Raw genomic sequence first — 114381 nt, forward strand, 5'->3', positions numbered from 1 at the left:
GCCGAGGACCAACCCCATGACCACACCAAACAAAGTTGCCAGCAGCATAAAACGCTCTTGATCCACGTTACGTAAAACCGGTACAGACCCGGCCCTTGAATGGCGCCCACGATACAGCCCACAAGGGCGCCCATCATTTAAATCACATCAAGACTAGTCAGTGTGCGGATAAAGTACCTAATCTTTGAGGACATCCCGAAAGGATCCGCCCCCATGTCAGCGTTGATTCAAGCCTTCCTGGACGAAGCGTCGTCGACCTACACCTACGTGATCTTTGAGCGCGATGGCGAACACTGCGCGATCGTCGACTCGGTGCTCGACTACCATCCCGCCTCAGGGCGAACCGCGACCACCCAGGCTGATCGGGTGATCGCCTTCGTCCGCGAACACCGCTTGCAGGTGCAGTGGTTGCTGGAAACCCACTCCCACGCCGATCACCTGTCCGCGGCGGCCTATTTGCGTCAGGAACTGGGTGGCAAGATTGCCATCGGCCAATCCATCAGCAAGGTTCAGGAGGTGTTCAAGAGCCTGTTCAACCTTGAGCCGGAATTTCCCGTCGACGGTTCGCAGTTCGACCATCTGTTTGCCCCGGACGAGGTGTTCGCCATCGGCAACCTCAAGGCCAAGGCGTTGCACGTCCCGGGACACACCCCGGCAGATATGGCTTACCTCATCGAGGATGAGCTGATTCTGGTGGGCGACACGCTGTTCATGCCCGACGTGGGTACTGCACGTTGCGACTTTCCTGGCGGCAATGCGAACCAGATGTACGCCTCAATCCGCAAATTGCTGGCCTTTCCCCCCGACACCCGCCTATACGTCTGCCACGACTACCCGTGCGCCGGCCGCACCGCGCAGTGCCAGAGCACGGTCGCCGAACAACGCCAAAACAATATCCATATACATGAGGGTATCGACGAAGCCGCCTTCGTCGCCATGCGCACTCAACGCGACGCTGGGCTGTGCATGCCGACGCTGTTGCTGCCGGCCGTCCAGGTCAACGTGCGCGCAGGGAATCTGCCGCCGGCCGAGGGCAATGGGGTGGTTTATCTGAAAATTCCGATCAATCGGTTGTGAGGCGCCAGCGGTTCATCGACAGTCGGCAACACCCGGAGCCCTGAAGCGCCCGCCTCCAGACTCCGGCATTTCCCACAGCCTGAGTTCGGCCTGTGACGGCGAGGTGCCAGGCCTGACGAATACGGCCGAATAACAGGGTTTGAGATCTTCAGGGCGCAACTTGCGTAACGCTTGTTCGGGCGTCATTGCTTTCGCAGCGGCCAGTTCCAGGAACGCCTCCTCATCGACCAGCCGTTGAAAGGCTCCCGTATTCACCACCGTCACGCTGTGGGTCGTGCTGAGCGGCACCTTCCACCTGGATTCCCAGCGATGGGTATGCCCATAGACAAACAGATCGAATGGACCTATAGCCTCTTCGCGAGCCCTCAGGTGACTCTGGAAAATGGCTGTCTTGGGGACCAGTGCCCCCACCACCAGCGCGGACAGAACCGGGTTGCACGGATTGCTGTGGGTATACACAACGGCATTGCGGCATAACATTTCCAGGTCTTCGGACGGCAAGCTCTTGACTATCTCATTGAGCTCGCTGCGCAATTGCGCGCCTGCCGGGTTGGTGTCTTTGAGCAGCTCCTTGAATGAATCACCGTCAGGGAGCGAAAAGCTGAAAAGCAGGTATCCAGCTTTCACCGCAGCCCCTCTGTCAAACGTCGGGTCTTGCGCCCCATTGGTCGATAACGCGCTGTATTTTTGCCCCGGCGTCGTTTCGAAAATGTTGAACGCAATGAATCTGGCCAGATCATTGAGGGTTCCACCCAACCCCCGCTCGCTCATTCGATAGCGTGCTCCGGCGGTTTCCGGGTTCAGGTTGTCGATGATGGGATAGTTCATTTCCTGCTCATTGAACAACTGCTGTACGAAACGCTCTCCCCAGGGGCGAATCATCAGTTGCTTGCCATCGGGGCCGGTTGTGGTGACCTTCGGCCACTCGGCAAAAGCGTTTACATCACTGCCGATCTGATGCCCGTGTTCAGCCACGACCCGCTTGTCTTCGGAGACCCACAGGCCGCTTTCGACAAATATCACTCGCCTGCTCTGCGCCCCGAGACGCTCGACAAGCGGCGCCCGGACGGCCGGAATGAGCAAGGCGGCGTCATGGTTGCCGGGCACCAGATAGAGTCGATTGGTCCCGCGCACGGAGAAGTCCTTCAATGCCTGAAGATCGGCATCATGGGCCTTGATGATCCGTGTGGTCAGGTCGACCAGTTCCGGTACCGAACAGCCCGCGCCCGCGCCGGATCCTTCGCAGTGAATGTCATCCGGCAACTGCCACAGCTCCAGGAAGTCGCCGACGATAATCAGATCGACAGTGTCATTGCCCTCTTTGGAAACAGCGCTCAGAAATCCTTTGAGTGCCTGCGGCCATCTGAAATCCTCATAGGGATGCCAGCTCCCGTCGGCCGTTCGCCCGAGCCCGAGATGAAGATCACTGATAAATACACTCAGACGCTCTTGCGCATACCCATTGCACACGACCAACAGACTTGAAAATGCCAATAAAGCCGCACAGAGGCGACGCTTCATTGCAGACCTCCGGTTTGCTGATTGGAGGCTGTGGGGGCCGCACACATGCGTAATTCAGGATCACCTATGATCTGGAATTCCAGGGCCATATCCGCATAGCCCGAGCCTTTGCCATAGGTATCGATGGTTTTCTGCAAGGCCTGATTGAAGATATCGATGACCCGGGCAGAGGTACCGCTGGCCCGCAGCTGCTGAGCCACCGCAACGAAACTGACCGACAGCCGGGTACCGAAATCGCTGTCTACCGGGAACGGTGACGCCACCACGGCGCCTACGCCTCGACGCACCAGCATGTTGACGAACGTCTGGCTGGCCGCCGAGACACCCAGGGTGGAACACGCCGCCAGGACTGCCACGCTACCCGGCGTGAAATGCCTTCGCATATCCGAGTCCAGCACCCGGCCAGGAAGCTCTGACGCAGAAAAAGTGACGTCGCCCTTGCCGTGATGTGCGAGAAGCACCAACGCACTGCTGGCCGCGGAAGGCGTATCCGCCTGGGTCATGAACTTGAGCAAATCGGTGTTGTTCTGGTACCAGTTGACGTCACGCCCTTGCATCCGCCAGTCATCCTTCATCAACAACTCGGCGGACTCGGCATTCACACCATCCAACGCCCTGGGAATGGCAAAGTCCCAACCGCTGAAACACGCACCGGGTTCGAGCGTCTGAGCATCCTGTAACGGCTGGACGACGGTAATTCGCCGGGAGAATAGTTGGTCAGGCGCATCGGCGCCCAACAAGGCCAGCGGCAAATTTTGCATCTCCCCCCACGGGTCGAAATAACGCACCAATACCACCGGCGCTTCGACTCGTTTGGTCAGGCGCTGCATGGCCGCCCTTGCCGCATCGGCATTTCGCTGATCTCCCGGGGTACGGCCGTTGAACAGCATATTGTTCATCTGCCTGACGACCTCGGTATACGGTTGGGGGGTCTTCAAATGCTGGCGGGTGCTCGCGATGGAGGCTGGAAGCATGGAGTCCTGCTCCAGAAAGTGCGTCAGATTGCCGGCAAGCTCCCACGCATAAACCGGCGGCGCCTTTCCTTGATCCTTGGCCGTTTTAAACTCCGAGCGATCCACGAACACCGCAACCGTCGTTGGGTCCCCCTCGCCCTTGGGGATCGAGTCGAATAGATGTAAGGCCGCGTCTGTGGGCGACGTTTGCCGCGCACTTTTCCCCACCTCCAGCAGCCTCTCCAACCCGGACACCAGTTCGCCGCCTCTCAGGCTGGTGTCGCACGCCGGCGGGTTCTGCTGACCGACGTCGCTCACCGGCAGGCTGACCACGATGTAGTCCAGAGGCCGCAGCCCCGCAGCGTCCCAAATCGAGAGGACTACCTGCGCACAACCCGCCTGACGGGCGATAAGCGGCCACACCATGGGCGCATCGACACTCAACGCCTTGGCCAGGTCGCTCAAGGTAATGAGGTGTTGGCGCGCTTTTTCCCGCAGAGGCTCGTCAGTGGGTCTGGCCGGCAGGCGATCCCGGTGGACATTGAATCTGCGTGCCCGAAAATCCGAACCCGGTGCCGGCTCGAGTATGCCGCCCATCAGTACTGGTCGAACCAGCAAGTGGATCTCGTCGCTGTCCGGGTCCGCAGCAATTTCTTCCTGCAGCAGGCCGCTGATCCCGCTACTCAATGCCCCGGGATAGATCCCCCGGCCAAGATCCAGCACAAAATCATAGGGTTTGCCTGCGACCAACACATTCTTGAGCTGCCTGGGCGAGGATTGAAACCAGGCATTCCAATTGATGGAAAAAGTAGGACTGGCCTTGCTCAAGTTCATTGTGTAGCTCGGAGTGATTCTCGCCTCGCTCACCAGCGATGGACCAATCATCTCGATAGCCGATGCCTGGCGGTTGGCCAATGCCACCTGCCATTGAGCGCGCACCCCCTCATCGACGCCCATCCAGGTGATGGTCGGGGAGGACTGCACCGCATCGATTGCCTCACTCTCCCGAGCGACAATGTTCGAGGTGACGTATTCCTCGGCGTAGTTCATGACCTGAGTGATGCGCTCACGTGCTGGATCAGGCAATGCTGAAAAACGCGAAGCTTTGTAGATGGCAATCAACCCGCTGTAGCGGTGATCGCTTTGCGTCACGAATGCGGCTTTGATTTTCGTCACGCGATCCCAGGGGACTTCTGCCGCATCAACCGCCCCGGTGGCCAAGGCCGACGCCATGTCCGTATCAGACATCTTGATCGACTTGGCGCCCACGCCTGAAAAATCCATCGCCTGCCAATCATCGCTGGAAACCGCGAGCTTTGTGTCCTTGAAGTCCCAAGGTGAACGCCGGGGGAGCTGGCTGGCGATCACCCGTGTTCCCCCGTACCAGACCCCACCCAACGCCTGCAATCCCTGGGCGTTAAGTTGCTCGGCCAGTTGCGGCTGCAACTGTGACTTCATGAAAAATGAATACGGTTTGATCTCTGAGAAGGTAAATGGCAGGCCGTAGATGCCGAACGGAGGGACAAATTTGCTCAGGGCTGAAACGGGGACGACCGCTAAATCTGTCTCCCCTTCCATGACACTTTTGATCGCGCTATCGGCAGACGCCACATCGAGGTTTCTAACGGTTGCGATGCCTTCCAGGCCTTTCTGGATAGCGCCCGCGGCCTGGTCAAATGTCGCGTTATGGGGAATCGCGATGTCGATCAGCACGGGCCGATCTTGAGCGGGCACACCCTGCGAGGCAATGCACAGCAGCAGCACTGGGAGCAACCTGTGCCAACCCGACCAGGAAGCTGCGTCCTTACACTCGCAAACCTCCCTTTTGCCCATCTCATCACCTCAGGCTCGGCAACGCTTATCGGCTTGCGCAGATGAGGACGACTGGCTCTCTTATGCACCTTATGAATAAAGCACCGCGCGAGCGTTATGGCAAAGTCCCGTGATGAACGGGGGCTACACCTAATGAAGCCACCCTAATGAAGCTACCCCGCCAGCGTCAAACCATTGGCCGGCAACGGCAACGCGGTCTTGTACCTGACCTGCTTGAGCGCAAAGCTTGAACGGATATTGGCGACTCCCGGAACCTTGGTCAGGAAGTCCATCATGAAACGCTCCAGCGATTGGATGGTCGGCACCAGTACGCGGATCAGGTAATCCGGGTCGCCGGCCATCAGGTAGCACTCCATCACTTCCGGTCGGTCGGAAATCGCTTCTTCGAAGTGCTGCAGGGCTTCTTCGACTTGTTTCTCGAGGCTGACGTGGATGAACACGTTGACGTGCAGCCCGAGCAGCTCAGCGTCGAGCAGCGTGACCTGCTCGCGAATCAGCCCCAACTCTTCCATTGCCTTGACCCGGTTAAAGCAGGGTGTCGGTGACAAGTTGACCGAACGTGCGAGGTCGGCGTTGGTGATGCGGGCGTTCTCCTGAAGGCTGTTGAGAATCCCGATATCGGTACGGTCCAGCTTGCGCATGAGACAAAACCACCTGTTTATTGTGTTTATGCAGATTTTTTATCCTCAAATGGCTTAAAGCGCAACGAAACAGAGATAAATATTCTTCTTGGCGAGGCCTATGATTGTTGTAGGACAAGATTTCTTTTACCCAAAGAAAGATCGTCAGCTAGCGCGCCCACTACAAGAAATTCACAAGATCGAGCGTAGAAGCCATGAACCAACCGTACGAACCGCTGCGCCTGCACGTTCCCGAACCTTCGGGCCGTCCCGGCTGCAAAACCGACTTCTCCTACCTGCGTCTGACCGATGCCGGTACGGTGCGCAAACCCCCAATCGACGTTGAACCCGCCGACACGGCCGACCTGGCCAAGGGCCTGATTCGCGTGCTCGACGACCAGGGCAATGCCCTCGGTCCGTGGGCCGAAGGCGTGCCGGTCGAGATCCTGCGTAAAGGCATGCGCGCCATGCTCAAAACGCGGATTTTCGACAACCGCATGGTCGTCGCCCAGCGTCAGAAGAAAATGTCGTTCTACATGCAGAGCCTTGGCGAAGAAGCCATCGGCAGCGCTCAGGCCCTGGCCTTGAACATCGACGACATGTGCTTCCCGACCTACCGCCAGCAAAGCATCCTGATGGCTCGCGAAGTGCCGCTGGTGGACCTGATCTGCCAACTGCTGTCCAACGAGCGCGATCCGCTCAAGGGCCGCCAGCTGCCGATCATGTACTCGGTTAAAGACGCCGGCTTCTTCACCATTTCCGGCAACCTCGCCACCCAATTCGTACAAGGCGTGGGCTGGGGCATGGCGTCGGCGATCAAGGGTGACACCAAGATCGCCTCGGCCTGGATCGGCGACGGCGCCACTGCTGAATCCGACTTCCACACCGCCCTCACCTTCGCCCACGTTTACCGTGCGCCGGTGATCCTCAACGTGGTCAACAACCAGTGGGCAATTTCCACGTTCCAGGCGATTGCCGGTGGTGAAGCCACTACCTTCGCCGGTCGTGGCGTCGGTTGCGGCATCGCCTCCCTGCGGGTCGATGGCAACGATTTCGTCGCGGTCTACGCCGCCTCTGCCTGGGCCGCCGAACGCGCCCGCCGCAACCTCGGCCCGACCATGATCGAATGGGTCACCTACCGCGCCGGCCCGCATTCGACTTCCGATGATCCTTCCAAATACCGTCCTGCCGACGACTGGAGCTACTTCCCGTTGGGCGACCCGATTGCGCGCCTCAAGCAGCACCTGGTGAAAATCGGTCAGTGGTCTGAAGAAGAACACACCACTGTCAGCGCCGAACTCGAAGCCGAAGTCATTGCCGCGCAGAAAGAAGCCGAGCAGTACGGCACTCTCGCCGGTGGCCAGATTCCGAGCGCCGCGACGATGTTCGAAGACGTCTATAAAGAGATGCCGGAGCACTTGAAGCGCCAGCGTCAAGAGTTGGGGATCTGATATGAACGATCACAACAACACTATCCAGTTGGAAACCGCCATGACCACAACCACCATGACCATGATCCAGGCCCTGCGCTCGGCCATGGATGTGATGCTTGAGCGTGACGACAACGTCGTGGTCTTCGGCCAGGACGTAGGCTACTTCGGCGGCGTATTCCGCTGCACCGAAGGCTTGCAGAGCAAGTACGGTACCTCGCGAGTGTTCGACGCGCCGATCTCCGAAAGCGGCATCGTCGGCGTCGCCGTGGGCATGGGTGCCTACGGTCTGCGGCCGGTGGCCGAGATCCAGTTCGCCGATTACGTCTACCCGGCGTCGGACCAGATCATTTCCGAAGCCGCACGCCTGCGCTATCGCTCGGCCGGCGAGTTCACCGCGCCGATGACCCTGCGCATGCCTTGCGGTGGCGGCATCTACGGCGGCCAGACCCACAGCCAGAGCATCGAGGCGATGTTCACCCAAGTCTGCGGCCTGCGCACGGTGATGCCATCCAACCCCTATGACGCCAAAGGCCTGCTGATCGCCTCCATCGAAAACGATGACCCGGTGATCTTCCTTGAGCCAAAACGTCTGTACAACGGCCCGTTCGACGGCCACCACGACCGCCCGGTAACCCCTTGGTCGAAACACCCGGCCGCGCAAGTGCCGGACGGTTACTACACCGTGCCGCTGGACGTGGCGGCCATCGCCCGTCCGGGCAAGGATGTCACCATCCTCACCTACGGCACCACGGTCTATGTGTCGCAAGTCGCCGCCGAAGAAACCGGTGTCGATGCTGAAGTGATCGACCTGCGCAGCCTGTGGCCACTGGACCTGGAAACCATCGTCAAGTCGGTGAAGAAAACCGGACGTTGCGTGATCGTTCACGAAGCGACCCGCACCTGTGGTTTCGGCGCCGAACTGGTCGCCCTGGTGCAAGAGCACTGCTTCCACTACCTGGAAGCGCCGATCGAGCGCGTCACCGGTTGGGACACTCCCTACCCGCACGCGCAAGAGTGGGCGTATTTCCCTGGTCCGTCCCGTGTGGGCGCGGCTTTGAAACGGGTTATGGAGGTCTGAATGGGCACGCACGTTATTAAAATGCCGGACATTGGCGAAGGCATTGCAGAAGTTGAATTGTCGGTGTGGCACGTCAAGGTCGGCGACATGGTCGTCGAAGATCAGGTGTTGGCCGATGTGATGACCGACAAAGCGATGGTCGACATCCCTTCGCCGGTGAATGGCAAGGTCATCGCCTTGGGCGGTGTGCCGGGCGAAGTCATGGCGGTCGGCAGCATACTGATCAGCATTGAAGTCGAAGGCGCGGGCAACGTTAAAGAGTCGGCTCAGCCTGCGGCAGTGAAAGAAACACCTGCTCCGGTTGCAGCACCCAAGGTTGAAGCGGTGGTTGAGAGCAAACCGGTTGCAGCCCCGCGCCCAGCCGTGTGCCAGGGCCCGATGGTCGCTCGCGAGGCCGATGAGCGGCCGCTGGCCTCCCCGGCCGTGCGCAAACATGCGCTTGATCTCGGCATCCAATTGCGTCTGGTCCGTGGCACCGGCCCTGCCGGTCGTGTGCTGCACGAAGACCTCGACGCTTATCTAGCTCAGGGTCAGGCTCAGGGTCAACAGCCGCAATCGACCGCTGCCGTCGCTTACGCCGAGCGTAACGACGAAGAGCAGATCCCGGTGATCGGCATGCGCCGCAAGATTGCCCAGCGCATGCAGGACGCTACCCGGCGCGCCGCGCATTTCAGCTATGTCGAAGAAATCGACGTCACCGCCGTCGAAGAACTGCGCGCGCACTTGAATGAAAAACACGGCGCGACTCGCGGCAAGCTGACGTTGTTGCCGTTCCTGGTACGCGCCATGGTCGTCGCCCTGCGGGATTTCCCGCAGATCAACGCCCGTTACGACGACGAAGCCCAGGTCATCACCCGCCTCGGCGCGGTGCATGTGGGTGTCGCGACCCAAAGCGATATCGGCTTGATGGTGCCAGTGGTGCGTCACGCCGAAGCCCGCAGCCTGTGGGACAGCGCCGCAGAAATCTCCCGCTTGGCAACCGCTGCACGCAACGGCAAAGCCAGCCGCGATGAACTGTCCGGCTCGACCATTACCCTGACCAGCCTCGGTGCCCTTGGCGGCATCGTCAGCACCCCGGTGCTGAACCTGCCGGAAGTGGCGATCGTCGGCGTCAACAAGATCGTCGAACGGCCGATGGTGATCAAAGGCCAGATCGTGGTGCGCAAGATGATGAACCTCTCCAGTTCCTTCGACCATCGCGTGGTCGATGGCATGGACGCGGCGCAATTCATCCAGGCTATTCGCGGCCTGCTCGAACAACCCGCCACGCTGTTTGTTGAATAGGCATTTGTGGAGCAACGCATGCAACAGACTCTGAACACCACGCTGCTGATCATCGGTGGCGGCCCTGGCGGTTATGTAGCGGCGATTCGTGCCGGACAACTGGGCATTCCGACCATTCTGGTGGAAGGCCAGGCGCTGGGCGGCACGTGCCTGAACATCGGCTGCATTCCGTCCAAAGCACTGATCCACGTCGCTGAACAGTTCCATCAGACCCAACACCACAGCCAAGGCTCGGCGCTGGGGATCAAGGTTTCGGCGCCAACCCTGGACATCGGCAAAAGCGTCGAGTGGAAGGACGGTATCGTCGATCGCCTGACTACTGGCGTCGCCGCGCTTTTGAAGAAGCACAAAGTCCAGGTCATTCAAGGCTGGGCTAAAGTGATCGACGGCAAAACCGTTGAAGTCGAAAGCGCCAACACCCGCATCCAGTGCGAACACCTGCTGCTGGCCACCGGCTCGAAAAGCGTCAACCTGCCGATGCTGCCAATTGGCGGTCCGATTATCTCGTCCACCGAAGCGCTCGCCCCAACCTCAGTCCCGAAACGGCTGATCGTGGTCGGTGGCGGCTATATCGGCCTGGAACTGGGGATTGCCTATCGCAAGCTTGGCGCTGAAGTCAGCGTGGTCGAGGCGCAGGATCGCATCCTGCCGGCCTACGATCAGGAACTGACCCAACCGGTCGCTGAAGCACTGAAACAGCTGGGCGTGAAGCTGCACCTCAAGCACAGCGTCGAAGGCTTCGATGCGCAGACCAATACCCTGCAAGTGCGCGATCCGGACGGCGAAATCCTTAATCTGGAAACCGATCAGGTGCTGGTCGCCGTCGGTCGGCGCGCCAACACCCAAGGCTGGAACCTCGAAGCCCTGAACCTGGACATGAACGGTTCGGCGATCAAGATCGACAACCGTTGCCAGACCAGCATGCGTAACGTCTGGGCCATCGGCGACCTGAGCGGCGAACCGATGCTTGCGCACCGCGCCATGGCCCAAGGGGAAATGGTTGCGGAACTGATCTCGGGCAAACACCGCGAGTTCAACCCTACCGCCATTGCCGCCGTGTGCTTTACCGACCCGGAACTGGTGGTGGTCGGCAAGACCCCGGATGAGGCCAAAGCTGCAGGTCTGGATTGTATTACCGCCAACTTCCCGTTTGCCGCCAACGGCCGGGCGATGACCCTGGAGTCGAAAAGCGGCTTCGTGCGGGTTGTGGCACGCCGCGACAATCATCTGATTGTCGGTTGGCAAGCCGTCGGGGTCGGTGTTTCGGAACTGTCCACCGCGTTCGGCCAATCCCTGGAAATGGGCGCACGACTGGAAGACATCGCCGGCACCATCCACGCCCACCCGACACTGGGTGAAGCGGTACAGGAAGCGGCGTTGCGGGCCCTGGGGCACGCGCTGCACCTGTAACCGCCCCACCGTGATCGTTCCCACGCTCTGCGTGGGAATGCAGCCCGGGACGCTCCGCGTCCCTAAAGCGGACGCGGAGCGTCCGTTGAGGTATTCCCACGCGGAGCGTGGGAACGATCAAAGGACCGCATTCCGGGCTGCGATTTAGCCCAAGAATGAAGTATTGTTGTCCCCATCCAGAAAAACGTCAGAAGCCTTGAACCGCTCAGGCGATTGTTAAGTGATAGAGGGTGTCATGGGTAACGAAAGCATCAATTGGGACAAGTTGGGTTTTGACTACATCAAGACAGACAAGCGCTATCTGTCTCACTGGCGCGATGGCGCCTGGGACAAAGGCACCCTGACTGAAGACAACGTGCTGCACATCAGTGAAGGCTCCACTGCCCTTCACTATGGCCAGCAATGCTTCGAAGGCATGAAGGCCTATCGTTGCAAGGACGGCTCGATCAACCTGTTCCGTCCGGACCAGAACGCCTTGCGCATGCAGCGCAGTTGCGCCCGTCTGCTGATGCCGCAAGTGGAAACCGAAGACTTCATCGAAGCCTGCAAGGCCGTGGTCCGCGCCAACGAACGCTTCATCCCGCCTTATGGCACCGGCGGCGCGCTGTACCTGCGTCCGTTCGTGATCGGCGTGGGTGACAACGTCGGTGTGCGCACCGCCCCCGAATTCATCTTCTCGATCTTCTGCATCCCGGTCGGCGCCTACTTCAAGGGCGGCCTGACCCCACACAACTTCCTGATCTCCAGCTACGACCGCGCCGCACCACAAGGCACCGGCGCAGCCAAGGTCGGTGGCAACTACGCCGCCAGCCTGATGCCCGGCTCCCAGGCCAAGAAGGCGCACTTCGCCGACTGCATCTACCTGGACCCAATGACCCACACGAAAATCGAAGAAGTGGGCTCGGCCAACTTCTTTGGTATCACCCACGACAATGTGTTTGTCACGCCGAAGTCCCCTTCGGTGCTACCGGGCATCACCCGTCTGTCGTTGATCGAGCTGGCAAAATCGCGCCTGGGCCTGGAAGTGGTCGAAGGTGACGTGTTCATCGACAAGCTGTCCGACTTCAAGGAAGCCGGCGCCTGCGGTACTGCCGCGGTGATCACCCCAATCGGTGGCATCAGCTACAACGACAAACTGCACGTGTTCCACAGCGAAACCGAAGTCGGCCCGGTTACCCAGAAGCTCTACAAAGAGCTGACCGGTGTGCAGACTGGCGACATCGAGGCGCCAGAGGGCTGGATCGTCAAGGTCTGATCCAGCGTTTGCGGTACTAAAAAGCCCACCCATCGCTAACGCGGTGGGTGGGCTTTTGATTTTCAGCGCCAGTAAAAGTGCCAAGATCGCAGCCTGCGGCAGCTCCTACAAAGAGCGGTGTAAACCAGGAGCTGCCGAAGGTTCGGGCCGCGTTCGAACGATCTTTTGATCTTCAAATCACCTTGCAATCAATCGCCCCACCTGACCGGCATCTACTTCGAGCCGGGCAAACAGCCATTCCAGAAAGACCTGAGTCTGCGCCGTCACGTCCGGCGAGACTCCGTAGTAATAACGCGGCAACGGAATACGCAAGTCAGGCAACGGACAGATCAGCCGGCCGCTCGACACGTCGCTGCCCAGCAAGGAGGCCGGACACAGGGCAATGCCTTGTCCCTCCACCGCAGCCTGAAGCACCGGCTGCATGTGATCGAATTGCAGTGTCGCCTGAGTTTCTGACTGCGTTTCGCCAAACTGCAGGGCCCAGTTGTGCCAGTCCTCGCGACGGGTCTTGGCGGTCAGCAGAGTATGTCGGCTCAGGGCGTTCAAGTCGTCGAGCGGTATTCGCTGGATCAGCGATGGCGCCGCGACCAGCAGCAGTTCGTCCTCAAACAGTACCTGCGCGTGAATGTCGGGCGCCCAGCCGTCGCGGCCACGTCGAATAACAATGTCGAACCCGTCTCGTGTGTGATCGGGCGCCAGAGTGGAAGTGACCACCTCAGGTTTGATGTCCGGGTGCAGCACCGTGAAATCCGCCAGTCTGGGAGTCAGCCAGCGCTGGGCAAAGGTCGGGCGAACGTTGATCTTCACTGTGCGCAGCGAGGCGTGTTGCTTGAGTGCCGCGGCGGCGTTGGCAATCTGTGACAGTCCGGCGCTGACCTGCTCATAGAAGCTCTGCCCCTCAGGGGTCAGAACTGATTGTCGAATACGCCGCTCGAAAAGCAGTACGCCGAGGTGCTCCTCAAGCAGTTTTACATGGCGACTGACGGCGCTGTGGCTGACGTGCAGCTCTTCTGCGGCACGGCTGAAGCTCTGATGGCGAGCGGCGCAAGCAAACGCACGGACAGCGTTCAAGGGCGGTAGGTTATTAATCATGTGTCTAATTTAGTCACATCTGAGGCGCAATTAAAGCGTTTGTCAGCCCCGTCTCTTCGCGCCAATCTGCACGCCACGCATCGGCTGACAACGTTCGCCTTGCGCTCAGCCATTAACTTTTGGAGTGGAACATGGCCAGCTATGGGTTGTTTTTATTGTTCGCCGCCTTGACCGTGCTGAGTCCCGGTCCGGGCGTTGTGTTAACCCTTTCTAATTCGCTGCGCCATGGCTGGACCGGAGCATTGCCAGGCATCGCAGGCATTGCGCTGGGCGCCTTTGTCGTTGCAGGTCTTTGTGCCAGCAGCCTGGGATTGATTCTGGCCACCTCGCAGAGCGCTTTTACGGCATTGAAGTATTTTGGTGCGCTGTATCTTTTATACCTGGGTTTTAAAATGTGGCGCGCTGAAAGCTTCATCCCCGAACTCAATGGGACGGCTTCCAGGCCTTGGCGCCGCTTCGTCGAAGCGCTGTCCATACAACTCCTGAATCCAAAAGCCGGGTTCTTTTTCCTGGCGGTGTTCCCGCAGTTCATCAAACCTTCCGGGAATTATTACAGCCAGTTCTTTGCACTGGTCTGCTCCTACGCTTTGCTGGTGATCCTGATTCATAGCACCTATGCACTTGCGGCCAATAGCGCACGGGGTTGGCTCTCAACGAAAAAAGGTTCCTGGCTGGCAGGAAAGCTATCAGGCATTACCTTCTTTTGTTTTGGGGTGTTCATGGCCTCGGCCACGAAATAGCGAAAACCGGGAACGCTGTAACCAAGGCGTCTGACGGGTAGCTGAGCCTCTTTTGCCTCGCTTGCCCTACAGATACCCACATCAAATTCCGCGTGGTTGGAAATCCCCTATGAAACCTCATCACTCTGGAATCGCAGCAATTACCTCTGCAAGCAACGGCTCAATCGAAGTTTCTCCGTTTACCCTAAGGGAGCGTAGCTTTAGCTCCTTGAGCCACTGCTCATGCCGTGGTCGACTGCGGCCAGCTTGAACGCCAGTTTCATAACTTTCAGCCCATGCGAGGAACGCCTGGTGGTTCGCATGCATGTCCCCTCCTGGAAGGATACGTTCACCATAACGCTGTGATTCGCGCGACTTCAGACGCGCAATTCGAAGCAGGGTCGGAGTATCAATGAACACGACCAAATCAGCGCGTTGAATCACTTCGTCTCCCCAGCCATCTAATGAGCCGGAAAGTACCCATTGGCCATCAGCCAGGTTACTGTTGAGTAGGTTGACTCTCTCTGTAGGAGGTCGTGATCGCTCGAATGGCGGTTCTGTTGGGTACCAATAGTAATCATCGACATCAAAGTGAGGCACTTGAAGCTTTGCTGCCAATGCTGCCCCCAGAGTGCTCACTCCGGCTCCAGATGCTCCGCTTATGTAAATTCGCTTGCTCACTTCATGGGTCTCCTCGAGGCCTGTCGCCTGTGCAATTACCAGGGTTCGAGGCGTAGCGATGATCAATCGTCTCGCGTCAGTACTTCCAGCAATTCGATCTCGAAGGTCAGGTCTGAATTGGGCGTGATCGCGCCCATCGATCGTTCGCCGTAGGCCAGGTGCGCCGGTACCCAGAGCTTGCGCTTGCCGCCGACTTTCATGCCCATTAATCCCTGCTCCCAGCCCTTGATAACGCGGCCGGTGCCAATCACGCACTGGAACGGTTTACCACGCTCATACGAAGAGTCGAATTGAGTGCCGTCCTCAAGAAAACCGCGGTACTGGGTGGTGATCAAAGCGCCTTTGACCGCCTCTTTGCCGTCGCCCAGTTGAATGTCTGTCACCTGCAATTCGCTGCTCATCACTCACTCTCATTGGTTCAGTAGCCCTGGATGGCTCCAGAGGCAGGGTTTTCCCAGAATTCTCGTGACTTGGCAACCTTCTTCAGCGCTGCAACGGGTCGGTCTCGGGTGGTAAAAGCCTGCTGTAATCAAAGGGTCTGGATTAAGATAGCCAACGGCCATTTACCCGCAAGGTTTCGATACCCCATGTCACCCACATCCTCATGACCTCTGTCTGGCTCAGCCTCTGTGCTGTTCTACTGATCCTGGCGGCCGTCGTCGTGCTGTTTCGTCGTGAGCGAAGTATCCAAAACCAGTTGACCCACTATCGGGAATTGGTCGAATGCCTGCCAGACGGGGTGATTCTGGTCGACGCCGATGGGCTCATCCAGCAGCAGAACATCGCCGCAGCGCAACTACTGGATTCGGCCGACTCAATACTGGTGGGCTCGGCGCTTTCCAGGTGGCTGCCGCAGTTGAGTGAAACCCGGATCGAACGTCAACGCACCCTCGCCGTCAGCGCCAATGGCCAACAGCGGGCAGTCGAGATCACTCGCTTGCCCGCATCTGGCAGCACGAATTCGATCGTCCTCATCCGTCGCACCAAGGAGCACGGCAACGCACCCGACGATGTCGAACGCTTCAAGCGCAGCCAGTATTTCGCCCGCATCGGCACCTGGGATTGGGATGTCGATACCGAGCAGCTGTATTGGTCGGAGGCCATCTTCGGCATGTTCGGCTACAAGGTCGGCGAAGTGACGCCCTCCTATGAGCTGTTCTGTAGCTGCGTGCACCCGGATGACCGGGCTCAGGTGCGTGCCGGTGAATTGCGTTGCCTCGCAACCGGTGAAAACCATGACGAGGAATACCGGGTCATCTGGCCGGACGGCAGCATCCATTGGCTTCGGGAAACCGGCAATGTGGTGAAAAGCACAGACGATTCGACGGTAAAAATGATGGGGGTGGTCCGTGACATCACCGAGGAAAAAGCCTCGGCCAACCATCTCCAGCAACTGGCCCATTTCGATCTCTTGACCGGTCTGCCCAATCGCCTGGCGCTCGAAGACCGACTGTCCAAGGCCCTGGAACAGGCACGGCTGAGCGAAACGCGGGTGGTGCTTGTGTTTGTCGATCTCAACAGTTTCAAAGAGATCAACGACCATTTCGGCCATGCCGCCGGCGACCGGGTGCTGGTCACCACGGCCACCCGCCTGAAAAAAATCCTGCGTTCGTCCGACACCGTCGCCCGAATCGGCGGCGACGAATTCGTGGTCATTCTGGAAGGTCTGCCCCAGGGCAAGAGCCTGCAAGACGAAGCCCACAACATTTGCGAAAAAATCTTCGTCGAGCTATCGCCCCCCATCACCATCGGCAATGACCAGCGGCACATTGGCACCAGCCTGGGTGTCGCGGTGTTCCCGGATCACGCACCGAGCATGGACACACTCATCCACATCGCCGACCTGGCGATGTACGAAGCCAAGCGCAGCGGGAACAACCAGTATCGGTTGGGCAAGGAGTCTTCGTGGCGGGCTCAGGCTGAATAGCTGATTGTTCCCAGGCTCCCGCGTGGGAATACATCCAGTGACGCTCTGCGTCACAGTGGACGCGGAGCGTCCATGGCGGCATTCCCACGCAGAGCGTGGGAACGATCACGCAGAGCATCACGAGACGCACGCTGAACCGGAACTTGTTGCCCGCTGCAGCATCCGACCCACGCCGGTAGAATCCGCACTCAACCAAGGCTGGCCGCGCCAGCCTGCATCAATCGTCAGAAACACCCAGGAGTCATCCATGCCCCATGAAGGCAACCTGTTGCAAGCCGCTGTTGTTTTTCTATTCGCGGCGGTGCTGACCGTTCCCTTGGCCAAGCGCCTGCAGCTAGGGGCTGTGCTGGGCTATCTGTTTGCCGGGGTGATCATCGGTCCCTCGGTGTTGGGCCTGATCGGCAACCCACAAAGTGTCAGCCATATTTCCGAACTGGGCGTGGTGTTGCTGCTGTTCATCATCGGCCTTGAGCTGTCGCCGCGGCGGCTTTGGGTGATGCGCAAAGCGGTGTTCGGTGTGGGTCTTGCGCAGGTGATGCTGACGGGATCGGTGATCGGCACGGTCGCGTTGTTCGTCTTCGGCCAACCGCTGAACAGCGCCATCGTGCTCGGGCTGGGTCTGGCGTTGTCGTCCACCGCATTCGGCTTGCAGAGCCTGGCTGAGCGCAAGGAGCTGACCAGCCCCCATGGACGGCTGGCGTTTGCCATTCTGTTGTTCCAGGACATCGCCGCGATTCCCTTGATCGCCATGGTGCCGTTGCTGGCCGGCGGCGATCACACCACCACTGCCGCGCAAGACTTGAATCACGGCCTGCGGGTGCTGGGCAGCATCGCCGTGGTAGTGATCGGCGGGCGCTATCTGTTGCGTCCGGTGTTTCGTGTGGTGGCCAAAACCGGTCTGCCAGAAGTCTCCACTGCCACCGCGCTGCTGGTAGTGATCGGCACGGCGTGGCTGATGGATCTGGTGGGGGTGTCCATGGCACTGGGCGCGTTCCTCGCCGGGTTGCTGCTGGCCGACTCGGAATACCGTCACGAACTGGAAGCGCAAATCGAACCGTTCAAAGGATTGCTACTGGGACTGTTTTTTATCAGCGTCGGCATGGGCGCCAACATCAGCCTGCTATTCAGCGCGCCGGCTGCGGTGCTGGGGCTGACGGTGCTGCTGATTCTGATCAAACTGCCGCTGCTGTTTGTCGTCGGGCGGCTGGCCGGCGGACTGGGTCGACTCAATGCCATACGCTTGGGCATCGTGCTGGCGGCCGGCGGTGAATTCGCTTTCGTGGTGTTCAAGATCGGCCGCGATCAGGGGCTGTTCGAGCCACAGCTGTACGACCTGCTGGTGCTGACCATCACCCTGTCCATGGCGCTGACGCCGCTCCTGCTGCTGTTGTGCGCGCGGCTGGTCAAACCGACCGTGAAACCGGTGACCATGCCGCCGGAATACCGCGAGATCGACACCGATGCGCCACGGGTGGTGATCGCCGGCATGGGTCGTATGGGACAGATCGTCGCGCGGATCCTGAGGGCGCAGAACATCAAGTTCGTGGCGTTGGATACCTCGGTGGAAACCATCGAACTGTCCCGCAGTTTTGGCGGGGTGCCGGTATTCTATGGCGACCCGATGCGCCCGGAGATTCTGAAGGCTGCCAAAGTCGAACAGGCGGAGTTTTTTGTGATCGCCACCGACGACCCGGACACCAACATCAAGACCGCTGAACTGGTGCGCAAACTCTACCCACACATGAAAATCATCGCCCGCGCGCGCAACCGTCAACACGTTCACCGGCTGGTGGATGTCGGGGCGCAAGCGGTACGGGAAACCTACTATTCGAGCCTGGAAATGAGCCGGCGCACCCTGGTCGGCCTCGGTCTGAGCCAGACCCAGGCCGATGCCCGCATCAAGCGCTTCACCCACCACGACGAACAGGTGCTTGAGGCCCAGCATGCGGTCTATGACGATGCCGCCAAAGTGCTGCAGACCGCCCAGGAAGCCCGAGCCGAACTGGCGCGGTTGTTCGAGGCGGATCAGCTGGAGGAAGAGTCCAGAGGGTGAGCAAAGGTTCAAGGTTGATGGTGAATCTGAGGGCCCCATCGCGAGCAAGCCCGCTCCCACATTAGGCCTGCGTCGGCCATAGATATGGCAGTTGAATGCGATCAAATGTGGGAGCGGGCTTGCTCGCGATGAACGATAACGCGGTTTATCTGGGAAACGATGACGTTAAAGGAATCCCTGTTTTCACGGCGTAATAGCGACCTTCAGCACACCATCGCGCTGATTGGCGAACAGCTCATAAGCGGCTTCGATGTCATCGAGTTTGAAGCGATGGGTGACCAAGGGTTTGAGATCGACCTGACCACAGGCGACCACCTCCATCAAGCGCCGCATGCGCTCTTTTCCGCCGGGGCATAGCGTGGTCACGATGCTGAGGTCACCCAGCCCTGCGGCGAACGCATCGAGCGGGATATGCAGGTCGGACGAATAGACCCCAAGGCTCGATAACGTGCCGCCGGGACGCAGTACCCGCAGCGCCGATTCGAAGGTGCCCTGAGTCCCCAGAGCCTCGATAGCCACATCAACGCCACGCCCCTGGGTGATGGCCATGATGCGCTCGACCACATTGCCGTCCTTGAAGTCGACAACATGGGTCGCGCCCAACTGGCGGGCGACACTCATTCGTGCGGGCACGGTATCGATACCGATGATGGTGGTAGCCCCCATCAGACGTGCGCCAGCGATGGCACACAAACCGATGGGACCGAGGGCGAACACGGCGACCGTATCGCCAATCTCGACTTTGCCTCTTTGCGCGCCGGAAAAGCCCGTGGACATGATGTCCGGGCACATCAGCACCTGCTCGTCACTAAGGGCGTCGGGAATCGGGCAGAGGTTGGCGAGCGCGTCCGGCACCAACACGTATTCGGCCTGACAGCCGTCAATCGTATTGCCGAACTTCCAGCCGCCGGCAGCCCGAAAGCCGTGGCGAGTACCGGGACCGTCCTGCGACGAGCATCCACAGAGGCAGGCGTAGCTCTGACCGCTCGGCGTAATGGCGCCGGCAATGACCCGTTGCCCTTCGACGAAGCCGACAACTTGCGAGCCGAGCTTTTCGATCACCCCAACCGGCTCATGGCCGATGGTCAATCCCTTCTCCACCGGGTACTCGCCGCGCAGGATATGCACATCGGTGCCGCAGATCGTGGTGGTGGTGATGCGCACCAACGCATCCAGCGGGCCGACTTCGGGTATCGGCTTGTCATCCAGTACGATGCGGTTTTTCTCAACGAAGATCGCCGCTTTCATGTTCGCCATAGCACTGACTCCTGCTCTTGAAACCCGGGAAAGGCTTTACCGACCGTCATTTTCCGAGATCGAGTTCATGGATGATTTCGCTGTATCCGTCGCTGGGATAGCGGCTGGTGAAACCGAGATTTCTTGCCAGACAATGCATACCGTAATTGCTCGCCAGATCGGTCGAGGTCATGGTCTTGAACCCATTGCGCCGCGCGGCATCAATCAAATGCCCGCCCAGCAAGGTCCCCAGGCCGCGACGTTGCCATTCATCGGCGACCGTTATGGCACATTCGCATCGGCCCGCCCCGGGCGTAGAGGCGTAACGGCTGACGCCGATTTCAAGCAACTGCCCATCCCTATGCACCAATGCGACATAGGCCATCCGGTTTTCATAGTCCAGGTCCATCATTCGGTCCATCAGTGGCGCATCCGCCTCACTGAAAGTCCCCAAAAAGCGTAGTCGACGAGATCCGGCAGACAAATGCTTGATGAACTGAAACTCGCGCTCGCGATCCTCCTCCTGAAGCGGGCGAATGAGCACATGAGTGCCGTCATTCAAAGGTTCGATCCAGTGTTCATCAGCATCGACCGGACAGAAGGTGGCCAGTTCTACGGCGGTTGATAGACCAGTGGTCATGTGTTTCTCCCAGGCCGGAAATGAAAATACTCGCAAGGCCTTCAAGAGTTGTACGGCGGGTGGCGTTTGCCGAGGTGATCTGGATCAAGGTCTGGCGTGTATTCATCGGCCTTCGCCCAGACAACCGATCAGCGGCCGTTATCGCGCTCGGACAAAAGAGACTCGTGCGGACCGAGCAGCAGTGCCTGCTCCCGACCACACAACTCCACCACGTAGTCCCACAAGACCCGCAACCGCACCGATTTGTGCAATTCGCGCCGGGTGCTGATCCAGTAGCTGCGCTGAATGCTCTCGGCCGGCAACAGCGGCACCAGTTCCGGGTCGTTGCTGGCCATGTAGCACGGCAACACCGCGATCCCCAAACCCGAGCGTGCGGCCTGCTGCTGGGCAATCACGCTGGTGCTGTGGAAGACCACCTGTGGGCTGCGGCAGAAGCTGTTGAGGAACATCAGTTCCTGGCTGAACAGCAAGTCATCGACGTAACCGATCCAGACGTGCTGCGCCAGGTCTTCGCGGCTGCGCAGTGGGGGCGAACGGTCCAGGTAGGCGCGACTGGCATACAGCGCCAGCCGGTAGTCGGTGAGTTTGCGGGTGACCAGCATATCGGCGGCCGGACGTTCAAGATGGATGCTGATTTCCGCTTCGCGGTTGAGGATGCTGACAAAACGCGGCACCGCCACCAGCTCCACTTCCAGCCCCGGATAGCGTTCGAACAAGCCGTTCATGCGGCTGGCAAGGAACATGATGCCCAGGCCTTCAGTCACCCCCACGCGGATCTTGCCCAGCGGCGCACTGGACTGGGTGATTTCTTCCTGGGCCAGCAAGGCAACGTTTTCCATGGCTTCGGCGTGCTTGAGCAGCGCTTCACCGGCCGGGGTCAGTTGGTAGCCTTGGGCGTGCTGAACGAACAGCGCAGTGCCGAGGCTTTTCTCGATCGCCTCGATATGCCGGGCCACGGTGGCGTGGGTGGTTTTCAGGCGCCGTGCCGCAGTCAGCAGGCGTCCGCTACGCTGTAACTCGAGAAAAAACCGCAGGTCATTCCAATCGAACATGAGTCTTCCTTGAACACGCTGGAGGAAGCGGCTGTCTAAAAACGCACAGCCACTGAGCAAAAACTAACATTCTTTTGACGAAAGCTAACAACTAGGATGAGTCGCAACAAGAACAACAACAGAAGAGGTCATGGATGCAGCCTGACGTTGATGAATACGACTACGTGGTAGTGGGTGCCGGGCCGGCAGGCTGTTTACTGGCCAATCGCCTGTCCGCCAACCCGCAACACCGGGTGCTGCTGCTCGAAGCCGGCGGCCGTGACAACTATCCATGGATTCATATTCCCGTGGGCTATCTGTTTTGCATCGGCAACCCGCGCACCGACTGGTGCTTCAAGACCGAAGCGCAACCTGGCCTGCAAGGTCGCAGCCTGAGCTACCCGCGCGGCAAGGTGCTGGGCGGCTGCTCGTCGATCAACGGCATGATCTACATGCGCGGCCAGGCCACCGACTACGACGGTTGGGCCGCCGACGGCAATCCGGGCTGGGCCTGGAAAGACGTACTGCCACTGTTCAAACAGAGCGAAAACCATTTTGCCGGCGACTCGGAGTTTCACGGCGCTGCCGGGGAATGGCGGATCGAGCGTCAGCGGCTGTCATGGCCAATCCTCGATGCCTTCCGCGAGGCCGCTGAACAAAGTGGCATCGCCAGCATCGATGACTTCAACCGTGGCGACAACGAAGGTTGTGGCTACTTTCAGGTCAACCAAAAGGCCGGCGTGCGCTGGAACGCAGCCAAGGCCTTTCTCAAACCGATCCGCAACCGGCCGAATCTCACCGTTCTAACTGAGGTCGAAGTCGATCGCGTGCTGCTGGAAAACGGCCGCGCTTCGGCCGTCAGCGCCCGCTGGCAGGGGCAGCAGAAAACCTGGAAGGCACGGCGGGAAATCGTTCTCTGCGCCGGTTCCGTCGGCTCGCCGAGCATCCTGCAACGTTCCGGGATCGGCCCGAGCAGTTTGTTGCAACGTTTGGGGATTGGCGTCGCCCATGAACTACCCGGCGTCGGCGGCAACCTGCAGGATCACTTGCAGTTGCGGCTGATCTACAGACTGGAAAACGCCCGCACCCTGAACCAGATCGCCGGCAGCCTGTGGGGCAAGATGGGCATGGGTCTGCGCTATCTGTATGACCGCAGCGGCCCGCTGTCCATGGCGCCGAGCCAACTCGGGGCTTTCGCTCGTTCGGGGCCGGAGCAGACGTCAGCCAACCTTGAATACCATGTGCAACCGCTCTCCCTGGAGCGCTTCGGCGAGCCGTTGCATGCGTTCCCGGCGTTTACCGCGTCGGTCTGTGACCTGCGCCCGCAGAGCCGTGGCCGAGTGGACATCCGCTCGGCCGATCCACAGCAGGCGCCGTTGATTCAGCCCAACTATTTGAGCCACACAGAAGACCTTCGGGTGGCCGCCGACGCCATTCGTTTGACCCGGCGCATCGTCACCGCGCCGGCCTTGCAGCCGTTCAAACCCACCGAATACCTGCCGGGCGATGCTTTGCAGACGGACGAGCAACTGTACGAAGCGGCGGCGCGGATCGGTACGACGATTTTCCATCCGGTCGGTACCTGCCGCATGGGCAACGACCAACACGCCGTGGTCGACGCCCAGTTGCGGGTCCACGGCATTCCCGGGCTGCGCATCGCCGATGCCTCGATCATGCCGCGCATCACCTCGGGCAATACCTGTTCACCGACCCTGATGATCGCCGAGAAAGCTGCCCAGCTGATACTCGCCCCCAATACAAGGAGCCTCGCCCCGGAAACAGAACTGATCACCGAACCGCACTTGTAGGAGCTAGCCCGCTCCCACACAAGCTCGGCTCCCACAAGGACCGCGCAACACCGACATCGCGCCAACCATGGTGGCGACAGTGGAACAACAAAAACAATCACTGTAAGGGATATGGATATGTCAGAACGTGCTCAACCTCTGGACGTGACGCTTGGCGCGACCACCAGCAAGGACACCCAGAAAGTCATCTTCGCCTCGTCCCTGGGGACGGTGTTCGAGTGGTACGACTTCTTCCTCTATGGCGCCCTCGCAGCGGTCATCAGCAAGCAGTTTTTCGCCGGGGTCAACGACACCACCGCGTTTATCTTTGCCCTGATGGCCTTCGCCGCCGGCTTTATCGTGCGGCCGTTCGGCGCGTTGGTGTTCGGCCGTCTGGGCGACATGATCGGGCGCAAATACACCTTCCTCGCGACCATCATCCTCATGGGCCTGGCGACCTTCTGCGTCGGGCTGCTGCCGACCTATTCAAGCATCGGCATCGCCGCGCCGATCATTCTGGTGGCGTTGCGCATGCTCCAGGGCCTGGCCCTGGGCGGTGAGTACGGCGGTGCTGCGACCTACGTCGCCGAGCACGCTCCGGTCGGCAAGCGCGGTTTCCACACCAGCTGGATTCAGTCCACCGCCACCCTCGGCTTGCTGCTGTCGCTGCTGGTGGTGCTCGGTTGCCGCTACTTCACTGGCGATCAATTTGAAGTCTGGGGCTGGCGCATCCCCTTCCTGTTTTCGATCGTGCTGCTGGGGATTTCCACCTGGATTCGCCTGAGCCTGCACGAGTCGCCGGCCTTCGTGAAAATGAAAGAAGAAGGCAAGGTCTGCAAGGCGCCGATCCGCGAATCCTTCGGCAAATGGGAAAACCTCAAGGTGGTGTTGATCGCGCTGTTCAGCATCAACGCAGGGCAAGCGGTGACCTTCTATGCCGCGCAGTTTTACGTGCTGTTCTTCCTCACCCAGTTCCTGAAAATGGACCCGGCGCTGGCCAACGGTCTGCTGATCGTCAGCGTGGTGATCGGTGCGCCGCTCTTCATCTTCTTTGGCTGGCTGTCGGACAAGGTCGGGCGTAAACCGATCCTGATGCTCGGCCTGTTGCTGGCGACAGTGTTGTACTTTCCGATCTTCAAGAGCATTGCCCACTACGCCAACCCGGCAATCGACCTGGCCAGCCATCAGGCACCGATCACCGTGCTGGCCGACCCGGCCACCTGCACCTTCCAGTTCGACCCGGTGGGTAAGGCGCGTTTCGACAGCCCTTGCGATAAGGTCAAGACCTTCCTGGTCAAACAAGGCTTGCCATACAGCAGTGCAGCGGCACCCGCTGGCAGCGGCGTACAGGTAAGCATCGGTGACGTGCGCATCGACGGTTACGACGAAGCCGCGTTGCGTGGCGCAGTGACCCTGGCCGGTTATCCGCAAAAGGCGGACACCCAGCAGGTCAACAAACCGATGATCGTCGCGCTGATGGTCGCCCTGACCTGTATCGCCGCCATGTGCTACGGCCCGCTGGCGGCGCTGATGGTTGAGCTGTTCCCGACCCGCATCCGCTACACCTCCATGTCCCTGCCCTACCACATCGGCAACGGCTGGTTCGGTGGGTTCCTGCCGACCGTGTCCTTTGCATTGGTGGTGTACACCGGCGATATCTTCTACGGGCTGTGGTACCCCGTAGTGATCACCGGGGTGAGTTTGATCGTCGGCATGATCTGCCTGCGGGAAACCAAAAACGTGGACATCGATAAGAACTGAGATGAAGGTCCGCCCATTCGCCGTGTTGCTGGCGAGTGGGCGGACCCTATTGGCCCACGTGGGGTGTATTCGCTTCGTCCGAACGCAAGCGCCGCGTGCTCCCAGCTGCCAGATCCCTCTAATGGGCGGCTTCGCGAGGAAATCCGCTGATAGGCGCGATTTATGTAGTGCCAAAAAATATTCACTACAAAGCTATTGACGACGCCTTTGTCGACTTGCATTATCCATCTCGTCTCCCCGATCGGGAGAGTTGGCATGAGTCTTCTGAATACGCTCGACAGACCGCCGAGCTGTTCCCCTGATGTGTACTGCCCACAAGGCAGATTGATGAAGCGACCTGGCTGGATCGTCCGGTACAAGGGCGAGAAACGCTGGCGATACGTCCTCATGACGCTTGTGGCTGACCGCTTTACTGTCAGCATCGGCCTCCTGGCGTTCGCTGTTTCTCCTCCTTGTGACACAACTGTGTAGTCGTCTTCCATCAATGCTACATGCATCAAGCTCAGGGCCGGATCTGCACTTGACGGACACACGTGTCCCGAGGGTGCCTAAGAATCGATTGGCTGATTTTTGCGACATGTTTTCAGCTAACCAACTAGACAGTGGTCAAGGGGCTTAAAAATGAATTTGAACAATCAACCGACTATTGATGAACTGGCTCGACTGTTCGCATCGCACAAGGACAGCCACGACAACCACGTACTGTGGATATGCAAATCGGGCGAAGTCCATATCGATTGCCTCGCGCCCCACTCGCAGGAAAGTGAATTCGAGAAGGCCCATCACAGCATGCGTGCCAGGCTGAAAATGTACCGCCGGGGTCAAGGGTATGTCGGTAAGAAAGCAGCGGCTGATAAAGACTTCATTGGCCGCGTCCTTCAAACCCTGAGCCATGAATGGACGCTGATGCAAAATCAGACCGGGGTGTGTCTGGTAGACAAGTACTGCTGAGTACGACTGCGATGTCGCTGGTAACCTGAAATTCAGGCTTACCAGCGACATCGCTTTATTCACTCGCGCCCCCATCGCCCGAAGGAGCTTGGCCGTCACTGTTTCCGTCCTCAAGAGGTTGTGTGCCTGGCAGGGGAACTTCCCGCGGTGCCGGTCCTGGTACGACCGGCAGCTCAATGGTTTTGGCGAGACTTCCTTCGATTTTCCCGGACAGGTAATTGACCCCTGCCATCACCCCCGTGGTGGGGTTGTTCAGCAGCTTAAGCCACACATCGTCAAAGGCGGCGCCCAGACTTTTGCGTACCTGCGCTTCCATCTCCGGTCGTTCGCTCTCGTGCGCGACTGCGCGGGCACCTGCCACGCCTACGGAAATCAGCGCGCCAACTACCCGGCCGGCCACCGCTGCGGCAGCGCCTACGGCACCTCTACTGGCTATCTGGGCCTCCAGCTTTTCGCTGGTCTGTTTGGCCACCGACGATATGGCTGCCTCCGATGCCCCGGCTCCCGTGCCACCAGCGGCATTGTGGATCCGGTCGATCAGGGCCACATAGGCCGGCAGCTTGGTGATCGGATCTGTGTGGACAATCTGGTAGAGCGAAGCGTTGTGGGCAGGTGGAGGCGCGAGCGTGATCGCTGAAATGTCTTTGAGCCGCCGGTCTAATTGAGCCGCAGATACACCGTAGCGCTGCGCAATAGCCTGAAGTTGCTTGCCGAGGACCTGGACGTAAACTTCCGTCGCCTGCCCCAGGATCGCATCGGGATCGATCTCCACGGCAACAGGGGTCAGCACACGATCGTGGTATTGCTCCTGGAAATAGACAGTTAATCGCTTTTCCGAAAGATCCTTCTCCTCCCCTGCGTTCATCCTGTACCAGGTCACCTTCATAGCCAGCCATTCCTGGGTCCAGTAGCTGCTGAACCACGGAATGAAGCTTTCCTCGGTGCGTTCATAGACGCGGATCCGCCAGTGTTCCATGGAGCCGCGTGCGAAGATTCTGGCCTGTCCTGTCGCGGCTTGCGAGGCGGCGACTATGTCCCGATCGACCTGCCGCCAGGTGTTCTCTGAAATCAGAACCGGCGAAGTCACTTCGGGGGCACGATGTGGAGTGACGCATCCCGCCAACACCACCATCAAGACGACAAGCAGGGAACGCAGATTCAAGATCGCAGCCCCCTAAAATAGATTCGACAGCAGCAGCCCACCCGTCATCGGACAGGTCGTCCGACCACGCAGTCTTAAGTATAGGTGGCGAAAACGGCATCAAGAAAAGCCGGCCAGAAGGTACGGTTTCGGCTTACACCGAGGGGCTGGCTATTGAGTCCAGGCGTTTGGCACTTCAATTTCAGAGGCCCGGATGTGGAGCGACTGGTCGCGGGGCGCGGCCCACCCTGTATTGAATTCAGGAACAACCCAATCCGGCCCAAAACGCCTCAGCGAACGGACTGATCGGGGCAAGAGGACGCGTGAGGTGAATCTCCAGTGGGATATCCCAGCTTTCGTCGAGCGCCCGGACAAGCCGACCATCGATCACTTCCTGTTCCGTAAGGCTTTTTGGTAACCACGCAACACCCTTGCTTTCCAGTGCCATGGACATAAGGACCGCGGCGAGGTGGCTACTGAAAAGAGGTTTGAGGTGCAGGAAATCTTCTTTGCCCTGAAGACGGTGAGCAACGATACGACCGAGCCCTGACTCCTGCGTATATGCGAGGTACGGGAGCGACGCCGGTGACGTACCAAAGTTGGCAGAAGCACCGGCTAACGGAATGAGTACATCCTCACCGACTTTCTTGCTCACGAACTGATCGGGGACAAAAAGCGGGGGAACGTCTGGATGGCGATGGCACAGCAGGAACTGCACCTGCCCCTGAACCAGCATCTGTTCACAGACAACCATGCTGTCTGAATGCAGTCGCACAGCCTCAATCGGCGTGCCCTTTTCCGCATTCCTGATCCACCGGGGAAAGAACGTAAAGGACAGCGAATGGGTCGCTGCGAACTGGAGCGTTTTAGCGGCCTTACCGGCCACTTCCTGCGCTTCGCCTCGCATCCGGTACAACCGACTGGCGGCCTCTTGGACGCTTGGCAAAATTTGCTTTCCAGCCTCGGTCAGTGTTGCCCCTTGGGGCGTACGGACGAACAGCTCCACCCCCATCCAGTTCTCCAGTGAACGGACTCTGCGGCTGAACGCCGGCTGGGTAACGTGTCGAGCTTCAGCTGCGCGAACGAAGCTGCCGTACTCTGCCAACGCGGCAAAATCTTCGAGCCAAACAAGTTCCAAGGGCAATGCCTCCTGAGCATAGGGCGCGGCATTAATAGCATTGGGCGCAGTTCATCGCAAAGCTTAACTTGGGGGCCTCAACAACAAGAGGACCACGCCATGCGTATCGTCGACATCCGCGAAAAAACCGTTTCCATTGCCTCGCCCATTGCCAATGCCTACATCGATTTCTCCAAGATGACCTGCTCGGTCGTCGCTGTCGTCACCGATGTGATTCGCGATGGCAAACCGGTTATCGGCTACGGCTTCAACTCCAACGGTCGCTATGGCCAAGGCGCGCTGATGCGTGATCGCTTCCTGGCTCGAATCACTGAAGCTGATCCCGACACCCTGATCGACAAAGAGCACAACAACCTCGATCCGTTCGCCATCTGGAAAACCCTGATGACCAACGAGAAGCCAGGCGGTCACGGCGAACGCTCGGTCGCTGTCGGTACTATCGATATGGCCGTATGGGATGCTGTCGCCAAGATCGAAGGCAAGCCACTGTATCGCCTACTGGCCGACCGTTACCGTAACGGTCAGGCAGACGATAAAGTCTGGGTCTACGCCGCAGGCGGTTACTACTATCCGGGCAAGGACGACACCAAGCTCCAGGACGAGATGCGCAGCTACCTGGATCGTGGCTACAACGTGGTCAAAATGAAAATCGGTGCAGCACCGCTGGCCGAAGATATCCGTCGGATCGAAGCCGTGATCAAGGTCGTAGGTGATGGCAGTCGTCTGGCGGTAGACGCCAATGGCCGATTCGATCAACAGACCGCCATCGCCTATGCCGAAGCGCTGAAGCCGTACAACCTCTTCTGGTACGAAGAAGCGGGCGACCCGCTCGACTATGCCCTCCAGGCCGAGCTGGCGAAGCACTATGACCTGCCGATGGCCACCGGCGAGAACCTGTTCTCCCATCAGGACGCTCGCAACCTGCTACGCCACGGCGGCATGCGCCCTGACCGTGACTATGTTCAATTCGACTGCGCCTTGTCTTATGGACTGGTCGAGTACATGCGCACGCTGAAAGTGATGGAAGAGCTGGGCTGGTCGTCCCGTCGCGTGGTTCCGCACGGTGGTCACCAAATGTCCCTGAACATCGCGGCCGGCCTGCACCTTGGCGGTAACGAATCCTACCCGGACGTGTTCCAGCCTTTCGGCGGCTTCGCTGACGGTATTCGTGTGGAAAACGGCTATGTCGGGCTGCCGGATATTCCGGGCGTTGGTTTCGAAGCCAAGTCCGCACTGTACGCCGTTATGCGCGAGCTGGGCGAAGGCTGACATCCGCCGACTAAGGCCTCGTTATGCGGGGCCTTAGTGTTGATGGCGTCACTCAGTGACGCCACGCCACACCGCCGATCACAAAAATAAAATGAGGTGCATCCGTGGAAACGTCCAAGTCCCGCTGGTATAGCCAGCTGTATGTGCAAGTGCTGATCGGTATCGTGATCGGCGCAATCTTCGGCTACCTGGAGCCCGACATAGGAGCGAAGCTTCAACCCTTCGCCGATGGCTTCATCAAACTCATCAAAATGCTATTGGCCCCCATCATTTTCGGTACGGTAGTCGTCGGTATCGCCAAGATGGGCAGCATCAAGGAAGTCGGTCGGATCGGTGTCAAAGCCCTGATCTATTTCGAGATCCTTTCGAGCATCGCCCTTGTCATTGGTCTCGTTGTCGTCAACGTGATGAAGCCTGGGGTCGGCATGAACATCAACACCAGCTCGCTGGATGGTGCAGCGATTGGCAAGTACACCCAGGTCGCCCAGGAACAGGGCGGCACCGTTGATTTCTTCATGAACATCATTCCCGGCACGTTCATTGACGCGTTTGCCAAAGGCTCAATGCTTCAGGTGATCCTGATTTCTGTATTGATGGGCGTCGCCCTGGTTCAGATGGGTGAGAAAAGCAAACCGCTGATCAACGTCATCGATCTGTTCTTGCAGGGGCTGTTCAAGATTGTGGCGATGGTGATGCGCCTGGCTCCCATTGGCGCAGGCGCCGGCATGGCTTTCACCATCGGGAAATATGGTATCGGCACCCTCCTGTCGCTGGGGCATTTGCTCATCGCGCTCTATGTCACCACCCTGCTCTTCATCGTAGTGATTCTGGGGTCGGTCGCCAGATGGTCTGGCATGCCCTTGATGCAGTTTCTACGATATTTCAAGGACGAGATTCTCATCACGCTCGGCACCTGCTCCACCGAGGCGGTACTCCCGCGAATGATGGTGAAGCTTGAAAAACTGGGCTGCCAAAAGTCAGTCGTGGGTATGGTGCTGCCAACGGGCTACACATTTAACGCGGATGGCACCTGCATCTACCTGACCATGGCTGCAATTTTTGTCGCACAAGCGACCAACACGCCGCTCACGATGATGGATCAAGTCGTGCTATTGGGCGTCTTGCTGTTGACCTCGAAAGGTTCCGCCGGGGTGGCAGGCGCCGGATTTGTAACCCTGGCGGCAACGCTCACGACCATTCACACCATCCCTCTGGTAGGCCTCGTGTTGCTGCTCGGCATCGACCGTTTTCTGAACGAAGCTCGGGCCGTCACCAACCTGATTGGCAATGGTATCGGGACGATTGCCATCGCCAAGTGGGATAAATCGTTCGACCTAGCGACTTGCGAGCGCGAAATAGCGGCGATGAAGAAAGAAAAAACGGCCCGAAAAGCGTTAGCCGCGCAAGAGTGACCCTCAGTTTTAGCCAGCACCGACGCGGCACGTGCTCACGGCATAGTGGCGTGATGGCTTGGCTGTAGATACGAAAAAGCCCAGCGGATGGGCTGGGCTTTCTGAGTATCGATCAGAACTAAACAGTGCCGAGTCGATCCACCATGTCGGGATAACGCTCAACCAGCTTAATCAACAGCGCTGCCTGGGCGTTCGGCTTTGACTTCGATTGCTCCCAATTCTTGAGAGTGCCAGGACTGGTTCTAATGCGACGAGCGAAGACGGGTTGAGACATATGCAGCTTCTTGCGCAACGTTACAATCTCTTGCGCCGATACTTCTGGCGCTGGCAAGTCCTCTACTTCGTACTGACGTAGAGTGATCTTTCCTTCGCGCTGCGCTGCCATCTCGCCAACACCCTGCATCATCTCAGCAAACAGATCGCGCTTTTTCATTTCTTACCTCGCTGCTTCAGTTCGGCGCCAATTGCGACTTTGAGCGCCTTCTCTTGATCTGAGGTCAGGTTCTCAAGCTCATCCTTGTCATAGATGGCAAACATCCAAAACTGGCCGTCATCAAGCAGCCAGTAGTAGATGACTCGCAAGCCGCCGCGCTTACCCTTACCTCGCCGCACATCAGCCCACCTAAGCTTTCTGAACCCGCCAGTCCTTGGCATTACATCGCCAGCTTGAGGATTGGCCTGCATTTCTACCTGGAGCTGCCGGTACTCATCATCGGTCAGGTAGTCGCCAACTGTTGCGGTGAAAGTAGTGGTTTCAAAGAATACTGTTCTCATTGGATTGAAGTGTACGCACATCGCTTATATTTTATCAAGCAAACACTGATTTCCAGACTCCACATGCACCTTGTACGAATCCCCAAAACCAACAAAGCCCAGCGCTAGACTGGGCTTTTTCAGACGTTTGGAGGAGCTACGCGGAAGTATCAGCGTGCTTTTCATAACAAAATGCCCCAGGCCAGCGAGGCCCAGGGCGGTGAAGATGTCAAAAACCCGTTACCCGGTGGATCGCAAGGCTGCTCCGCTTAAGTGAACAGCATTGTGGTCATTGCGGGCCTTTTAGGGGGGTGGATTCAACTGCGAGGTGCCGACGGCGCATCAAACGGTAGGCTGCCGGAATGACGAACAGGGAAAGTAACGGTGCGGTGACCATGCCACCGACCATAGGCGCGGCAATGCGGCTCATCACTTCGCTGCCAGTGCCGCCACCCAAAAGAATGGGTAAGAGGCCAGCAATGATGACGGCCACAGTCATGGCTTTGGGTCGAACGCGCTGCACCGCGCCTTCACGAATTGCCGCAACCAGCCCGCGCTCGGTGCTGTCGCCGATGTCCTCACGTTCGGCCCAGGCGTTCTTCAGGTAGAGCAGCATGATCACGCCAAACTCGGCAGACACACCGGCGAGTGCAATAAAACCGACACCGGTGGCCACCGACAAATTGAATCCCAGCAGGTAGAGGAACCACGCCCCGCCAGTCAGTGCTAACGGCAGAGTGGCCATGATCAGCAAGGCCTCGTCGAATCGGGCGAACGTCAGGTAAAGCAGCACGAAGATGATCAACAGAGTGGCAGGCACCACTAACTTGAGTCGTGCGTTGGCCCTTTCGAGAAATTCGAACTGCCCCGAGTAGCTCAAACTCATGCCTGGCTGCAACGTGACCTGCTCACTGACGACCCGGCGTAGATCGGCGACCACCGAGGCAATATCCCGGCCACGCACGTCGATGTACACCCAGCCTGAAGGCCGTGCGTTCTCGCTTTTTAGCATCGGCGGACCGTCGCTGACCTTCACCTTGGCCACCGTGCCCAGGGTGATCTGGCTGCCCAGTGGGGTGTAGATCGGTAATTGCTCCAGGGCGCCGAGCGAGTCACGCCACTCACGGGGGTAACGGACGTTAATCGGGAAGCGTGCGAGCCCTTCAATGGTCTCCCCGACGTTTTCACCGCCGATAGCACCGGCCACAATGGACTGCACATCGGCGATATTCAGTCCGTAGCGGGCGGCGGCCTTGCGGTCGATATCCACATCGATGTAACGCCCACCGGTCAGTCGCTCGGCCAGAGCCGAACTGACACCGGGCACGTCCTTGGCCACGCGCTCGACCGCCTGAGTAGCGGCATCGATTTGCGTCAGGTTGGTGCCGGCAACTTTCACTCCGATCGGGCTCTTGATCCCGGTGGCAAGCATGTCGATGCGGTTACGAATCGGTGGTATCCAGATATTGGTCAGCCCTGGAACACGGACTACCCGATCCAGTTCCTCCACCAGCTTCTCCTGGGTCATTCCGGGGCGCCATTGGTCACGCGGCTTGAATTGAATAATAGTCTCGAACATCTCCAGCGGTGCCGGATCCGTAGCGGTTTCGGCGCGGCCCGCTTTACCGAAGACGTGGTCGACTTCGGGCACCGTTTTGATCATGCGGTCGGTCTGCTGCAACAGCTGCGCCGCCTTCTGCGCCGACAAACCCGGCAGCGCCGAAGGCATGTAGAGCAGATCGCCCTCGTCCAGCGGTGGAAGAAATTCCCCTCCCAAGCGAGACATCGGCCATATCGCGCTGAGAAAGACCAGTAGCGCGACCAACATGGTGATTTTGGGCCGACGCAGCACCGCGTCCAGGGCTGGCTGGTAGATTCTGATCAACCAACGGTTCAACGGGTTCTGTTGCTCATTGGGAATTCGCCCGCGAATCCAATAGCCCATCAGCACCGGCACCAGTGTCACCGACAGTCCGGCCGCCGCAGCCATTGCATAGGTTTTGGTGAAAGCCAGTGGGCCGAACAGCCGCCCCTCTTGCGCCTCCAGGGTGAACACCGGAATAAATGACAAGGTGATGATCAACAGACAGAAGAACAGCGCTGGACCTACCTCGACCGCAGCTTCGGTCATCACATGCCAGTGACGTTCACCCTTCAGTTCTTCTCCAGGATTGGCTGCGTGCCAGGCCTCAACCTTTTTGTGGGCGTTCTCGATCATGACCACGGCGGCATCGACCATGGCGCCGATGGCGATAGCGATCCCGCCCAGGGACATGATGTTGGCGTTGATGCCCTGGTGGCGCATGACGATGAACGCAATCAGCACCCCAACCGGCAGAGAGATGATCGCCACCAGGGATGAGCGCAAGTGCCAGAGGAATAGCCCGCAGACCAACGCGACGACGATGAATTCTTCGAGCAGTTTGTGGCTGAGGTTTTCTACAGCGCGGTCTATTAGCTTGCTGCGGTCGTAGGTGGTGACGATTTCCACCCCCGCCGGCAGACTGCTTTTCAGTTCGTCGAGTTTGGTCTTGACCGCCGCAATGGTCTCGCGGGCGTTTTTACCATTGCGCAGAATCACCACGCCGCCGACGGTCTCGCCTTCGCCGTCGAGTTCGGTGATGCCACGGCGCATCTCCGGACCCAACTGGATAGTCGCCACGTCGCCGAGGGTCACCGGCACTCCGCTGGAGCCGAGCTTGAGCGGGATCGCACGAAAGTCATTCAGCGTCTTCAGGTAACCGGAAGCGCGCACGATGAACTCGGTCTCCGCCATTTCCAGCACAGCACCACCGGTTTCCTGATTGGCCTTGCCGATCGCCTCAGTCACCTCAGCCTGAGTAATACCCAGGCTGGCTAACTTCAGCGGATCGAGCTGCACCTGGTACTGCTTGACCATGCCACCCACGGTGGCCACTTCCGCCACATTCGGCAGCGTCTTGAGTTCAAACTTGAGGAACCAGTCCTGAAGTGCGCGCAACTGCGCCAGATCGTGTCCGCCACTGCGATCTACCAGGGCGTACTGATAGATCCAGCCCACCCCCGTAGCATCCGGCCCCAAGGCCGGCTTGGCGCTGACCGGCAAGCGGCTTTGTATCTGGCTCAGGTATTCCAGCACCCGCGAGCGAGCCCAATACAAGTCCGTACCGTCTTCGAACAACACGTAAACGAAGCTGTCGCCAAAAAAGGAATAGCCGCGTACGGTCTTCGCCCCCGGCACCGAAAGCATGGTGGTGGCCAATGGATAGGTCACCTGATTTTCGACGATCTGCGGCGCTTGTCCTGGGTAAGGGGTGCGGATGATCACCTGCACATCCGACAGGTCCGGCAGTGCATCGATAGGCGTGTTCTGAACCGACCAGATCCCCCAGGCCGTGACGAAGAGTGTCGCCAGCAACACCAGAAAGCGGTTGGCCACCGACCAACGAATCAGGGCAGCAATCATGGCTGGCTCCCCGATTTGCTCAGGCGCTCAACGCGTAAACCATCATCGGTCTGGCTCACCGCGATCCGAACCTTATCGCCCGTCTTGAGCCCCTGCATCAGAGCAGGATTGGCGAGCGGGAAGGTCATGGTCATGCCGGGCATACCCAACGTCTTGAAGGGGCCATGGGCAAGCGTGACTTCTTTATTGTTGATCTCAATGATCTGCCCGTCTGCCTCATGAAGAGCGGTGGCTGCTGCACGTGGCGGTGACATTTCCATTGAACTGGCGACAATGCCTTTGAGGCTGGCCTCCGAGTCGAGCAGGAACTGGCCAGAGGTCACCACCTGCTGCCCTTCTTCCAGGCCTTTCAATATTGCCGTCTTGCCATCGTTGTCCTGCCCCACCTGCACCTCTACCGGGCGGTAGCGACCAGCGTCTTCAGCGAGCATTACCAGGGCACGTCGGCCGGTGCGAATGACGGCCTCGCCTGGCACCCACAACACACTTTGCTCCGTCGAACGGTTGAGGCTTACCTGCGCGGTCAAACCGGGTCTGAGACGACCCTCCGGGTTGGGCAACTCGATGCGAACGCGAAGCGTGCGACTGTCCGAACTGGTTTCTGGAAGAATCGCGTTGACAGTGCCCTTGAGTACAACCCCCGGGAAGGCCGGAAAGTGCGCTTCGGCCGCTTGCCCCATGACGATCGATCCAGCCTCTGACTCTGGAACGGCCACGGCCAGCCAGACACTACTCAAACCATTGACACGTGCCATCGTCTCGCCGGCGGCTACCGTCATACCCTCGCGCACATTCAGTTCTTGCAGCACACCGCTGATGGGGCTGGTGAGGGTCAGGTTCGGTTGGACTTTGCCACTGCGTTCTACCTGGGCGATTAACGCAGCCGGCATCCCGGTGAGCCGCAATCGTTGGCGGGCGGCCGTCAGCAAGCCAGCATCGCCATTGCGCTTGAGGGCGAGAAACTCCTCCTGGGCCGCAGCCCACTCCGGTACCAGGATATCCGCCAAGGCGGCATTGGCCTTGAGCACATCGCCAGGAGCACGGGCATACACCCGCTCAACAAAACCCGCAGTACGGGCCTGAATGACTGCAACGTCCCGCTCGTTGAACGTCAACACACCGACCACGTCCAGGCTCGAGGCAAACACTCCACGGCTGACTGTCGCCAGTCGCACACCGAGATTCTGAGTCAGGCTCGGATCAATGCGCACGGTCGCACTATCACCTTTGGCATCGGCGTACTGAGGGACCAGTTGCATGTCCATGAAGGGCGATTTACCCGGCTGATCGAATTTTTGTTGTGGGTACATGGGGTCATACCAATACAGCGCCTTGCGTTCGGCAGACGCTTTGGGCCCCTGCTCCGGTGCTCCACCAGGTACTACACCAGGTACTGCGCTCACTCGCGGTTGAGCTAGCCAATAACCACCGGCAACACCCAAGGCAATCGAGACGCCGACAATTAACGCCCCCCTCCAGGTTTTAGAACTCATTGGGCGGACTCCCCATAGGCGAAATACAGGCGAGCACGGGTAAGAGCACGCTGCTCTTCAACGTCAACCTGCTTGAGGCGGGCTTCGATGAGTTCGCGGCGGGCGGCAACAACTGAACTCAAGTCGCCCTTGCCGGCGCGGTAGCTGGCCATGCTGAGTTCGACCTTTTCCTTGGCCAGCGGCAGCAGGCTTTCCTGGTTTCGGCGTACGGCACGATTCAGGCGTTCATAGTCGGCCAGACTCTCCTCCAATTGCTGGGTATGCTCGCGCACCCTGTCTTCACGCTCAGCTTCCAATTGGTTCAGTTCAGCGTGTTTAGCCGCAATCCTGGGGTTTTGGCGAGAGTCAGGAAACAGCGGTAGATCGAATGAAAACTGGACGCTGACCATGTCGCCGAACTCTCGGCCACGATGCTGATAATCAAGTTCCCAGCTCCAGTCAGACTGCTTCTGCGCTTCGGCTTCACGGACCTTGGCTTGCGCTTCGCGGGTCATTGGCGCAAACGCTGCCAGTTCAGGGTGGTATTGCAGCTTATGGGAGTAGCCTGAGGTTTCGACGGGCCATTCAGGCAAGCTGCCCACAGGCTTGTCATTGGCTGCGGCGCCAATCCAGCGTTTGAGGGCCGCTCGGGCCTGTGCTCGCTGGCGAATCAGATCGTCCTGCTGCTCCGCCAGTTGAGCCGCTTCCTGTTTGGGCGTCACCGCATCGGCGGGTTGAGCGCGGCCGCCGGCAATCTGCGCACGGACGGTATCGGTCAGCAGGCGGTTTTCTTTGTAGAAGTCCTGGAACAGCGCATCTTTACGCTCAACGGAGTAGCTGCTGATCCAGGCCAATGCGGTGGACTGGCGTACTTTCAGACGTTCAACTCGACGCTCGGCGGCGGCTCGATCAACGGCCGCATCTGCGACCTCGATACGGGCTTTGCGCTTGTCGCTGTTGGGCACTTCCTGCCTGACTCCGACCATTTGCATGGTCATGAAGTCCTGGTCGATGCTCCAGCGATCCGGACCGCCAATGGGGTAGTTCTGCACACCCAGCAGTAACTTGGGATCGGGTAGTTCACCGGCTGGGATGGCAGCGCTGCTGGCAGCCTGAATTTTGGCGTCTTGTGCGGTCAACGACGGCGCATTGTCTTCGGCCAGCCGCAACGCTTCATCGAGTGTCAAAGCGCCCGCGAGGCTCGGCAATGCCAGTACGCTTGCCGCCAGGCCGGCCACGAGGGACCAACCTGTGCAATAGCACTTGGAGTTCATGTTTACGATTCCTGTGATGATCCACTGCGCGCGTCACAAGACATGCGTGCAGCTATGCCATCCCGCTAAAGCGGAATGAGGCTCAACGTGCTACAGGAATCAAACGCGAGGCGGTCGCCATACCCCTGACGGGGTTTGTACTGGCAGGAAATCGCTGGAGGAGGAAAGTACAACGGGGCTGGATAGAGTGACAGGCGGCTTGATGATCGAGACTTGCAACATCCCCCCCGTCTTACATTCCTGGCCTGGCTTGCAAGGTTTGCCGTGATCCGAGGGGCTTTTCATGTCGTGGCAGCAGCCCTGCCCCATGTCGTCCATCATCGCCATACCCATCGTCTTCATTGGACAAGGTTCTGTCGGTGCCTGAACGCCCGCCATCCCACTGAGGGGAAGCGCCAGGCTAATCATGAAGATGAGGCAAAACCGCAGATAGCGTTTCATGGGCTGGAGTGTAGCCGCTGAAAATGGCTCTTACAATTGGACACGTGTCATCAACAGCGGAAGCGCCATTCAGAGGCTTCGCGTGAGATCTCGCAGATCTGAATAGCCATTCGACAGCGCGTCAGCCTGGGTTTGAGCGCGATGGCGGAGTGGATATCTGCGCGAAGGTGATTATGCTTCAAGGGAGGCCGTCAGCCTGTTTCCATGCTTCGCGCAATCGGTAGTCCGATGACATCAGCCCTAGGGCCTGGGTGCGGTAAAAAGGTAGTGAGGTACTCCGGCCTACACCAAGAGCAAGACGGAGAAGACTCATGGCCACAATCGACAGCACAACCACGAGCAGCGCGCCCCACCACGGGATCACCAAGGAGGAGCGCAAGGTCATTTTCGCCTCGTCCCTGGGCACCGTGTTCGAGTGGTACGACTTCTACCTTTACGGCTCCCTCGCCGCGATCATCGCCAAGCACTTCTTCGCCGGCGTCAATGAGACCACTTCCTTCATCTTCGCACTGCTCGCGTTCGCCGCGGGCTTCGCCGTACGCCCCTTCGGCGCAATCGTGTTCGGCCGACTGGGCGATATGATCGGGCGCAAGCACACTTTCCTCATCACCATTGTCATCATGGGTATCTCCACCGCCACAGTGGGCTTTCTGCCCGACTACGCGACCATCGGCGTGGCGGCGCCGATCATCCTGATCACCCTGCGCCTGCTGCAAGGCCTGGCCCTGGGCGGTGAATACGGCGGAGCGGCGACCTACGTGGCCGAACATGCGCCGAAAGGCAAGCGTGGCTATTTCACCTCGTGGATCCAGACCACCGCGACCCTTGGTCTGTTCATCTCGCTGCTGGTGATCCTCGCCTGCCGCACTATCCTCGGCACCGAAGCCTTCGAAGCCTGGGGCTGGCGGATTCCCTTCCTGCTGTCGATCCTGCTGCTGATTGTCTCGGTGTATATCCGCCTGCAGCTCAGCGAGTCGCCGGTGTTCCTGAAAATGAAGGCTGAAGGCAAGTCCTCCAAGGCGCCGCTGACCGAATCCTTCGCCCGCTGGGACAACCTCAAAATAGTGATCATGGCCCTGCTCGGCGGCACTGCCGGCCAGGCTGTGGTCTGGTACACCGGGCAGTTCTACGCGCTGTTCTTCCTGTTGCAGACGCTCAAGATCGAGCCGCAGACCGCCAACCTGCTGATTGCTGGCTCGCTGCTGATCGGCACGCCGTTCTTCGTCGTGTTCGGCAGCCTGTCCGACCGCATCGGCCGCAAGGGGATCATCATGGCCGGCTGCATCCTCGCGGCGCTGACCTACTTCCCGATCTTCCACGCGTTGACCCAATACGGTAACCCCGACGTGTTCATCGCGCAGGAGAAGAATCCGGTCACGGTGGTCGCCGATCCCGGCCGGTGCTCGTTCCAGTTCGACCCGGTGGGCAAGGCCAAATTCAACAGCTCCTGCGACCTCGCCAAGAGCCTGCTGGCGAAGAGGGCCATCCCCTACACGAACGAGAAGGCCACACCTGGCGCCGTTGCGCAGGTCCGCATCGGCGACAAAGTGATCCAGAGCTTCGAGGGCAGCGGTATGCCGGCCGCCGACTTCAAGACCCGCAACGACGCCTTCACCGCCACACTCGGCTCTGCCCTCAAGGACGCCGGCTACCCCGAGAAGGCCGACCCGGCCAAGACCAACTATCTGGCGGTGCTGGCGCTCCTGACCGTCCTGGTGATCTACGTGACCATGGTCTACGGCCCGATCGCCGCCTGGCTGGTGGAACTCTTCCCGGCACGCATCCGCTACACCTCGATGTCGCTGCCCTATCACATCGGCAATGGATGGTTCGGCGGCTTTCTGCCCACGGTGGCATTCGCCATGGTCGCGGCCACGGGGGATATCTACTACGGGCTGTGGTACCCGATAGTCATCGCCGTGATGACGGCCGTTCTTGGTACTTTCTTCCTGCCGGAAACCAAGGATCGGGAAATTCATCACACATAAGGTTGGCACCCGCTCTCTCCCGCGAGGGAGAGGGCAATCCTCCTACCTGCTGGTGACTGGCAGGGAAGCACTGCTCGCCAGACTGCCTTCGATCTGCCCCGCCATGTACAGCGTCCCCGCCATCACCCCTGTGGTAGGGTTCTGCACCAGCTTCAGCCATGCCTTGTCGAATGAAGTGCCCAGGCTTTCGCGGATCAGCGCTTCGCTGTCCGGCCGGTCGTGTTCCTCAACAATGGCGCGAATCCCCGCCACCCCGACGGAAATCAACGCTCCGGCCAGTTTTCCCGCCGCCGCGGCCACTGCACCGGCCGCTCCTCGCGGAGCCATCTCGGCCTCCATCCGTTGGCTGGCGCGCTTCGCCACTGGCGCCATCCCCGCGTCCGTCGAGGCAATGCCCTTGGCACCGCCCGCGGTGTGAATCTTGTCGATCAGCGCCGCGTAGGCCGGCAGCGTGTTCAGCGGCTCGGTACTCACGACTTGGTACAGCGAAGCATTTCGAGTGGGCGGCGGCCCCAGAGCGATCGCCGGGACTTTCTGGATTCGGCCGTTGAGCTGAGCCATTGGCACGCCATGGCGCTGGGCGATGACCTGCAGTTGCTGACCGAGGATCTGCACATAAAACGCCGTAGCCTGGCCGAGGATCGCATCGGGATCGATCTCCACCGCCACCGGCGCCAGCACCTGCTCCTTATACTGCTCCAACAGATAGGCCGCCAGACGCTTGGCCGAGGCATCCTGCTCGCCCCCGGCACTGATGGTGTACCAGCTGACCTTCATCGACAGCCATTCCTGGGTCCAGTAACTGCTGAACCACGGAATGAATTTCTCTTCGGTCTGCTCGTAAATCCGCGTCCGCCAGTGGTCCATGGAACCCTGGGCGAACAGTTTGGCCTGTTCGGTGGCTTGCTGCGATGCGCTGACAATCTCCTGATCCACCTGCTGCCAGGTGCTCTGGGAAACCAGCACCACCGGCTCCGTCACCACCGGCGCATGCGCAGACGTGACGCATCCCGCCAACAACACCACTACGGTGACGATCAGCAAACGCAGGTTCAAAATCGCGGTTTCCTACAGTTGAATCAGGCCCATTGCTGCATATCTGAGTATAGGCGGTTGGCCGTAGGCTCGAACAAACACCGACGAATCCACCATCATTCACGTTGATATTCACCATCGTTCCGAATGCCTTCCGCTTGAAACGCGTCAGCGTAGGATCGACCACATCCCAACGCAAAAACCCGAATCGGAGGGGCGAATCATGTTGATCCATCTCCTGACGTGCCTGGCCCTGACGGCCGTTACGTTGACTCTGTTTTCCCGCTTCGTCCTGGATATCGGTCAGACCGAGGAGCCAACATCATGATCCACTCCGTCAGCCTCGCCGTGAGCTTCCCGGTCTTTGGAAACAACTACTACGCGCAGCAAGCCGTCTCTCGCAAGGCGGTCGCACTGGTGTTCGACCAGAATTTCGAGGCTTTGCTGATCCCGGCAGCAGCCAACCACTTCAGCAATGAAGTCGTTGGGCTCAATGATCAATTTCGGTTTCTGAATGATGTTCTGGTTGAACATCTATTGGAGACTGAGATGGCCCAGCGCTCGTCGCGGTCGGCGCGTCAGTTCACATTTTAACGCGACGAAGCCCTGACATTGGCCGATGCGAGGGCTGCGAGCGATAAAAACCCGGATACATGCGGTGCTTCGACAACGACTACGCTTTTGAGATTGCCCCTCGTCTCCCAAGGTGATTTCTGTGAGCACCGCGCCCCTGTCCGAACTTGATGCCGCTTTACCCGGTTTGGCCCGCAAGATCCGCGTGCTGGATGCCCTGGCCTGGCCGGATGGGGTCGAGGAAGTATTCCTGGCGCGTTGGCGCGCCGGGCATGCAGAACTACCCAAGGTCGAGCTACGCCCACGCGAGCACAGCGCCGACATCGCCGCCCTGGAAGCATTTACCAGCCGCTGCGATGAGGGGCATCCGGCCGGGCGCTACCTCGCCGTGACGGCGCGCAGCTATGCCACGGCCGGGCGCATGCTGGGTGCCATTGGCACACCCGCCTTCACCCAGTATTCGTCAGCGCTGTACCGGCGCCCGGACTTCTATTACGCAAGCCAGAAACTGAGCATGCTGGACGCGGCCCAGTTCTTCCTCAAGACCACCGACGCCCTTCTGGGCGGTGCCCGGATTCCACCGAGCCCGGCCGAGATCCCGGCCGAGGCCTTCGCCGCGTGGATGCAGCCAGAACTGGACCGCTTCTTCGGCCCGGGCCGGATCACGGTCGTGCTCGATCCGACCCTGGCCGCCAAGGCCATCGCCGGGGCGAACCGCATCCGCCTGCGTGCCAGCGCGCTGTTCTCTGAACTGGACAAGAGCCAGCTATTGCAGCATGAGGCCTTCGTACATGTCGCCACTGCACAAAACGGCGCGCTCCAACCCAACCTGAAAAGCCTGGGCCTGGGTGCGCCACGCACGACCCAGACTCAGGAGGGCATCGCCACCCTGGCCGAGCTGTTCACCGGCAGTATGGACATCAACCGCCTGCGCCGCCTCGCCCTGCGCGTGCTCGCGGTCCAGCAGGCGCTGGATGGCGCCGATTTCATCCAGGTATTCGAAGGTTTTCTCGCTGCCGGTCAGTCGCAGGAGGAGTCCTTCCGCTCGACCCAGCGGGTTTTCCGCGGCGCCGACCTGCGCGGCGGTTCGGCCTTCACCAAGGATGCCGCCTACCTGACCGGTTTGCTCGGCGTCCATACCCTGCTGCGCATCGCGATCCGCGACAATCGGCCAGAACTGGTGGGCTATCTGTTCGCCGGGCGCCTCAGTCTGGGTGATACCGTACGCCTGGCCCCGCTCTTCGAGTCCGGCTGGCTCCAGGGACCGGTCCATCTCCCGGCCTGGGCTGGCGATCTGCGTCGGCTCGCCGCCAACCTGGCCTTCTCCGCCTTTATTGCCCAGATCAAGCTGGATGTGCTCGATCTGGAGGTGCTCATGGCCTTCGCGGACGAGCATGAGGCCGATGCCAGCGCTTGAGCCCGAAAAAAAACAAGGGCGATTCACCAATGCCAGTCAGTTAAGAAAAAGAAGCGCCGAATGCAAAACCTGTGGCGAGGGGCCGGGCGGCGTTCCGTTTGTCGGAACGCCGCACCGCCCCGTTCGGCGGTGCAGCCGTCGTAAAACCATTGAGTGTGGTGTGTCAGTGGAGATGCGATTACCAGTTTTGGGATCGCTTGGGGGGCTGATTGGGGCTTTGATTGGGTGCATATCCGTTTATTGTGGTGACGGTGGATGGGATTGGAGTTGGAGTTGGAGTTGGAGTTGGGGTGCATATCCGTTTTTGTGGTAGCGGCGGCTATTGGTTTCGCTTTTACAGCGAGTCACTTTCGAAAAGCCGGAGTGCCGGCCCAGACCAAAGTAACCCAAGCGCTTCTGCCCCGCCATTCGGTGCCTCGCCTAGGCTCGGCATGCCCTCACTCCGGCATTGCTCCGGGGGCGGCTACCTCGGCATCCATGCCGAGGTGCCCCCTGCGCAACGCCTGCGTTCGGCCTCTGGGAACGGGGCAGGCAGATCAAGTTCAAAAGCCACGGCAACAGCAACGGCAAGATCAACAGCTTCGCGAGCAAGCTCGCTCCCACAGGGAAACGCGCCGGCTTCAGGTCAGGCCGGCCGGTAGGCCGCCTCGCTTCTGCTTTTGCGGTGCACGCCCCCTCGAGAGGCCGAGTGGAGGTTCTGCGCAGTGGGCAACCCGGCATGGATGGCCGATGGCGGCGGGCCCACGGAGCAGGACCGGAGCGAGGGCACCCTGAGCCTAGGCGAAGGGCCGAACGAAAGGGGCAAAAGCGCTTTGGTTACTTTGGTCTGGGCCGGCACTCCGGCTTTTCGAAAGTGACCCGCCGTCAGGGCGGAACCATAAGCAGCCGCTACCACAGAAACGGATATGTACACGATAAAAGAGCCCGGCCGGCTATCAGGCCGCCATCGTAGGAACCCGCCCGCAGCAGGCCCCACTCTCCACAGGTTCAGTGTCACGCCTTAACTGAACGGCATTAGGGCGATTCACCCTGCTGACCCCGTTTGGGGCCAGAGCTGACAGGCCCCCGCATGCACTCACTCAGTCGTGATCCACTCCGGCGCGTTTAAGCAGTTGCTTGCACCGCTCGGACAAGTGAAACACACGCAAGTGCTTGCCGGTTTTGACGTAGCGCTCACGCAGAGTCTTCAGCGCAGCGATGGCCGAGTAGTCGACGAAACTCAGGTGGCGACAGTCGAGGGTCACCTGGGGCGGGTCGTTGGCGGGGTCGAAGTGGTTGAGAAAGTGCGCGGTAGAGGCGAAAAACAGCGTGCCATGCAGGCGGTAGAGCTTGCTGCCGTCGGCTTCCAGATGACTGTCGGCGTATAGCTCGCGGGCCTGCTGCCAGGCGAAGTTGAGCGCGGCAATGACGATCCCGCACAGCACCGCGGTGGCCAAATCGGTAAACACCGTGATGGCGGTCACAGCGACGATCACCAACACGTCGTTCAGTGGCACCTTGTTCAGCACCCGCAGCGAGGCCCAGGCGAACGTCTGCTGTGACACCACGAACATCACCCCGACCAGTGCGGCAAGCGGGATGCGCTCGATCAGCGGCGAAAGGAATAGCACGAACAGCAGGATCATCACCCCGGCGACCACGCCGGACAACCGGCCGCGCCCGCCGGAGCTGAGGTTGATCACGGTTTGGCCGATCATGGCACATCCGCCCATGCCACCGAACAGACCGGAGACCACGTTGGCCGCCCCCAGTGCCACGCATTCGCGATCCGGGTAGCCACGGCTTTCGGTGATCTCGTCGGTAAGGTTCAGCGTCAGGAGGGTTTCCAGGAGGCCGACCAAGGCCATCAACACCGCGTAGGGGGCCACGATGCGCAGGGTTTCCAGGTTCCAGGGCACCTGCGGCAGGGCCAGGCCTGGCAAGCCGCCGGCTATGTGCGCCATGTCTCCAAGGGTGCGGGTCGGCAGGCCGAGCAGGTAGACCGCCAGACCGACGCCGAGGATCGCAACCAACGCCGGTGGCACGGCCCGGGTCAGGCGCGGTAGCAGGTAGACGATGGCCATCGTCAGCGCCACCAGCCCCATCATCAGGTAGAGCGGTGTACCGCTCAGCCAGGTCTCGCCGCTCTTGAAGTGCTCCAACTGGGCCAGGGCGATGATGATCGCCAGGCCGTTGACGAAGCCGAGCATCACCGGGTACGGCACCATGCGCACTAGCTTACCCAGCCGTAGCAGACCGAAAGCAATCATCAACAGGCCCCCCATCAGCACGGTGGTGAGCAGGTACTGCACGCCGTGCTGCACCACCAGCGCGACGATCACAACGGCCATCGATCCGGCGGCACCGGAAACCATGCCCGGCCGCCCCCCGAACAGGGCCGTCAGGGTGCAGATGATGAAGGCTCCGTACAACCCCATCAGCGGATTCAGGTGGGCAACCAGAGCGAAGGCGATGCATTCGGGCAACAGGGCGAAAGAGGTGGTGAGTCCGGCCAAGGCATCGGCACGCAGACGTTTGGGGTTCATGGTTTACCTAAAATATGGGCCGGCGAAACCGGCCGCAGAGAGTGGCGGGAAAAGAGGGCTGCGGATTTTACGGAATTGAAGACGACCCGGCCAGTTATTGGCGAGCGTGTCGAAGATCCAGGTAACCATCCGGCTTGCGGGAAATCGCTGACGGCAACCACACCGAGACACACAACCCGCTTCTTCCCACCTCATCGCAAAACCCCAGGCGGATCCGTGCCCCGTTGCGATCCGCTATCGTCTTGACGATGGAGAGCCCCAGCCCGGACCCCACCTCATGGCTCCCCAGGCTGCGATAGAACGGATCGAACACGCGCTCCCGTTCCTGCTCCACAATCCCGGGGCCGGAATCCTTGATCTGCAACAGCGCCCCGCCCTCCTCGATGCCCACCGAAAGATCTACTCGCCCACCCGCAGGTGTATAGCGAATGGCGTTATCGACCAGGTTCTTGACCACGGCAAGCAGGTCGAATTCGTTGATCAGGACCTGCACATCCTGTTCGTCCTCGACGCCGATGTCGATCTGCTTGATCTCGGCCAGTGGCAGCAGGTCCTCCAACACGCGACGATAGACGCCATGCACCGAAACCGGTGAGGCAGGCAGCGTCGAGGTCGATTGTGCGGTGGCCAGCGCCAACAGTTGATCAATGAGGTTCTTGCCGCGCTCGATCCCCCGCCGCAATACAAACAGACGCTCCTGGGCCAACGTCGACATGTCTGCGGCGGCCAGACGTTCGGCTTGCAGGGACAGCGCCGTCAGGGGCGATCGGAGTTCGTGGGCGGCGTCGGCGACGAAGCGGCGCTGGGTTTCCATCGACTGGGCCACACGGTTGAGTAATCGATTGATGGCCAGCACGAAGGGGCGAACTTCCGCGGGCAGATGGTTTTCGTCGATGGGGTGCAGTTCCTGCTCGCCACGCTGGTCAATTTCAGAAGCCAGTGCCGCGATGGGTCGAAACAGTTTGTGCACCAGATCGGCAACCACCAGCAAGAGCACGGGAAACAGGATGAAAAACGGCACCAGACCGCGCCAGGCGCTCTCGCGGGCGTCCTTGTCACGCGCGCCGGTTTCCTGCGCGACGGCTATGCGCTCACCCCTTGCAGTGGTTTTGATCAGCACACGAAACGGTTCGCCATCGACGTCCAGCGTCGACAGACCATCGGGTAGCGTGGTCGGCAAAGGCAGCGGTGCTCCGGCATCAACATTGCCCGACGCCTTGTTGCCATCGGTCAGGTACTGAACGATAACCCTGGATTCTTCATCATCACCTTCGATCCTCCTGCCATGGCCCGGATAGGCCAGCGTCATCTGCTGACGCTCAAACAGCACGGCCACCTGACGCAAGGTGTTGTCCTGCATTTCGAGTGTTTCATCGAATGCAGAGAGGTAGGCGAAAATGCCGGCCACGATAGCGACGATCAGGATGACCAGCGACAGGGAAACGGACAGCCTGAGTTGGACCGACTCGCTCAGTCGCTTTTTGAAACCATCCATCCCATACCTCTGACATTTTTGATGACGTGGCTCCCCAGCTTGCGACGCAGTGCATGGATCAGGAACTCCACCGCATTGCTTTCCACTTCATTGCCCCAGCCATAGATACGGTCTTCGAGTTCGCTGCGCGAAAGAATCGCGCCCGGCCTGATCAACAGCGCCTGCAGCAGCGAAAACTCGCGGCTGGAGAGCTGGACGTCAGGATTTTCTTCGGTGCTGGCTTGTTTCGAGATCGGGTCCAGCGACACCACGCCGTTGCTGAACACGGGCAGCGCGCTGCCACCTTTGCGGCGCAGAACGGCACGCATGCGGGCCAGCAATTCCGCCATTTCAAAGGGTTTGAGCAGGTAGTCGTCAGCGCCGCCATCGAGGCCGCGCAAGCGATCGTCGAGGCTGTCGCGGGCAGTGATGATCAGCAGTGGGACGCCGTTGTTGCGGCCGCGAATGCTGTTCAATACCTCCAGTCCGTCCTTGCCGGGCAGGCCGAGGTCAAGCAGCACCAGGTCATAATGTTGAGTGTCCAGTGCAGTAAGGGCGGTCAGACCATCCCTGACCCAGTCGGCGGCGTAACTGGCATCCTTCAGTGCGCCCTGGATCGCATCCCCGATCATCGGGTCGTCTTCGACCAGTAATATCCGCATGTCCCTCTCCGGTGATAAGTGAGACTCGACACTTACGCGGGTATCAACCTGCGCAATGAGTGCCGAGCCTGCATTGAATCACCTGTTCAAGCGTGCGCGAAGCGATTTATTGGCATTGAAAGCCGTCTCCTTCACTGCTCGCCGGCATTATTTTCCTTGCAGCGAATTGAAGACTTTCAGCAAATCATCCATTGCCGCCTTGCAGTCGCTCTGTTTCGGGCTGCTGGAGCGCAAGGCCTCAAGCGCAAGGTCAATGGCCTTGTCCAGTACATGCCAGTCGCTGGCAGCACGAGGCTTGATGCCGGCTTCCGCGGAGTCCCAGGACAATTCCAGGTCCTTGATTCGCGTTTTCGCGCCCGGCAAGTCGTTCTTGTTGACAAGATCGGCGACGTTTACCGCAATGTTCTGGAACGCCGACAGGTCACCCAGTTTCGAGACCGAGCTTTGGACCGCGCCCGAAGTAGCGCCCGCTTTAGGGGCGTCGGCAGGTTTCGAACACCCGGCGGCCAGGCCAAACACGACGATGGCTGAAAGGCTGGCGGCTTTACGAATGACAGTTTGAACGTAGACCATGATAAATCCTTGATGTGCTTTTGAACGTGTTATTCAGTGACCAGTTTGCGATTGCCGACGCTCATTTGCGCCACGGCCACCAGAATCAGGATGACGCTGAGGAAAATCGCGCTGGTCCAGGTGGCGCCCATGCCGAGGCCGCCATAGGTCTTGGCTTGGGTCAGCAAGTCGCCCAGAGAGGCGCCAAAAGGACGGGTCAGGATGTAGGCAATCCAGAAGGTCAAGACCGCATTGCCGCCCAGGCGCCAGGCGGCGAAAGTCCCGGCGATCAGCGCGCCGAAAATCACAGCGCCCAGTGTGAAGCCAAGGCCCAGCGCCTCGGTGGCCAGATCGCCGGCCGCCGTACCCAGCGCAAAGGTGCAGAGCACCGTTGCCCAATAGAACAATTCTCGACGCGGCGTGACGATTTCATTGATGGACAGGCTGCGCTCCAACCTGAACCAGACCATGAAAGTGATCGCCAGCAGTACAGAAAATACGGCTGTGCTGGCATACAGGCTGATGCCCAGCTTGTCGGTGAGCACATCGGTAATCTGCGTCCCGACGATGCTTACCAGCACCACCGTAAGCCAGTAAATCCAGGGTGTGTAGGCGCGCGTGCGAAGTTGGCCGAACAGTGCGATCGCCAGCAGCACGGCCATGCCGATACTGGTGACGCTCTGCCCTAAACCTGCATCGACGGCGAGAAAGTCGGCGCCGGTTTCACCCACGGTGGTAGACATGATCTTGATGACCCAGAACGACAGCGTCACCTCGGGGACTTTGTTGAGCCAATCAGCTTTTATAAGCGGCTTCATGTGAGTACTTCTCCATAACAGCGCTGCAATTGGCGCAAGGGAGAGAGTACGCAGGCAAACTTAGCTGGGACTGAGGAACGTCGACTGTCGTCCATGAACCGCAAAAAAAGCCCGGCGAGACCGAGCCACCTGTACCGTGAGTACGCGCGCCTGAAAGGGACTCACCACACTAGACCAGGCGTGGCCCGCGCGAGGTGGTTTGCACTGCTGCTTCTCCCAAGCGATCGCGCACAAAATCATTCGCCTTGCGAGTCATGTGGTCGAGATGCCTGTCACGCTGCTTTTCCGCATCGAGCATCGCTCTCTTCCCATGTTTTTGAAGCAGATACGTATGAATCTGCCGCACCTCGACAGAGCTGTAGATCGGAGCGACGTCCAGCAGCCCCATCAAGCCGTCAGTGCTGTGGTCGCGGGTATTCATCAGCACCTGAGTACCGCGCACACCCACCACTTGAAACCCCAGAGATTCGAAACAAGGGACCTTTGCAACGGTGCACGTCAGCTCGGCATGCGGGTATCGACCGACCATCTCCTGCAGCATCGCGCGCGCGACCCCACGGCGCCGATGGCTTGCATGGACAGCCATATAGGCCACACCGCACGCCTCGGGATCGTCCTTGACTGGCAGATACAGCAAAAAGCCGATGACCTTCGAAGGGTCCTCATCATCCAACGCGATGATCAATTCGACAGGAATGCCTTTAGACCCGCCGATAGCCTCCAGGTAGAGATGAACCTCGTAGCCGATAGCGTATTGATACACGTTGTACAGAAGGTTGCTCGGCGCGATCGCCACCATGCTGATGTCGGTTAAATAGTCGACGACCATCTGGAGGATCTGGCTATTAATGTGCTCCGGGCACTGGGTTTCAAAGTGGCTGATCGTGGGCATTGCGTGTCTGACTCCGAGGGTTAAGGCTTGCCCGCGACTTGAAGAGTTGGCACCGGGCGTGGGCATCATAACGTGCTGTTGCGCTGATGCCGTAAAGCGAGTCAAACGCCGCATGAGTGATCATCGCAAGATTGAAGGACTATCGTGCTGTGTCGTCGTGAGGCTTATAGAAGAGAAATTTTCCGGTCTCGGCTGTCTTGATGTATTTCCTGGCCCAATCGGGCTTCACTTTCCTGCTGTGGAAATACATAGCGCCATGGGTTCGGTCCGTCAGCTGTTTGTTGAGCGCTTTTCGCGCTATTTCCTTGGCGATCACATAGGGGGCGTCCTCGTCTACCTGATCCGAACGCCTGTCACACCACCACGAAAACTGACAGGCATGCTTTTCAGAACCTTGCTTGACCACCTCGCAAACCGTGCCTGGAAAGCCCTCATGGCCTAGTCGGTTCAAAACAACGCTGGCGACGGCTTCCATGTCAGCTGATTTCCCACCTTTGGCCTCCCAGTAAATAGTGCGTGCAAGACAGGTGATTACCTCGTCCATAGGCGCTTTGCCTGCCGGATCGACCGCCTGCACTTCGGATGGCGTGATGGCCTCGGCCTTAGGCGCAGGTGCCGCGTTCGTGTTGTCTGCGGCTTTCTGCTCCAGGACCTGCGCCTTGTCCACAGCCACTTCCTTTTTTTGCTCCTCGTCATCCGCGATCGCATGGCTCCCGAGAAAGGCTATTGCGAGGCACATTGCTATCCATCTGAGGGGCATGGTCGAACCTTCTGACTAAAGCCGATTTGAGCAACAAAACCCCGACGCTGTCGGTGCGCCCTGCTGGCGACTTGACTTCATTGTAGTAGTCAAATCTCTCCAAAGTCAGACAGCACCGCACTTCCTGTTACAAGATGGTGTTTACAAAATGAATGCGGGTTCGGCGTGAAAAGGGATTGCGCTGGATGGGGCGAAATCGCGCATCATGGGCGCAGTCAGTTCAAGGGAGAGTTCCATGCGCGTCATATCATTGGTTAGGCGTCTTGCCGCGTTGTCACTGGGACTGGTGTTCGCCACCACTGCCGTGGCGACCGAGGAGACGCAACTGATCGAGTCGATCAACGCCTACCGCAGCCAGGCGCAGCGCTGTGCGGGCCAAGGGTCCCAGGAGCTGCCACCGCTAGCGTCCGATCCGCGTCTGGTCCTGTCCGCCAGCAGTACCGGGGACCTGCAGCAGGCGCTCGCGCGTGCGGCTTATCCGATGGTCAATGTGCAAGCGATCAGCCTGTCCGGGCCGCGTGATGCGCAGTCGGCGATGAAAGCGGTGCAGGAGAGCTTCTGCAAGATTGTGCTGGACCCGCAATTCGTCGATATCGGTGTGAGCCGAGAGGAACATGACTGGCGCATCGTGCTGGCGCGTCCGCTGTTGGCTGGGCGTCTGGGTGACTGGCAGGCGGAAGGACAGAAGCTGCTCGAAATGATCAACACCGCCCGCAAGCAGCCGCGCCAGTGCGGCACCCAATCCTTTGCCGCCACGACGCCGCTGGCCTGGAACGCCACGCTGGCGACAGCGGCCCAGACCCATACCCGGGCCATGGCCAATAACAACTTCTTCGATCACAAGGACCGCGATGGCCACACGCCAGGTGATCGGGCTGAACTGGCAGGCTACGTCGGCCAGCAGATCGGCGAGAACATCGCCGCCGGGCAGGACATGGCGCGCAAGGTGGTCGATGGCTGGCTGGCCAGCCCCGGTCACTGCGCCAACCTGATGAACCCACAGTTCCGCGAGCTGGGCGCGGCCTATGCGGTTGATCCGAAAAGTGATGCGGGAATCTACTGGACGGCTATGTTTGGTACGCAGTGAGTGCCTGAACGCGCGTCTATATTACCCGACAGTCGCTTTAAGGCTTTTCCCATCCGGCAACGACCTGGGCACTGATGCTGACCCCGCCACATACGACGATAACCACGTCATGGGCATCGGCAATCGCCGGATGATCCAGATACGCGACAGCAAGGGAAACGCCGCAAGCAGGCTCCACCAATTGGCGCATGTCATCGGCAAACCGAACGACGCCCATGATGGCTTCAGCATCGGTCAGCACCACGCAGGTGTGCTGAAAACCCTGGATATGCTGAACCGGCCACTGCGCGACTTGCAGCGCACCGAGTGAACTGGCGACGGTCTTGATCCCGGAAAGCCTGACGGGATGTCCAGCCTTGATGGCCGCGGCGAACGACGCTGCACCCTCGGTTTCACAGGCGATGATTCGGCAGTCCATCCGCCCATGGCGTTCCAGTCCGGTAAGGATGCCGGCCAGCAAGCCACCACCGCCAACCGAGGCCACAATCGTGTCGACCTGGGGGCAGTCCTGCAAGATCTCATCAATCATCGTACTGTGCCCCTCCCATAGCGTGGGATGGTCGAACGCGGGCACGTACTCGGTATCAGGCTCTTTGGCGAGTTCCAGAGCCAGCTGGTTGGCGTCGTCCCACACCTTCCCGTGCACAATCACTTGCGCGCCGGTTTTGGCGATTCGCGCCCGGGTGCTTTCAGGGGTTGTCTGCGGCACGATGATGCTCGCCTCCATCCCCAGCGCAGCCGCCGCTACCGCCGTAGCGAATCCGGCATTGCCTCCGGAAGGACAGACGACTTTCTTCTTGCCCTGCTCGGCAGCGAGCGTACACAGCAGGCCCATCCCGCGCAGCTTGAATGACCCGCTAGGCTGCAGGTTTTCCAGCTTGAGCCAGATTCGTCGGGTCGGGGTCGATAGCCCCGGATGCAAAACCAAGGGTGTTCTTATATGAAGCATCTCAGGCCTCCCTATAAAAACTGGACGGATAGAAACCGGATGAATAGACATTCAGGCGCTTACCGCCGCCAGGACAGTGAGTTCAACCCGGACGCCGATCCTCAACTCAGCATAGACCCTGGCTCGGGCAGGTATTGACGTCACTCGTTGCTGTGTTCGCACCGTGGTGCCTTCGTTCATGAAGAGCGTTCAGTCGAATTGAAATCAGAGGCGACAGTCGAAACCACCCGATGGGTGGAGCGTTCGACTTCAATATTGATCAGGTCACCGATCGCTCGTGCATCCACAGGCTTACTCAGGAAGTACCCCTGAACCTCATCGCACCGGGCACCCTGTAACGCCCGGAGCTGCTCCATCGTCTCGACACCCTCCGCGGTGACGGTAAGAGACAGCGCTCGCCCCAGCCCAACGATGGCCTGGATGATCGATTGATCGTCACCGCTGGCCGTCAGCCCGCACACAAAACTGCGGTCAATCTTGAGACCATCAAAGGGAAACGAACGCAGATAGCTCAATGACGAATAGCCTGTTCCAAAATCGTCCATCGCCAGACGTACGCCAAGCGCTTTCAAGCCACGCATGATGTTCAGCGCGCCCTTGGCATCGTCCAGCATCACGTTTTCCGTCAACTCCAACTCCAACTCCAGCCGGGCCGGGCTCAACCCTGTCTCCAACAACACAGCCTGAACCCTGGCGACCAAATGCCCGCGCTGAAACTCTGTTGGGGACAGGTTGACGGAGACAAAGAACTGTTCAGGCCAGGTAGACGCGGCTATGCACGCGGTATGCAGCACCCAATTGCTCAGCGGCAAAATCAACCCGGTTTCTTCCGCAACGGGAATAAAGATGTCGGGACCTAACAGCCCACGCACCGGGTGCTGCCAGCGCACCAGCGCTTCAGCACCGACCATTCGCCGGCCTTCAATCTGGTAGCGCGGCTGGAAATGCAGTCGCAACTCACCCTGTTTGATGGCATGACGCAGGTCGCGTTCCAGTTGTCGACGATCGATTATTCGAGCGTTCATGTCACCTGCGTAAAAGCGCCATGTGTTGCGTCCAGCGTCTTTGGCTTCATACAGCGCGATGTCGGCATAGCGCAGCAACTCGTCTGCCAGCGTGGCGTCGGCGGGTGCCATGGCGATTCCGATGCTGGCACTGATGAACACTTCATGTTCGGCGACCAGAAAGGGTTGCTCGATACAGCTGATCAACCGCTTGCACAGATCCTCGACTTCATCCTGAGACGCCATATTAGCCAGAACCAACACAAACTCATCCCCGCCGATTCGCGCCACCAGATCATCATTGCGCAGGCACTGCCCTAACCTTTTGGAGACTTCGTTAAGCACTTGATCGCCTGCGGCATGACCCAACAAGTCATTGACCGGTTTGAAGCGATCAAGGTCGATGCTCAACATGACCAGCGGCTCGTCCAGGGTAGGCGCGGCCTTGAGCTTGCCATCGAGGAATTCCTGCATGCGAGTGCGATTTGCCAGACCGGTCAGAGCGTCGTGCTGCGACAAGTATTCGATACGTCGGCGGGCGGCCACTTCTTCGGTGATATCGCTCGCCGTGCCGCGATAGCCCTGCCCCGCCATCTCTCGAACAGAGAGACGGCTGATTCTGGCTTGCCCGTCTGCGGCCAGATAGCTGCATTGCAAAATGGCGTTGGCACGTCGGGAGTGGTTTTTCAGCCATTGGGAAAGGGGTCCCTGATCAGAGACCAGCAACTCATCGATAGAACGGCCTATGCAGTTGGCTCTTGATAGTCCCGTCACCGCCTCGAAGCGCTCTGACAGGTAGGTAAAGCGTAGATCGGAATCGATTTCCCAGATCCAGTCAGATGAAGCCTCCGCGACATCACGGAACCGGGCCTCACTGGCCGCAAGCGCCGACTGGCTGACGTGCAGGGAGGTGTAATTGGCATCCATCGCGCGCGCCGCCGCAGTCGTGCGCCGCAGGATGATCCAGGTCATCAGACCGATAATCAGCCCCGCGACACCGATCAGGGGCAAGACAAATGTCAGCAACTGATTACCCGGGCGGGCCAGCGTCCACTGCAGGATTCCCGCGCCCCCCATTTCTCCCAATGGTAGAAACGGCAAGGTGGGGACTGCGCTTTCGCCGATGGGAGCGCGTAATTGGTCAACACCAAAATCACTTCCCAGCGCGCTCAGTCTTCTGGCATCCAGTTTGGCGACGAACAACAGGACAGAGGGACGCCTGGAATCAGTTTCGACCTGGGGGTCGGTTCCAGGGGTCAAGGGCGCAGCGGCGACCAGCACGGGGGTACCGCCAACATTGAAATACGCTGTGGCAGGCGTCTCACTTTCAACGCCTGCACGGGCACGCGCGATCAGAGATGCAATGGGTTGTTTCAACCACCCCTCAGCCACGACCGATTCCAGTTGGCCATCAATGAGCGAGTAAACCGTTCGATCGGCCGGATCGATAACAAACACCCCCTGAAACCCGAAATCGTTATAGAGCGTAGGGCCAAGGTTCTGCCTGACAAACGCCCAATCAATATCAACCGTCTTGTGAAGGTGCTCATACGCATCGCCCCAGAATGCGTAGTCCTTGATCGTCAAACGGACGGATTTCTCCAAGGACTGGACTGCTTTTTCGGTATAGAAGCGGCTGCGTACCTCAGCCTCATGGTTTTGCTCGACGGCGATATAAATAAGCAGGACGCTGGCCAGCAAGAATATCGACAGTAAAAGGCCTGAGAACCCCATCAGAGAAATGCGGGTAAGGGACAGATTGGATGTTTGCACCCTCGTGAGGGGGTCAACGTTATTATTTTTCATACTGCTCCAGGCGGTGCAGTGAAGTACGAGCCAGCATTGGAGACCACTCGAATAGTCGGGAATGCACTTGTTTACCTTGTATCGGCCCGAGTTTCGAGGTCTTGACCTTTTGCTGATCTCAGCCTGCCAAACGCTAGAGCCAACGTCGACCAGCGCCACCGCACCGATGGACCGCGTACTACACTTAATTGCTCCCCTCCCGGGGAAAATGCCATGTCCAACATCCGACCACCGCAAGGCAAGGTTGCTGCCTCGACAAGCAACGCCCGTTAACGGTGGCCTTTTACAGGAGGACACGTAATGGACGAGGCCAAACTCAATGACTTCATGGGCAAGCTGGTTTCCGACATGGGCGGAGCGGCGATGCTCGCGAATATGATCCTTGGCGAGGAGCTCGGTCTGTACAAGGCAATGGCCGACAGCCAGCCCATCACCCCCGAAGTACTCGCAAGCAAGACCGGCTGCAACGCCCGCCTGCTCCGTGAATGGCTCAGCGCCCACGCGGCATCCGGCTACATGGAGCACATCAACGGACAGTTCCGTCTTCCCGAGGAGCAAGCCCTGGCATTGGCGATCGAGGATTCCCCGGTCTACGTGGCGGGCGGTGCCATGGTGGTAGCGGCGTTATTCCATGACAAAGACAAACTGGTCGCCGCCATGCGCGGCAATGGCGCACTTTCCTGGGGCGATCACCATCCGTGCATGTTCAGCGGTACCGAGCGCTTTTTCAGGCCTGGCTATCGGGCGCACCTGGTAGCCGAGTGGCTGCCAGCGCTTGCGGGGGTGGTCGACAAACTGAAAGCTGGGGCCAAAGTGGCGGACATCGGCTGCGGGCATGGCGCGTCGACAGTGATCATGGCGCAGGCCTTTCCGGCTTCGCGTTTTGTCGGCTTCGACTTCCACGCACCGTCCATCACCACCGCGAAGCAACGCGCGGAGGAAGGTGGCGTGGCGGATCGCGCAAGCTTTGTCCAGGGCACGGCCAAGAACTACCCCGGCAACGATTACGACCTGATCTGCTACTTCGATTGCCTTCACGATATGGGTGACCCGGTAGGCGCTGCCAAGCATGCGTATCAATCGCTCAAACCGGACGGAACGGTTCTGCTGGTGGAGCCTTACGCCAACGACACCCTCGACGAGAACATGACCCCGGTGGGACGGTTGTTCTACGCCGCGTCGACCTTCATCTGCACACCCAACTCGCTGTCACAGGAGGTCGGCCTTGGTCTTGGGGCGCAGGCTGGAGAGAAGCGCCTGCGTGATGTGTTCACCGAGGCGGGGTTCAAGCATTTCCGCCGGGCGACGGAAACGCCGTTCAACCTGATCCTCGAGGCACGCAAGTAATAGCGTGATCGACACCCCGGCATGGCGCCGACTGTGTTGGGCGCCATGCCGGGGTGTATCGGTCAAATTAGCCGTTAGTGGTCGATCTTGGTCGTGGATATGCCGGCGTTGCTCAGACCTTTTGTGTTGTGTACGCCAGGTGTGGTGTTAGCGATCGCAGTGGCCTTGGACAACCCTCTGGTATCTTTAGAGTGCGCCGCTGCGGAAGTGGCCACACCATGACCATTGTCATCATTGCGAATACTTCCGAAATGGTTGCCGTTGAGGCCTCTATCCCTGACGGCTTTTCCGTCATGATCACGACTTAGTCCCTTACTGACGGATTTTCCGACGTGATTACTACTGAGCCCCTTGCTGACGGCCTTCCCGTCATGATCGCGATTGAGCCCCTTGCTGACGGCCTTCCCGTCATGATCGCGACTGAGCCCCTTGCTGACGGCTTTCCCGTCATGATCGCGACTGAGCCCCTTGCTGACGGCTTTCCCGTCATGATCGCCACTTAGCCCCTTGCCCGCTCCAATCCCGCCGCCCAATCCACCGGAATGACCAACACCGCCATCACCGCCACTGTGACCACCGCCATTACCGCCGCCGTTGCCACCCCCGTTACCGCCGCCATTACCGCCGCCGTTACCACCTCCATGACCTCCGCCATTACCGCCGCCATCTTTTGCATAAGCAGAAGAGATCGGGGATAGCCCACCAGGAAGCATGGATGCTCCTGCAAGCACCAAGCTGCACACTGCAACGACCATCAAATTTTTCTTCTTAATAAACATGATGCCTCCAGGCGGTTCGATTCACCCCAGTGAGACAGGCTGCTTGAAATTAGGTTCTTGGTTCGCGATGAATGGCAGGCTCATCAGTAGTGAATCGCTACCTCACAGTCCGCTCCTAAACTTACCCCTCACCGCCGACCAAGCAATCAGCAGCAAATCTTTATCTGTATATCCATACAGATAAAGGTTGCCCAAATTCACATCACTGCGCATTCTGTGCACCTTCCAGACCTGCAAGAAATGATGGTGGTTATGCGGCTGTTCCTGTGTGAAAAACCCTCCCAGGCCAAAGATATCGCTGCGGTGCTCGGCGCCAACCGCCGTGGCGACGGCTGCTGGCTGGGGCCGAACATCACAGTGACCTGGTGCATCGGCCATCTGTTGGAAACCGCTCCGCCGGATGCCTACGACGCCCGCTACAAGCGCTGGGTGCTGGCGGATCTACCGATCGTCCCCGAAAAGTGGAAGATGCTGGTGAAGCCGAAGACTGCCGGCCAGTTCAAAGCGGTCAAACGCTTGCTCGGCGAGGCCCAGGAACTGGTCATCGCCACCGACGCCGACCGTGAAGGTGAGATGATTGCCCGCGAATTGGTAGAACATTGTCGCTACCGGGGGCCGATTCAACGGCTCTGGCTATCGGCTCTGGACGACGCGTCGATCCGCAAGGCCCTGGCGGCCCTCAAGCCCGGAGCCGACACGTTCAGCCTTTACCATTCGGCACTCGGACGCTCGCGCGCCGACTGGTTGATCGGCATGAACATGAGCCGGCTATTCACCCTGCTTGGGCGTCAGTCTGGCTATCAGGGTGTTCTTCCAGTAGGCCGCGTACAAACGCCGACCCTGCGGCTGGTGGTGGATCGCGACCGCAGCATTGCCGATTTCGTACCGGTGGCGTATTGGGCCATTGAGGTACAGCTGCTGCACGACAACACGTCTTTCACCGCCCATTGGCGCGCAGCGTCAGACGTTTGCGACGAGCACGATCGTTGCTTGAACCCAGCGCTGGCCCAGGAGGCTGCAACGGCAATGCGCAGCGCCAAAAGCGCCAAGGTGATCAAGCTGCGTACCGAGCGTATGCGCGAAGTCGCACCGTTGCCCTTCGATCTGGGCACGCTGCAAGAAGTCTGCTCGAAGAAGCTGGGCCTGGGCGCTCAGGAAACTCTGGATATCGCCCAGGCGTTATACGAAACCCATAAAGTCATCACCTACCCGCGCAGTGATTGCGGCTACCTGCCGCTGAGCCAGCACAGTGACGCGCCAAAGATACTGGCGGCTCTGGGGCGTGCCGATCCGGGTCTGGCCGACCTGTTCAAACACATCGAACCACAGCGCCGCTCGCGGGCCTGGAACGATGCGAAGGTCAGTGCCCACCACGGCATCATCCCCACTGGCGCAAACAAGGACCTTGAGCGTCTGATGGGCAAACAACGCGCCGTCTACACCTTGATTCGCGCGCGCTATCTGGCACAGTTTCTGCCCAATCACGAATACGATCGAACCCAGGCCGACTTCGACTGTGCCGGGCAGGCGTTGCGTGCGGTGGGCAAGCAGATCGTCGAGCCTGGCTGGAAGCGCGCACTCCCCGAAGCACTGGCGCCCGCCAAAGGTCGCGAAGCACCTGCCCCGCAGACATTGCCGGCGCTGGTCGAAGGCTGCGATTGCAGCATCGCCAACGTCGCGCTGAAGGATCTATGGACCCAGCCGCCAAAGCCTTTTACCGAGGGTGATCTGATCAAGGCGATGAAGAACGTCGCCAAACTGGTAGAGGATCCGCTGCTCAAGCAAAAACTCAAAGACACCACCGGTATCGGCACCGAGGCAACGCGTGCTGGAATCATCCAGGGTCTGCTGGATCGAGGTTATCTGGTCAAACACGGCAAGGCATTGGCGGCCACCCCGGCGGCCTTCAGCCTGATCGATGCCGTTCCGCGAGCCATCGCCGATCCCGGCACCACCGCCATTTGGGAACAGGCACTGGATATGGTGCAGAGCGGTGAAATGAGCCTGGAGGAGTTCGTCGCCAAACAGGCCGCCTGGATGAGCAAACAAGTGAGCCGATGTGTCGGCCTGCGGCTGACCATCAGCGGCCCGGCAAGTCCAGCCGGCCCTGGCGCGGCCCCCTGGAAAAACAAGCGCAAGACCGCCAAGCGCAAGACTGCGCCTCCAGCCAAGCGCACAGCAAAACCAAGTCCTCGAGGTTGAGTCGGTTGCCAAACTCGACGCCTGGAAGCGTAATCGCCGGAATGCATACCGGCGATACGTTGAACATTACGCTTGGGCAGCGCCCCCTATATCCAGGATGACTTTTTTGCCTTGTATGGCATGAGCGACAGCTTCTTTGATTTGGTCAATTGGATAGGTTGCTGCGATGGGTTGCACGATGGCGTCTGGGCCACTAATCAAACCGGTCAATTGACGTAACGTCGGAATGACCTTCGGAGCCATTCGCTCACTGTACTCAAAAAAGGACTCAATGGTGAGATCACCTGCAATCATGACTCCAGCGGAAATTTCCATCGGCTTAAGCGTAACTGCACCGTAGACAACCAGCTTCCCTTTGGGGCTCAGCGTCTGTAGCAAGCGACCTGCAGCGGGACCACCCAACACGTCCAAAGCCAGGCGGATGTTCAAGTCCTTCAGGCGTTCTTTGGCAACCACCATGTCTTCATCATCAACAATTACATAGTCGCAACCGCGTGATTTGACGATCTCCACGTCTTCAGCGCGACGAACCAGCCCCACTGTCTTCAGACCCTTTTTCTTCGCGAGTGCAAATAGCCACTGCGATAACCCGGAAGTTGCCGAGTTGAGGGAGATCGCATCACCAGGCTTAAGGTCCACGTATTCACTCAACAGCAGCGCAGCGGTGACCGGATTGATTGCCATCATTGACACTTGCTTGGGATCTGCATCGCTGGGTACCACTACCAGTTGATCTGCTGGCACCAGCAGGCGCTGTTGAAAGCTCTTCGCTGTCGGCGGTAGAACGACCCGTTCTCCTGGTTTCACTGAACTCACACCAGCCCCAACCGCGAGGACTATCCCGGAGCCCTCATTTCCGATTGTGGCCGGTAGTTCAGGCTTCCAGAGATAAATTCCCCAGGGAACCATTAAGTCATTGAAATTAATGGGGGCATATTCAACACCGACCAACGCTTCACCTGGCCCAGGCGCAGCTGGCTCGGGAATATCGCGCATCTCAAGATTTTCAACCGCATCGCCGTATCCGATTAACTGGACCGATTTCATCGTCTAATACCCCTGTATGCCGGATCGATATTGGTCGATCCGCCGCGAGGAGACATAATGATACTGATCACAATCAAAAATCAATGATAGCGATCGATTTTATTAAGCGGTTTATTGAGGTGCTACGTGAAGGTCAGCAAGGAACAGAGTGCTCGTAATAGGCAGGTACTGATCGAAACAGCCGCCCGGCTGTTCAGGGAACGCGGATTTGACGGCGTGGGAGTCATGGAGATAAGCAAAGCTGCCGGGCTGACACAGGGAGCATTTTATGCTCACTTCAAGTCCAAGGAGGCGCTGGCGACTGAAGCCAACCGCTACTTGCAACAGGAAAGTCAGAACCACTTACTGGCAGTCAAGGGAACGTCCAGTGATGACCTGCAAGCCTATGTCGAGCTTTACGTATCCAAAGCCAATCGGGACGGCCCGTTTGGCTGTCCGATGGCTGCATATGCCGGAGAGGTCTGTCGTCAAGGAGATGAGTTGCAGGAAATGTTCACCGAGGGCCTGGAAGACATGGTTAACACTCTACAGGCAACGTTACCCGCAGACCTGGCTCCTAATGAGGCAAGACGCAGGGCTCTGACAATCGCGGTGACGATGATAGGTGCGGTGACGTTAGCGCGTGCGAATCGCCGCACGCCCTCGTTCTCTGACGAGATACTAGCCTCTATCAAGCAAGAACTGCTGAGTAACAAATTGAATTTGCTGTCTATAACACCGGACACAGCCCCGAGCGAACCCGATGGGCAAAGTTGATCTCGGATGGCTATGATTGGAGTCTATGACACCTTCTTTCCAGATCCGACAACCCTGTCCGCCCGGCGCCTGCAACTGCGGGCGTGAACGCTTGCTGGACGCACCCGACGCTGATCTGCGCATCCTGAGCCTGTCCCGCCCTGAGGAAAAGCGTCTGCTCGAACGTCTGGAAAATCTTCAGAGCCTGACCGATCTTGAGCATATGCAACGTCGGATGTACGAGCAGTTAGGCATCCGCCTGGAAATTACCCCAAGCTTCAACGAAGTGCGAACCATGCGCGGTATCGGCATTCGCATCGACGAACTGCCCGGAATGTGTCGCAAAACTCGCCAGTCGATCCCGGCAGCGATTCGCCGCAGCCTGGAGAAGCACCCGGAGATTGCCTACAAGCTGCTTGATACCCACGACCTCTTGCGCGATGCCTGAGGCGCCCCGAAAAAGGTGGGCGATCAAAACGCTAACTTATAGCCAATAAAAACCAGCATGACGGCCAGGCAAGGACGCAGTACTTCGTCAGAAATGCGGCCAGATAAATGACTGCCCATGTAAATCCCTGGCAGTGACCCTATCAGCAGGTAGCCCAATAAATGCCAATCCATATTACCCATGCTCGCATGGCCCAAACCGGCGACCAACGTCAGGGGCACTGCGTGGGCGATTTCTGTACCCACTAAACGTCTGGTGGGAAGAAACGGGTACAAGATGAAGAGCGCCACTGTACCCAATGCGCCGGCACCGATGGAGGTTAATGCCACCATTGTGCCGAGTATGACTCCAGTGACTACAGTCAGCCCGTTCAAGCTCGAATCGCTGAGTTTGTAGTGGTCGCCGGCATGCTTTTGGGCAAACGCCAGCAACTGCTTTTTAAAGAAAATAGCCAGCGCCGTCAGCAACAAAACGAAGCCCAATGCCTGCTTGATAACGGCATTCATCGCTTGTGGATCAGTGTGCAGGCTTTTCAAAAACCACAGTGTAAGCGCTACCGCCGGCACACTACCCAGTGTCAGCCAGCCGGTAATTGGCCAGTCGATATTGTTGTTCTTTCTATGAACTAATACGCCACCGGATTTGGTGATTGCAGCGTATAGCAAGTCCGTTCCGACTGCGGTTGCCGGATTAATACCGAACCACAAAAGAATAGGCGTCATTAAAGAGCCACCGCCTACACCGGTCATGCCGACAACAAACCCGACAATCAAGCCAGCAACCACAAAACCAACGTTACCGAAATCCATCATCAAGACCTGCAAATCAAGCGCGGCGACATAAAATCTAGCCGGCAGCATAGCGAATTTTCTTATAATCTTTTATACCAATACGATCTTACTTTATAACTTTTCATCTAATGCACGTGATACTCAAACACGCTCTGCACCGCGATCGAATCAGCGATGGGAAGGTCAACGCCCCGTAATACGATAGACACAGCGTCGCGAATCACTGAGCAAATGCTCCTCCCGGATAACGGTTGCGCCCTGCCCGACAATTTCCTGGAACAACTGCAGCTCGGAGCGGCAGAAACCTTGGCAAGTGCGGGCGGCCGCACAAATCGAACAGTGGTCCTCAATCAGCAGCCAGTCCGTGCCGTCACGCTCGACGCGCGCCATGTAACCCTCCTGTGTGCGTATCGTCGCCAGCTGTTCCAGTCGTTGCTGCAAGGAGTCACCTGTGCAGACCTGGTGATAGATCGCCCGCGCGTCCACTTCGCGCTGGGCGATTAAACGATCCAGACCTTCATCCCCGAAAATCTGCCGCACCGACCCTATCAATTGCACGGTCAGTTGGGCGTGCGTATCCGGGAAGCGCTTGTTGCCAGCCTCGGTGAGTACCCAGTTCTGGTGGGGACGTCCAACACCGGAGGCCGCTTCCTGTCGCCCCTCGATCAAGCCCGCCGCCAGCAGTTTCTGCACTTGCTGACGCGCCGCCTCCGCAGTCATATCCAGCGCTTGGGCGATCGCTGCGTTTGAAACGGAGCCCTTGGTTTTGATGAAAAACAGGATGCGATCCGACGTCGGCAACGAGCTTGAATTATCCAAGCTTTCTCTTGTGTAACTCAATGCAGCCACCTATTATCCAAGTCAATGCTTGGATATTAAGCGTTGGTTATCCACCTGTCGAGGGAACGCGAATGCACACTGATTCACTGACTGTCACCGCCTGGGGTGACTTGTTGCGGGGCAGAAATGGCTTGCTGGCGCTGGCACTGATGGGCGGCGTGGCACTGCATGCAATCAACGTACACATCGTCACCACCGTGTTGCCGTCGGTGGTGCAAGACATTGGCGGACTCGATTGGTACGCCTGGAACACCACCCTCTTCGTCGTGGCCTCCATCGTCGGTGCGGCGCTCTCTGTCTGGCTATTGGCGATGCTGGGCCAACGGGGTGCCTGCGTTGCCGCGCTGGCAGTGTTCGCCTTGGGGTCGGCCGGCTGCGCGCTCGCGACCTCAATGCCATGGATGCTGGCGGGTCGAAGCGTGCAAGGTCTGGGAGGCGGCACCCTGGCGGCGCTGAGCTATGCGTTGATCCGGGTCGTATTCGAACCGCGGCTATGGCCACGTGCGGTGGCGCTGGTCTCGGGCATGTGGGGGGTGGCCACGCTTTGCGGGCCGGCATTGGGCGGGCTGTTCGCCCAAGCGGGACATTGGCGCTGGGCCTTCTGGACGCTACTGCCGGTGGCCCTGTTGCAAGGGCTACTGGTCATTGGGCAACTGCGGCCAGCTGGCGATCGCAACGCCTCCGTGGACGGCGCTCCGCGCATTCCTTTCCTGCAGATCGGGCTGCTGGCAACCTCCGTTTTGGCTATCGCGGCGGGTAGCCTTTCGGCGGCGCTGATTTGGCAATGTATCGGTGTGGCCGCTGGGCTGGCATTGGGTATGAGCGCCATCGTGTGTGATCGGCGCGCCACAGTGCGCTTGCTGCCTGTTGGCGCAACCGCACTCGGCAAGCCACTTGGCGCCGTCTATGCAAGCGTGGCCTTGCTATTAATCGGCACCACAGCGGAAATCTTCGTGCCCTATTTCTTGCAAATACTGCATGGCCTGACACCTCTGGCGGCAGGCTACCTGAGCGCAGCGATGGCGGGCGGCTGGAGCCTGGCGTCACTGTTTTCATCGGGCCATAACGGTGTCAACGCGGCACGCCTGCTGCGCGCCGGTCCAATGCTCTGCGCGGCAAGCCTGCTGGCACTGGCGGTGCTGATGCCGGCGAGCGACGATCTGCCTGCGGCTGTGCGCACGCTTTTCTGCGGTCTGGCGCTGGCCGGTGTGGGTGCTGGCGTGGGCATTTGCTGGCCGCATCTGCTGACACGGGTGCTAACCCTGGCACCGCCCGGCGAAGGCGGCATGGCATCCGCCGCAATCACCACGGTTCAGCTTTATGGCATGGCCGTAGGTGCGGCCGTCGCGGGATTGGTCGCGAATACGGCAGGGCTCGGCGGACAAGACGGCATCGCCGGCACACAGTCGGCTGCCGTGTGGTTGTTCGCCAGTTTTGCTTTGGCGCCCGCGCTGACGGTGCTGCTGGCACGCCGGATCAGTCAGACAGCGCACCGCCACCCTGCTCACACTCCATCACCCTTGGATAAAGGGCGCGCCTGAGGGTTGTTGCGTGAGCAGACCCAAGTGCCGCATTCTCCCTGCTTCAAACGTATTGCGATGGATAGCACTGGGGGAAGTAGGGATGTTCGGCACACTGTTCAAACGCATCAATAAGGGCAAGGCTGCTTTGCTGGTTTGTCTTGTGACATCGGCGGCCTGTGGGGCCGAGACATCAACCTTCCCCGATGCGGCGGCCAGTGATCCGGCGAAGCTGGGCTGGATGGTCGGCTCACCGCCGCCCGCCGATCGCATCGTTCGCTTTGAAGATGGCAGCTATTTCCGCTTCCCGGCCATGCGCTGGAGTGTGTCGAACTTCCGCCAGCTGATGCCTACCGTCAACGTCTCGCGGGGCCTCGGAGCGCCGGCTGCATTGCCTCAGGCGTTGCGCAAAGACATCGATGCCGTGCGTTTCGTGCCGCTCGGCGCAAAGGAGCCGTTGACCTGGGAGCAATCGCTGGCGGCCACCTACACCGACGGGATTGTTGTCCTGCATCGTGGGCAAATCGTGTATGAGCGCTACTTCGGCGTGCTGAAGCCGGACGGCCAGCACGGCGCAATGTCGGTGACCAAATCAGTGATTGGCACCCTCGGGGCAATGCTGGTGGCTGAAGGTCGTCTCGACGCCAACAAACGCGTTGCGGACTACGTACCGGAGCTGGCCCAGTCCGCATTCGGCAGCGCCACCGTACGCCAAGTGCTCGACATGACCACGGCGCTCAAGTACAGCGAGGACTACACCGACCCGACCGCAGAGGTCTGGGCCCATGCTCAGGCGGGCAACCCTTTGCCCAAGCCAAAGGGCTACACCGGACCTCGCAGCTACTACGAGTTTCTCCAAACGGTGCAACTGCAAGGGCAGCACGGCAGCGCATTTGGCTACAAGACCGTCAACACCGACGTGCTGGGTTGGGTGATCGCCCGGGTGACCGGCCGCAACGTCGCACAGTTGCTGTCAGAGCGCATCTGGAGTCGCCTCGGTGCTGAGCAGGATGCCTACTTCACCGTTGATTCGATCGGCACCCCATTTGCCGGTGGCGGTCTGAATACCGGTCTGCGGGACCTGGCGCGCTTTGGCGAGATGTTGCGCAACGATGGCCGATTCAATGATCAGCAAATCGTGCCCAAAGCCGTGGTGGATGACATCCGTCGCGGTGGTGACAAACAGGCGTTTACCAAGGCCGGGTACTGGCTTTTGCCAGGCTGGAGCTATCGCGCCATGTGGTGGGTCACCCACAACGAAGACGATGCCTACATGGCCCGCGGTGTTCATGGCCAAGCGATCTACATCGACCCCAAGGCTGAAATGGTGATCGTGCGCTATGCATCGCATCCCGTGGCGGGCAACGCGGCCAACGATCCGGTCACGCTGCCTGCCTTTGATGCGCTGGCTCAGCATCTGCTGCAAATTTCACGGCCAGCCAAATGATCGCAGAGGGACTTTCTCTGCTTATCGACTACGGTGTTTATCTGCTTCCAGGTCTGAGCCTCTGTGCCCTCTGGTTCTGGCTGACACCGAAGACACAGCCGGGTTTGCGCATTGTCATCCTGCTGCTCACCTTCGTGCTGATGCGCGATGTGATGACCCCGCTACGCTTATGGTCCCTGAGTGGCGACGTGCAGATCGGCTTTATTTCAAATCCCTTTGTCGTGGCCACACTGGGCGTCCTGTCGCTGGGGATCATCGCCGCGTTGGCACGGATCGCCCCAGAGCTGTGGGAACTCGTCGTCTGGAGCAAGGGCAATCTGGCCGTCGGACTGACCCTGGGTATCGCTGCCGGGTGTGCGATCGGTGTTCCGCTGCGGCTCTATCAGGGAGCTGACATAGCCGAAATGGCGGGTTACTGGCCGTGGTTGCTGGGCATGGCCGTGCTCGCCTATGGCGGCAATGCGCTGGAAGAGGTGCTGTTTCGCGGGTTCCTGCAAGGTCATCTCGAACAGCACACCACTGCGCTACGAGCAGCCCTGATCAGCGCTGTCGCCTTCGCGGCCTGCCATTCGTTCCTGGCGCTGAGCGTCACGCGGATTGGCTGGCCGATTCTGCTGTTCACGCTGATTGAGGGCCTGGCCTGTGCTTTCGTGCGCATGCGCTACGGCGTAATCGCCGCCACCGCCGCGCATGGGACTGCGATATTGCTCATTGCTGTGCCGATGTGATTGATCGCTGATCGCAAGCCCCCCCCCGCGCTTAACAGGCATTCCCCCAAACCCGATTTACACCCACGTCCAGCAATGACGACCGGATCCCGCGCGCCTCGTTTTGATATTTATATTTTCATAAATTTGATTTATGAAATAAAACGTGTCATTTATAGCCTCACAAAATCATCAGGACTGATCCACCGCGCCAGATCGGACGGCATGACCGGCACCACCCCAACGCCCCTCCAAGGAGTCAACAATATGAACAAGACAGAACTTCTAGGTGCTCTGGCACTGTGCGCTGCAAGCTTCCTGGCACACGCCGACGAAGACAGCCTGCGTATCGGTATCGAAGCCGCCTACCCGCCCTTCTCCTATAAGACTCCGGAGGGCAACGTCAGTGGTTTCGATTACGACATCGGCAACGCCCTGTGCGAAGAGATGAAGGTCAAATGCCAATGGGTCATCCAGGAATTCGACGGCATGATCCCGTCGCTGAAGGTGCGCAAGATCGATGCCGTGCTGTCGTCGATGTCGATCACCGACGACCGTATGAAGTCCGTCGACTTCAGCAAAAAGTACTACCACACCCCAGGCAAGTTCGCGATGAAGGCCGGCAACGTGATCAACGACCCGTTGGTTGATCTCAAAGGCAAGAAACTCGGCGTGCAACGCTCCTCGACCTACGACCGTTTCGCCAGCGAGCAGCTTGAGAAAGCCGGGGTCGAAGTGGTGCGCTACTCCTCACAAAATGAAGCTTTCCTGGATCTGGCGTCGGGTCGTCTGGACGCCACGCTCGCAGACATCGTCAACACCGATGAGAGCTTTATCAAAACGCCGGCGGGTAAAGGTTTCGCACTGGTGGGGCCGGACATCAACGACCCGAAATACTTCGGCAGAGGCGCCGGGATCGCCGTGCGTAAAGGCGACAGTGCGAACGTTGCACGTCTGAGTGCAGCGATTGACGCGATCCGCGCCAATGGCAAATACCAGCAAGTGATGGCCAAGTACTTCGCGTTCGATATCTACGGCGAATAAGTTTACCCGTGACCCCGGCGCCGGCCCGTTGCAGGCGTCGCTTTTGGCTTGTCTCGCGCGCCTCGCGGCGCTCGTTTGAGGAACTTCATCATGCTCCACGGCTACGGATCGAGCATTCTCGATGGCGCCTGGCTGACCATTAACCTGGCCCTGACCTCCATGACCATGGCCATTGCCCTGGGTCTGATCGGCGCAGCCTTTCGGTTGTCGCCGATCAAATGGCTGGCAATGCTGGGCGAAGGTTATACCACCCTGATTCGCGGTATCCCTGACCTGGTGTTGATCCTGCTGATCTTCTACGGCGGCCAGGACCTGGTGAACCGCATTGCCCTTGCGCTCGGTTACACCCGCTATATCGACATCAATCCCTTTATCGCCGGCGTCTGCACCATGGGCTTCATCTTTGGCGCCTACCTCTCGGAAACCTTTCGCGGTGCCTTTATGGCGATCCCTAAAGGTCAGGGCGAAGCTGGCGCGGCCTACGGCATGAGTGGCGCGCAGGTGTTCTGGCGGATTCTGGTGCCGCAGATGATTCGTTTCGCCATTCCCGGGTTCACCAACAACTGGTTGGTGCTGACCAAATCCACCGCGCTGATCTCGGTGATCGGCTTGCAGGACATGATGTTCAAGGCCAAGAACGCAGCGGATGCAACCCATGAGCCGTTTACCTTTTTCCTCGCGGTGGCGGCGCTTTATCTGATGCTGACCAGCCTGTCGTTGCTGGTGCTGCGCTACCTGGAAAAACACTACTCGGTCGGCATCAAAGCCGCCGAACTGTGATTGGGAGCAACCCGATGATTCTCGACTACAACCTGATCTGGGAAAACCTGCCGCTGTATTTCAATGGCGCCTTGTTGACCCTGAAAGTGCTGCTGATTTCCCTGGCCTTTGGCCTGGTGCTGGCGATTCCATTGGCGCTGATGCGGGTATCCCGATCACCGCTGATCAACTTCCCGGCCTGGCTTTACACCTACGTGATTCGCGGCACGCCGATGCTGGTGCAACTGTTCCTCATCTATTACGGCCTGGCGCAGTTCGCAGCGGTACGCGAAAGCGCGCTCTGGCCTTACCTGTCCAGCGCGACTTTTTGTGCCTGCCTGGCCTTTGCGATCAACACCAGTGCCTACAGCGCGGAACTCCTGGCCGGCAGCTTGAAGTCCACGGCCCACGGCGAGATCGAAGCCGCCAGGGCCATGGGCATGTCGCGCTTTACCCTGTACCGCCGCATTCTCCTGCCGTCGGCCTTGCGCCGGGCGCTGCCGCAGTACAGCAACGAAGTGCTGATGATGCTGCAAACCACCAGCCTGGCGTCCATCGTCACCCTGGTCGACATCACCGGGGCCGCGCGTACGGTCAGTGCGCGGTTCTATCTGCCGTTCGAGGCGTTCATCACCGCCGGCCTCATTTACCTGGCCCTGACCTTCATCCTGGTTCGTCTGTTCAAGCTGGCCGAGCGCCGCTGGCTGGCGTATCTGGCACCGCGCAAGCACTAAGGAATTTTATGAAGCACATTCAATACCTCTTGCCGTGGAGTGCCTCGGGCACTGAACGACACCTGTCGCTGTTTCGCTTTGGCAGCGGACCGCGCAAGGCTTACATCCAGGCCTCCCTGCATGCCGACGAGCTGCCGGGCATGCGTGTCGCTGTTGAACTCAAGCGCCGTCTACATGAGCTGGAAGAACAAGGCTGCCTGACCGGGGTGATCGAGCTGGTGCCGATGGCCAATCCGATCGGCATCGCACAGATGTTCCAGGCCACCCATCAGGGTCGCTTCGAGTTCTCCAGCGGGAAGAATTTCAATCGCGACTTCCCGGAGCTGGCCGAAGCCGTGGCGCCGCGACTGGAAGGTCAACTGGGGGAAGATGCCAACGCCAACATCGCGCTCATCCGCCGCGCCATGGGCGACGCCCTCACGGCCATGCCAGCAGCGACATCGGAACTCGATGGCCTGCGTCGCTTGCTGATGCAGCATGCCTGCGATGCCGATCTGGTGCTGGACCTGCACTGCGATTTCGAGTCGATCATGCTGCTTTACGCCATGCCGCAAAACTGGCCACATTTGCGCTCATTGGCCGCCCGCCTGGGCGCTGGCGCCGCCCTTCTGGCCGAGGGTGCGGGTGGCAACGCCTTCGATGAAGCCTGCGCGATCCCTTGGTTACGTCTGGCCGAGCTGTTTCCCAAAGCCAATATTCCGTTGGCGTGTGTGGCCACCACCATTGAATTGCGCGGCATGGCCGACACCGAGCGCGAGCAATGCGTCGAGAGCGCGGAGGCCATTCTCGGCTATCTCGCCGAGCAGGGCCTGATCAGCGGTGACTGGCCGACCGCTCCACCAACCTGCTGTGAAGCGACGCCATTCGCCGGCGCGCAGTACGCCTATGCGCCGCACCCGGGTGTGGTGAGTTTTCTGCAACCGCTGGGCGCCCGGGTCACGGTCGGCGATCCACTGTTCGAAGTGCTTGATCCGCTGACCGATCGCCACAGCGTGGTGTGCGCCAGTACCGACGGCATCCTCTATGCCCGCGAACGTCTGCGCTTTGCCCAGCCCGGACTGTGGCTGGCCAAAGTGGCCGGCAGTACCCCTATTCGCCAGGGTCGCTTGCTCAGCGACTGATTCCAGAGAGTGGAAACCATGTACAAACTTGAAGTTCAGGATCTACACAAAAGCTACGGCACACACGAGGTGCTCAAGGGCGTGTCCCTGGAGGCGAAAGCGGGTGACGTGATCAGCATCATCGGCTCCAGTGGCTCTGGCAAAAGCACTTTCCTGCGTTGCATTAACCTGCTGGAGCAGCCCAACGCGGGCAACATCGTGCTCAATGGCGAACAACTCAAACTGGTGACCAACAAAGCCGGCGGGCTCAAGGCTGCCGAGCCCAAACAGCTACAACGCATGCGTTCGCGGCTGTCGATGGTGTTTCAGCACTTCAACCTCTGGTCGCACATGAGCGCCCTTGAAAACGTCATGGAAGCCCCGGTGCATGTGCTCGGTATGGGCAAGAAAGAAGCCCGGGAAAAGGCCGAGCACTACCTGAACAAAGTCGGCGTGGCGCACCGTATGGAGGCTTATCCGGCGCATATGTCCGGCGGCGAGCAGCAGCGCGTAGCGATTGCCCGTGCGTTGGCCATGGAACCGGAAGTGATGCTGTTCGATGAACCGACGTCGGCACTCGACCCCGAGCTGGTCGGCGAAGTGCTTAAAGTCATGCAGGACCTCGCCCTGGAAGGCCGCACCATGGTGGTCGTGACCCACGAAATGGGCTTCGCCCGCGAGGTATCGAACCAGTTGGTGTTCCTTCACAAGGGCCTGGTCTGCGAGCGCGGCAACCCGCGCGAAGTGCTGGTCAACCCACAGTCCGAGCGCCTCCAGCAGTTCCTGGCCGGTAGCTTGAAATAACCCTGCCCGTCCCCTCACCGACCGTTGGTTCAGCGCTGCCCACCAACGGTCGGCTTCGGATACACTCCAGCCAACCTTATGCCAGGGCGCCAGCCTTCTCTAACCCTCAGGAAATGTTGAGCCGGATATGCCGACCCCATCGAAAAACACAACGGTCTATGCCGCACCGGTGATGCGCAAACTGGCGGAAATCGTTTCCGATTTGCAGCCGTCACTGCGCAAGGTGGCGGACTTTATCCTGCGTCACCCGCTGAGGGCCGCGACGCTGACCATCGAGGAGATGGCTCACGAAACGTCCACCTCGCCAGCAGCCGTAAACCGTTTGGCCAAGGCCCTGAACCTGGGCGGCTACACCGGCATGAAGGCCGAGCTGGTGGCGACCTTGCAGCAGATGGTGTCCCCGGTGGACAAACTGCGCAACGAACTGGCGCATCGTCCTGGTGGCGCATTTGGCCTGCATGAGCAAATCCAGAGCGCCAGCAGCAACCTCGCCACTGCCGCGACCAACAACCATGCAGACACCTTTGAAGCCTTCGTCACCCGCCTGATCAAGGCCCGCAAAATTTACATCCTGGGCTTTGGCAACAGTGTCTATTTCGCCGGCCTCGCCGCCTCGACCCTGATGCCCTTCTGTGCGGACGCCACGGCCATCAGCATGGAGGGCGGCAACGAAAACGCCGCTTACCGTCTGGCCGCGATCACTGATCAGGACGTATTGCTAGCGATCTCCCTGCCGCGATATTCCCTCGACACGCTGCAACTCGCACGTTTCGCCAATGAGCGTGGCGCCTCGGTGCTGGCAATCACCGATTCACCCGCCTCGCCCCTGACCGGCATTGCCGAGCATGTGCTATTTGCCCCTGCCGACCATCCGGTATTGACCAGTTCCAACATCGCCGTGCTCGCCTTGATCGAAGGGTTGGTGGCGGGCGTGATGGCGCGCAACAAAGAAGCCGTCAAGCTGGCGACCGAACTGACCGAAAGCGTGATGTCTTACCTGCATATACCCACCAGCAGCAAATCACCGAAAAAGTGAAAACTCTTTCATCGAGTGCACCCCTCTGGATACCCAGAGGGGTGCCATAGGTGTAGGTTTGAGCTTTGATATCAGCTATCGATTTTGCATGCTTATGTATCCCTGACGCGCCGGATACAGTGCAATACAAAGGCCTGCGGGCAAGCGCATCCAGACTCGATAGACTGCTCGACAACCAAACATAGACAGGGGTTGAGCGAATGGAACATGTCGATCACATTTTGATAGTCGATGATGATCGCGAGATCAGAGAGCTGGTGGGTAACTACCTCAAGAAGAACGGCCTGCGCACGACAGTGGTCGCCGATGGGCGCCAGATGCGCGCCTTCCTTGAGTCCACCCCGGTCGATCTGATCGTGCTCGATATCATGATGCCCGGCGACGACGGTCTGCTGCTGTGTCGCGAACTGCGAGCCGGCAAACACAAAGCCACCCCGGTCCTGATGCTCACCGCCCGTAACGACGAAACCGACCGCATCATCGGCCTCGAGATGGGGGCCGACGACTACCTGGTCAAACCGTTCGCCGCTCGCGAGTTGCTGGCCCGCATCAATGCCGTACTCAGGCGCACGCGGATGCTGCCGCCCAACCTGGTGGTCACCGAAAGCGGCCGCCTGCTCGCCTTCGGCCGATGGCGTCTGGACACCTCCGCCCGTCACCTGCTGGATCAGGACGGCACCATGGTCGCCCTGAGTGGCGCCGAATATCGTCTGCTACGGGTCTTCCTCGATCACCCGCAACGAGTACTCAATCGCGACCAATTGCTCAACCTGACCCAGGGCCGCGACGCCGATCTGTTCGACCGCTCCATCGATCTGCTGGTGAGCCGTCTGCGCCAACGCCTGCTGGATGATGCTCGCGAACCTGCGTACATCAAGACGGTGCGCAGCGAGGGTTATGTGTTTTCGCTGCCGGTGGAAATCCTCGGAGCGCAAGAATGATTCCCCCGCTGCACTGGCCGCGCACGCTGGCATCGCGGCTCTCGCTGATCTTTCTGGTCGGCCTGATTCTCGCTCAGGGTCTGTCGTTCGGCGCTCAATTCTACGAACGCTACCAAAGCGCGAAGTCGACGATGCTTGGCAATCTGGAAACCGACGTCTCGACCTCCATCGCCATACTCGACCGCTTGCCGGCCGCCGAGCGCGCGGGCTGGTTGCAGCGTCTGGAACGCCACAATTATGGCTACCTGCTGAGCGAGGGCGAGCCCGGCACGCCCATGGACCTGAACGACGTGCCGATCGCAGTACGTTCTATCAAGGACGCCATCGGCCATGACTATTCGCTGGTCTTTACCGATATTCCCGGCCCGCAGAAACACTTCCAGGCTCACCTTCGGCTCGGCGACGGCAGCCCGGTCACGATCGATGTCAGGCCTTCGATGGTGCCCCTCTCCCCGTGGCTGCCGGTTGTCCTGCTGGGACAGCTGTTGCTGTTGATCGGCTGTACCTGGCTGGCCGTGAGGATCGCCATCCGCCCGTTGACACAACTGGCCCGCGCCGTGGAAACCCTGGATCCCAATGCCCACGCCATCCACCTGGATGAAACCGGCCCCACCGAGGTCGCCTATGCCGCCGTCGCCTTCAACGCCATGCAAGACCGTATCGCGGCCTATCTCAAGGAGCGCATGCAGCTACTCGCCGCGATCTCCCACGACCTGCAGACTCCCATCACGCGCATGAAGCTGCGGGCCGAGTTCATGGACGACTCCCCGGAGAAAGACAAGCTCTGGAACGACCTGGATGAAATGGAGCATCTGGTTCGCGAAGGCGTTGCCTACGCCCGCAGCATCCACGGCTCTACCGAAGTCAGTTGCCGCATCGATCTGGATTCCTTTCTCGACAGCCTGGTCTTCGACTATCAGGACATGGGCAAGGAGGTGCAGCTCAGCGGGAAAAATGCCGCGGTGATCGACACCCGCCCCCACGCACTGCGGCGAGTGCTGGTCAACCTGATCGACAACGCACTGAAGTTCGCCGGCGCGGCAGAAATAGTGATCGAGTCAAAGGCTGACAGGAGTCTATCAATCCTGGTACTGGATCGAGGCCCCGGAATCGCCGAACACGAGTTGGTGGAAGTGCTGAAGCCCTTTTATCGTGTCGAAAGCTCTCGCAACCGGAGCACCGGCGGCACGGGGCTGGGCCTGGCCATCGCCCAGCAGTTGGCGCTCGCCATTGGCGGTTCGCTGACCTTGCGCAACCGGGACGGTGGTGGTCTGTGCGCGGAGCTCGAATTGAATCATCGGAAGAACTGACGACAGCTATGTATCGAACTGTGTATGAACGCCCTTTCGATACACCTTCCTAAGCTTTGAGGGCTGTAGAAAACAGATGAGATACAAACCTGCGTTGAACTATGGGTACCGGCTGACATTGCCCATTCGGCCCCGGAAGGAGTTCAAGTACATGCAGGCAAACATCTCATCAGCCTTGAAGCGGGCATCAACCGCACCATCACAGGCAACCGCAGGGCTCGGGTTGCGCCGCGCCCTGCTCAACGACCTTCGGGATGCCCCCACCGGTAATTTCGACTTTCTGGAAGTCGCTCCGGAAAACTGGATCGGTATCGGCGGTGCCCATGGCGCGGCGCTTCGTTCCCTTGCCGAACGTTATCCCTTGTCCTGTCACGGGCTGTCCCTTTCCTTGGGCGGCACCGCTCCGCTCGACGTGCCTTTCCTGCAGGAGGTACGGATCTTTCTGGATCGCTTCAACGTGCCGCTCTATAGCGAACACTTGAGCTATTGCAGTGACGACGGCCATCTCTACGACTTGCTGCCTCTGCCCTTCACCGAAGAGGCGGTGCATCACGTCGCGGCACGTATCCGCCAGGCTCAGGATGTAGTGGGTCGCCGCCTGGCGGTGGAAAACGTTTCCTATTACGCCGCGCCGCAACAGGATATGGACGAGCTGACGTTTACCAATGCGGTACTGCGTGAGGCCGATTGCGACCTGCTGCTGGACGTCAACAATGTCTACGTGAACTCGGTGAATCACCGGTTCGATCCGCAGGCCTTTTTGGCTGGACTTGAGCCCAACAGGGTCGTCGCCATGCATGTGGCGGGTCACTATGACGAATCCGATTCGCTGAAAATCGACACCCATGGTGCGCCGGTCAAACCCGTGGTGTGGTCGTTACTGGCGCAGGCCTATGCGCGGTTCGGGGCTCAACCCACGTTGCTCGAGCGCGATTTCAACTTCCCGGCCTTCGAGGTGCTGGTGGCCGAACTGAACACCATTCGCCAACTGCAACATGAGGCCCGAAGCGCCCGTCAGGAGGTGATCCATGCTTAATCCGATCTCAGCCCTTCATCAGCAGCAACAGACACTGACCCACTATCTGCGCGACCCCGACCATTGCCCGCCACCCGCTGAGATGGACGTCGCGCGGGCGCAGATTTATCGCGATCTGGTCTTCGAAAACCTGGAGTCGCTGCTGAGCGGTACCTTTCCGGTCCTGGTGATCATCCTCGGCGACGCCGACTGGCGCGGGCTGGTCCGATTGTTTTTGCGCGACTACCGTTCTCCCACGCCTAAGTTTGGCGAAATAGCCAAGGAGTTCGTCACGTTTCTCGCATCGGAGCACCCGTCACTTCAGGAAAAGCCATGGCCTGCGTTCATGGTCGAACTGGCCCATTACGAATGGGTCGAGATGGCGCTTCAGCAGTCTGAATCAGAGCCTCTGCCAACCAGCGATGATCGGTGGCTGCTGGATCGCCCCTTGCAGGTTTCACCACTGGCCTGGCCGTTGGCCTACAGCTGGCCGGTCCATCGTCTGAGCCCCGAGTTCAGACCAGTCGAGCCACCGGCTCAGCCCACCTTGCTGTTGATTCGTCGATCAGAAGACTGGAGCGTGCGCTTTTCCGAGCTCAGCCCACTGGCCTGGCGCCTGCTGCAACGCATCGAGCAATTCCCGACGCTTGCGGGTTGCGACCAGTTACAAGGACTGGCCGTCGAAGCGGGCGTGACCGAGCCGAGCGATTTCATGGACAGCGGCCTGGTCCTTCTGCGACAGATGCACGCCGAGGGCATCATCGGCGTATGAAATTGCGATTGAGGGTTATTTGAGGCTACCCGCCAAAAACTGCTTCAGTCGCTCGCTTTTGGGATGGTCAAGCACGCTGGTCGGTGATCCTTCCTCTTCGACCAGGCCTTGATGCAAAAAGATGACGTGGTTGGAGACATGCCTCGCAAAGCCCATTTCGTGGGTCACCACCACCATGGTCCTGCCCTCCTCGGCGAGCTGCTGCATCACTTTGAGCACCTCGCCCACCAGTTCGGGATCCAGCGCCGAGGTCGGTTCATCGAACAGCATCACTTGCGGCTCCATGGCCAACGCTCGAGCAATGGCGACGCGCTGCTGTTGCCCCCCGGAAAGGTGCGAGGGGTACTGATTCTCGACTTTTTCGGTCAAACCCACCTTGGACAAATACTTGCGTGCCCGCTCCAACGCTTCGCTGCGGCTGATGCCCAACACGCTCATCGGGCACTCGATGATATTTTCCAGCACCGTCATGTGGCTCCATAGATTGAAGTGCTGAAAAACCATCGACAGTTTGCTGCGCATACCCTGCAACTGCTTCGGATTAGCCACACACAGTTCACCCCTTGAATTTTTACGGGTGAGCAGCTCCTCGGCATTCACAATAATGCGCCCGGCAGATGGTTGTTCGAGATGGTTGATACAGCGCAAAAAGGTGCTTTTGCCAGACCCGGAAGAGCCGATGATGCTGATCACATCGCCTGCCCTGGCTTTGAGTGAAACACCCTTCAATACTTCATGGCTGCCGTAGTTCTTATGTACATCTTCAACGATCAATTTATACATTCGAGCATTTCCAATAACAGATCAGTGCGTCTGTGGTTTCAAGTAAGCCAGCCAACGCAATTCGCCACGACGAAACAGCCAGATCAGGAAGAATGCACTGCCGGCATACAGCACCCCGGCAATGCCGAATGCGGTAAAAGAGGCGTAGGTCGCCGAGTTGACATCGCGGGCAATTTTCAACAAGTCAGGCACCGTGGCAGTAAACGCCACGGAGGTGGAATGCAGCATCAGGATCACTTCATTGCTGAAAAACGGCAGCGCCCGGCGCAATGCCGACGGCAGAAGAATCCGCCGATAGAAGGTGAACCGGGTCATTCCATAGGCTTTCGCCGCCTCGACTTCCCCATGGGCAGTCGCCCTTAGGGAACCGGCGAAAATCTCTGTCATGTAGGCACAGGTATTGAGCCCGAACGCCAGCACCGTGCAGTTGAACCCATCACGGAAAAATGCGTTAAGGAAGTCCTGCGTCCGGATCACATGCAAGCTGTACACGCCGGTATAAAAGAACAGCAACTGGATATACAACGGGGTGCCGCGAAACACGTAGGTGTAAAACCAGACGGGTATACGGATCAGCGGGTTGCGGCTGACCCGCGCAACTGACAAGGGGACAGCGAGCAAAAATCCGATCACCACCGAAAGAATGAGCAGCCACAAGGTCATGGCCAACCCGGACAGATGCGGCCCGTCACTCCACAGATAAGCCTGCCAGTATTCTTCAAGGATGCCGGTCATAGCGCAGCCTTCCTGACACCGACCGAATAGCGGTGTTCCAGCCACATCAACACACCGTTGGAGAGCGTGGTAATGCCGAGGTAAATCAGACCGCCGACCAGCGTGAAATAAAAGAACTGCATCGATCCTTTACCCGCATCCTGCGTCGCTTTCACCACATCAGTCAGGCCGATAATCGATACCAGGGCCGTAGACTTGATCAGCACTTGCCAATTGTTGCCAATGCCCGGCAGCGCATGTCGCAGCATTTGCGGAAACAAGACTTTGCGAAAGGTCTTCCCGCGTGTCATTCCGTAAGCCATCGCCGCCTCGATCTGGCCCACCGGAACCGCCTGAAAGGCACCGCGAAACGTCTCGGTGAAGTAAGCCCCGTAGATGAATGCCAGGGTCGCTACACCGGCAAGAAGCGGATCAATATCAATCTGGCCAACGTTCAGCCAGTCAGTGATCCGGTTGAGCAACATCTGCAGGCTGAAGAACAACAGCAGCATGATCACCAGGTCCGGCATGCTGCGAATCAAGGTTGTGTAGCCAGTGGCAAACGTGCGCAACCATCGGTTGGAGGACAACTTGGAACTGGCGCCGAGCAGCCCGATGAGTAACGCAACCAACAGTGACAACAACGCCAGTTTGATGGTGGCCAGAGTGCCGAGCAGAATCTGCGGGCCGAAGCCTTCCAGAAACATTTCACTCTCCTTGTTTTTATTAGAGTGAGGTGAAGGGGAATACTTGAAGCAGCGCCGTCGAAGCCGCTGCTGTGCTTAGGGTCTTGAGTTGGTTTTATTGAGCGCCGTAGATGTCAAAATCGAAATATTTCTTGTTGATGCGCGCGTAAGTGCCGTTGGCAAGAATAGTCGCGAGGGCTTTGTTCAAGTCTTCGCGCAGCTCGACATCACTCTTGCGCACGCCGATACCGTCACCGACACCGAAGAAAGTCGGGTCACTCAACGTGCCGCCGGCAAACTCGTAATCCTTGCCCACCGGTTTACTCAGAAAGCCATAACTTGCCTGGATGGAGCCTTGCAGAGAGGCATCGAGCCGTCCCACTACCAGGTTGGCGTACACCTGATCCTGATTCTGATAAGAGAGAATTTCGACGCCCTTCGAGCCCCACACGGCTTTCGCAAAAGCCTCCTGGGTAGAGCCCTGTTCCACACCGATGCGCTTGCCTTTCAGCGATTCGAGTGTCGGCAACAGGTCCGATCCGCGTTTGACGACCAAGCGTGCCGGAGCGTTGGAAACCTTGTCGGTAAACGCAATCTGCTCCATGCGTTTTGGGGTAACGGTCATCGACGATGCGACGGCGTCGAACTTGCGCGCCAGCAGTGCTGGAATCATCCCGTCCCAGCTGCTTTCAACCCAGATGCATTGGGCGTGAAGCTCTGCGCAGAGTGCTTCGGCGATGTCGACTCCGAAGCCGGTCAAGGTGCCATCCTGATTTTTGTATTCCAAAGGTGGGTACGTCGGATCGACGCCCAGCCTCAGTACTTTGCCAGACCAATCGGCCGCCCCGGCCATGCTGGATGCAGTCAAGAACACCAGTGAAACAGCAGCGATCATTTTATTCATTGTTATCTTCCTCTTCAGGCTCGCTGAGCCAGGTTGCCGGCAGCATGTGTACTGACGCTGATTCTCAAAAAAGGTGCTTCAACTCAGAAAACGCTCAGCCAATTTGACCCAATAGCTCGCCCCCATCGGCAGGCAGGCATCATTGAAGTCGTAACCGGGGTTGTGCAGCAGACAACCGCTGTCCCCCTGGCCATTGCCGATTACCAGATAGCTCCCGGGGCATTTTTCCAGAATAAAGGCAAAGTCCTCACTGGCGGTGAATGGCCGTAAGTCGTTGATGAGTTGCCCTTCTCCCAACCAGTCGCGGGCGACCTCACGGGCGAACGCGGTTTCGTCGGGGTGATTGATCAACACCGGATGGCAATGCTGATAGTCAACGTGAGCCTGCGCGCCGTAGCTGGCCGCTTGTCCCTTTGCCAGCTCGGTAATTCTGAGTTCGAGTAACTGGCGAATTTCCGGGGTCAGTGCTCGCACGCTCAAACTCATTTCAGCAGAAGACGGAATGACATTTGAGGCGGTCCCGGAACGAATGGAGCCCACCGTGATGATGGCCACTTCCTGGGGATTGACGTTACGCGACACAATGCTTTGCAGGGCCATTACGATCGACGAGCACACGACCACGGGATCGACCGCTTTGTGTGGCACTGCACCGTGGCCGCCGTTGCCGATGACTTTGATGGTCACGGTGTCGGCGGAAGCCATGAAGGGTCCGCTGTAGAATCCAAAGTGCCCTGCTGGATAGCCCGGTATGTTGTGCATTGCAAAGATGGCATCACACGGAAATCGCTCGAGCAGGCCATCCTCAAGCATCTTTCTGGCGCCCCCCAGCCCTTCCTCAGCAGGCTGAAAAACCAGATTGAGCGTGCCGTTGAAAGCACGGGTTTGCGCAAGGTATTTGCCGGCCGCCAGCAAGGTTGCTGTATGACCATCATGGCCGCAGGCATGCATGACGCCATCGATACGACTGGCATAGGGCAACCCCGTGGTTTCCTGTATCGGCAGCGCATCCATATCGGCGCGTAATCCAAGGGAACGCCCTTCGCCATTTTTCAGGGTGGCGACCACACCGGTCTTGCCGACACCTTTAGTGACCTGAAAGCCCCACTGCGTCAAACACCCTGCAACAAGCTCGCTGGTGGTGAATTCCTCAAACCCCAACTCGGGATGAGCGTGGATCCTGTGGCGCAGTGCGATCATTTCATCCTGAATCTCTGCGATCCCAGGCAAGACGTGGCCGGCATTCATGCGTGTACTCCTCGATAAGATCAATCCGCTGAGCCGGCGCCGAATGGCGAGTGCCCAAGGCGCTGCTGAGGTCGATCTTAGGCAACGGGCCTTAGGCTGGGGAGCCTCAGTTTGGTTATGATGACAACCAGTAGTTGTCACTAGGGTAAGCAGATGAAACTGCATCAATTACAAGCACTGATTGCCAGCGCCGAGACCGGGAGCATCCGGGCCGCCGCCCGTTCGCTCGATATTTCCCAGGCGGCCGTGACCAAAGCGCTGCGCGAGCTGGAGACCTCCCAACAGTTGCCGCTGTTTGTGAGAACCCCCAGCGGCCTGAACTTCACTGAATATGGAAAGGTGTTGCTGACCCACGCCAGACTCGTGCTCAAGCAACTCGAGCATGCGCAGACAGAGCTTGATTACATGCGCGGCAAAGCCGAAGGGCGACTCTGTGTCGGGGTAACGCCATGGATCGCGTTAACCTTTTTGCCCGAAGTGGTACTGGCATTTCGAGAGCGCATGCCGGAGGTCAAACTGGAGCTGTTCGAGAGCCTGATGGCGGTTGCCCAGCCGCTGCTGCGTGATGGCAGCATGGATTTTGCGATTGGCCAGCTTCACCCTTCGCAAGCGACCCAGGAATTTGCCTGCGAAACATTGCTCGACTACCAAACGTCCGTTCTGCTCCGCCAAGGGCACGCACGACAAGGAGCTCAGTCGATTCACGATTTGCTCGACCAGAACTGGACATTGAACTACGCGCCGGACGGACATGATGCGCTCATGCAGGATCTGTTCTGGAAGCATGGCGCGCAGCTCGATGAGAAACGCATCGTGCGAGCACACTCACTGGCGATACTGCAGATGTTGGTCGAGCGGGCCGACATGTGCACCTGGGGGCCATCCATTTTGAGCATCGCCCCGCCTTTTCTGGGTCGAGTGGTGTCCTTGTCAATGATCGAGCAGTTCGAACCCAGACAACTGAGCATCGTTTCGCGTCGCAATAGTGCGCTCAGCAATCCGGCGGTCTGTTTCACCGAGTGCCTGTTGCAGGTGATTCGGCGCCATGCCCGCTCGGCCAAAAAAGAACATCGACAACTCTTTGAAACCTTGCGTCTGCTGGTTTGAGCCGAATCGACTCTCTCGAGAGAATCGAGCTGTCGCAAACCAACAAAAAAATCTTGTATACAATCCTATGGACAAGACTTTGCTTTATTGAATACAGTGCGGCCAACAATAAAAACAGAGAACCCTTCACCATGAAAACGCCTCTTGTTTCACAACAACGGCCTGAGGATGAAAATCTCGGGATCGGCGCGAATATGGCTTATGGCCTCCAGCACGTACTGACCATGTACGGCGGTATCGTCGCGGTACCACTGATCATCGGCCAGGCGGCCGGGCTTTCTCCGGCGGACATCGGTATGTTGATCGCCGCGTCACTGTTTGCGGGGGGGATGGCGACTTTGCTGCAAACCCTCGGCTTGCCGTTTTTCGGTTGTCAGTTGCCGCTGGTGCAGGGCGTGTCCTTCTCGGGTGTCGCGACCATGGTGGCCATTGTCAGCAGCGACGGCAGTGGGGGTTTTCAGTCGATATTGGGTGCAGTCATCGCCGCGTCATTGATCGGCTTATTGATCACGCCGGTGTTCTCCAGGATCACCAAGTTCTTTCCGCCGTTGGTGACGGGCATCGTGATCACCACCATCGGCCTGACCCTGATGCCGGTCGCAGCCCGTTGGGCGATGGGCGGCAACAGCCATGCAGCAGACTTCGGCAGCATGGCAAACATCGGCCTGGCTGCGGTCACCCTGGTACTGGTGTTATTGCTGAGCAAAATTGGCAGTGCGACGATCTCGCGATTGTCGATTCTGCTGGCCATGGTCATTGGCACTGTCATCGCGGTTTTCCTGGGCATGGCTGACTTTTCCAGCGTCAGCCAAGGGCCGATGTTCGGCTTCCCGGCCCCCTTCCATTTCGGCGTGCCGACCTTTCACATAGCCGCGATCATTTCGATGTGCATCGTGATCATGGTGACGCTGGTCGAAACTTCCGCAGACATTCTGGCGGTCGGTGAAATCATCAACACCAAGGTCGACTCCAAGCGTCTGGGCAATGGCCTGCGCGCCGACATGCTGTCGAGCATGATCGCACCGATCTTCGGCTCCTTTACCCAGAGTGCATTCGCGCAGAACGTTGGCCTGGTCGCGGTCACGGGGGTCAAGAGCCGTTACGTGGTAGCCACCGGCGGGTTGTTTCTGGTGATTCTCGGCCTGCTGCCCGTGATGGGCCGGGTGATCGCTGCGGTACCGACTTCCGTGCTCGGCGGCGCCGGTATCGTGCTGTTCGGCACCGTGGCTGCGAGCGGTATCCGCACGCTGTCCAAGGTCGACTATCGCAACAATATGAACCTGATCATTGTCGCCACCTCCATCGGTTTCGGCATGATTCCCATCGCGGCACCGAACTTCTACGACCACTTCCCCACCTGGTTCGCCACGATCTTCCATTCCGGCATCAGTTCGTCGGCAATCATGGCGATTGTGCTGAACCTGACGTTCAACCACCTCACCGCCGGCAACTCGGATCAACAGTCGGTATTCGTCGCCGGCACCGAGCGCAGTCTGCACTTCCAGGACATCGCAGCACTGCGTGAGGGCGACTACTTCAGCGGCGGCAAGCTGTATGACGCCGAAGGCAACGAGATTGCTCTGGTGGGCGAGACGTTTGACGATCACGCGCCCCATCCAAAGGCAACCAACAAGACCGATAGCACGCGTGTCAGCAGCATCTAAATCAGCCTGACCCCTCGCCTCCCCCTGCGCGCCGCCTTCAGTGCGGCGCGCAGCTGAACAACTGACTCAAGCGTCCAGCAAGATCAGCCCCCCCTTCTGCACCACCATCAGCATTAGTGCTTTCGCGCCGCTCCATACGAGGCCGGGGTAAAGTAGCTGCCGCTTTCCAGGTCGTGCTACCTTCAATCCAAGAGGGTCTCATCGCGACGTTTGCTTTCCCGCTCGGTCGCCGGAGAAAATATTCACAATGTACGACCGCCTTCGGCGTTCACCATCCTTATGCAACGGGCCTTCCCCGGCTCGGCGGCATCGCTTTCATGGAAACCAGAATGGCCCAAAGACAAGTAATTAATGCTTCGGTAAGCCCAAAAGGCAGCCTGGAAACACTGTCCCAACGCGAAGTCCAGCAACTAAGCGAAGCCGGGTCAGGCAGCATCTATAAGCTGTTCCGCCAATGCGCCCTGGCGATCCTCAACACGGGCGCCCACATTGACAACGCCAAGACTATTCTTGATGCCTACCAGGACTTCGAGGTTCGCATCCACCAGCAGGACCGTGGCGTGCGCCTGGAACTGCTCAACGCGCCGGCGGATGCCTTCGTCGACGGCGAGATGATCGCCAGTACCCGCGAGATGCTGTTCAGCGCCCTGCGCGACATCGTCTATACCGAGAACGAGCTGGACAGCCAGCGCATCGACCTGAGCAGTTCCCAGGGCATCACCGACTACGTCTTCCACTTGCTGCGCAACGCCCGGACCCTGCGCCCCGGGGTAGAGCCGAAGATGGTGGTGTGCTGGGGCGGCCATTCGATCAACACCGAAGAATACAAGTACACCAAGAAGGTCGGTCACGAACTCGGCCTGCGCCGCCTGGATGTCTGCACCGGTTGCGGGCCTGGCGTGATGAAAGGGCCAATGAAGGGCGCCACCATCGCCCACGCCAAGCAGCGGATGAACGGTGGCCGTTACCTGGGCCTGACCGAACCTGGAATCATTGCGGCCGAGGCGCCTAACCCGATCGTCAACGAGCTGGTGATCCTTCCGGACATCGAGAAGCGCCTGGAGGCCTTCGTCCGCGTGGGTCACGGCATCATCATTTTCCCCGGTGGCGCCGGCACCGCCGAAGAGTTCCTCTACCTGCTCGGCATCCTGATGCACCCGGACAACCGAGACCTGCCGTTCCCCGTCATCCTGACTGGCCCCAAGAGCGCGGCGCCCTACCTGCAGCAATTGCACGCTTTCGTCGGCGATACGCTGGGGGAAGCCGCACAGGACCACTACCAGATCATCATCGACGATCCCGCTGAAGTGGCCAGGCAAATGACCGAGGGACTAAAAACAGTCAAGCAGTTCCGCCGAGAGCGCAACGACGCTTTCCATTTCAACTGGCTGCTGAAGATCGAGGAAGGCTTTCAGCGCCCGTTCGACCCCACCCACGCCAACATGGCCAACCTCCAGCTGAGCCGCAACCTGCCGGCTCACGAGCTGGCGGCCAATCTGCGGCGCGCCTTTTCCGGTATCGTAGCCGGCAATGTGAAAGACAAAGGCATCCGCCTGATCGAGCAGCATGGCCCCTACAAAATTCGTGGCGACGCGGCCATCATGCGACCTCTGGACCACTTGCTGCAGGCGTTCGTCGCTCAGCACCGCATGAAGCTGCCAGGCGGCGCGGCCTATGTGCCCTGCTATCAGGTCGTGACGTAAAAAACAGCTCGCAAGGCTTGGGGCCATCACGGTCCCAAGTCTTGTGCTGCATGGCTTAAAGACCAACGCGCCCCTTACCTGACGGGTCGCGCTGGATCGCGCGCGATCATGTGCATTGCGCAAGTCTGCTCGCGCTCATAAGCCGGTGATTTCAACCATCATTTCGCTTAATCATCTACATCATGAAACAGAATTTTTTATTTTTCCCCAAGCTGTCCAAGATGGCGCCACCTCTACTCTCTCGGACGAGAACGTCATGAATATCAATTTTGCGATGGCTTGCATGATCGTGGTTTCCTTTGCCATTGCGCTGAGCCACATCTGATCAGCGACTATGATGATGGGGGCAACGCAATTGGAACTGCAGCCTGTGTTAGCGCTACGCCTGGGAGCCAAAAAATGCCGCTGACTCTTTACTACCATCCGCTGGCGTCGTTCTGCCACAAAGTACTCATCGCGCTCTACGAAAACGGTACCGCATTCGAAAAGCGGATCATCGATCTGGCGGACGATGCAGACAGAGCAGAGCTTCAAGCCCTATGGCCCATCGGTAAATTCCCGGTGATCCGTGACCATGGGCGCAAGCGCGACCTGCCAGAGTCCACAATCATCATCGAGTACCTGGACCGCTTCTATGCCGGTCAGCACCCTTTAATTCCAGACGATTGGGAGGCCGCGCTGGAGGTGCGTCTGTGGGACCGCTTTTTCGACAACTATGTCCAAGAGCCGCTACAACAGATTGTTGGTGATCGCCTGTTCGGCACTAAAGGTGATTTGAGCAAACAACGATCCACGCTGAAGACGGCGTACGTCATGCTCGACCGCCAGATGGCGTCCAGAATCTGGGTGGCAGGTCAAGACTTCAGCATGGCCGATTGCGCTGCTGCCCCGGCGCTTTTCTATGCCAGCACCCTGGAGCCATTTGCGGATGAGTTCAGCCATTTGCGCGCCTATTTCGACAGGTTGACCCACAGACCTTCATTCCAGCGGGTAATCGACGAAGCCAGGCCCTACTTTCCACTCTATCCGTTTGCGGATGCCATCCCGACGCGTTTTCTTTAGGAGGGGCCGCGGCGTTTACTTCGCCGCGTTGGCCTTCTTCACCGCCTCAAGCCAGACGGGATTCAACTGATACTGCTCGGTATCGATTGCCAGTGCCTCCATACACGCCTTGTGTTGGTCGATCTCATGCACCATCTGACTGAGGGCGCTGGAATTGCCATCCAGCTGGTGCATCTGCGTCAGCCCCAGATGATAAAAACGCAGCAGCTTCATGGCCGCAGGATCACGGGCTTGCACACCGGCGGTGACCTGATGCATGACGTTGGTAACGCTCATCAGACTGCGCTTGAGTCGCCAGCCGTAAACTGCCGGCGCCATCCACGGCTGCGACCAGAATTTAAACCGCACCAGCGCCACGCACAGCACCAACGCGGCAACAACGCCTCCCACATTCAAGCGAAAATTATCCCCACCGGGTTCACCTAATAGCATCACGGCAACGCTGGACAGCACCATCGCCAGCACCACGAAAATCAGCGCAATGATCAGCGTGCTGCGGCGTGTTTGCCGTCTATAGGTTTCAGGACTCAACTGCTTGATCTCGAACATCACTCCTGCAGGACTCCTTTGTTGGGTTGATAACAATGCGGGGCATTATCGCCTGTAGAGAGGGGCACAGATACGCTTAATGAATCGGACCAGGATTTGTAGAGGCTGCTTTGGATCGCAAGCGAGTATTCGAGTGGACGAAAGCCTGATGAAACACCCGGATTCAATGTGTTAGATTCGCCGCTCAATTGGCATGACAAGGAATGTTCGCCCATGAAATTCGGCTACATGATCATCTACGTCCCGGACGTTGCTGCCTCGCTCCAGTTCTTTTCGTCCGCCTTCGGGCTTAGCGTTCGGTTCCTTCATGAATCCGCAACCTATGGCGAACTCGAAACGGGAGATACAGCGCTGGCATTCGCCGCCGATGAACTGGCCGCGATGAACTTCAACACAGGCCATGTCCCGGCCCACTCCTCCCCCAAACCGCTTGGAATCGAAGTCGGCCTGGTGACCGAGGACGTTCCTGCGGCTCATGCCAGAGCGCTGAAAGCGGGCGCCACTGAAATCTCTCCTCCAGGCACCAAGCCCTGGGGGCAAACCGTATCCTACGTTCGATGCCCTGACGGGACGCTGGTAGAACTCTGCACGCCGGTACAGCAATAAGCCGAGGTGGGAAATCGGTGAGTCGGCATCGTCTCTATAGGGATGCTGGAGTGTCAGCCCTCGGCGTTTTGCTCTGATATGCCGTCGACAGGGAACTCCTGGCTGCCGCCACGCATCCAAAAATATGTAGAACATCCTTTAGGCTTCACGCTTTCGGAGAACGCCGTCATGCGCCGCATACTTTTAATCTCTTCGCTAATGCTTTGTCTGCCCTTTGGTTCAGCGATGGCCAAAGTAGATGCGAAAGATGTCGCCACCTCGGCAGGGGTTTCTGCATCGCTGTACTCTACTTTCAAGGACCACAAACTCGCGATTCCCGCCCGCGATGACGCCTCCAGCTTCGTTGCGAGTGGAGGCACCATTCGCGGCGTCTATCTGGAGTCAGTGTTGAAGCAGATTCGACTCGAACATCCAGACCTCACTGCAAGCGACGAAGATCTGGCCAAAGCCATACTCATTCAACAGGAGGTACCTGCAGGTCGTTAGAGGTGTAACCAGGTTATCGGATCATTTCGCGATTACGGGCATAGTCAGATCGAATGACCGCGCAGCCCATTCGATCCTTGCCCGGGAGATTGCGCAACAGAGGGTCCTGTCCAGACAGGGTATTAAGTCTGCCCGCTCTTTTGTGGCATGACCCCGACACTCCTGCTTACCTGGCTACGCATTCAGTACCAGGCCACGAGTCGAGCAGCCGCCAAAAACCTTCCCACTCTGGGTGCTCAGTCTTCATCTATGCTCTGATAATTTATCGGAGAGCCATGATGGCACAGCTCGAGATTCATGAAAGGTTCGCCCTGTTTACGGGCACCTCTTGGATCATGGCGTGCGTGAATAGCAGTCGTTTGCAGCAGAACGCCATCGAAGCGCAGATAAGATATCTGGAAGCCCTTGGGGAAGCCTCGCTCGATCAGCTGCAAATTCTCGAGAGGGAAATGAAATTCAGATACGAGAAATCGCAAGCCTATTGGAACCGCATGTGGAGCGATCTTGCAGCGTGCGAACAACGTTGAAACGATGGCACCGCTGATCGCCTTCACAAAGCACCACCCGCTGGAAACCAAAGTCCCACCCGATAACAGGCTCCGTATGCCTGTCGCATCCGCAAGTGAGTTCAGTGGGCGGATTGGGGTCGTACGTTACCGACCCCCTACTGAGCGCTTCTCACGCCCACTTTTTCCCGAGCGCCTCCAGACCCGCCTTTTGCAGATCCTGCGGGCTCATCACAATGCGGAACTTGCAGTTGGCGTTGAAGTTGAGAAAAAAGGGCTCCGCAAAAGCGGGGATATCAGATGAGTCTTGTACGTTGACCAGGAAGATCCCACAGCGCTTTCCATCTTGCTCGGTAAAGTACGCGGCCTCCGGCTTGATGCTTTCCAGGATGCGCTCAATGATCTCGCCCGTCTTCCCGGCTTTGACGAGGGAGTTGAAGGGTTCATTAGGGCACTCGACCGTCAGTAACATCTTCATCATTCAATCCTCTTTTCAACATGCTGCCCTGTAGCCAGACATTTGCCTCTGGCGCTCATGCCGCCTGACCTGCATTCAACCGTCCCGGCGGTCCGTGTCATTAAGCATAGCGAAGCGTGAGCTAACGCCCGTATAGGGTTACGGGCGGTCATGAAGCATGGCGACTGGGGGCCTATTCACTTCGATGACTGACTCAGTTGGAAGAGATCGGACTGGATAACGAGTTCCCCCGCAAGGACATCGAGATCGGAAATCAATCCTGTCAGAAAGTTTATCCACCGGGGAACAGGCTGAAAGGTGACCCGCTCTAGGATGAGCACAAGCCTTGAGCTTATGCCAGCCACCTTTCGAACTGGCATTACCCGAACAGTGGAGATTCACCGATGAAAACCCTTAAAGCTCTTTTGATCGTCAGCCTGATGAGTGCCTCTGTCGCTGCACTGGCCGAAGGCGGCGGCGACCGGGTCGTGGCGCAGATGGACGCCGCGCGCGACGTCTCGATGGCGCACTACCAGCAAGCCGAACATAAAGAGCCCGTAGCGACTGCACAGGCAGCGGCCAGCCACGAAGTCGAGCGCTCGAACTGACAGTGATCCTGGACATTCGACATTAACAACCCGTTTTATCGACCATCAAAGCAGTCAATAATCGAGGCTCAACAACGTATGAGGCGCCCACTTGCGAGCCAGGCAAACTACAGTATTGTGCTGGTTAATTATAAATCACTTGAGCTGACCAAAACGTGCCTGGAACTTCTGCGCGAGGGTTTGCAGGAGACCGGCGTTCCTGTTTTTGTAGTGGACAACTATTCAGACGATGCGAGCAGCGAATACCTGCGCACACTGAATTGGATCAACCTGATTGAACGTAAAAGCACCACCCCTGAAGCAGGGAGCGTTGCTCACGGCCGAGCCTTGGATATGGCGCTGGATCATGTTGAAACCGAGTATCTGTTTCTGTTGCACACCGATACTTTTATTTACGATCCGACTGTTTTTACCCTGATGATCAGCCAGTGCACTGGCCCACGCGAAGTGGCGGCTGTCGGATGCCTGGAACAGTTGAATCGAGGCATGGCCCGATCGGGCTGGCGTCTGGTTTCACGGTTTTTCAAGCACTACACCCGGCGTGGCTTGCGAGCCCTGGGGTTGAACGCACGGTCGCCGAAACCGTTCAGAGAAGTTCACCTGAAGAGCTTTTGTACCCTGTGGAATGCGCGGCTGATTAAAAAACACGGGCTGCACTTTCAAATGGATGACCGTAATCCCGGTTATGAACTGCAAGATCGAATGGCGGCGCTGAACTATAAGATCAGCTTTCTTTCGCCACAAACGATGTTCCGTTACCTGGACCATATTCAAAGCGGGACGGTTTCGGCGATGGGTGGTTATGCGGGTAATCACCGAAGGATCAAAATATACAATCAACTGACCAGAGATTTGCCAAACCGCCGTCAATCGAGAGGGTTGACGTCCTTGCGGCCAAGCTACACGGCTAAGCCAGCTTGACAAGGCGCTCCAACCAACGCCCCTGCCACCGCTTTGCGGCGTCAGGGGCGCGTATCAGCGCTCGGTATGAAGGGCCATCAACCGCAGCTCCAGATACTGCAACAGCATAATGGTCTTGCCATCGACGATCTCGCCATTGCCGACCATCGCAATGGCCTCTTCGAAGCCGAGCTCCAACACCTCAATGTCTTCACCCTCTTCGAGCAGGCCCCCGCCGTTACCGATGCGGTCGCTTGGCTGGTATTCCCCGATAAAAAAATGGACGCGCTCAGTAACGGAACCCGGACTCATGAACGCGTCATAAATCTTCTTGACCGACTCGACGCGGTAGCCGGTTTCCTCCTCGGCTTCTTTACGAATGCGTTGCTCGGGACTGGCATTGTCCAGCAGACCGGCTGCGGATTCGATGAGAAAACCGCTATGACCGTTGACGAACGCAGGCATGCGGAATTGGCGTGTGAGCAACACCGTGCGACGCGCAAGATTGTAGAGAAGGATGGTGGCGCCATTGCCGCGGTCGTAGACCTCACGCGTCTGCGCCTGCCAGGTGCCATCGCGGCGACGCAGGTCGAAGCTGAATTTTTTCAGCACATACCAATTATCGGACAAGGTCTCTTGTGCGGTGATGCGTACGGGGCCAGCTTCCATTGCAGATCCTTTTCTCAGGCTTGTGTTATTGAACACTTTGCCAGTGCTGCAGCCGAGACGATAGTCCCGGCCCAGCATGAACATGACCTTTGCCTGAGTTCAAGAACCTGAATCGGTAGACTGAAGTCCCGAGCCCACGGCAGACAATTTGCTGACAGCGGATGAGGCGCCTATCGGCTCTTTGAGCAACAGGAAGTAGGCCAAGGCAGAAAACACTGCGACCACTGCGCTGATCATGAAGGCCGTGGAGAAAGATCCTGAATACTGGATGCTGAATCCGGTGACGATCGGCGCGATGGATCCGGCGATGTAACCGCCGAAGTTCTGGATCGAACCGAAGGATGCCACACGCCGGGTGTCGACGATGGTGTTGACGATCATCCAGGCCGTGGCACTGGCCATGTTGATGCTCAATAGCGCCAGGCACAGCAGAATGATGCTCCCCGTCAGACCGGTGACAAACGACAGTGGCACGGTGAACGCCGCCGCCATTAACAAACCGGTGACCACGGTAAACTTGCGACTGCCCAAAATACCCAGCCCTCGCTTGACCAGTGCGTCGCAAACTCGCCCAGCGAGGATCGTACCGAAGGCGCCGAACAGATACGCCAGGGAAACCAGCCAGGCGGTCTTGTACAGATCAAGGCCGTGCTCGCGCTCGAAGTACCCAGGCAACCAGGTCAGGTGCAACCAGAGCATATAGATCACGCCCATGAACCCAAGGACAGCGCCCCAGGTGCTGCGGTGCTTGAACAGGTCTAGCCAATCGGCAAAAAAAGAACCCTTGGGCGCAGAAACCTCGACGGTGGGTACCGGTGTTTTTTTCAGGGCAGGCGGCAACTGGCCGCTCTCCTGCAACTGTGCCAGGTATTGCGCCTTGCTCTTGTAGAAGGCAAACCAGCAGAGCGCCAACACCAGCCCGATGACGCCAGTGATGATGAACATGCCGCGCCAGCCAAAATTGACCATGAACAGCGTCAAAAGTGGTGGTGCCAGGCACGGCCCGACGCACGTGGATGACCAGACGATGCCGGTGGGCGTGCCTCGTTCCTCTGCATCGAACCACTCTGAAAGGGCCTTGGCCGCCGAAGGAAACATCGGTGCCTCGCCTACACCCAGCATGATCCTCAGCCCGATAAAAGCACCGAAGCTATTGACCAGCCCCGACATCGATTGCGCGACGGACCAGGCCAGCAACGAAGCGCCCAAGGCGATCTTGCTGCCCAGCCGATCGATAACCATCCCTAACGGCAACTGAGCAAAGGCATAAGCAATAGAAAAGGCCGACAACAAAATGCCCATTTGCGATGGGCTGATCAGCATATCTTTTTGAATCGAGGTGTTGGCAATCGACAACGCACTGCGATCCAGATAATTCACGATGCCAATCAGCAACAGGAAAATGACCGTCAGCGTTTGATACTTCTTCAGTGTTTTCATGGAGGACCTTTTTATTATTGTGATAAGTGGAAACCGAAGCCCGGTGTGATCCTTCACCACGTCGACATCATCCAAAGACTTTCGGTACAGGCCAGATCACCAGGATCACAGCCTGCGGTAGCTCCTATGGGGTTGTGCTCACTTGACCGGCGAGTGGCGCGAGGTGCAAGTGTTCAGCCGTGCGATTGAGATCGACGACGACCGCCTCCGACAATTCCAGTCCATCGCGCAAGCGCTCTTCGCGCAACTTCAGACCGGCTTGCCCCGGCAATCTGACCAGGCGTTGCGGGTCGACGGCACGGCTGTTGAGAATCAACTCACTGAGGAACGATGTCTCGGCGGTGAAAAGGCAGTTTTTTCCCCGCCTGTTGGCATTGGCCAATTAACCCGAGGGTGATGGTCGACATGCTGACATCCAGCAAAATCGGCTCGGCGCCAGTAGGGATCCCGGCATATCGTCCCCTCGGTTTCTCTTCTTTATGCGTACGTTCAGCTCAACGCCCGAGTGCTGCTCTGGCCATCCACCAGCCGGGAAATTCCCAGCGGATTGGCGTTTTTCAGAGCGTCGGGCAAGTGCGCGTCGGGCACATTCTGGTAGCACACGGGCCGCAAAAAGCGGTCGATGGCCAAGGTGCCCACCGAGGTTCCCCGGGAGTCTGAGGTGGCGGGATACGGGCCGCCATGGACCATCGCATCACACACCTCGACGCCTGTTGGGTAGCCGTTGAGCAACACCCGCCCGACCCGCTGCTCCAGCAACCCGAACAGCTGCGAAAAAGCCGTCAGGTCAGCGTCTTCAGCCAGCAGCGTGGCGGTGAGTTGGCCTCCAAGAGCGCGAACCGCACTCAGCAACTCGTCCTTGTCGGCCGCCAGAACCACGACCGTGCAAGGGCCAAAGACTTCTTCCTGGAGCAGTTCATCGTGCTTGAGCAGCAAGTTGATGTCGGCCTCGAACACGTGCGGCTGTGCCTGATTGCCCTGTTGTGTCTGACCGCTCAGGTGCCTGACACCCGGATGGGCGAACAGCGCATTCAAGCCATGGCCATAGCTTTGCAGCGTGCCGGCATTGAGCATGGTCTGGGGTGGTTGCTCGGCCATGTACCCGCGCAACTGCTCGACAAAGGCAGTCATCTGCGGCGAGCGAATGCCCAGGATCAGACCCGGATTGGTGCAAAACTGGCCGCAGCCTTGCACCACCGAAGCGCTCAGTTCTTTAGCGATCAGTGCGCTACGCTGCAGCACCGCCTCAGGCAACACAATCACCGGGTTGATGCTCGACATCTCGGCGAATACCGGAATCGGTTGTGGGCGGGCAGCGGCCATATCACACAGGGCACGCCCGCCTTTGAGCGAACCGGTGAAGCCCACCGCCTGAATCCCCGGATGCTTGACCAGCGCAGCACCGACGCCGCCACCGAAAATCATGTTGAACACTCCGGCCGGCATCGCGGTTTTTTCCGCGGCGCGAATCAACGCGTCGGCTACCCGTTCAGCGGTCGCCATATGGCCGCTGTGGGCCTTGAACACCACCGGACAGCCAGCGGCCAGCGCAGCAGCGGTATCCCCGCCCGCAGTGGAAAAGGCCAGCGGAAAATTGCTGGCACCGAACACCGCCACCGGGCCGACACCCAACCGGTATTGGCGCAGATCAGGACGTGGCAGCGGCGTGCGTTCAGGGAGTGCCTGATCGATTCGCGCACCATAGAAGTCGCCACGCCGCAGCACTTGGGCAAACAGGCGCATTTGGCCGCTGGTACGCCCTCTTTCACCCTGAATCCGTGCCGCTGGCAGCGCCGTTTCGCGACAGGTCAGCGCGACGAAGTCATCGCCCAGTGCGTCGAGTTCGTCGGCAATCGCCTCCAGAAATTCAGCACGACGCTGGGCTGCAAGGTTGCGATAAAGCGGATAGGCGCCTTCGGCGGCGAGCACAGCAGCGTTCACCTCTGCCAGCGTTGCCTGATAAAAAGCGCCGGGCAGTTGTTCGCCTGTCGTGGCATCAACACTGTGCAGCAGGATTTCGCCTTCGGCACTGCGCTGTCCGCCGATGTAGTTATGTCCGGATACGTGCATAGGGGTTTCTCGCCTTGATAAGTTGGAGGGATCAGGTCACTGCGCCGATCTGCCAGGGCACGAATTCGTTCTGCCCATAACCGTGCTGTTCGCTCTTGCTGCGCTCGCCTGAAGCGATACTCAGCATGAGTTCAAAGATGTAGGCGCCCCGCTCCTCGATGCTGGTGCTGCCGTCGGCGATACCGCCGCAGTTCACGTCCATGTCCTCTTCCTGGTGCTCGAACACCCGGTTGTTGGTTGCCAGTTTGATCGACGGCGACGGCGCACAGCCGTAGGCCGAACCGCGTCCGGTGGTGAATGCAATCAGGTTGGCACCACCCGCCACCTGGCCGGTCGCCGACACCGGGTCGTAGCCTGGGGTGTCCATGAACACAAGGCCTTTGGCACGCACCACTTCGGCGTACTCGTAGACATCCACCAGGTTGCTGGAGCCGGCCTTGGCCACTGCGCCCAGGGATTTCTCCAGGATGGTGGTCAGACCGCCGGCCTTGTTGCCGGCAGAGGGATTGTTGTTGAGTTCGGCATTCATTCGTTGGCAGTACGCTTCCCACCAGTGAATGCGCGCGATCAGTTTTTCGCCCACCGCACGGCTGACTGCCCGACGCGTCAACAAGTGCTCGGCACCGTAGATTTCCGGTGTCTCCGAAAGAATCGCGGTACCGCCGGCGGCCACCAGTCGGTCCACAGCATTGCCCAGCGCCGGGTTGGCGGTGATGCCGGAATAACCATCGGAACCGCCGCACTGCAGGCCAACGATCAGATGCCGGGCGTTGACCGGCTCACGCTGCACCTGATTGGCCTGGGCCAACAGGGATTTCACTTGTTCGATGCCATTGGCGATGGTTTTCGACGTACCGCCAATGCCCTGGATCGTGAACGCGCGCAGCTGCTCACTCTTGGTCAGGCCTTGAGTCGCCAACAAGTCCTCGATCTGATTGGTTTCGCAGCCCAGGCCGATGATCAGCACAGCGGCAAAATTGGGGTGTATCGCGTAGCCACCCAAGGTCCGGCGCAACAGGCCCAGCGCCTCACCGCTCGGGTCCACCGCGCAGCCCGCGCTGTGAGTCAGCGCCACCACACCGTCGACGTTCGGGTAGGCCGCCAGCGCATCAGGATGGATATCGCGACGAAAGTGATCGGCGACTGCCCTGGCCACTGTCGCCGAGCAGTTCACCGAGGTGAGGATGCCCACATAGTTGCGGGTGGCCACTCGCCCATCGGCGCGCACGATGCCCTGGAAAAACGCTTCGGTTGCCGGCATGGCATGAGCATCCACACCAAAGGCGTAGTCACGGGAAAAGTCGCCCATTTCGACGTTCTGCACGTGAACGTGCTCGCCGACTTCGATGGTGCGGGAAGCAAAACCGATGATCTGCCCGTAACGGCGCAGGGGTTGGCCCTTCTCCACTCGAACAGTGGCCAGCTTGTGCCCGGAGGGAATCATCTGGCGGACGGTGATCTGCTCCTGCTCCAGACGCAAGCCTTCGGGCAGCACCTGGCGGGCGATCAAGACATTGTCCAAGGGGTTGAGGCGGATAACGGCAGAACTGCTGTCGTACGCCGGGGTTTTGGCAATCAGTTCCATGGAACCTCTCAGGATGGCGATACCCGGTGTTAACGCCCAGCCAGCAGCCTGCGCAATGGCTAGCGTGCTGACAGACAACCAGTATCGACGGGTAAGTTCTTGTTATTACGGGTTCGATTTGCACCGAACGAATCTGTAGCAACTCTAAGGAGCTACCCGCGATTTTCCCAATGAAAGGTTCCGATTGATCGATAACCCTGGGTTATCGGGACCCGTCAGACGATCTTGCCGCCGCGACGCTGGCGGGCAAACTCCAACAGAACGATCTGCGCGGGAACGATCAGGGTTCACCCCTTCCCATACTCATTGAGGTAACCCAGCAATTTGCTGACGGCGGCCGACAGGGGTCGCGACTGGCGCGTCAGCAGTCCGATGTTGACCATGGAGATGGGCAGCTCGACCGGCAGGATGGCCACCATGCCGTAGCGCAGGTAATGCTCTGCCACGTCATTGGGCACCACGGCAATCATGTCCGAGGCCTCGATCATCGAAGTGGTGGCCAGAATCGAGGCGGTTTCGACGATGTCCAGGGTCTGCACCATGCCTCCCGCCTTCAAGGCACTTTCCACTCGCCGACGCATCGGGCTGCCGATGGGATGGAGAATCCAGGTCATCGGCACCAGATCGGCCAGGCTCAGTTTTCCGGCGGTGGCCAACACATGCCCGGGGCGTGCAATGACCCGCATCTGCTCGCCCTTTTCGAACAGTTGAATATTCAGCCCCTGGCTGTCGATCTGGTCTGGCAGGCGCCCCAACACCACATCGAAATCGCCGCGAATCAACGCCGGCAGTAGCGTGTCACTGGTCCCGACTTCAATGCAGATCCGCACCTTCGGGTTATCCGCCTTGAACGCCAGCACGCCACGGGTCAGCAAGGTCGGCACCGGCCCCATCACCGTGCCGATGCGCACCAGCCCCGAGGCGCCGCGTGCCAGTTCGGCGAGCTGCGCTTCGGCATGCTCGAACTCATGAATCGCGCCCTGGGCGTAGCGAATCATCACTTCGCCATACAACGTCGGTTCCATGCCCCGCGGCAGGCGCTCGAACAGCTTGGCGTCCAGGCGCTCTTCAAGCTGTTGCAACAACAGGCTCGCCGCCGGCTGGGTGGTGTGCATCGCAGTGGCCGCGCGGCGCAGGTTACGGAACTCGCCCAGTGCGTTGAGCAGGGCAATCTGGCGACTGGAAATTTTCAGCGGGCTGAAGGTTTTCGCTGAAACCTGGCCGGCAAGCATCGGGACTTTCGGCACGTCTGACATATCAATTTTGGTATCCATCTATACGAATCGACGATTATGCCTATATCGCTGACCACCCTACAGTCGAGCTCCCAAGTGGTCACCTATAAAAAGAGTTTTCCATGAGCATTCGAATCACCCACCTGAGCGTTCGCGACATTCGTTTCCCTACTTCCCGGTCACTGGACGGCTCTGACGCCATGAACAGCGCGCCGGACTATTCGGCGTCGTATGTGGTGCTGCACACCGATTCCACACAGGGTCTGGAAGGTCATGGCCTGACCTTCACCATCGGCCGCGGCAATGAGATCTGCGTGGCCGCCGTGCAATCGCTGGCACCGCTGATCGTCGGCTTGACCCTGGAAGAGATCACCGCCGACATGGGCGGCTTCTGGCACAACATCACCGTAGGGGACAGCCAACTGCGCTGGCTGGGCCCGGAAAAGGGTGTGATTCATCTGGCCACCGCCGCCATCGTCAACGCGGTGTGGGACCTGTGGGCCAAGACCGAAGCCAAGCCAGTGTGGAAGCTGCTGGCGGACATGACCCCGGAGCAACTCGTCGCCTGCCTGGATTTCAGCTACGTGACCGACGCCATCACCCCCGAGGAAGCCATCGCCCTGCTTCGTCGTCAGGCCCCCGGCAAAGCCCAGCGTGAAGCCCAGATGCTGCACGAAGGTTATCCCGGCTACACCACCGCCCCAGGCTGGCTGGGTTATTCGGAAGAGAAAATGCGCCGACTGGCTCGCGAAGCCGTGGCCGATGGCTGGACCCACTTCAAACAGAAAATCGGCGCCAACCTGGAAGACGACATGCGCCGCGCCGCGATCCTGCGCGAAGAAATCGGTTGGGAGCGGACCTTGATGATGGACGCCAACCAGGTCTGGAGCGTCGATCAATCCATTGAGAACATGCGCCGTCTCGCCGCCTTCGACCCTTGGTGGATCGAAGAGCCGACCAGCCCGGACGACATTCTCGGGCATGCAACCATTCGCCAGCGCATCGCGCCCATCGGCGTCGCCACGGGTGAGCACTGCCATAACCGGGTGATGTTCAAGCAAATGTTCCAGGCCCGGGCGCTGGACTTCTGCCAGTTGGACGCGGCGCGTCTGGGCGGTCTCAACGAAGTGCTGATCGTGTTGCTGATGGCCGCCAAATTCGACGTGCCGGTTTGCCCCCATGGCGGCGGCGTCGGCTTGTGCGAATACGTGCAGAACATCTCGTTGTTCGATTACATCGCGGTATCCGGCTCGCTGCAAAACCGTGTGCTGGAATACGTCGACCACCTGCACGAACACTTCCTTGAACCGGTGGTGATTCGCAACGGCCGCTACATGCCACCGCAACGTCCCGGCTACAGCATTGAAATGACCGCCGAGACCCTGGAACGCTACCAATACCCCCATGGCCCGGTGTGGATTGACCTTGCCCAATCCTGACCGATAAGCAGCACCCGCCGTTCGCGCAACGGCACAATGGCGCCCTTTGCACCGGGCGCCATGACACGCGCACCTGCCACCTTTAGGACTATAAAAATGACAATCCTAAGCACGACCACGGTTGCCCAGGCCCCTGCTGCCTGTGATGAACATCGCTTGACCACTCTACTGCTGCGCAAACTGATGCCCCTGCTCGTCGTGGTCTATGTGATGAGCTTTCTCGACCGCACCAACATTGCCCTGGCCAAAGCCAGCATGGGCATAGACCTTGGCCTTTCCGCTGCTGCCTATGGGCTGGGCGCCGGGCTGTTCTTCCTGACGTATGCGCTGTTCGAGGTGCCCAGCAACCTGATCATGCAGAAGGTCGGGGCGCGGTTCTGGATCACTCGCATCATGATCACCTGGGGTCTGCTCTCAACGGGCATGGCTTTCGTCCAGGGTGAAACCTCGTTCTATGTCATGCGCCTGTTGCTGGGCGTCGCCGAAGCGGGCCTGTTTCCCGGCGTCATGCTCTACCTGACCTACTGGTTCAACCGTGAACAACGCGCCCGCGCTACCGGCTATTTTTTGCTCGGTGTCTGCCTGGCCAATATTCTCAGTGGGCCTTTGGGCGGTGCGCTGTTGCAACTCGATGGCTGGCTCGGCTGGCATGGCTGGCAATGGTTGTTCGTACTTGAAGGCCTGCCGGCAGTGGCGCTGGCGTATGTGGTGTGGAAAAAATTGCCCGACGGCCCTTCCTCTGCGTCCTGGCTGTCTGCGGCCGACGCTCGGGAAATCGAAGAACGTTTGAACGCCGAGAAAGACGCCGCCCCACAACAAACCCGCCTCAGCCAGATGCTGCGCGACAAACAGATCTGGCTGGCGATCATTGTCTACTTCGTGCATCAGATCACCATCTACACGGTGATCTTCTTTCTGCCCGGCATCATCGGAAAATACGCCGCGTTGTCGCCCTTTCAGATCGGCCTGCTGACCTCCGTGCCGTGGATTGCCGCCGCCATCGGCGCAGCGACCCTTCCACGTCTGGCCACCTCGCCACAGCGTTGCCGGCGCATTCTGTTCTTCGGTTTGCTGACCATGTCCGCCGGATTGCTGCTGGCCTCGTTCGCCGATTCATACGTCGGCCTGATCGGCTTTTCACTGACGGCGCTGATGCTGTTCGTCGTGCAGTCAATCATCTTCGTCTTCCCCTCCAGCCGCTTGAGCGGAACCGCACTGGCGGGCGGCCTGGCATTCGTCACCACCTGCGGTTTGCTCGGTGGCTTCGTCGGCCCGTCAGTGATGGGGCTGATCGAGCAGGCCACCGGCAGCACTCGCAATGGCTTGTTGGTGATTGCCGGGCTGCTGGTCGTTGCGGCGCTGGTCAGTACCCGCTTGCGTCAAGGTCAGGAGCAGGCAGCCGTCTGAAAGAAACGGGGGTCGATGACAGCCGGATGTGTATCAGAAGGTCAGCTCAGAACAACCCGAGCTGGCCGCCGATCAACGTGCTGAAGTCGTCGTTCACAAACGGCAGGATGGCGTCTGCGACCGGCTGCAGCTGGCGTGTGACGTAGTGGTCGTAGTCGATTGGCGCATGCCGTGTTTCCAGGGGTTCGGGACCGGCAGTGGTGATGACGTAGCTGATCCAGCCACCGTTCTGGTACTGACGCGGCCGGCCCTGACTGTCGTTGTATTCATCGGCGATGCGCGCCGCGCGCACATGCGGCGGCACGTTGCGTTGGTAGTCATCCAGTGTGCGGCGCAGGCGTTTTCGGTAGATCAACAGATCGTCGAGTTCACCTGCCAGCGTGCGGCGCACGTAGTCGCGCACATAGTCCTGGTGCGGCTGCCGATTGAAGATGCGCAGGTAGAGTTCCTGCTGGAACTGTTGGGCCAGCGGCGACCAATCGCTGCGTACCGTTTCCAGGCCCTTGTAGATCATCTCGCGGCTACCGTCGGCGCGCGTCACCAACCCGGCGTAGCGCTTCTTGCTACCCTCCTCCGCGCCGCGAATGGTCGGCATCAAAAAGCGGCTGAAATGGGTTTCGAACTGTAGTTCGAGTACGCTTTGCAGACCGAACTCACTGAGCAGGTGATCACGCCACCACTGGTTGACGTGCTGCACCAGCGCCCGTCCGATGCGTGCAGCATCTTCCTCTGTATGAGGACTTCCAAGCCAGACGAAGGTGGAGTCGGTGTCACCGTAAATCACCGCATACCCTTCGGCCTCTATCAGCTCGCGGGTCTTGCGCATGATCTCGTGGCCACGCAGCGTGATGGAGGACGCCAAACGCGTATCGAAGAAGCGGCAGCCGCTGGAACCCAGCACACCGTAGAACGCGTTCATGATGATCTTCAGTGCCTGGGACAGCGGCCCGTTGTGCTCGCGCTTGGCCACTTCACGACCCTCTGAAACTCGCGCCACGATGGCCGGCAGGCAATGCCGGGTTCGCGAGAAGCGCGCGCCGCGAAAGCCTGGCACCGACTCGCTGTCACCGGGGTTGCGCAGGCCCTCCACCAGCCCCACCGGATCGATCAGGAACGTGCGAATGATCGATGGATAGAGGCTCTTGTAGTCGAGCACCAACACAGACTCGTACAGGCCGGGCCGCGAATCCATCACGAAGCCACCCGGGCTCGCCTCCGGCGGACGCTCCCCAAGATTAGGCGCGACAAAACCCTGGCGATGCATCTGCGGAATGTAGAGGTGCGAAAAAGCGGCGACCGAGCCGCCGCTACGGTCGGCGGGCTGTCCGGTGACGGTGGCGCGTTCCAGCAGGAACGTCAGCAGTTGGGTCTTGGCAAAGATCCGCGTGACCAGCTCGCAGTCCTTGAGGTTGTAGCGCGCCAGCGCGGGCTTGTCCTCGGCGAACATGCGATTGATTTCGTCCATGCGCTGGTACGGGTTGTCGATGGACTTGCCTTCGCCGAGCAACGTCTGTGCGACGTTCTCGAGACTGAACGATGGAAAGCTCCAGGTCGCCGACCGCAGCGCTTCAATGCCGTCGATAATCAGCCGTCCAGCGGCGGCCGCAAAGAAGTGATTCTTGCGCGTGCCGTGCTCGCGCCACTGCATCTCGTCGCCACCGCGCCCGAGCCGCAAGGGGACGGCCAGGCGTCGAGCATGCTCGTGCAACACGCGCAGGTCGAACTGCACGAGATTCCAGCCAATGATGGCGTCGGGGTCATGCAGGGCAAGCCACTCGTTCAGTTTTTTGAGCAGCAGCACTCGGGAATCACAGTACTCGAGGTCGAAATCGAGACCGTCGCTGTCGCCATTCGCAGGCCCGAGCATATAGACCTGACGCTCGCCGCAGCCTTCGAGTGCGATGGAGTACAGCTCGCCTTGGGCGGTGGTTTCGATGTCGAGTGAAACGAGTTTTAGTGGAGGACGGTAATCCGGCGCGGGCTTCATCTGCGCCTCGAGCAGCATGCCGCTGCTGTCCGGCTTGCCACCGAACAACACCGGCGCGGTAATGAAGCGTTCCATCAGGTAGCGTTCCGGCGGGCGGATATCGGCCTCGTAGACATCGACACCGGCGTTGCGCAGCAGCTTGTCGAGGTGCATCAACTGACGGTGCTGCTGGCAATACAGACCGAGCACGGGACGATTATGAAAATCGCAGAGCCCCAACGGGCGAAGTTCGACATCGCGTTCACCGCGCAGCAGCGACTCGGTCTGCTCGCGTTGCTGAGCGGGAATGAAGGCCACCGAAGGCTGATAAGGCAGACGGATATGCCGGGGACCCTTGTCGGTCGCCAGCCAAAACTCGACTTCCGTACCCGCGGGCGTATCGCGCCAATGCCGGGTCAGGACAAAACCCTGCTGTAGATCCACCGCTGCAACCTCAAGAACCTGTCTTTCACCGCATGATTCTACGCGCCATCGCCGTGGATAGCGCGCTCGGAGCATCGGCGCAGCACCCTGTGGCGAGGGAGCTTGCTCCCGCCGGGTCGCGCAGCGGCCCTAAAACCTGTAACCACATTTTGTCAGGCACACAGCGTTTACCGGTTTTACGACTGCTGCGCAGCCGAGCGGGAGCAAGCTCCCTCGCCACAAAACTGGGATTTACCAAAGCGCCAGGGTATAGCTGACGATCAAGCGATTCTCATCCAGATCATTGCCGAAGTTCGAACGTACCGACGCGTTGCGCCATTTAACGCCCAGCCCTTTCAACGTGCCGTCCTGCACCACGTAGGCGATGTCGGTGTCGCGCTCCCACTCCTTGCCTTCGCCCGACGCGCTGCGCTGCACGTTGTCGCCCGAGATGTAGCGGGTCATAAAGCTCAACCCCGGCACACCCAGTGCGGCAAAGTTGTAGTCATAGCGCGTTTGCCAGGAGTGTTCGTCGACGTTGGCGAAGTCGCCGATCTGCACAAAATTGACCAGATACGGATCGCTGCGCCCGATGTACGGGAACGGATCATCGCCGCTCATGCGCTGGTAGCCGAAGCCCAGCGCATGGCCGCCCAGGCTGTAGGTAAACAATGCGCCAAAGGCCTGGTTGTCGAGATTACGGAAGTTGCCGTCTTCGGTGCTGCGCGAATAGCGCACGTCACTCTTCAGCGACTGGCTCGAGCCCAGGTCCAGCACGTGCACCAATCCGAGGTAGTTCTGCTGGTAGATATTTGCAAGCTTGCCGTAGCGGTACTGCGCCGTCAGGTTCGGCAGGAACTGATAGTCAGCCCCGGCGAACTGGAACTTGTCGCTGCGCCCGCCGATGCGGTTGGCGGTCATGTCCTGATAGTCGGTGGAGTCAACGAAATTGATCTTCGTGAGCTGCCCTGCCGTCAGCTTCAAACGATCGATTTCCTGCACATTCACCAGGCCGCCTTTGAAGGTTCCCGGCAACAGGCGAGTGTCGTTGGAACTCACGACCGGGTCCTTGATCTGCAACGTCCCAAGCTTCAGTGTGCTGTTGGACACGCGCATTTTAGCAGTCAGGCCCAACTCGCCGTAGCGATCCTGGGAGCCACCGGACAAATCCGGCGGCAACAGATTGGTGCCCGCCGTACCGCCGCCCGAGTCCAGTTTAAATCCGGCCATGCCCAAAGCGTCCAGGCCAAAGCCCAGTGTGCCAGCGGTGTAACCGGACTCCATCCGCAACAGGAAACCCTGCGCCCATTCCTCGGCCTTGTCCCGCGAACCTTCCTGGCGGAAATCGCGATTGAAGTAGAAGTTGCGCGCTTCCAGGCTGCCTTTACTGTCCGCAATGAAATCCGCCTGAGCGGTGGGTGCACAGAGCAGGCTCAAGCCGAGCAAGGTGCCGACCGGGGCATAGCCGATCTTGCAGCTCCAGAAGGTGCGTTTTTCATTTTTCGACAGGGGGCCGTACCAACTGAACGGGCCGGTGCGGCCCGTACCTGAAGGCACGTGATCAGTCATGGTCTTTTCCATGGGAGGTTCCTGCGGCAGCAAGCGAAGATGACGGACACGCCTCTTTATTTTTTTGTGAAGGCGTTGTCGTGGGGGAGCGGACGCAGTGACCTGCGTCGTGGAGCGGATTCTTCGTGCCGAGGCTGAGCGGCGTCAAACGGGAAAAAAGCGAGGTTATGCATAAGAAAATTTGATGCCCCAAGCGGCAGACTCTGGAGTAACAATTGCAACGAGCCAAAGCCGAGAAAGCCACGAGAGCCGCCATGAACCTCAAATTCCTCGAAACCTTCGTCTGGGTCGCCCGTCTGCAAAGCTTCAGCCTGACCGCAGAGAAAATGTTCAGCACCCAGGCAGCGATCTCCAGCCGGATCGCCTCGCTGGAAGATGAGTTGGGGCTGCGCCTGTTCGTGCGCGATTCACGCGGGGTCTCGCTGACGCCCGAAGGTCTCAAGGTGCTCGACTACGCCGAGCAAATGCTCGAGGTCCAGCGAGCGTTGAAGCACTCCCTGGACAACACCAGCCCGCAGCAGGGCCTGGTGCGCATCGGCGTGATGGATACGGTGATCCACACCTGGCTCAGCCCGCTGATGTCGACGCTGATGCAGACCTTCCCCGCCGTGGAAATCGAAATCACCGCCGACGCCGCGCGCAATCTCTGTGACCAGTTGCAAAAGGGCTATCTCGACATCGTTTTCCAGACTGACCTGATCCGCCATGAAAGCGTGCGCAACCTCGAACTGGCGCACTACCCCATGCACTGGATCGCCGCCAGCAACTCGATCTACGCCCGGCCCTATGCCTCGCTGGCCGAAATGGCCGGTGAGCGCATCATCACCTTCGTCAAACACTCACGACCGCATCAGGATGTGCTCAACCTGCTGCACGCCCATGGCATCAGTGCACCGCGCGTCAGTTGCGTCAACTCGGTGTCGGCCATGACTCGACTGATTCGCGACGGGTTCGGTATTGGCGCCCTGCCGGCCGCGCTGGTGGCCAAGCCCTTGGCCAGCGGCGAGCTGATTCAGCTGGAGCCCGGCACCCGCTTGCCTCAACTGGATGTCGTGGCCTCGTGGCGCGCCGGGGTCGGCCTGGAACTGGTGGAGAGCATTGTCGAGATGAGCCGCCAGGTGGTCTGCCAGTACGCCGCGGATGTCGGCCCGCAACGGATGGTTCCGGCACCGGGTCTCAACAACCGATTGCCCCTTGAATAACTTTTAGTTGTCCGGGGGTAACAACATTCCTTGTTGGACGGCATCGCCATGGTTTTCTAAAAAGAGCCACCGAACCTGTGGAGATGCCGTGATGAATCAGCCAGCCCTGTCCTACGAGCAATTGCAGCAGCGCACCCCGCTGGCCCTGCGCCAAAGCATTGCCGCCGGGCACTATCAGGGCCACACCAGCGGCCTGGGCCAGGGTCGGGTACAAGCCAATATCGTGATACTGCCCCATGATTGGGCCAACGAATTCCTCAGGTATTGCACCCTCAATCGCCAGGCCTGTCCGTTGCTCGACGTTACCGAGCCGGGCGATCCGTATTTTCGTAACCTTGGCGTCGCCGTCGACATTCGCCATGACGTGCCGCGATACCGGGTCTATCGCCATGGCGAACTGAGTGAAGAGCCGCTGGATATCGAGCACCTGTGGCAGGACGACCTGGTGGCCTTCGCCATCGGCTGCTCGTTCTCCTTCGAACAACCGCTGCTGGATGCCGGCATCGCCCTCAAGCACATCGAGCTGGGGCGCAATGTCGCCATGTACCAGACGAATATCGACACCCGCCCCACCGCTCGCCTGGGTGGCAAGCTGGTGGTGAGCATGCGCCCGATGAAAGCCGCAGCGGCGATTCAGGCGATTCAGATTACCGCACGCATGCCCAACGTCCACGGCGCGCCCGTACACATCGGTGACCCGTCGCTGATCGGCATCCATTCGCTGAACACTCCAGACTACGGCGACGCCGTGCCGATCGAAGCGGATGAAATCCCGGTGTTCTGGGCGTGCGGAGTGACCCCTCAATCGGTGGTGCAAGCTTCACGTCCACCACTGTGCATCACCCATGCCCCCGGCTGCATGCTGGTGACGGACGTGTGGAATAGCGCGTTGTAAAACTGCGCGGGCTTATGCTGTGATACGGATGCGGGCCTCGGATGAGGCTGTTCCCAACCTGGTATGGATGCGACGGACAAACAATGAACACGGCTCAACGATCGATTCAACAGTACATAAACGCCAAGGACGGCAACCGCCCACATCTGTTGCGCCAGGCCTTTATGCCAGACGCACGACTGGACATGGTCGTGCACACAGGGTCTATCTCGTTTCCACCCCACGTTGAAGGCCTTGGGCCAATCGGCGATGTGCTGGTCAGTCGATTCGGCCAGACCTTCGAAAACGTCTATACCTTTTGCCTGGGATGCCCACCTGAACCGGATGCCAAAACGTTCCGGTGTAAATGGCTGGTCGCTATGACCGACAAGACCTCCGGCGAGGTCCGAGTCGGTTGCGGTCTGTATGAATGGCAGTTCAGTCCCGAATCAGGACTTGTCGAGAGACTCACTATCACCATCGAGTACATGAAAACCCTCCCGGCGACTGATCTTCACGCCATCATGGAGTGGGTATCCCGTCTGGATTATCCATGGTGTCGCCCGGAAGAGTTGGTGAGCAAGGCTCCAGACATAGGCGCCCTTGAAGAGGTGATCCTGTACGTGACGGCCACTCTTCCATAACCGGCCAAAAGAGCAGCAGGGCCAGGTTGCTCACTGGCTACAACGTCAGTCGTATTCAGCTTCCAGGTGATCTCCCAGCAGACGCAGTTGTCGCGGTGTGGCGGCGGCCAGCACGGCTGGGTTAAAGCACCAGTGCAGATACGGTGCGAACCTCTGCGCCACCATTCGCCTGCCGTAGTGCACCTGCAACAGGTAACGCGTGCGGTCGAGGGTGCGGTTGCTGCTGCCGGCGTGCCACAGTTCGCTGCGAAACATCAGGACGTCGCCAGCTCGGCACAACACCGGCCGTGCAGTGTGGCCCTGCCACTGGTTTTCACCGGCGGTGGGCGGTCGGCCGGCTCGATGACTGCCAGGGATCACCTGAGTGGGACACAGATCGGCATCGATATCGTCGAGGTAAAGATGCGCAGTGCAGATCTGCATCGGCATCTTGAAGGAGGGATCGGCCAACAGGCTGTGTGGCAGCTCCATCACCAGATAGTCCAGATGCAGCGCAGGGCCAATGAAGCCAGGATGGCAACGCCAGGCAGTCTGACCGATCACGTGACAATCGGCGCCGAGGGCCACTTCGGCCAGCTCGATGATCCCGGGCAGGTCGAGAAACGGTAGCCAGAGCGGGTCGCGATTAAACACACACTTGTAGTGCTCGAGCAGGCCGCTGTAGTCCCAGTGCTGTGGTTCCAGGCGATCAATGGCATCGCGCAGCGTTTCTATCTGAAGGCCATTGAGCACCCCCGGCAGCAGGACAAACCCTTCTCTATGCAGGGCCAGCAGACGACGGTTGGTCAGGCGTGGCGAAAGCTCGGTGGTGACCATGAAATGCACCCCGGAAAGTGCGGATGACTCCAGGCATATTTGCACGGCGCGCACTGTTTGACCATGCGACATCCGCCCCGTCCGAGACTACCGTTGGCGCCTTCAAAGCACCCGGATTCGCCACCCGAGATATACTTCAAAGGGGATTACGCTCGATGCGATGCGCAATCGTGTTCGATGTATCCAGCGCAGTGTCGAGTGGTCATTCACGCAGGCTCCAGACCCTGGCCTGCCGTCGTATGAGGAGAACATCATGGCCCGCAAATACATCGATTGCCGCGAGTTTCCGAGCGAAAGCAAATGTTCGGTCGCGCTGTCGGCAGACTCCGAAAACGAACTGCTCGAAGTGGCCGTACAACATGCTATCACTGGTCACAAATATACCGATTCGCCGGAACTACGCTCACAACTGAAGATGATGTTTCACGACGGTACACCGCCCGTCGAAGCACCGCGTCACGCGTAATACACGCGTACCCGTTTCAAGCGCGATAGGCCGGGGTGCTTACCGCGCTTGGATATTTTCGCTGGCGCGCCCGCATGCGCGAAAGCTCATGAGCTATACCAAAGTGAGGGGCTGTCCACTTCCGCGCTCGGAGAGTGTCCAGTTAAACGCGGCATCGCACCGAAGCGATGCTCAATCGCTGCCATGATACCGCTACCTCTCGAGTTCCTGGAGGATGCCACATGAGCCTGTGTTCACCGTGGAGCCTGCTGCGAGCCGCGTCGGCGCTAAGCCTGGCGCTACTTCTGACCTGCTGTACATTGACAACCATCGCGCCAGAGATGGCGTATAGCAACCCCACCCCCGTAAAGATCGACGGTACGCATGGACCGCTGTCGGCCGAACGCAGCAAGGCCATCCTTGACCGCCTCAAGGCCGGTGGTGTGCAGACGAACATCTTTGACCTTCATATGGCGATCGAGGAAGCCATCGTCGGCAGCCCTCTGAGCCTCGACAACAAGGTCGAGCTGCTTCAGGACGGTCCGGCCACCTACCAGTCAATGTTCACCGCGATCGACGCCGCGCGTGACCACATCAATATGGAAACCTACATCCTCGACGACGATGAGGTGGGTCAGCGCTTCGCCGCGGCGCTGATTGCCAAACAGCGCAAGGGCGTGCAGGTCAACTTGATCCGGGACAGCGTCGGTACCCTCAAGACCCCGTCCGAGTTTTTCAAGCGCCTGACCGACGCAGGTATCAAGGTGCTGGAATTCAATCCGGTCAATCCGGCGACCGCCAAGGCCGGCTGGGAAGTCAACCAGCGGGACCACCGTAAACTACTGATCGTCGATGGGCACATTGCCTTCCTCGGCGGCATCAATATCAGCGGCGTTTATTCGACCGGATCGCTTAGCCAGCGCTCCAAAGACAAAAAAGATAAAAAAGACAAACCTGATGATAAGTTGCCTTGGCGCGACACCGACCTGAGGCTGGAGGGGTCAGTGGTTGCCGAGCTGCAAAAGCTGTTTATCGAAACGTGGGAAAAGCAGAAAGGCCAACCGCTCGCCAAACGCCATTACTTCCCAAAGATCAAACCCAAAGGGAAAGAAGTCGTTCGTGCCATTGGTAGCTCGCCAGACGACCCCTACAGCCTGATCTACGCCACGCTCATCTCGGCGCTGCACAGTGCGCAAACCGAAATCCTGCTGACCAACGCCTACTTCGCGCCCGATCAACAATTCCTGGCGGAGCTTAAGGAGGCAAAGGCGCGAGGTGTCGATGTGAAGCTGATAGTGCCCAGCAGCACCGACTCCTGGCTGGTATTCCACGCCGGCCGCACGCGCTACACCGAGTTGCTGGAGGCCGGTGTCAAGATCTACGAGCGTCGGGGTGCCTTGCTGCATGTCAAAACCGCAGTGATCGACGGCGTTTGGTCGACGGTCGGCTCGACCAATCTTGACTGGCGCAGTTTTGTTCATAATCAAGAGGTCAACGCCGTGGTGCTCGGTACCGAATTCGGCGACAAAATGCGCGCAGTGTTCGCCGCGGACCAGGCGAAATCGGACGAAATCACTCTCGATGAGTGGCGACATCGCTCCCTTAAGGTGAGAGCCATGGAACTGTTCGGACGTCTTTGGCTCTACTGGCTATGAGACGAGTACAGGTGACGCCCAAAAGGCTTGTGAGCCGGGCGAAGATCGATTTCTCCACGCTTCTTCGGGTGGTCTTGCTCTACCTGCTGGTCGGCCTGCCTGCGGTATATGCGCAAGGCACACAGGATGCGCAGGCGCTCAAGGCGCGCTACCTGGCCTTGCATGAGCAGTTGACCAACAATCCGTACCAACGCCCGCTCTACATCGAATCGAGTGAAACTTCAGGCAGGCTGGCAGGAGACATCTACGCGTTGGTCGAACAACCCTTTGCCGCGCTCAGCTCGGCGCTGGTGGGAATCGACCACTGGTGCGACATTCTGATCCTGCATCTGAACGTAAAAAGTTGTCGCGCCTCTTCCAGCGCCGGCGACACGTTAAGCCTCAATATTGGACGCAAGTCTGACCAACCACTGGGCGATACCTACCAGATCGACTTTTTGTATCAGGTCGTGGTGGACACGCCCGACTACCTTCAGGTCATGCTGAACGCCGAGCAAGGACCGCTTGGAACCAGCAATTACCGTGTCAAACTCGAAGCGGTGAAACTCGATGACCAGCGCAACTTCCTGCATTTTTCATATTCGTACCACTACGGTGTTGCGGCCCGCATGGCCACGCAGAGCTATCTGGCGACGGTCGGCCACAACAAAGTGGGTTTCAGCATCGTTGGCCACCAGGCCAATGGTCAGCCCGACTATGTTGGCGGCATACGCGGGATCGTCGAACGCAACGCAATGCGCTACTTCCTGGCGATCGAAGCCTACCTCGGTGCACCTGCGCCGCAACAGCTCGAAAAACGTCTGAGCGACTGGTACGCCGGGATCGAACGTTATCCGTTGCAGCTGCATAATATTGAGCGCAACGAATATCTCGATATGAAGCGCAAGGAAGCCCAGGCAGAAAGTTCTACGCCAACGGCAAAATAGCTGGACGGTGGTTGATTGCTCGGCAGACGGCCCAGGGATAAAGCCATGAAGATCACAGCCAAAATGGCATTTTTCAGCCTCGCGGCGACGCTCGCCTATCTCGGACTTGCCGTTCTGGGGCTAGGCGGATTGGCGGCTTTTTTCTCCCACCCTGCCCTTGTTGTCATTGCGCTTTCAACCTTTGTGATGTCCGCAGTCGCGCTCTTCACCGAGGGCAATTTGAGCCCTGGAGAGCGTGAAGACAGGGCTAACCGCTGGGTTCTCCCAGCCTTTGGACTAATCGGCCTGCTGGCCGCCTTTCTACCCGCTTACACGGACCGACTGGACGTGTGGACATTCGGTGGCGAGGGTGTGCGTTGGTTGGGAGTGGCACTCTTCATCGTCGGTGGTGCGCTACGGATCTGGCCCGTCTTTGTTCTCGGTAACCGGTTCAGTGGACTGGTCGCCATTCAACCGGGACATACGCTGGTTACCGACGGCATCTATCGCACGCTGCGCAATCCCAGTTATCTGGGGCTGCTGATCAATTCTCTGGGATGGGCACTGGCCTTTCGTTCGAGCGTTGGCGTGCTGCTTACACTGCTGACGCTACTGCCGCTCATCGCACGCATACGCGCCGAGGAGACGCTGTTGCACACGCAGTTTGGCAGTGAATATGAGGCTTACTGCTCAAGGACATGGCGGCTCATTCCCGGACTCTATTGAAGCGCATCAGGCACGTGGTTGAGGTCGCCCCCACCTCTCCAGTGCGAACTCAACAAAGCTTCTCAGCTTTGGCAACCGGTATCGATCCTGCGCATAGACCAGATTCATCGGCCTGCTCGGCAACTGGTAATCCTGCAGCAATGCCACCAACTTGCCCTCCAGCAGATCCTGATGCACCAACGCATCAGGCAGCATCACCACGCCCATTCCCGCTCGCGCCGCCTGGTGCAATCCCGACGAGCTATTGATCACCATCGGGCCGCTTACCGGAACCAGGACTTCCCCTTCGGGCCCGGTCAGGCGCCATTGTTTTAAAACGGAGCTCCAGTCATCGCCCGCGGGATAGGCGAAGGCCAGGCAATCATGATCTTGCAGATCCGCAGGTTTAGTGGGCGTGCCACGACGCGCGAGATACGCTTTCGACGCGCAGAGGGTCAGGGTGTAATCCTCCAGGGGCCGGGCGATCAGCGCTGAGGGTTCTGGGGTGCCCAAACGAATGGCGACGTCGAAGCCGGAGTCGATCAGGTCGTGACGTTGATTGGTCAACACCACATCCACCTTGACCTGAGGGCAACGCTGCACGAACTCGCTCAAGGCCGGAGCCAGGCGCTCCGTGCCAAAGGTCAGTGGCGCGGTAATCCGCAGGATGCCCGCCGGCTCGTCCTGCACCTGCTCGGCCAGACGCTCGGAATCGGCCACCAACCCCAGCACCTCGAGACAGCGCTGATAATAAGCCGAGCCAAACTCCGTCAAACGCTGACGCCGCGTCGTACGGCTCAGCAGGCTGACACCCAGGCGCTGCTCCAGCGCCCGCAAGTGATTGCCGACCATGGTGGTGGACATGCCGCACTCGAGGGCTGCGGCAGTCATGCTGCCAGCCTCCACCACCTTGACGTAAACCGTCATCGCCTGGAATAAGTCCATTATCAAGCTCAACTTTAAAATGATTGAAGATCTAGAGGGTTTATCCATCTCAGGTGGCTAACGATACTGCAAAAACACCGACCGATGATGGAGCTTGAAGTCATGACCGCCGCTTGCCTGATGAACACCTATCAACCCTTGCCGTTGAGCTTCGCCAAAGGCCTGGGCACTCGCCTGTGGGATCAGGCGGGGCGTGAATACCTGGACGCGGTCGCGGGCGTGGCGGTGACCAATGTCGGTCACTCCCACCCTCGAGTGGTGGCCGCCATCAGCGAACAGGCGGGCCTGTTACTGCACACCTCCAATCTCTACAGCATCGACTGGCAGCAGCGCCTGGCGCAAAAATTGACGCAGTTGTCGGGACTCGACCAGGTGTTCTTCAACAACTCCGGTGCCGAAGCCAATGAAACTGCGTTGAAACTGGCTCGCCTCTATGGCTGGCACAAAGGCATCGAGCAGCCGCTGGTGGTGGTCATGGAAAACGCCTTCCATGGGCGGACATTGGGCACGCTGTCTGCCAGTGACGGACCCGCAGTGCGCCTGGGATACCAACCGCTACCGGGGAATTTCATCAAGGTGCCGTTTGGTGACCTCGCGGCGCTGGACAAGGTGGCCGAGACCTACGGCCAACGCATTAGCGCCGTATTGCTGGAGCCGATCCAGGGCGAAAGTGGTGTCCAACTGGCCCCACCCGGGTACTTGAAGGCCCTGCGAGAGCGCTGCAACCGGCGCGCCTGGTTGCTGATGCTCGACGAAATCCAGACAGGTATCGGTCGAACCGGCCAGTGGTTTGCCTT

Annotated in this window: 105 protein-coding genes and 1 pseudogene (2 of these 106 running past the window's edge); 57 read left to right on the forward strand and 49 right to left on the reverse strand. The window is 59.1% G+C overall.

Annotated elements, in window-relative coordinates; all coding sequences use genetic code 11:
- On the reverse strand, nucleotides 1-48 hold the beginning of the coding sequence (locus tag ACN1C3_RS08190; protein ID WP_419115307.1) for a sulfite exporter TauE/SafE family protein. The gene continues 753 nt to the left of window position 1, outside the view; the window shows 48 of its 801 coding nt (coding positions 1-48); the start codon lies at nucleotides 46-48; the stop codon falls past the left edge of the window.
- 165 nt (nucleotides 49-213) lie between these two features.
- Here ACN1C3_RS08190 and ACN1C3_RS08195 point away from each other — a divergent pair, with 165 nt between their 5' ends.
- A complete protein-coding gene (locus ACN1C3_RS08195) occupies nucleotides 214-1077 on the forward strand; it encodes an MBL fold metallo-hydrolase (protein WP_419115308.1) in 864 nt (287 codons plus the stop codon).
- A 12-nt stretch (nucleotides 1078-1089) separates the two neighbouring features.
- Here ACN1C3_RS08195 and ACN1C3_RS08200 read toward each other — a convergent pair whose 3' ends face one another.
- From ACN1C3_RS08200 to bkdR, 3 genes are all read right to left on the reverse strand, one after another.
- Nucleotides 1090-2598, reverse strand: a complete 1509-nt coding sequence (locus ACN1C3_RS08200; protein WP_419115309.1) for a hypothetical protein — start codon at nucleotides 2596-2598, stop codon at nucleotides 1090-1092.
- Entirely contained in the window at nucleotides 2595-5264 is a 2670-nt protein-coding gene (locus ACN1C3_RS08205; RefSeq protein WP_419115310.1) for a TRAP transporter substrate-binding protein, read from the reverse strand. The genes ACN1C3_RS08200 and ACN1C3_RS08205 overlap by 4 nt, the downstream gene beginning before the upstream one ends.
- A gap of 272 nt (nucleotides 5265-5536) precedes the next feature.
- On the reverse strand, nucleotides 5537-6025 hold the full coding sequence (bkdR, locus tag ACN1C3_RS08210) for a Bkd operon transcriptional regulator BkdR (RefSeq protein WP_419115311.1): 489 nt from the start codon (nucleotides 6023-6025) through the stop codon (nucleotides 5537-5539).
- Nucleotides 6026-6219: 194 nt separating this feature from the next.
- Between bkdR and ACN1C3_RS08215 the strand changes: the two genes are divergently transcribed.
- The 5 genes from ACN1C3_RS08215 (at nucleotide 6220) to ACN1C3_RS08235 (ending at nucleotide 12464) form a co-directional block, all read left to right on the forward strand.
- Nucleotides 6220-7455 (forward strand): 3-methyl-2-oxobutanoate dehydrogenase (2-methylpropanoyl-transferring) subunit alpha, encoded by a 1236-nt coding sequence (locus ACN1C3_RS08215; RefSeq protein WP_419115312.1) that lies wholly within the window; start codon nucleotides 6220-6222, stop codon nucleotides 7453-7455.
- Nucleotide 7456: 1 nt separating this feature from the next.
- Complete coding sequence (locus ACN1C3_RS08220; protein WP_419115313.1) at nucleotides 7457-8515, forward strand: alpha-ketoacid dehydrogenase subunit beta; 1059 nt, start codon at nucleotides 7457-7459, stop codon at nucleotides 8513-8515.
- Nucleotides 8516-9799: a dihydrolipoamide acetyltransferase family protein gene (locus tag ACN1C3_RS08225; protein WP_419115314.1), complete on the forward strand. Its 1284-nt coding sequence runs from the start codon at nucleotides 8516-8518 to the stop codon at nucleotides 9797-9799.
- An 18-nt stretch (nucleotides 9800-9817) separates the two neighbouring features.
- Entirely contained in the window at nucleotides 9818-11209 is a 1392-nt protein-coding gene (gene lpdA, locus ACN1C3_RS08230; protein ID WP_419115315.1) for a dihydrolipoyl dehydrogenase, read from the forward strand.
- 235 nt (nucleotides 11210-11444) lie between these two features.
- Nucleotides 11445-12464, forward strand: coding sequence for a branched-chain amino acid aminotransferase (locus ACN1C3_RS08235; protein WP_419115316.1), 1020 nt, complete (start codon nucleotides 11445-11447; stop codon nucleotides 12462-12464).
- Nucleotides 12465-12641: 177 nt separating this feature from the next.
- On the opposite strand, the gene ACN1C3_RS08240 is transcribed toward ACN1C3_RS08235, so the two are convergent.
- The gene (locus ACN1C3_RS08240; RefSeq protein ID WP_419115317.1) at nucleotides 12642-13556 is read right to left on the reverse strand and encodes a LysR substrate-binding domain-containing protein; all 915 of its coding nucleotides are present in this window, start codon (nucleotides 13554-13556) and stop codon (nucleotides 12642-12644) included.
- 131 nt (nucleotides 13557-13687) lie between these two features.
- Between ACN1C3_RS08240 and ACN1C3_RS08245 the strand changes: the two genes are divergently transcribed.
- Nucleotides 13688-14296: a LysE family translocator gene (locus ACN1C3_RS08245; RefSeq protein WP_419115318.1), complete on the forward strand. Its 609-nt coding sequence runs from the start codon at nucleotides 13688-13690 to the stop codon at nucleotides 14294-14296.
- Nucleotides 14297-14416: 120 nt separating this feature from the next.
- Here the strand turns inward: ACN1C3_RS08245 and ACN1C3_RS08250 are convergent, their stop codons facing one another.
- Entirely contained in the window at nucleotides 14417-14956 is a 540-nt protein-coding gene (locus ACN1C3_RS08250; protein ID WP_419115319.1) for an adenylate kinase, read from the reverse strand.
- A 62-nt stretch (nucleotides 14957-15018) separates the two neighbouring features.
- Nucleotides 15019-15357 carry an FKBP-type peptidyl-prolyl cis-trans isomerase gene (locus ACN1C3_RS08255; protein WP_419115320.1) on the reverse strand — a complete coding sequence of 113 codons (339 nt, stop codon included), beginning with the start codon at nucleotides 15355-15357 and terminating at the stop codon, nucleotides 15019-15021.
- Between the two features lie 203 nt (nucleotides 15358-15560).
- On the opposite strand from ACN1C3_RS08255, the gene ACN1C3_RS08260 reads away from it, so the two are divergent.
- Nucleotides 15561-16883: a diguanylate cyclase domain-containing protein gene (locus ACN1C3_RS08260; protein ID WP_419115321.1), complete on the forward strand. Its 1323-nt coding sequence runs from the start codon at nucleotides 15561-15563 to the stop codon at nucleotides 16881-16883.
- Nucleotides 16884-17130: 247 nt separating this feature from the next.
- A complete protein-coding gene (locus tag ACN1C3_RS08265) occupies nucleotides 17131-18936 on the forward strand; it encodes a monovalent cation:proton antiporter-2 (CPA2) family protein (RefSeq protein ID WP_419115322.1) in 1806 nt (601 codons plus the stop codon).
- A gap of 183 nt (nucleotides 18937-19119) precedes the next feature.
- On the opposite strand, the gene ACN1C3_RS08270 is transcribed toward ACN1C3_RS08265, so the two are convergent.
- The 3 genes from ACN1C3_RS08270 to ACN1C3_RS08280 all read right to left on the reverse strand — a co-directional run bounded on the left by ACN1C3_RS08270 (nucleotide 19120) and on the right by ACN1C3_RS08280 (nucleotide 21864).
- Entirely contained in the window at nucleotides 19120-20193 is a 1074-nt protein-coding gene (locus ACN1C3_RS08270) for an NAD(P)-dependent alcohol dehydrogenase (protein WP_419115323.1), read from the reverse strand.
- 46 nt (nucleotides 20194-20239) lie between these two features.
- Entirely contained in the window at nucleotides 20240-20812 is a 573-nt protein-coding gene (locus ACN1C3_RS08275) for an N-acetyltransferase family protein (RefSeq protein ID WP_419115324.1), read from the reverse strand.
- A gap of 128 nt (nucleotides 20813-20940) precedes the next feature.
- On the reverse strand, nucleotides 20941-21864 hold the full coding sequence (locus ACN1C3_RS08280; RefSeq protein WP_419115325.1) for a LysR family transcriptional regulator: 924 nt from the start codon (nucleotides 21862-21864) through the stop codon (nucleotides 20941-20943).
- Nucleotides 21865-21998: 134 nt separating this feature from the next.
- Here ACN1C3_RS08280 and ACN1C3_RS08285 point away from each other — a divergent pair, with 134 nt between their 5' ends.
- The 3 genes from ACN1C3_RS08285 to ACN1C3_RS08295 all read left to right on the forward strand — a co-directional run bounded on the left by ACN1C3_RS08285 (nucleotide 21999) and on the right by ACN1C3_RS08295 (nucleotide 26342).
- Nucleotides 21999-23651, forward strand: a complete 1653-nt coding sequence (locus ACN1C3_RS08285; RefSeq protein ID WP_419115326.1) for a GMC family oxidoreductase — start codon at nucleotides 21999-22001, stop codon at nucleotides 23649-23651.
- A gap of 117 nt (nucleotides 23652-23768) precedes the next feature.
- Nucleotides 23769-25391, forward strand: a complete 1623-nt coding sequence (locus ACN1C3_RS08290) for an MFS transporter (RefSeq protein WP_419115327.1) — start codon at nucleotides 23769-23771, stop codon at nucleotides 25389-25391.
- A 621-nt stretch (nucleotides 25392-26012) separates the two neighbouring features.
- Complete coding sequence (locus ACN1C3_RS08295; protein ID WP_419115328.1) at nucleotides 26013-26342, forward strand: hypothetical protein; 330 nt, start codon at nucleotides 26013-26015, stop codon at nucleotides 26340-26342.
- Nucleotides 26343-26397: 55 nt separating this feature from the next.
- Here the strand turns inward: ACN1C3_RS08295 and ACN1C3_RS08300 are convergent, their stop codons facing one another.
- Both ACN1C3_RS08300 and ACN1C3_RS08305 read right to left on the reverse strand, forming a co-directional pair.
- Nucleotides 26398-27504, reverse strand: coding sequence for a hypothetical protein (locus ACN1C3_RS08300; protein WP_419115329.1), 1107 nt, complete (start codon nucleotides 27502-27504; stop codon nucleotides 26398-26400).
- Nucleotides 27505-27742: 238 nt separating this feature from the next.
- Nucleotides 27743-28621 (reverse strand): LysR family transcriptional regulator, encoded by an 879-nt coding sequence (locus ACN1C3_RS08305; RefSeq protein ID WP_419115330.1) that lies wholly within the window; start codon nucleotides 28619-28621, stop codon nucleotides 27743-27745.
- Between the two features lie 99 nt (nucleotides 28622-28720).
- Here ACN1C3_RS08305 and ACN1C3_RS08310 point away from each other — a divergent pair, with 99 nt between their 5' ends.
- From ACN1C3_RS08310 to ACN1C3_RS08320, 3 genes are all read left to right on the forward strand, one after another.
- Nucleotides 28721-29890: a mandelate racemase/muconate lactonizing enzyme family protein gene (locus tag ACN1C3_RS08310; protein ID WP_419115331.1), complete on the forward strand. Its 1170-nt coding sequence runs from the start codon at nucleotides 28721-28723 to the stop codon at nucleotides 29888-29890.
- Between the two features lie 104 nt (nucleotides 29891-29994).
- Nucleotides 29995-31302: a C4-dicarboxylate transporter DctA gene (gene dctA, locus ACN1C3_RS08315; protein ID WP_419115332.1), complete on the forward strand. Its 1308-nt coding sequence runs from the start codon at nucleotides 29995-29997 to the stop codon at nucleotides 31300-31302.
- Nucleotides 31299-31370: a DUF3761 domain-containing protein gene (locus tag ACN1C3_RS08320; RefSeq protein WP_419115553.1), complete on the forward strand. Its 72-nt coding sequence runs from the start codon at nucleotides 31299-31301 to the stop codon at nucleotides 31368-31370. The genes dctA and ACN1C3_RS08320 overlap by 4 nt, the downstream gene beginning before the upstream one ends.
- 50 nt (nucleotides 31371-31420) lie before the next feature.
- On the opposite strand, the gene ACN1C3_RS08325 is transcribed toward ACN1C3_RS08320, so the two are convergent.
- Together ACN1C3_RS08325 and ACN1C3_RS08330 are read right to left on the reverse strand one after the other, a co-directional pair.
- The gene (locus ACN1C3_RS08325) at nucleotides 31421-31735 is read right to left on the reverse strand and encodes a helix-turn-helix domain-containing protein (RefSeq protein WP_419115333.1); all 315 of its coding nucleotides are present in this window, start codon (nucleotides 31733-31735) and stop codon (nucleotides 31421-31423) included.
- The gene (locus ACN1C3_RS08330; protein ID WP_419115334.1) at nucleotides 31732-32076 is read right to left on the reverse strand and encodes a toxin; all 345 of its coding nucleotides are present in this window, start codon (nucleotides 32074-32076) and stop codon (nucleotides 31732-31734) included. The genes ACN1C3_RS08325 and ACN1C3_RS08330 overlap by 4 nt, the downstream gene beginning before the upstream one ends.
- A 121-nt stretch (nucleotides 32077-32197) precedes the next feature.
- On the opposite strand from ACN1C3_RS08330, the pseudogene ACN1C3_RS08335 reads away from it, so the two are divergent.
- A pseudogene (locus ACN1C3_RS08335) lies at nucleotides 32198-32332 on the forward strand (IS4 family transposase); the annotation flags it as partial.
- Nucleotides 32333-32344: 12 nt separating this feature from the next.
- On the opposite strand, the gene ACN1C3_RS08340 reads toward ACN1C3_RS08335, so the two are convergent.
- The 4 genes from ACN1C3_RS08340 to ACN1C3_RS08355 all read right to left on the reverse strand — a co-directional run bounded on the left by ACN1C3_RS08340 (nucleotide 32345) and on the right by ACN1C3_RS08355 (nucleotide 38687).
- Nucleotides 32345-35500, reverse strand: a complete 3156-nt coding sequence (locus ACN1C3_RS08340; RefSeq protein ID WP_419115335.1) for an efflux RND transporter permease subunit — start codon at nucleotides 35498-35500, stop codon at nucleotides 32345-32347.
- On the reverse strand, nucleotides 35497-36993 hold the full coding sequence (locus ACN1C3_RS08345; RefSeq protein WP_419115336.1) for an efflux RND transporter periplasmic adaptor subunit: 1497 nt from the start codon (nucleotides 36991-36993) through the stop codon (nucleotides 35497-35499). Before ACN1C3_RS08345 ends, ACN1C3_RS08340 begins: the two co-directional genes overlap by 4 nt.
- Nucleotides 36990-38246, reverse strand: a complete 1257-nt coding sequence (locus ACN1C3_RS08350; protein WP_419115337.1) for a TolC family protein — start codon at nucleotides 38244-38246, stop codon at nucleotides 36990-36992. The genes ACN1C3_RS08345 and ACN1C3_RS08350 overlap by 4 nt, the downstream gene beginning before the upstream one ends.
- A gap of 99 nt (nucleotides 38247-38345) precedes the next feature.
- On the reverse strand, nucleotides 38346-38687 hold the full coding sequence (locus ACN1C3_RS08355; protein ID WP_419115338.1) for a hypothetical protein: 342 nt from the start codon (nucleotides 38685-38687) through the stop codon (nucleotides 38346-38348).
- Nucleotides 38688-38998: 311 nt separating this feature from the next.
- On the opposite strand from ACN1C3_RS08355, the gene ACN1C3_RS08360 reads away from it, so the two are divergent.
- Nucleotides 38999-40675 (forward strand): MFS transporter, encoded by a 1677-nt coding sequence (locus ACN1C3_RS08360; protein WP_419115339.1) that lies wholly within the window; start codon nucleotides 38999-39001, stop codon nucleotides 40673-40675.
- 42 nt (nucleotides 40676-40717) lie between these two features.
- Here ACN1C3_RS08360 and ACN1C3_RS08365 read toward each other — a convergent pair whose 3' ends face one another.
- The gene (locus ACN1C3_RS08365; RefSeq protein WP_419115340.1) at nucleotides 40718-41731 is read right to left on the reverse strand and encodes a hypothetical protein; all 1014 of its coding nucleotides are present in this window, start codon (nucleotides 41729-41731) and stop codon (nucleotides 40718-40720) included.
- 303 nt (nucleotides 41732-42034) lie between these two features.
- On the opposite strand from ACN1C3_RS08365, the gene ACN1C3_RS08370 reads away from it, so the two are divergent.
- Together ACN1C3_RS08370 and ACN1C3_RS08375 are read left to right on the forward strand one after the other, a co-directional pair.
- A complete protein-coding gene (locus ACN1C3_RS08370) occupies nucleotides 42035-42304 on the forward strand; it encodes a hypothetical protein (protein WP_419115341.1) in 270 nt (89 codons plus the stop codon).
- Between the two features lie 121 nt (nucleotides 42305-42425).
- The gene (locus ACN1C3_RS08375; RefSeq protein WP_419115342.1) at nucleotides 42426-43700 is read left to right on the forward strand and encodes a flavohemoglobin expression-modulating QEGLA motif protein; all 1275 of its coding nucleotides are present in this window, start codon (nucleotides 42426-42428) and stop codon (nucleotides 43698-43700) included.
- Nucleotides 43701-44779: 1079 nt separating this feature from the next.
- On the opposite strand, the gene ACN1C3_RS08380 is transcribed toward ACN1C3_RS08375, so the two are convergent.
- From ACN1C3_RS08380 to ACN1C3_RS08410, 7 genes are all read right to left on the reverse strand, one after another.
- The gene (locus tag ACN1C3_RS08380) at nucleotides 44780-46225 is read right to left on the reverse strand and encodes a SulP family inorganic anion transporter (RefSeq protein WP_419115343.1); all 1446 of its coding nucleotides are present in this window, start codon (nucleotides 46223-46225) and stop codon (nucleotides 44780-44782) included.
- A gap of 94 nt (nucleotides 46226-46319) precedes the next feature.
- Nucleotides 46320-47720 carry an ATP-binding protein gene (locus ACN1C3_RS08385; RefSeq protein WP_419115344.1) on the reverse strand — a complete coding sequence of 467 codons (1401 nt, stop codon included), beginning with the start codon at nucleotides 47718-47720 and terminating at the stop codon, nucleotides 46320-46322.
- Nucleotides 47696-48361 carry a response regulator transcription factor gene (locus ACN1C3_RS08390; protein ID WP_419115345.1) on the reverse strand — a complete coding sequence of 222 codons (666 nt, stop codon included), beginning with the start codon at nucleotides 48359-48361 and terminating at the stop codon, nucleotides 47696-47698. The genes ACN1C3_RS08385 and ACN1C3_RS08390 overlap by 25 nt, the downstream gene beginning before the upstream one ends.
- Nucleotides 48362-48508: 147 nt before the next feature.
- The gene (locus tag ACN1C3_RS08395) at nucleotides 48509-48934 is read right to left on the reverse strand and encodes a hypothetical protein (protein ID WP_419115346.1); all 426 of its coding nucleotides are present in this window, start codon (nucleotides 48932-48934) and stop codon (nucleotides 48509-48511) included.
- A 29-nt stretch (nucleotides 48935-48963) separates the two neighbouring features.
- Nucleotides 48964-49731: a hypothetical protein gene (locus tag ACN1C3_RS08400; protein ID WP_419115347.1), complete on the reverse strand. Its 768-nt coding sequence runs from the start codon at nucleotides 49729-49731 to the stop codon at nucleotides 48964-48966.
- A 169-nt stretch (nucleotides 49732-49900) separates the two neighbouring features.
- Complete coding sequence (locus ACN1C3_RS08405) at nucleotides 49901-50623, reverse strand: GNAT family N-acetyltransferase (protein ID WP_419115348.1); 723 nt, start codon at nucleotides 50621-50623, stop codon at nucleotides 49901-49903.
- A 139-nt stretch (nucleotides 50624-50762) separates the two neighbouring features.
- Nucleotides 50763-51383, reverse strand: a complete 621-nt coding sequence (locus tag ACN1C3_RS08410; protein ID WP_419115349.1) for a cell wall hydrolase — start codon at nucleotides 51381-51383, stop codon at nucleotides 50763-50765.
- A 235-nt stretch (nucleotides 51384-51618) separates the two neighbouring features.
- On the opposite strand from ACN1C3_RS08410, the gene ACN1C3_RS08415 reads away from it, so the two are divergent.
- A complete protein-coding gene (locus ACN1C3_RS08415; RefSeq protein ID WP_419115350.1) occupies nucleotides 51619-52470 on the forward strand; it encodes a CAP domain-containing protein in 852 nt (283 codons plus the stop codon).
- A gap of 37 nt (nucleotides 52471-52507) precedes the next feature.
- Here the strand turns inward: ACN1C3_RS08415 and ACN1C3_RS08420 are convergent, their stop codons facing one another.
- A complete protein-coding gene (locus tag ACN1C3_RS08420; protein ID WP_419115351.1) occupies nucleotides 52508-53419 on the reverse strand; it encodes a pyridoxal-phosphate dependent enzyme in 912 nt (303 codons plus the stop codon).
- 176 nt (nucleotides 53420-53595) lie between these two features.
- On the reverse strand, nucleotides 53596-56229 hold the full coding sequence (locus ACN1C3_RS08425; protein ID WP_419115554.1) for an EAL domain-containing protein: 2634 nt from the start codon (nucleotides 56227-56229) through the stop codon (nucleotides 53596-53598).
- Between the two features lie 300 nt (nucleotides 56230-56529).
- Here ACN1C3_RS08425 and ACN1C3_RS08430 point away from each other — a divergent pair, with 300 nt between their 5' ends.
- Entirely contained in the window at nucleotides 56530-57576 is a 1047-nt protein-coding gene (locus ACN1C3_RS08430) for a class I SAM-dependent methyltransferase (RefSeq protein ID WP_419115352.1), read from the forward strand.
- A gap of 74 nt (nucleotides 57577-57650) precedes the next feature.
- Here the strand turns inward: ACN1C3_RS08430 and ACN1C3_RS08435 are convergent, their stop codons facing one another.
- On the reverse strand, nucleotides 57651-58355 hold the full coding sequence (locus ACN1C3_RS08435) for a hypothetical protein (RefSeq protein WP_419115353.1): 705 nt from the start codon (nucleotides 58353-58355) through the stop codon (nucleotides 57651-57653).
- 252 nt (nucleotides 58356-58607) lie between these two features.
- Between ACN1C3_RS08435 and ACN1C3_RS08440 the strand changes: the two genes are divergently transcribed.
- Entirely contained in the window at nucleotides 58608-60557 is a 1950-nt protein-coding gene (locus tag ACN1C3_RS08440) for a DNA topoisomerase III (RefSeq protein WP_419115354.1), read from the forward strand.
- A 66-nt stretch (nucleotides 60558-60623) separates the two neighbouring features.
- Here ACN1C3_RS08440 and ACN1C3_RS08445 read toward each other — a convergent pair whose 3' ends face one another.
- Nucleotides 60624-61604, reverse strand: coding sequence for a zinc-dependent alcohol dehydrogenase family protein (locus tag ACN1C3_RS08445; protein WP_419115355.1), 981 nt, complete (start codon nucleotides 61602-61604; stop codon nucleotides 60624-60626).
- Nucleotides 61605-61730: 126 nt separating this feature from the next.
- On the opposite strand from ACN1C3_RS08445, the gene ACN1C3_RS08450 reads away from it, so the two are divergent.
- Both ACN1C3_RS08450 and ACN1C3_RS08455 read left to right on the forward strand, forming a co-directional pair.
- The gene (locus ACN1C3_RS08450; protein WP_419115356.1) at nucleotides 61731-62360 is read left to right on the forward strand and encodes a TetR/AcrR family transcriptional regulator; all 630 of its coding nucleotides are present in this window, start codon (nucleotides 61731-61733) and stop codon (nucleotides 62358-62360) included.
- Between the two features lie 25 nt (nucleotides 62361-62385).
- The gene (locus ACN1C3_RS08455; protein ID WP_419115357.1) at nucleotides 62386-62787 is read left to right on the forward strand and encodes a hypothetical protein; all 402 of its coding nucleotides are present in this window, start codon (nucleotides 62386-62388) and stop codon (nucleotides 62785-62787) included.
- A 23-nt stretch (nucleotides 62788-62810) separates the two neighbouring features.
- Here the strand turns inward: ACN1C3_RS08455 and ACN1C3_RS08460 are convergent, their stop codons facing one another.
- Nucleotides 62811-63596: a sulfite exporter TauE/SafE family protein gene (locus ACN1C3_RS08460; RefSeq protein ID WP_419115555.1), complete on the reverse strand. Its 786-nt coding sequence runs from the start codon at nucleotides 63594-63596 to the stop codon at nucleotides 62811-62813.
- A gap of 165 nt (nucleotides 63597-63761) precedes the next feature.
- Nucleotides 63762-64397, reverse strand: a complete 636-nt coding sequence (locus ACN1C3_RS08465; protein ID WP_419115358.1) for a helix-turn-helix transcriptional regulator — start codon at nucleotides 64395-64397, stop codon at nucleotides 63762-63764.
- Nucleotides 64398-64489: 92 nt separating this feature from the next.
- On the opposite strand from ACN1C3_RS08465, the gene ACN1C3_RS08470 reads away from it, so the two are divergent.
- The 13 genes from ACN1C3_RS08470 to ACN1C3_RS08530 all read left to right on the forward strand — a co-directional run bounded on the left by ACN1C3_RS08470 (nucleotide 64490) and on the right by ACN1C3_RS08530 (nucleotide 77607).
- Entirely contained in the window at nucleotides 64490-65959 is a 1470-nt protein-coding gene (locus ACN1C3_RS08470) for an MFS transporter (protein WP_419115359.1), read from the forward strand.
- An 82-nt stretch (nucleotides 65960-66041) separates the two neighbouring features.
- On the forward strand, nucleotides 66042-67385 hold the full coding sequence (locus ACN1C3_RS08475) for a serine hydrolase domain-containing protein (protein ID WP_419115360.1): 1344 nt from the start codon (nucleotides 66042-66044) through the stop codon (nucleotides 67383-67385).
- Nucleotides 67382-68113, forward strand: a complete 732-nt coding sequence (locus ACN1C3_RS08480) for a type II CAAX prenyl endopeptidase Rce1 family protein (RefSeq protein WP_419115361.1) — start codon at nucleotides 67382-67384, stop codon at nucleotides 68111-68113. The genes ACN1C3_RS08475 and ACN1C3_RS08480 overlap by 4 nt, the downstream gene beginning before the upstream one ends.
- A gap of 246 nt (nucleotides 68114-68359) precedes the next feature.
- Nucleotides 68360-69136 carry an ABC transporter substrate-binding protein gene (locus ACN1C3_RS08485; protein ID WP_419115362.1) on the forward strand — a complete coding sequence of 259 codons (777 nt, stop codon included), beginning with the start codon at nucleotides 68360-68362 and terminating at the stop codon, nucleotides 69134-69136.
- Nucleotides 69137-69226: 90 nt separating this feature from the next.
- A complete protein-coding gene (locus ACN1C3_RS08490; protein ID WP_419115363.1) occupies nucleotides 69227-69916 on the forward strand; it encodes an ABC transporter permease in 690 nt (229 codons plus the stop codon).
- 14 nt (nucleotides 69917-69930) lie between these two features.
- Nucleotides 69931-70629 (forward strand): ABC transporter permease, encoded by a 699-nt coding sequence (locus tag ACN1C3_RS08495; protein ID WP_419115364.1) that lies wholly within the window; start codon nucleotides 69931-69933, stop codon nucleotides 70627-70629.
- A gap of 8 nt (nucleotides 70630-70637) precedes the next feature.
- A complete protein-coding gene (locus ACN1C3_RS08500; protein WP_419115365.1) occupies nucleotides 70638-71750 on the forward strand; it encodes a succinylglutamate desuccinylase/aspartoacylase family protein in 1113 nt (370 codons plus the stop codon).
- A gap of 18 nt (nucleotides 71751-71768) precedes the next feature.
- Nucleotides 71769-72533: an ABC transporter ATP-binding protein gene (locus ACN1C3_RS08505; protein ID WP_419115366.1), complete on the forward strand. Its 765-nt coding sequence runs from the start codon at nucleotides 71769-71771 to the stop codon at nucleotides 72531-72533.
- Between the two features lie 127 nt (nucleotides 72534-72660).
- Nucleotides 72661-73569 (forward strand): MurR/RpiR family transcriptional regulator, encoded by a 909-nt coding sequence (locus tag ACN1C3_RS08510; protein WP_419115367.1) that lies wholly within the window; start codon nucleotides 72661-72663, stop codon nucleotides 73567-73569.
- A gap of 200 nt (nucleotides 73570-73769) precedes the next feature.
- Nucleotides 73770-74510 (forward strand): response regulator, encoded by a 741-nt coding sequence (locus ACN1C3_RS08515; RefSeq protein ID WP_419115368.1) that lies wholly within the window; start codon nucleotides 73770-73772, stop codon nucleotides 74508-74510.
- Nucleotides 74507-75820 carry an ATP-binding protein gene (locus tag ACN1C3_RS08520; RefSeq protein ID WP_419115369.1) on the forward strand — a complete coding sequence of 438 codons (1314 nt, stop codon included), beginning with the start codon at nucleotides 74507-74509 and terminating at the stop codon, nucleotides 75818-75820. The genes ACN1C3_RS08515 and ACN1C3_RS08520 overlap by 4 nt, the downstream gene beginning before the upstream one ends.
- Before the next feature lie 151 nt (nucleotides 75821-75971).
- On the forward strand, nucleotides 75972-76856 hold the full coding sequence (locus tag ACN1C3_RS08525; RefSeq protein ID WP_419115370.1) for a DUF692 domain-containing protein: 885 nt from the start codon (nucleotides 75972-75974) through the stop codon (nucleotides 76854-76856).
- Nucleotides 76849-77607, forward strand: a complete 759-nt coding sequence (locus tag ACN1C3_RS08530; protein WP_419115371.1) for a DNA-binding domain-containing protein — start codon at nucleotides 76849-76851, stop codon at nucleotides 77605-77607. The genes ACN1C3_RS08525 and ACN1C3_RS08530 overlap by 8 nt, the downstream gene beginning before the upstream one ends.
- A gap of 15 nt (nucleotides 77608-77622) precedes the next feature.
- On the opposite strand, the gene ACN1C3_RS08535 is transcribed toward ACN1C3_RS08530, so the two are convergent.
- From ACN1C3_RS08535 to ACN1C3_RS08555, 5 genes are all read right to left on the reverse strand, one after another.
- Complete coding sequence (locus tag ACN1C3_RS08535; RefSeq protein WP_419115372.1) at nucleotides 77623-78390, reverse strand: ABC transporter ATP-binding protein; 768 nt, start codon at nucleotides 78388-78390, stop codon at nucleotides 77623-77625.
- A 21-nt stretch (nucleotides 78391-78411) separates the two neighbouring features.
- Nucleotides 78412-79125, reverse strand: coding sequence for an ABC transporter permease (locus ACN1C3_RS08540; protein WP_419115373.1), 714 nt, complete (start codon nucleotides 79123-79125; stop codon nucleotides 78412-78414).
- Complete coding sequence (locus ACN1C3_RS08545) at nucleotides 79122-79811, reverse strand: ABC transporter permease (RefSeq protein ID WP_419115374.1); 690 nt, start codon at nucleotides 79809-79811, stop codon at nucleotides 79122-79124. The genes ACN1C3_RS08540 and ACN1C3_RS08545 overlap by 4 nt, the downstream gene beginning before the upstream one ends.
- A gap of 94 nt (nucleotides 79812-79905) precedes the next feature.
- A complete protein-coding gene (locus ACN1C3_RS08550; RefSeq protein ID WP_419115375.1) occupies nucleotides 79906-80694 on the reverse strand; it encodes an ABC transporter substrate-binding protein in 789 nt (262 codons plus the stop codon).
- A 78-nt stretch (nucleotides 80695-80772) separates the two neighbouring features.
- Nucleotides 80773-81942 (reverse strand): M20 aminoacylase family protein, encoded by a 1170-nt coding sequence (locus ACN1C3_RS08555; protein ID WP_419115376.1) that lies wholly within the window; start codon nucleotides 81940-81942, stop codon nucleotides 80773-80775.
- A 153-nt stretch (nucleotides 81943-82095) separates the two neighbouring features.
- On the opposite strand from ACN1C3_RS08555, the gene ACN1C3_RS08560 reads away from it, so the two are divergent.
- The 5 genes from ACN1C3_RS08560 (at nucleotide 82096) to ACN1C3_RS08580 (ending at nucleotide 87478) form a co-directional block, all read left to right on the forward strand.
- A complete protein-coding gene (locus tag ACN1C3_RS08560; protein WP_419115377.1) occupies nucleotides 82096-83049 on the forward strand; it encodes a LysR substrate-binding domain-containing protein in 954 nt (317 codons plus the stop codon).
- A gap of 131 nt (nucleotides 83050-83180) precedes the next feature.
- The gene (locus ACN1C3_RS08565; RefSeq protein WP_419115378.1) at nucleotides 83181-84713 is read left to right on the forward strand and encodes a nucleobase:cation symporter-2 family protein; all 1533 of its coding nucleotides are present in this window, start codon (nucleotides 83181-83183) and stop codon (nucleotides 84711-84713) included.
- A 329-nt stretch (nucleotides 84714-85042) separates the two neighbouring features.
- Complete coding sequence (gene ppnN, locus ACN1C3_RS08570) at nucleotides 85043-86416, forward strand: nucleotide 5'-monophosphate nucleosidase PpnN (protein ID WP_419115379.1); 1374 nt, start codon at nucleotides 85043-85045, stop codon at nucleotides 86414-86416.
- A 115-nt stretch (nucleotides 86417-86531) separates the two neighbouring features.
- On the forward strand, nucleotides 86532-86741 hold the full coding sequence (locus ACN1C3_RS08575) for a hypothetical protein (protein WP_419115380.1): 210 nt from the start codon (nucleotides 86532-86534) through the stop codon (nucleotides 86739-86741).
- 74 nt (nucleotides 86742-86815) lie between these two features.
- Entirely contained in the window at nucleotides 86816-87478 is a 663-nt protein-coding gene (locus tag ACN1C3_RS08580; protein WP_419115381.1) for a glutathione S-transferase family protein, read from the forward strand.
- A 15-nt stretch (nucleotides 87479-87493) separates the two neighbouring features.
- Here ACN1C3_RS08580 and ACN1C3_RS08585 read toward each other — a convergent pair whose 3' ends face one another.
- Complete coding sequence (locus ACN1C3_RS08585; RefSeq protein ID WP_419115382.1) at nucleotides 87494-88027, reverse strand: DUF3087 domain-containing protein; 534 nt, start codon at nucleotides 88025-88027, stop codon at nucleotides 87494-87496.
- Between the two features lie 213 nt (nucleotides 88028-88240).
- Here ACN1C3_RS08585 and ACN1C3_RS08590 point away from each other — a divergent pair, with 213 nt between their 5' ends.
- The 3 genes from ACN1C3_RS08590 (at nucleotide 88241) to ACN1C3_RS08600 (ending at nucleotide 89646) form a co-directional block, all read left to right on the forward strand.
- The gene (locus ACN1C3_RS08590; RefSeq protein ID WP_419115383.1) at nucleotides 88241-88633 is read left to right on the forward strand and encodes a VOC family protein; all 393 of its coding nucleotides are present in this window, start codon (nucleotides 88241-88243) and stop codon (nucleotides 88631-88633) included.
- Nucleotides 88634-88801: 168 nt separating this feature from the next.
- Complete coding sequence (locus tag ACN1C3_RS08595) at nucleotides 88802-89119, forward strand: DUF2388 domain-containing protein (protein WP_419115384.1); 318 nt, start codon at nucleotides 88802-88804, stop codon at nucleotides 89117-89119.
- A gap of 275 nt (nucleotides 89120-89394) precedes the next feature.
- On the forward strand, nucleotides 89395-89646 hold the full coding sequence (locus tag ACN1C3_RS08600; protein ID WP_419115385.1) for a hypothetical protein: 252 nt from the start codon (nucleotides 89395-89397) through the stop codon (nucleotides 89644-89646).
- Nucleotides 89647-89797: 151 nt separating this feature from the next.
- On the opposite strand, the gene ACN1C3_RS08605 is transcribed toward ACN1C3_RS08600, so the two are convergent.
- Entirely contained in the window at nucleotides 89798-90103 is a 306-nt protein-coding gene (locus ACN1C3_RS08605) for a panthothenate synthetase (RefSeq protein ID WP_419115556.1), read from the reverse strand.
- Nucleotides 90104-90486: 383 nt separating this feature from the next.
- On the opposite strand from ACN1C3_RS08605, the gene ACN1C3_RS08610 reads away from it, so the two are divergent.
- Nucleotides 90487-90690, forward strand: a complete 204-nt coding sequence (locus tag ACN1C3_RS08610; RefSeq protein ID WP_419115386.1) for a co-regulatory protein PtrA N-terminal domain-containing protein — start codon at nucleotides 90487-90489, stop codon at nucleotides 90688-90690.
- Nucleotides 90691-90768: 78 nt separating this feature from the next.
- Nucleotides 90769-91611, forward strand: a complete 843-nt coding sequence (locus ACN1C3_RS08615) for a glycosyltransferase family 2 protein (protein WP_419115387.1) — start codon at nucleotides 90769-90771, stop codon at nucleotides 91609-91611.
- 54 nt (nucleotides 91612-91665) lie between these two features.
- Here ACN1C3_RS08615 and ACN1C3_RS08620 read toward each other — a convergent pair whose 3' ends face one another.
- The 6 genes from ACN1C3_RS08620 to ACN1C3_RS08645 form a co-directional block, all read right to left on the reverse strand.
- Nucleotides 91666-92259 (reverse strand): NUDIX domain-containing protein, encoded by a 594-nt coding sequence (locus ACN1C3_RS08620; RefSeq protein WP_419115557.1) that lies wholly within the window; start codon nucleotides 92257-92259, stop codon nucleotides 91666-91668.
- A gap of 99 nt (nucleotides 92260-92358) precedes the next feature.
- Nucleotides 92359-93699, reverse strand: a complete 1341-nt coding sequence (locus ACN1C3_RS08625) for an MFS transporter (protein ID WP_419115388.1) — start codon at nucleotides 93697-93699, stop codon at nucleotides 92359-92361.
- A gap of 124 nt (nucleotides 93700-93823) precedes the next feature.
- Nucleotides 93824-94081 carry a hypothetical protein gene (locus ACN1C3_RS08630; RefSeq protein WP_419115389.1) on the reverse strand — a complete coding sequence of 86 codons (258 nt, stop codon included), beginning with the start codon at nucleotides 94079-94081 and terminating at the stop codon, nucleotides 93824-93826.
- 107 nt (nucleotides 94082-94188) lie between these two features.
- Complete coding sequence (locus ACN1C3_RS08635; RefSeq protein WP_419115390.1) at nucleotides 94189-95769, reverse strand: aldehyde dehydrogenase (NADP(+)); 1581 nt, start codon at nucleotides 95767-95769, stop codon at nucleotides 94189-94191.
- Nucleotides 95770-95800: 31 nt separating this feature from the next.
- Nucleotides 95801-97354 carry a UxaA family hydrolase gene (locus ACN1C3_RS08640; protein ID WP_419115391.1) on the reverse strand — a complete coding sequence of 518 codons (1554 nt, stop codon included), beginning with the start codon at nucleotides 97352-97354 and terminating at the stop codon, nucleotides 95801-95803.
- Between the two features lie 287 nt (nucleotides 97355-97641).
- Nucleotides 97642-98628: a LysR family transcriptional regulator gene (locus ACN1C3_RS08645; protein ID WP_419115392.1), complete on the reverse strand. Its 987-nt coding sequence runs from the start codon at nucleotides 98626-98628 to the stop codon at nucleotides 97642-97644.
- A gap of 83 nt (nucleotides 98629-98711) precedes the next feature.
- On the opposite strand from ACN1C3_RS08645, the gene ACN1C3_RS08650 reads away from it, so the two are divergent.
- Together ACN1C3_RS08650 and ACN1C3_RS08655 are read left to right on the forward strand one after the other, a co-directional pair.
- On the forward strand, nucleotides 98712-100028 hold the full coding sequence (locus ACN1C3_RS08650) for an L-fuconate dehydratase (protein WP_419115393.1): 1317 nt from the start codon (nucleotides 98712-98714) through the stop codon (nucleotides 100026-100028).
- Between the two features lie 96 nt (nucleotides 100029-100124).
- Nucleotides 100125-101435 (forward strand): MFS transporter, encoded by a 1311-nt coding sequence (locus ACN1C3_RS08655; protein ID WP_419115394.1) that lies wholly within the window; start codon nucleotides 100125-100127, stop codon nucleotides 101433-101435.
- 46 nt (nucleotides 101436-101481) lie between these two features.
- Here the strand turns inward: ACN1C3_RS08655 and ACN1C3_RS08660 are convergent, their stop codons facing one another.
- Together ACN1C3_RS08660 and ACN1C3_RS08665 are read right to left on the reverse strand one after the other, a co-directional pair.
- Nucleotides 101482-103845 carry a DNA polymerase II gene (locus ACN1C3_RS08660; RefSeq protein WP_419115395.1) on the reverse strand — a complete coding sequence of 788 codons (2364 nt, stop codon included), beginning with the start codon at nucleotides 103843-103845 and terminating at the stop codon, nucleotides 101482-101484.
- Nucleotides 103846-104076: 231 nt separating this feature from the next.
- On the reverse strand, nucleotides 104077-105405 hold the full coding sequence (locus ACN1C3_RS08665; protein ID WP_419115396.1) for an OprD family porin: 1329 nt from the start codon (nucleotides 105403-105405) through the stop codon (nucleotides 104077-104079).
- 242 nt (nucleotides 105406-105647) lie between these two features.
- Between ACN1C3_RS08665 and ACN1C3_RS08670 the strand changes: the two genes are divergently transcribed.
- From ACN1C3_RS08670 to ACN1C3_RS08680, 3 genes are all read left to right on the forward strand, one after another.
- Nucleotides 105648-106595 (forward strand): LysR family transcriptional regulator, encoded by a 948-nt coding sequence (locus tag ACN1C3_RS08670; protein ID WP_419115397.1) that lies wholly within the window; start codon nucleotides 105648-105650, stop codon nucleotides 106593-106595.
- A gap of 91 nt (nucleotides 106596-106686) precedes the next feature.
- Nucleotides 106687-107490: a putative hydro-lyase gene (locus tag ACN1C3_RS08675; RefSeq protein WP_419115398.1), complete on the forward strand. Its 804-nt coding sequence runs from the start codon at nucleotides 106687-106689 to the stop codon at nucleotides 107488-107490.
- 83 nt (nucleotides 107491-107573) lie between these two features.
- Nucleotides 107574-108113, forward strand: coding sequence for a hypothetical protein (locus ACN1C3_RS08680; protein ID WP_419115399.1), 540 nt, complete (start codon nucleotides 107574-107576; stop codon nucleotides 108111-108113).
- A 45-nt stretch (nucleotides 108114-108158) separates the two neighbouring features.
- On the opposite strand, the gene ACN1C3_RS08685 is transcribed toward ACN1C3_RS08680, so the two are convergent.
- A complete protein-coding gene (locus ACN1C3_RS08685) occupies nucleotides 108159-108929 on the reverse strand; it encodes a phytanoyl-CoA dioxygenase family protein (protein WP_419115558.1) in 771 nt (256 codons plus the stop codon).
- 253 nt (nucleotides 108930-109182) lie between these two features.
- On the opposite strand from ACN1C3_RS08685, the gene ACN1C3_RS08690 reads away from it, so the two are divergent.
- The 4 genes from ACN1C3_RS08690 (at nucleotide 109183) to ACN1C3_RS08705 (ending at nucleotide 112660) form a co-directional block, all read left to right on the forward strand.
- Nucleotides 109183-109395 carry a DUF1059 domain-containing protein gene (locus tag ACN1C3_RS08690; RefSeq protein ID WP_419115400.1) on the forward strand — a complete coding sequence of 71 codons (213 nt, stop codon included), beginning with the start codon at nucleotides 109183-109185 and terminating at the stop codon, nucleotides 109393-109395.
- A gap of 167 nt (nucleotides 109396-109562) precedes the next feature.
- On the forward strand, nucleotides 109563-111029 hold the full coding sequence (gene cls, locus ACN1C3_RS08695; RefSeq protein WP_419115401.1) for a cardiolipin synthase: 1467 nt from the start codon (nucleotides 109563-109565) through the stop codon (nucleotides 111027-111029).
- An 11-nt stretch (nucleotides 111030-111040) separates the two neighbouring features.
- Nucleotides 111041-111955 carry a hypothetical protein gene (locus ACN1C3_RS08700; protein WP_419115402.1) on the forward strand — a complete coding sequence of 305 codons (915 nt, stop codon included), beginning with the start codon at nucleotides 111041-111043 and terminating at the stop codon, nucleotides 111953-111955.
- Between the two features lie 45 nt (nucleotides 111956-112000).
- A complete protein-coding gene (locus tag ACN1C3_RS08705; RefSeq protein ID WP_419115403.1) occupies nucleotides 112001-112660 on the forward strand; it encodes a methyltransferase family protein in 660 nt (219 codons plus the stop codon).
- A gap of 6 nt (nucleotides 112661-112666) precedes the next feature.
- On the opposite strand, the gene ACN1C3_RS08710 is transcribed toward ACN1C3_RS08705, so the two are convergent.
- Nucleotides 112667-113584 carry a LysR family transcriptional regulator gene (locus tag ACN1C3_RS08710; protein ID WP_419115404.1) on the reverse strand — a complete coding sequence of 306 codons (918 nt, stop codon included), beginning with the start codon at nucleotides 113582-113584 and terminating at the stop codon, nucleotides 112667-112669.
- Between the two features lie 102 nt (nucleotides 113585-113686).
- Here ACN1C3_RS08710 and ACN1C3_RS08715 point away from each other — a divergent pair, with 102 nt between their 5' ends.
- Nucleotides 113687-114381, forward strand: partial view of an acetylornithine transaminase gene (locus tag ACN1C3_RS08715; RefSeq protein WP_419115405.1) — the 5' portion only. It continues 523 nt past the right edge of the window; 695 of the gene's 1218 nt are visible here — the first part of the coding sequence; its start codon is at nucleotides 113687-113689; the stop codon falls past the right edge of the window.

This window comes from Pseudomonas sp. H11T01 (genome assembly GCF_048515765.1).
In the GTDB taxonomy this organism is placed as follows: Bacteria; Pseudomonadota; Gammaproteobacteria; order Pseudomonadales; family Pseudomonadaceae; genus Aquipseudomonas.

Bases quoted from the DNA above. Each gene is read 5' to 3' on its own strand.
- ACN1C3_RS08195 (WP_419115308.1), top strand. From the start codon at position 214: ATGTCAGCGTTGATTCAAGCCTTCCTGGACGAAGCGTCGTCGACCTAC.
- ACN1C3_RS08200 (WP_419115309.1), bottom strand. From the start codon at position 2,598: ATGAAGCGTCGCCTCTGTGCGGCTTTATTGGCATTTTCAAGTCTGTTG.
- bkdR (WP_419115311.1), bottom strand. From the start codon at position 6,025: ATGCGCAAGCTGGACCGTACCGATATCGGGATTCTCAACAGCCTTCAG.
- ACN1C3_RS08215 (WP_419115312.1), top strand. From the start codon at position 6,220: ATGAACCAACCGTACGAACCGCTGCGCCTGCACGTTCCCGAACCTTCG.
- ACN1C3_RS08220 (WP_419115313.1), top strand. From the start codon at position 7,457: ATGAACGATCACAACAACACTATCCAGTTGGAAACCGCCATGACCACA.
- ACN1C3_RS08225 (WP_419115314.1), top strand. From the start codon at position 8,516: ATGGGCACGCACGTTATTAAAATGCCGGACATTGGCGAAGGCATTGCA.
- lpdA (WP_419115315.1), top strand. From the start codon at position 9,818: ATGCAACAGACTCTGAACACCACGCTGCTGATCATCGGTGGCGGCCCT.
- ACN1C3_RS08235 (WP_419115316.1), top strand. From the start codon at position 11,445: ATGGGTAACGAAAGCATCAATTGGGACAAGTTGGGTTTTGACTACATC.
- ACN1C3_RS08240 (WP_419115317.1), bottom strand. From the start codon at position 13,556: ATGATTAATAACCTACCGCCCTTGAACGCTGTCCGTGCGTTTGCTTGC.
- ACN1C3_RS08245 (WP_419115318.1), top strand. From the start codon at position 13,688: ATGGCCAGCTATGGGTTGTTTTTATTGTTCGCCGCCTTGACCGTGCTG.
- ACN1C3_RS08255 (WP_419115320.1), bottom strand. From the start codon at position 15,357: ATGAGCAGCGAATTGCAGGTGACAGACATTCAACTGGGCGACGGCAAA.
- ACN1C3_RS08260 (WP_419115321.1), top strand. From the start codon at position 15,561: ATGACCTCTGTCTGGCTCAGCCTCTGTGCTGTTCTACTGATCCTGGCG.
- ACN1C3_RS08265 (WP_419115322.1), top strand. From the start codon at position 17,131: ATGCCCCATGAAGGCAACCTGTTGCAAGCCGCTGTTGTTTTTCTATTC.
- ACN1C3_RS08270 (WP_419115323.1), bottom strand. From the start codon at position 20,193: ATGGCGAACATGAAAGCGGCGATCTTCGTTGAGAAAAACCGCATCGTA.
- ACN1C3_RS08275 (WP_419115324.1), bottom strand. From the start codon at position 20,812: ATGACCACTGGTCTATCAACCGCCGTAGAACTGGCCACCTTCTGTCCG.
- ACN1C3_RS08280 (WP_419115325.1), bottom strand. From the start codon at position 21,864: ATGTTCGATTGGAATGACCTGCGGTTTTTTCTCGAGTTACAGCGTAGC.
- ACN1C3_RS08285 (WP_419115326.1), top strand. From the start codon at position 21,999: ATGCAGCCTGACGTTGATGAATACGACTACGTGGTAGTGGGTGCCGGG.
- ACN1C3_RS08290 (WP_419115327.1), top strand. From the start codon at position 23,769: ATGTCAGAACGTGCTCAACCTCTGGACGTGACGCTTGGCGCGACCACC.
- ACN1C3_RS08295 (WP_419115328.1), top strand. From the start codon at position 26,013: ATGAATTTGAACAATCAACCGACTATTGATGAACTGGCTCGACTGTTC.
- ACN1C3_RS08310 (WP_419115331.1), top strand. From the start codon at position 28,721: ATGCGTATCGTCGACATCCGCGAAAAAACCGTTTCCATTGCCTCGCCC.
- ACN1C3_RS08325 (WP_419115333.1), bottom strand. From the start codon at position 31,735: ATGAAAAAGCGCGATCTGTTTGCTGAGATGATGCAGGGTGTTGGCGAG.
- ACN1C3_RS08330 (WP_419115334.1), bottom strand. From the start codon at position 32,076: ATGAGAACAGTATTCTTTGAAACCACTACTTTCACCGCAACAGTTGGC.
- ACN1C3_RS08340 (WP_419115335.1), bottom strand. From the start codon at position 35,500: ATGATTGCTGCCCTGATTCGTTGGTCGGTGGCCAACCGCTTTCTGGTG.
- ACN1C3_RS08345 (WP_419115336.1), bottom strand. From the start codon at position 36,993: ATGAGTTCTAAAACCTGGAGGGGGGCGTTAATTGTCGGCGTCTCGATT.
- ACN1C3_RS08350 (WP_419115337.1), bottom strand. From the start codon at position 38,246: ATGAACTCCAAGTGCTATTGCACAGGTTGGTCCCTCGTGGCCGGCCTG.
- ACN1C3_RS08355 (WP_419115338.1), bottom strand. From the start codon at position 38,687: ATGAAACGCTATCTGCGGTTTTGCCTCATCTTCATGATTAGCCTGGCG.
- ACN1C3_RS08360 (WP_419115339.1), top strand. From the start codon at position 38,999: ATGGCCACAATCGACAGCACAACCACGAGCAGCGCGCCCCACCACGGG.
- ACN1C3_RS08370 (WP_419115341.1), top strand. From the start codon at position 42,035: ATGATCCACTCCGTCAGCCTCGCCGTGAGCTTCCCGGTCTTTGGAAAC.
- ACN1C3_RS08380 (WP_419115343.1), bottom strand. From the start codon at position 46,225: ATGAACCCCAAACGTCTGCGTGCCGATGCCTTGGCCGGACTCACCACC.
- ACN1C3_RS08385 (WP_419115344.1), bottom strand. From the start codon at position 47,720: ATGGATGGTTTCAAAAAGCGACTGAGCGAGTCGGTCCAACTCAGGCTG.
- ACN1C3_RS08390 (WP_419115345.1), bottom strand. From the start codon at position 48,361: ATGCGGATATTACTGGTCGAAGACGACCCGATGATCGGGGATGCGATC.
- ACN1C3_RS08395 (WP_419115346.1), bottom strand. From the start codon at position 48,934: ATGGTCTACGTTCAAACTGTCATTCGTAAAGCCGCCAGCCTTTCAGCC.
- ACN1C3_RS08400 (WP_419115347.1), bottom strand. From the start codon at position 49,731: ATGAAGCCGCTTATAAAAGCTGATTGGCTCAACAAAGTCCCCGAGGTG.
- ACN1C3_RS08405 (WP_419115348.1), bottom strand. From the start codon at position 50,623: ATGCCCACGATCAGCCACTTTGAAACCCAGTGCCCGGAGCACATTAAT.
- ACN1C3_RS08410 (WP_419115349.1), bottom strand. From the start codon at position 51,383: ATGCCCCTCAGATGGATAGCAATGTGCCTCGCAATAGCCTTTCTCGGG.
- ACN1C3_RS08415 (WP_419115350.1), top strand. From the start codon at position 51,619: ATGCGCGTCATATCATTGGTTAGGCGTCTTGCCGCGTTGTCACTGGGA.
- ACN1C3_RS08420 (WP_419115351.1), bottom strand. From the start codon at position 53,419: ATGCTTCATATAAGAACACCCTTGGTTTTGCATCCGGGGCTATCGACC.
- ACN1C3_RS08425 (WP_419115554.1), bottom strand. From the start codon at position 56,229: ATGAAAAATAATAACGTTGACCCCCTCACGAGGGTGCAAACATCCAAT.
- ACN1C3_RS08430 (WP_419115352.1), top strand. From the start codon at position 56,530: ATGGACGAGGCCAAACTCAATGACTTCATGGGCAAGCTGGTTTCCGAC.
- ACN1C3_RS08435 (WP_419115353.1), bottom strand. From the start codon at position 58,355: ATGTTTATTAAGAAGAAAAATTTGATGGTCGTTGCAGTGTGCAGCTTG.
- ACN1C3_RS08440 (WP_419115354.1), top strand. From the start codon at position 58,608: ATGCGGCTGTTCCTGTGTGAAAAACCCTCCCAGGCCAAAGATATCGCT.
- ACN1C3_RS08445 (WP_419115355.1), bottom strand. From the start codon at position 61,604: ATGAAATCGGTCCAGTTAATCGGATACGGCGATGCGGTTGAAAATCTT.
- ACN1C3_RS08455 (WP_419115357.1), top strand. From the start codon at position 62,386: ATGACACCTTCTTTCCAGATCCGACAACCCTGTCCGCCCGGCGCCTGC.
- ACN1C3_RS08460 (WP_419115555.1), bottom strand. From the start codon at position 63,596: ATGGATTTCGGTAACGTTGGTTTTGTGGTTGCTGGCTTGATTGTCGGG.
- ACN1C3_RS08470 (WP_419115359.1), top strand. From the start codon at position 64,490: ATGCACACTGATTCACTGACTGTCACCGCCTGGGGTGACTTGTTGCGG.
- ACN1C3_RS08475 (WP_419115360.1), top strand. From the start codon at position 66,042: ATGTTCGGCACACTGTTCAAACGCATCAATAAGGGCAAGGCTGCTTTG.
- ACN1C3_RS08480 (WP_419115361.1), top strand. From the start codon at position 67,382: ATGATCGCAGAGGGACTTTCTCTGCTTATCGACTACGGTGTTTATCTG.
- ACN1C3_RS08485 (WP_419115362.1), top strand. From the start codon at position 68,360: ATGAACAAGACAGAACTTCTAGGTGCTCTGGCACTGTGCGCTGCAAGC.
- ACN1C3_RS08490 (WP_419115363.1), top strand. From the start codon at position 69,227: ATGCTCCACGGCTACGGATCGAGCATTCTCGATGGCGCCTGGCTGACC.
- ACN1C3_RS08495 (WP_419115364.1), top strand. From the start codon at position 69,931: ATGATTCTCGACTACAACCTGATCTGGGAAAACCTGCCGCTGTATTTC.
- ACN1C3_RS08500 (WP_419115365.1), top strand. From the start codon at position 70,638: ATGAAGCACATTCAATACCTCTTGCCGTGGAGTGCCTCGGGCACTGAA.
- ACN1C3_RS08505 (WP_419115366.1), top strand. From the start codon at position 71,769: ATGTACAAACTTGAAGTTCAGGATCTACACAAAAGCTACGGCACACAC.
- ACN1C3_RS08510 (WP_419115367.1), top strand. From the start codon at position 72,661: ATGCCGACCCCATCGAAAAACACAACGGTCTATGCCGCACCGGTGATG.
- ACN1C3_RS08515 (WP_419115368.1), top strand. From the start codon at position 73,770: ATGGAACATGTCGATCACATTTTGATAGTCGATGATGATCGCGAGATC.
- ACN1C3_RS08520 (WP_419115369.1), top strand. From the start codon at position 74,507: ATGATTCCCCCGCTGCACTGGCCGCGCACGCTGGCATCGCGGCTCTCG.
- ACN1C3_RS08525 (WP_419115370.1), top strand. From the start codon at position 75,972: ATGCAGGCAAACATCTCATCAGCCTTGAAGCGGGCATCAACCGCACCA.
- ACN1C3_RS08530 (WP_419115371.1), top strand. From the start codon at position 76,849: ATGCTTAATCCGATCTCAGCCCTTCATCAGCAGCAACAGACACTGACC.
- ACN1C3_RS08535 (WP_419115372.1), bottom strand. From the start codon at position 78,390: ATGTATAAATTGATCGTTGAAGATGTACATAAGAACTACGGCAGCCAT.
- ACN1C3_RS08540 (WP_419115373.1), bottom strand. From the start codon at position 79,125: ATGACCGGCATCCTTGAAGAATACTGGCAGGCTTATCTGTGGAGTGAC.
- ACN1C3_RS08545 (WP_419115374.1), bottom strand. From the start codon at position 79,811: ATGTTTCTGGAAGGCTTCGGCCCGCAGATTCTGCTCGGCACTCTGGCC.
- ACN1C3_RS08550 (WP_419115375.1), bottom strand. From the start codon at position 80,694: ATGAATAAAATGATCGCTGCTGTTTCACTGGTGTTCTTGACTGCATCC.
- ACN1C3_RS08555 (WP_419115376.1), bottom strand. From the start codon at position 81,942: ATGAATGCCGGCCACGTCTTGCCTGGGATCGCAGAGATTCAGGATGAA.
- ACN1C3_RS08560 (WP_419115377.1), top strand. From the start codon at position 82,096: ATGAAACTGCATCAATTACAAGCACTGATTGCCAGCGCCGAGACCGGG.
- ACN1C3_RS08565 (WP_419115378.1), top strand. From the start codon at position 83,181: ATGAAAACGCCTCTTGTTTCACAACAACGGCCTGAGGATGAAAATCTC.
- ppnN (WP_419115379.1), top strand. From the start codon at position 85,043: ATGGCCCAAAGACAAGTAATTAATGCTTCGGTAAGCCCAAAAGGCAGC.
- ACN1C3_RS08580 (WP_419115381.1), top strand. From the start codon at position 86,816: ATGCCGCTGACTCTTTACTACCATCCGCTGGCGTCGTTCTGCCACAAA.
- ACN1C3_RS08585 (WP_419115382.1), bottom strand. From the start codon at position 88,027: ATGTTCGAGATCAAGCAGTTGAGTCCTGAAACCTATAGACGGCAAACA.
- ACN1C3_RS08590 (WP_419115383.1), top strand. From the start codon at position 88,241: ATGAAATTCGGCTACATGATCATCTACGTCCCGGACGTTGCTGCCTCG.
- ACN1C3_RS08595 (WP_419115384.1), top strand. From the start codon at position 88,802: ATGCGCCGCATACTTTTAATCTCTTCGCTAATGCTTTGTCTGCCCTTT.
- ACN1C3_RS08600 (WP_419115385.1), top strand. From the start codon at position 89,395: ATGATGGCACAGCTCGAGATTCATGAAAGGTTCGCCCTGTTTACGGGC.
- ACN1C3_RS08605 (WP_419115556.1), bottom strand. From the start codon at position 90,103: ATGAAGATGTTACTGACGGTCGAGTGCCCTAATGAACCCTTCAACTCC.
- ACN1C3_RS08610 (WP_419115386.1), top strand. From the start codon at position 90,487: ATGAAAACCCTTAAAGCTCTTTTGATCGTCAGCCTGATGAGTGCCTCT.
- ACN1C3_RS08615 (WP_419115387.1), top strand. From the start codon at position 90,769: ATGAGGCGCCCACTTGCGAGCCAGGCAAACTACAGTATTGTGCTGGTT.
- ACN1C3_RS08620 (WP_419115557.1), bottom strand. From the start codon at position 92,259: ATGGAAGCTGGCCCCGTACGCATCACCGCACAAGAGACCTTGTCCGAT.
- ACN1C3_RS08625 (WP_419115388.1), bottom strand. From the start codon at position 93,699: ATGAAAACACTGAAGAAGTATCAAACGCTGACGGTCATTTTCCTGTTG.
- ACN1C3_RS08635 (WP_419115390.1), bottom strand. From the start codon at position 95,769: ATGCACGTATCCGGACATAACTACATCGGCGGACAGCGCAGTGCCGAA.
- ACN1C3_RS08640 (WP_419115391.1), bottom strand. From the start codon at position 97,354: ATGGAACTGATTGCCAAAACCCCGGCGTACGACAGCAGTTCTGCCGTT.
- ACN1C3_RS08645 (WP_419115392.1), bottom strand. From the start codon at position 98,628: ATGGATACCAAAATTGATATGTCAGACGTGCCGAAAGTCCCGATGCTT.
- ACN1C3_RS08650 (WP_419115393.1), top strand. From the start codon at position 98,712: ATGAGCATTCGAATCACCCACCTGAGCGTTCGCGACATTCGTTTCCCT.
- ACN1C3_RS08655 (WP_419115394.1), top strand. From the start codon at position 100,125: ATGACAATCCTAAGCACGACCACGGTTGCCCAGGCCCCTGCTGCCTGT.
- ACN1C3_RS08665 (WP_419115396.1), bottom strand. From the start codon at position 105,405: ATGGAAAAGACCATGACTGATCACGTGCCTTCAGGTACGGGCCGCACC.
- ACN1C3_RS08670 (WP_419115397.1), top strand. From the start codon at position 105,648: ATGAACCTCAAATTCCTCGAAACCTTCGTCTGGGTCGCCCGTCTGCAA.
- ACN1C3_RS08675 (WP_419115398.1), top strand. From the start codon at position 106,687: ATGAATCAGCCAGCCCTGTCCTACGAGCAATTGCAGCAGCGCACCCCG.
- ACN1C3_RS08680 (WP_419115399.1), top strand. From the start codon at position 107,574: ATGAACACGGCTCAACGATCGATTCAACAGTACATAAACGCCAAGGAC.
- ACN1C3_RS08685 (WP_419115558.1), bottom strand. From the start codon at position 108,929: ATGGTCACCACCGAGCTTTCGCCACGCCTGACCAACCGTCGTCTGCTG.
- ACN1C3_RS08690 (WP_419115400.1), top strand. From the start codon at position 109,183: ATGGCCCGCAAATACATCGATTGCCGCGAGTTTCCGAGCGAAAGCAAA.
- cls (WP_419115401.1), top strand. From the start codon at position 109,563: ATGCTCAATCGCTGCCATGATACCGCTACCTCTCGAGTTCCTGGAGGA.
- ACN1C3_RS08705 (WP_419115403.1), top strand. From the start codon at position 112,001: ATGAAGATCACAGCCAAAATGGCATTTTTCAGCCTCGCGGCGACGCTC.
- ACN1C3_RS08710 (WP_419115404.1), bottom strand. From the start codon at position 113,584: ATGGACTTATTCCAGGCGATGACGGTTTACGTCAAGGTGGTGGAGGCT.